Annotated in this window: 102 protein-coding genes, 1 tRNA gene and 2 pseudogenes (1 of these 105 cut by a window edge); 65 read left to right on the top strand and 40 right to left on the bottom strand. The window is 70.7% G+C overall.

Annotation, left to right across the window (positions count from 1 at the left end):
• From OG867_RS17280 to OG867_RS17290, 3 genes are all read right to left on the bottom strand, one after another.
• Positions 1-25: the beginning of a phage/plasmid primase, P4 family gene (locus OG867_RS17280; RefSeq protein WP_406286397.1), read on the bottom strand. It extends 1415 nt beyond the left edge of the window; 25 of the gene's 1440 nt are visible here — the first part of the coding sequence; it begins with the start codon at positions 23-25; the stop codon falls past the left edge of the window.
• The gene (locus tag OG867_RS17285; protein WP_406286399.1) at positions 25-456 is read right to left on the bottom strand and encodes a hypothetical protein; all 432 of its coding nucleotides are present in this window, start codon (positions 454-456) and stop codon (positions 25-27) included. The genes OG867_RS17280 and OG867_RS17285 overlap by 1 nt, the downstream gene beginning before the upstream one ends.
• 466 nt (positions 457-922) lie before the next feature.
• Complete coding sequence (locus OG867_RS17290; protein WP_406286402.1) at positions 923-2713, bottom strand: recombinase family protein; 1791 nt, start codon at positions 2711-2713, stop codon at positions 923-925.
• Here OG867_RS17290 and OG867_RS17295 point away from each other — a divergent pair.
• The 4 genes from OG867_RS17295 (at position 2712) to OG867_RS17310 (ending at position 5236) form a co-directional block, all read left to right on the top strand.
• The gene (locus OG867_RS17295) at positions 2712-2885 is read left to right on the top strand and encodes a DUF4177 domain-containing protein (RefSeq protein WP_406286404.1); all 174 of its coding nucleotides are present in this window, start codon (positions 2712-2714) and stop codon (positions 2883-2885) included. The genes OG867_RS17290 and OG867_RS17295 overlap by 2 nt on opposite strands.
• Positions 2885-3355: a RidA family protein gene (locus OG867_RS17300; protein ID WP_328900940.1), complete on the top strand. Its 471-nt coding sequence runs from the start codon at positions 2885-2887 to the stop codon at positions 3353-3355. Before OG867_RS17295 ends, OG867_RS17300 begins: the two co-directional genes overlap by 1 nt.
• A 124-nt stretch (positions 3356-3479) precedes the next feature.
• Positions 3480-4409 carry an NUDIX hydrolase gene (locus tag OG867_RS17305; protein WP_406286406.1) on the top strand — a complete coding sequence of 310 codons (930 nt, stop codon included), beginning with the start codon at positions 3480-3482 and terminating at the stop codon, positions 4407-4409.
• Positions 4406-5236, top strand: a complete 831-nt coding sequence (locus OG867_RS17310; protein ID WP_406286408.1) for an MBL fold metallo-hydrolase — start codon at positions 4406-4408, stop codon at positions 5234-5236. Before OG867_RS17305 ends, OG867_RS17310 begins: the two co-directional genes overlap by 4 nt.
• A 67-nt stretch (positions 5237-5303) precedes the next feature.
• On the opposite strand, the gene OG867_RS17315 is transcribed toward OG867_RS17310, so the two are convergent.
• Entirely contained in the window at positions 5304-5978 is a 675-nt protein-coding gene (locus tag OG867_RS17315) for a Crp/Fnr family transcriptional regulator (protein WP_014046869.1), read from the bottom strand.
• Positions 5979-6231: 253 nt separating this feature from the next.
• Between OG867_RS17315 and nth the strand changes: the two genes are divergently transcribed.
• From nth to OG867_RS17330, 3 genes are all read left to right on the top strand, one after another.
• Positions 6232-7161, top strand: a complete 930-nt coding sequence (gene nth / locus OG867_RS17320) for an endonuclease III (RefSeq protein WP_406286410.1) — start codon at positions 6232-6234, stop codon at positions 7159-7161.
• 62 nt (positions 7162-7223) lie between these two features.
• Positions 7224-7937, top strand: a complete 714-nt coding sequence (locus tag OG867_RS17325) for a CoA pyrophosphatase (protein WP_328900936.1) — start codon at positions 7224-7226, stop codon at positions 7935-7937.
• An 88-nt stretch (positions 7938-8025) separates the two neighbouring features.
• Complete coding sequence (locus OG867_RS17330; protein WP_406286413.1) at positions 8026-9231, top strand: MarP family serine protease; 1206 nt, start codon at positions 8026-8028, stop codon at positions 9229-9231.
• Positions 9232-9267: 36 nt separating this feature from the next.
• Here OG867_RS17330 and OG867_RS17335 read toward each other — a convergent pair whose 3' ends face one another.
• The 6 genes from OG867_RS17335 to OG867_RS17360 form a co-directional block, all read right to left on the bottom strand.
• A complete protein-coding gene (locus OG867_RS17335; protein ID WP_328900934.1) occupies positions 9268-9471 on the bottom strand; it encodes a hypothetical protein in 204 nt (67 codons plus the stop codon).
• A 106-nt stretch (positions 9472-9577) separates the two neighbouring features.
• Positions 9578-10522, bottom strand: coding sequence for an alpha/beta fold hydrolase (locus OG867_RS17340; protein ID WP_406286416.1), 945 nt, complete (start codon positions 10520-10522; stop codon positions 9578-9580).
• The gene (locus OG867_RS17345; protein WP_406286419.1) at positions 10519-11049 is read right to left on the bottom strand and encodes a phage holin family protein; all 531 of its coding nucleotides are present in this window, start codon (positions 11047-11049) and stop codon (positions 10519-10521) included. Before OG867_RS17345 ends, OG867_RS17340 begins: the two co-directional genes overlap by 4 nt.
• A gap of 39 nt (positions 11050-11088) precedes the next feature.
• Positions 11089-12495, bottom strand: a complete 1407-nt coding sequence (nhaA, locus tag OG867_RS17350) for a Na+/H+ antiporter NhaA (RefSeq protein ID WP_406286421.1) — start codon at positions 12493-12495, stop codon at positions 11089-11091.
• Positions 12496-12717: 222 nt separating this feature from the next.
• A complete protein-coding gene (gene acs, locus OG867_RS17355; RefSeq protein ID WP_406286423.1) occupies positions 12718-14715 on the bottom strand; it encodes an acetate--CoA ligase in 1998 nt (665 codons plus the stop codon).
• A gap of 184 nt (positions 14716-14899) precedes the next feature.
• Positions 14900-17788, bottom strand: coding sequence for a bifunctional SulP family inorganic anion transporter/carbonic anhydrase (locus OG867_RS17360; protein ID WP_406286426.1), 2889 nt, complete (start codon positions 17786-17788; stop codon positions 14900-14902).
• Positions 17789-18069: 281 nt separating this feature from the next.
• Here OG867_RS17360 and OG867_RS17365 point away from each other — a divergent pair, with 281 nt between their 5' ends.
• Positions 18070-19398 (top strand): hypothetical protein, encoded by a 1329-nt coding sequence (locus tag OG867_RS17365; protein WP_406286428.1) that lies wholly within the window; start codon positions 18070-18072, stop codon positions 19396-19398.
• A gap of 105 nt (positions 19399-19503) precedes the next feature.
• Here OG867_RS17365 and OG867_RS17370 read toward each other — a convergent pair whose 3' ends face one another.
• Complete coding sequence (locus tag OG867_RS17370; protein ID WP_406286431.1) at positions 19504-20499, bottom strand: ATP-binding protein; 996 nt, start codon at positions 20497-20499, stop codon at positions 19504-19506.
• A 102-nt stretch (positions 20500-20601) separates the two neighbouring features.
• On the opposite strand from OG867_RS17370, the gene OG867_RS17375 reads away from it, so the two are divergent.
• The gene (locus tag OG867_RS17375) at positions 20602-21426 is read left to right on the top strand and encodes an oxidoreductase (RefSeq protein WP_328900926.1); all 825 of its coding nucleotides are present in this window, start codon (positions 20602-20604) and stop codon (positions 21424-21426) included.
• A gap of 398 nt (positions 21427-21824) precedes the next feature.
• Here the strand turns inward: OG867_RS17375 and OG867_RS17380 are convergent, their stop codons facing one another.
• The gene (locus OG867_RS17380; RefSeq protein ID WP_406286433.1) at positions 21825-22664 is read right to left on the bottom strand and encodes an HAD family hydrolase; all 840 of its coding nucleotides are present in this window, start codon (positions 22662-22664) and stop codon (positions 21825-21827) included.
• A gap of 564 nt (positions 22665-23228) precedes the next feature.
• Between OG867_RS17380 and ssd the strand changes: the two genes are divergently transcribed.
• From ssd to OG867_RS17415, 7 genes and pseudogenes are all read left to right on the top strand, one after another.
• On the top strand, positions 23229-24290 hold the full coding sequence (gene ssd, locus OG867_RS17385) for a septum site-determining protein Ssd (protein WP_406291007.1): 1062 nt from the start codon (positions 23229-23231) through the stop codon (positions 24288-24290).
• Complete coding sequence (locus OG867_RS17390) at positions 24287-25435, top strand: TadA family conjugal transfer-associated ATPase (protein ID WP_406286435.1); 1149 nt, start codon at positions 24287-24289, stop codon at positions 25433-25435. Before ssd ends, OG867_RS17390 begins: the two co-directional genes overlap by 4 nt.
• A complete protein-coding gene (locus tag OG867_RS17395; RefSeq protein WP_328900923.1) occupies positions 25432-26316 on the top strand; it encodes a type II secretion system F family protein in 885 nt (294 codons plus the stop codon). Before OG867_RS17390 ends, OG867_RS17395 begins: the two co-directional genes overlap by 4 nt.
• On the top strand, positions 26313-27152 hold the full coding sequence (locus OG867_RS17400) for a type II secretion system F family protein (RefSeq protein WP_406286438.1): 840 nt from the start codon (positions 26313-26315) through the stop codon (positions 27150-27152). Before OG867_RS17395 ends, OG867_RS17400 begins: the two co-directional genes overlap by 4 nt.
• A 70-nt stretch (positions 27153-27222) precedes the next feature.
• Complete coding sequence (locus OG867_RS17405) at positions 27223-27426, top strand: DUF4244 domain-containing protein (protein WP_406286440.1); 204 nt, start codon at positions 27223-27225, stop codon at positions 27424-27426.
• A 112-nt stretch (positions 27427-27538) separates the two neighbouring features.
• On the top strand, positions 27539-27916 hold the full coding sequence (locus tag OG867_RS17410) for a TadE family type IV pilus minor pilin (protein ID WP_328900920.1): 378 nt from the start codon (positions 27539-27541) through the stop codon (positions 27914-27916).
• A gap of 59 nt (positions 27917-27975) precedes the next feature.
• Positions 27976-28239, top strand: a pseudogene (locus OG867_RS17415) (Rv3654c family TadE-like protein); the annotation flags it as partial.
• A 40-nt stretch (positions 28240-28279) separates the two neighbouring features.
• Here the strand turns inward: OG867_RS17415 and OG867_RS17420 are convergent.
• Positions 28280-31081 carry a DEAD/DEAH box helicase gene (locus OG867_RS17420; protein ID WP_406286443.1) on the bottom strand — a complete coding sequence of 934 codons (2802 nt, stop codon included), beginning with the start codon at positions 31079-31081 and terminating at the stop codon, positions 28280-28282.
• Positions 31082-31159: 78 nt separating this feature from the next.
• Between OG867_RS17420 and OG867_RS17425 the strand changes: the two genes are divergently transcribed.
• The 14 genes from OG867_RS17425 (at position 31160) to OG867_RS17490 (ending at position 49044) form a co-directional block, all read left to right on the top strand.
• Positions 31160-31513: an STAS domain-containing protein gene (locus OG867_RS17425; RefSeq protein ID WP_003967428.1), complete on the top strand. Its 354-nt coding sequence runs from the start codon at positions 31160-31162 to the stop codon at positions 31511-31513.
• Positions 31514-31818: 305 nt separating this feature from the next.
• Positions 31819-32286, top strand: a complete 468-nt coding sequence (locus tag OG867_RS17430; protein ID WP_328900918.1) for an ATP-binding protein — start codon at positions 31819-31821, stop codon at positions 32284-32286.
• A gap of 269 nt (positions 32287-32555) precedes the next feature.
• Positions 32556-33212 carry a small secreted protein gene (locus OG867_RS17435; protein ID WP_406286445.1) on the top strand — a complete coding sequence of 219 codons (657 nt, stop codon included), beginning with the start codon at positions 32556-32558 and terminating at the stop codon, positions 33210-33212.
• Positions 33213-33332: 120 nt separating this feature from the next.
• A complete protein-coding gene (locus OG867_RS17440) occupies positions 33333-34874 on the top strand; it encodes a methyltransferase (protein WP_328900916.1) in 1542 nt (513 codons plus the stop codon).
• 4 nt (positions 34875-34878) lie between these two features.
• Positions 34879-35886, top strand: coding sequence for a helix-turn-helix domain-containing protein (locus OG867_RS17445; RefSeq protein ID WP_328900915.1), 1008 nt, complete (start codon positions 34879-34881; stop codon positions 35884-35886).
• Positions 35887-35958: 72 nt separating this feature from the next.
• Positions 35959-37008, top strand: a complete 1050-nt coding sequence (locus tag OG867_RS17450; RefSeq protein ID WP_328900914.1) for an ABC transporter ATP-binding protein — start codon at positions 35959-35961, stop codon at positions 37006-37008.
• Positions 37005-37796, top strand: a complete 792-nt coding sequence (locus OG867_RS17455) for an ABC transporter permease (RefSeq protein WP_406286448.1) — start codon at positions 37005-37007, stop codon at positions 37794-37796. The genes OG867_RS17450 and OG867_RS17455 overlap by 4 nt, the downstream gene beginning before the upstream one ends.
• 147 nt (positions 37797-37943) lie before the next feature.
• Complete coding sequence (locus OG867_RS17460) at positions 37944-38705, top strand: ABC transporter permease (RefSeq protein ID WP_328900912.1); 762 nt, start codon at positions 37944-37946, stop codon at positions 38703-38705.
• A 99-nt stretch (positions 38706-38804) separates the two neighbouring features.
• Positions 38805-39002, top strand: coding sequence for a hypothetical protein (locus OG867_RS17465; RefSeq protein ID WP_328900911.1), 198 nt, complete (start codon positions 38805-38807; stop codon positions 39000-39002).
• Between the two features lie 337 nt (positions 39003-39339).
• Positions 39340-42165 carry a type I DNA topoisomerase gene (topA, locus tag OG867_RS17470; protein ID WP_328900910.1) on the top strand — a complete coding sequence of 942 codons (2826 nt, stop codon included), beginning with the start codon at positions 39340-39342 and terminating at the stop codon, positions 42163-42165.
• Positions 42166-42560: 395 nt separating this feature from the next.
• Complete coding sequence (gene tmk, locus OG867_RS17475) at positions 42561-45884, top strand: dTMP kinase (RefSeq protein WP_406286451.1); 3324 nt, start codon at positions 42561-42563, stop codon at positions 45882-45884.
• Between the two features lie 148 nt (positions 45885-46032).
• Positions 46033-47238, top strand: coding sequence for a DNA polymerase III subunit delta' (locus OG867_RS17480; protein WP_406286453.1), 1206 nt, complete (start codon positions 46033-46035; stop codon positions 47236-47238).
• 82 nt (positions 47239-47320) lie between these two features.
• The gene (locus OG867_RS17485; protein ID WP_406286457.1) at positions 47321-48871 is read left to right on the top strand and encodes an alpha/beta hydrolase; all 1551 of its coding nucleotides are present in this window, start codon (positions 47321-47323) and stop codon (positions 48869-48871) included.
• A gap of 99 nt (positions 48872-48970) precedes the next feature.
• Positions 48971-49044, top strand: a tRNA-Thr gene (locus OG867_RS17490).
• A 127-nt stretch (positions 49045-49171) separates the two neighbouring features.
• On the opposite strand, the gene OG867_RS17495 is transcribed toward OG867_RS17490, so the two are convergent.
• Both OG867_RS17495 and OG867_RS17500 read right to left on the bottom strand, forming a co-directional pair.
• Positions 49172-50785: a tyrosine-type recombinase/integrase gene (locus tag OG867_RS17495; protein WP_406286459.1), complete on the bottom strand. Its 1614-nt coding sequence runs from the start codon at positions 50783-50785 to the stop codon at positions 49172-49174.
• Positions 50782-51483: a helix-turn-helix domain-containing protein gene (locus OG867_RS17500; protein WP_406286462.1), complete on the bottom strand. Its 702-nt coding sequence runs from the start codon at positions 51481-51483 to the stop codon at positions 50782-50784. Before OG867_RS17500 ends, OG867_RS17495 begins: the two co-directional genes overlap by 4 nt.
• A gap of 94 nt (positions 51484-51577) precedes the next feature.
• Here OG867_RS17500 and OG867_RS17505 point away from each other — a divergent pair, with 94 nt between their 5' ends.
• The 5 genes from OG867_RS17505 to OG867_RS17525 all read left to right on the top strand — a co-directional run bounded on the left by OG867_RS17505 (position 51578) and on the right by OG867_RS17525 (position 57221).
• Positions 51578-51808, top strand: a complete 231-nt coding sequence (locus OG867_RS17505) for a hypothetical protein (protein ID WP_285567537.1) — start codon at positions 51578-51580, stop codon at positions 51806-51808.
• 232 nt (positions 51809-52040) lie between these two features.
• On the top strand, positions 52041-53336 hold the full coding sequence (locus OG867_RS17510; protein ID WP_285567535.1) for a DUF3631 domain-containing protein: 1296 nt from the start codon (positions 52041-52043) through the stop codon (positions 53334-53336).
• A gap of 416 nt (positions 53337-53752) precedes the next feature.
• Positions 53753-54607, top strand: coding sequence for a DUF2637 domain-containing protein (locus OG867_RS17515; protein WP_406286466.1), 855 nt, complete (start codon positions 53753-53755; stop codon positions 54605-54607).
• Positions 54608-54930: 323 nt separating this feature from the next.
• The gene (gene mobC, locus OG867_RS17520) at positions 54931-55482 is read left to right on the top strand and encodes a plasmid mobilization relaxosome protein MobC (protein WP_326660538.1); all 552 of its coding nucleotides are present in this window, start codon (positions 54931-54933) and stop codon (positions 55480-55482) included.
• A gap of 5 nt (positions 55483-55487) precedes the next feature.
• Positions 55488-57221 (top strand): relaxase/mobilization nuclease domain-containing protein, encoded by a 1734-nt coding sequence (locus tag OG867_RS17525; RefSeq protein ID WP_326660540.1) that lies wholly within the window; start codon positions 55488-55490, stop codon positions 57219-57221.
• Positions 57222-57290: 69 nt separating this feature from the next.
• Here the strand turns inward: OG867_RS17525 and OG867_RS17530 are convergent, their stop codons facing one another.
• Genes OG867_RS17530 through OG867_RS17540 form a run of 3 tightly spaced genes read right to left on the bottom strand, consistent with a single transcriptional unit; the run spans position 57291 to position 60218 of the window.
• Positions 57291-58145, bottom strand: a complete 855-nt coding sequence (locus OG867_RS17530) for a phosphotransferase (protein ID WP_326660542.1) — start codon at positions 58143-58145, stop codon at positions 57291-57293.
• The gene (locus tag OG867_RS17535) at positions 58126-59121 is read right to left on the bottom strand and encodes an aldo/keto reductase (protein ID WP_326660544.1); all 996 of its coding nucleotides are present in this window, start codon (positions 59119-59121) and stop codon (positions 58126-58128) included. The genes OG867_RS17530 and OG867_RS17535 overlap by 20 nt, the downstream gene beginning before the upstream one ends.
• Positions 59031-60218, bottom strand: coding sequence for a JmjC domain-containing protein (locus tag OG867_RS17540; protein ID WP_326660546.1), 1188 nt, complete (start codon positions 60216-60218; stop codon positions 59031-59033). Before OG867_RS17540 ends, OG867_RS17535 begins: the two co-directional genes overlap by 91 nt.
• A 768-nt stretch (positions 60219-60986) precedes the next feature.
• Here OG867_RS17540 and OG867_RS17545 point away from each other — a divergent pair.
• Both OG867_RS17545 and OG867_RS17550 read left to right on the top strand, forming a co-directional pair.
• Positions 60987-62240, top strand: coding sequence for a helix-turn-helix transcriptional regulator (locus tag OG867_RS17545; RefSeq protein WP_326670770.1), 1254 nt, complete (start codon positions 60987-60989; stop codon positions 62238-62240).
• A 14-nt stretch (positions 62241-62254) separates the two neighbouring features.
• The gene (locus OG867_RS17550; RefSeq protein ID WP_326660551.1) at positions 62255-62620 is read left to right on the top strand and encodes a hypothetical protein; all 366 of its coding nucleotides are present in this window, start codon (positions 62255-62257) and stop codon (positions 62618-62620) included.
• A gap of 336 nt (positions 62621-62956) precedes the next feature.
• On the opposite strand, the gene OG867_RS17555 is transcribed toward OG867_RS17550, so the two are convergent.
• Together OG867_RS17555 and OG867_RS17560 are read right to left on the bottom strand one after the other, a co-directional pair.
• On the bottom strand, positions 62957-63349 hold the full coding sequence (locus OG867_RS17555) for a DUF6281 family protein (RefSeq protein WP_326660553.1): 393 nt from the start codon (positions 63347-63349) through the stop codon (positions 62957-62959).
• A gap of 12 nt (positions 63350-63361) precedes the next feature.
• Positions 63362-64336 (bottom strand): matrixin family metalloprotease, encoded by a 975-nt coding sequence (locus OG867_RS17560; protein WP_326660555.1) that lies wholly within the window; start codon positions 64334-64336, stop codon positions 63362-63364.
• A gap of 662 nt (positions 64337-64998) precedes the next feature.
• Between OG867_RS17560 and OG867_RS17565 the strand changes: the two genes are divergently transcribed.
• The 5 genes from OG867_RS17565 to OG867_RS17585 all read left to right on the top strand — a co-directional run bounded on the left by OG867_RS17565 (position 64999) and on the right by OG867_RS17585 (position 69408).
• Positions 64999-65451: a hypothetical protein gene (locus OG867_RS17565; protein WP_406286472.1), complete on the top strand. Its 453-nt coding sequence runs from the start codon at positions 64999-65001 to the stop codon at positions 65449-65451.
• Between the two features lie 84 nt (positions 65452-65535).
• Positions 65536-66798, top strand: a complete 1263-nt coding sequence (locus OG867_RS17570) for a hypothetical protein (RefSeq protein ID WP_406286475.1) — start codon at positions 65536-65538, stop codon at positions 66796-66798.
• Positions 66786-67370, top strand: coding sequence for a hypothetical protein (locus tag OG867_RS17575; RefSeq protein ID WP_406286477.1), 585 nt, complete (start codon positions 66786-66788; stop codon positions 67368-67370). The genes OG867_RS17570 and OG867_RS17575 overlap by 13 nt, the downstream gene beginning before the upstream one ends.
• Positions 67367-68113 carry an ATP-binding cassette domain-containing protein gene (locus tag OG867_RS17580; protein ID WP_406286480.1) on the top strand — a complete coding sequence of 249 codons (747 nt, stop codon included), beginning with the start codon at positions 67367-67369 and terminating at the stop codon, positions 68111-68113. Before OG867_RS17575 ends, OG867_RS17580 begins: the two co-directional genes overlap by 4 nt.
• A gap of 164 nt (positions 68114-68277) precedes the next feature.
• Positions 68278-69408: an IS630 family transposase gene (locus OG867_RS17585; protein ID WP_406286482.1), complete on the top strand. Its 1131-nt coding sequence runs from the start codon at positions 68278-68280 to the stop codon at positions 69406-69408.
• 21 nt (positions 69409-69429) lie between these two features.
• Here the strand turns inward: OG867_RS17585 and OG867_RS17590 are convergent, their stop codons facing one another.
• On the bottom strand, positions 69430-70044 hold the full coding sequence (locus tag OG867_RS17590; protein WP_326660559.1) for a hypothetical protein: 615 nt from the start codon (positions 70042-70044) through the stop codon (positions 69430-69432).
• Between the two features lie 156 nt (positions 70045-70200).
• Here OG867_RS17590 and OG867_RS17595 point away from each other — a divergent pair.
• A pseudogene (locus tag OG867_RS17595) lies at positions 70201-71003 on the top strand (IS5 family transposase); the annotation flags it as partial.
• A 444-nt stretch (positions 71004-71447) separates the two neighbouring features.
• Here OG867_RS17595 and OG867_RS17600 read toward each other — a convergent pair.
• The 9 genes from OG867_RS17600 to OG867_RS17640 all read right to left on the bottom strand — a co-directional run bounded on the left by OG867_RS17600 (position 71448) and on the right by OG867_RS17640 (position 83540).
• Complete coding sequence (locus OG867_RS17600; RefSeq protein ID WP_406286484.1) at positions 71448-72329, bottom strand: TRM11 family SAM-dependent methyltransferase; 882 nt, start codon at positions 72327-72329, stop codon at positions 71448-71450.
• A gap of 1053 nt (positions 72330-73382) precedes the next feature.
• Positions 73383-74030, bottom strand: a complete 648-nt coding sequence (locus OG867_RS17605; RefSeq protein ID WP_406286486.1) for a hypothetical protein — start codon at positions 74028-74030, stop codon at positions 73383-73385.
• Entirely contained in the window at positions 74027-75208 is a 1182-nt protein-coding gene (locus OG867_RS17610) for a C40 family peptidase (RefSeq protein ID WP_406286488.1), read from the bottom strand. Before OG867_RS17610 ends, OG867_RS17605 begins: the two co-directional genes overlap by 4 nt.
• Positions 75205-77595 (bottom strand): hypothetical protein, encoded by a 2391-nt coding sequence (locus OG867_RS17615; RefSeq protein WP_406286490.1) that lies wholly within the window; start codon positions 77593-77595, stop codon positions 75205-75207. The genes OG867_RS17610 and OG867_RS17615 overlap by 4 nt, the downstream gene beginning before the upstream one ends.
• A complete protein-coding gene (locus OG867_RS17620) occupies positions 77592-80222 on the bottom strand; it encodes an ATP-binding protein (RefSeq protein ID WP_406286492.1) in 2631 nt (876 codons plus the stop codon). The genes OG867_RS17615 and OG867_RS17620 overlap by 4 nt, the downstream gene beginning before the upstream one ends.
• Before the next feature lie 22 nt (positions 80223-80244).
• A complete protein-coding gene (locus OG867_RS17625) occupies positions 80245-80832 on the bottom strand; it encodes a TcpE family conjugal transfer membrane protein (RefSeq protein WP_406286495.1) in 588 nt (195 codons plus the stop codon).
• Complete coding sequence (locus OG867_RS17630; protein ID WP_328900900.1) at positions 80829-81170, bottom strand: hypothetical protein; 342 nt, start codon at positions 81168-81170, stop codon at positions 80829-80831. The genes OG867_RS17625 and OG867_RS17630 overlap by 4 nt, the downstream gene beginning before the upstream one ends.
• A 66-nt stretch (positions 81171-81236) precedes the next feature.
• Positions 81237-82523, bottom strand: a complete 1287-nt coding sequence (locus OG867_RS17635; protein WP_406286499.1) for a conjugal transfer protein — start codon at positions 82521-82523, stop codon at positions 81237-81239.
• A gap of 114 nt (positions 82524-82637) precedes the next feature.
• On the bottom strand, positions 82638-83540 hold the full coding sequence (locus tag OG867_RS17640) for a hypothetical protein (RefSeq protein ID WP_406286501.1): 903 nt from the start codon (positions 83538-83540) through the stop codon (positions 82638-82640).
• A gap of 364 nt (positions 83541-83904) precedes the next feature.
• On the opposite strand from OG867_RS17640, the gene OG867_RS17645 reads away from it, so the two are divergent.
• The 12 genes from OG867_RS17645 to OG867_RS17700 all read left to right on the top strand — a co-directional run bounded on the left by OG867_RS17645 (position 83905) and on the right by OG867_RS17700 (position 95261).
• Positions 83905-84477 carry a hypothetical protein gene (locus OG867_RS17645; RefSeq protein ID WP_406286503.1) on the top strand — a complete coding sequence of 191 codons (573 nt, stop codon included), beginning with the start codon at positions 83905-83907 and terminating at the stop codon, positions 84475-84477.
• Positions 84471-85412 (top strand): hypothetical protein, encoded by a 942-nt coding sequence (locus OG867_RS17650; protein WP_406286506.1) that lies wholly within the window; start codon positions 84471-84473, stop codon positions 85410-85412. Before OG867_RS17645 ends, OG867_RS17650 begins: the two co-directional genes overlap by 7 nt.
• 64 nt (positions 85413-85476) lie before the next feature.
• Complete coding sequence (locus OG867_RS17655; protein ID WP_406286508.1) at positions 85477-86163, top strand: SAF domain-containing protein; 687 nt, start codon at positions 85477-85479, stop codon at positions 86161-86163.
• Positions 86163-87032, top strand: coding sequence for a hypothetical protein (locus OG867_RS17660; RefSeq protein WP_406286510.1), 870 nt, complete (start codon positions 86163-86165; stop codon positions 87030-87032). Before OG867_RS17655 ends, OG867_RS17660 begins: the two co-directional genes overlap by 1 nt.
• Positions 87022-88569, top strand: a complete 1548-nt coding sequence (locus OG867_RS17665; protein WP_406286512.1) for a CpaF family protein — start codon at positions 87022-87024, stop codon at positions 88567-88569. Before OG867_RS17660 ends, OG867_RS17665 begins: the two co-directional genes overlap by 11 nt.
• Positions 88566-89480: a type II secretion system F family protein gene (locus tag OG867_RS17670; protein ID WP_328900892.1), complete on the top strand. Its 915-nt coding sequence runs from the start codon at positions 88566-88568 to the stop codon at positions 89478-89480. Before OG867_RS17665 ends, OG867_RS17670 begins: the two co-directional genes overlap by 4 nt.
• A complete protein-coding gene (locus OG867_RS17675) occupies positions 89477-90367 on the top strand; it encodes a hypothetical protein (RefSeq protein ID WP_018102191.1) in 891 nt (296 codons plus the stop codon). The genes OG867_RS17670 and OG867_RS17675 overlap by 4 nt, the downstream gene beginning before the upstream one ends.
• A gap of 104 nt (positions 90368-90471) precedes the next feature.
• On the top strand, positions 90472-90696 hold the full coding sequence (locus OG867_RS17680) for a hypothetical protein (RefSeq protein WP_018102192.1): 225 nt from the start codon (positions 90472-90474) through the stop codon (positions 90694-90696).
• A complete protein-coding gene (locus OG867_RS17685) occupies positions 90696-91103 on the top strand; it encodes a TadE family protein (RefSeq protein ID WP_018102193.1) in 408 nt (135 codons plus the stop codon). The genes OG867_RS17680 and OG867_RS17685 overlap by 1 nt, the downstream gene beginning before the upstream one ends.
• Positions 91100-91528 (top strand): TadE/TadG family type IV pilus assembly protein, encoded by a 429-nt coding sequence (locus tag OG867_RS17690; protein ID WP_406286515.1) that lies wholly within the window; start codon positions 91100-91102, stop codon positions 91526-91528. The genes OG867_RS17685 and OG867_RS17690 overlap by 4 nt, the downstream gene beginning before the upstream one ends.
• Positions 91528-91953: a hypothetical protein gene (locus OG867_RS17695; RefSeq protein ID WP_406286518.1), complete on the top strand. Its 426-nt coding sequence runs from the start codon at positions 91528-91530 to the stop codon at positions 91951-91953. Before OG867_RS17690 ends, OG867_RS17695 begins: the two co-directional genes overlap by 1 nt.
• A gap of 5 nt (positions 91954-91958) precedes the next feature.
• Entirely contained in the window at positions 91959-95261 is a 3303-nt protein-coding gene (locus OG867_RS17700; RefSeq protein ID WP_406286520.1) for a BTAD domain-containing putative transcriptional regulator, read from the top strand.
• Here the strand turns inward: OG867_RS17700 and OG867_RS17705 are convergent.
• From OG867_RS17705 to OG867_RS17720, 4 genes are all read right to left on the bottom strand, one after another.
• A complete protein-coding gene (locus OG867_RS17705; RefSeq protein WP_406286522.1) occupies positions 95258-96760 on the bottom strand; it encodes a glycoside hydrolase family 43 protein in 1503 nt (500 codons plus the stop codon). The two genes, OG867_RS17700 and OG867_RS17705, sit on opposite strands and share 4 nt — an antisense overlap.
• An 85-nt stretch (positions 96761-96845) precedes the next feature.
• A complete protein-coding gene (locus OG867_RS17710) occupies positions 96846-97631 on the bottom strand; it encodes an SDR family oxidoreductase (protein ID WP_328900886.1) in 786 nt (261 codons plus the stop codon).
• Positions 97632-97754: 123 nt separating this feature from the next.
• On the bottom strand, positions 97755-99653 hold the full coding sequence (locus OG867_RS17715; protein ID WP_406286526.1) for a hypothetical protein: 1899 nt from the start codon (positions 99651-99653) through the stop codon (positions 97755-97757).
• Between the two features lie 189 nt (positions 99654-99842).
• Positions 99843-100100, bottom strand: a complete 258-nt coding sequence (locus OG867_RS17720; RefSeq protein ID WP_406286528.1) for a hypothetical protein — start codon at positions 100098-100100, stop codon at positions 99843-99845.
• A 142-nt stretch (positions 100101-100242) separates the two neighbouring features.
• On the opposite strand from OG867_RS17720, the gene OG867_RS17725 reads away from it, so the two are divergent.
• Complete coding sequence (locus OG867_RS17725; RefSeq protein ID WP_406286531.1) at positions 100243-100830, top strand: TetR family transcriptional regulator; 588 nt, start codon at positions 100243-100245, stop codon at positions 100828-100830.
• A gap of 41 nt (positions 100831-100871) precedes the next feature.
• Here OG867_RS17725 and OG867_RS17730 read toward each other — a convergent pair whose 3' ends face one another.
• Positions 100872-101081: a DUF397 domain-containing protein gene (locus OG867_RS17730; RefSeq protein WP_406286532.1), complete on the bottom strand. Its 210-nt coding sequence runs from the start codon at positions 101079-101081 to the stop codon at positions 100872-100874.
• Positions 101056-101904, bottom strand: coding sequence for a Scr1 family TA system antitoxin-like transcriptional regulator (locus OG867_RS17735; RefSeq protein WP_406286534.1), 849 nt, complete (start codon positions 101902-101904; stop codon positions 101056-101058). The genes OG867_RS17730 and OG867_RS17735 overlap by 26 nt, the downstream gene beginning before the upstream one ends.
• 152 nt (positions 101905-102056) lie before the next feature.
• Between OG867_RS17735 and OG867_RS17740 the strand changes: the two genes are divergently transcribed.
• Genes OG867_RS17740 through OG867_RS17750 form a run of 3 tightly spaced genes read left to right on the top strand, consistent with a single transcriptional unit; the run spans position 102057 to position 102900 of the window.
• Entirely contained in the window at positions 102057-102284 is a 228-nt protein-coding gene (locus tag OG867_RS17740; RefSeq protein WP_406286536.1) for a hypothetical protein, read from the top strand.
• Positions 102281-102544: a hypothetical protein gene (locus OG867_RS17745; RefSeq protein ID WP_406286538.1), complete on the top strand. Its 264-nt coding sequence runs from the start codon at positions 102281-102283 to the stop codon at positions 102542-102544. The genes OG867_RS17740 and OG867_RS17745 overlap by 4 nt, the downstream gene beginning before the upstream one ends.
• A complete protein-coding gene (locus OG867_RS17750; protein ID WP_406286540.1) occupies positions 102544-102900 on the top strand; it encodes a hypothetical protein in 357 nt (118 codons plus the stop codon). Before OG867_RS17745 ends, OG867_RS17750 begins: the two co-directional genes overlap by 1 nt.
• Positions 102901-102908: 8 nt before the next feature.
• Here OG867_RS17750 and OG867_RS17755 read toward each other — a convergent pair whose 3' ends face one another.
• Entirely contained in the window at positions 102909-103592 is a 684-nt protein-coding gene (locus tag OG867_RS17755; RefSeq protein ID WP_406286542.1) for a phosphotransferase, read from the bottom strand.
• Positions 103593-103800: 208 nt separating this feature from the next.
• On the opposite strand from OG867_RS17755, the gene OG867_RS17760 reads away from it, so the two are divergent.
• Together OG867_RS17760 and OG867_RS17765 are read left to right on the top strand one after the other, a co-directional pair.
• The gene (locus OG867_RS17760; protein ID WP_406286544.1) at positions 103801-105159 is read left to right on the top strand and encodes an alpha-lytic protease prodomain-containing protein; all 1359 of its coding nucleotides are present in this window, start codon (positions 103801-103803) and stop codon (positions 105157-105159) included.
• Positions 105160-105278: 119 nt separating this feature from the next.
• Positions 105279-106145: a carbohydrate-binding protein gene (locus OG867_RS17765; protein WP_406286546.1), complete on the top strand. Its 867-nt coding sequence runs from the start codon at positions 105279-105281 to the stop codon at positions 106143-106145.
• A gap of 121 nt (positions 106146-106266) precedes the next feature.
• On the opposite strand, the gene OG867_RS17770 is transcribed toward OG867_RS17765, so the two are convergent.
• Positions 106267-107952 (bottom strand): bifunctional 3'-5' exonuclease/DNA polymerase, encoded by a 1686-nt coding sequence (locus OG867_RS17770; RefSeq protein ID WP_328900876.1) that lies wholly within the window; start codon positions 107950-107952, stop codon positions 106267-106269.
• A gap of 117 nt (positions 107953-108069) precedes the next feature.
• On the opposite strand from OG867_RS17770, the gene OG867_RS17775 reads away from it, so the two are divergent.
• Both OG867_RS17775 and OG867_RS17780 read left to right on the top strand, forming a co-directional pair.
• On the top strand, positions 108070-109239 hold the full coding sequence (locus tag OG867_RS17775; RefSeq protein ID WP_406286550.1) for a DUF2786 domain-containing protein: 1170 nt from the start codon (positions 108070-108072) through the stop codon (positions 109237-109239).
• A gap of 64 nt (positions 109240-109303) precedes the next feature.
• Positions 109304-111439, top strand: coding sequence for an FUSC family protein (locus OG867_RS17780; RefSeq protein WP_406286552.1), 2136 nt, complete (start codon positions 109304-109306; stop codon positions 111437-111439).
• 18 nt (positions 111440-111457) lie between these two features.
• Here OG867_RS17780 and OG867_RS17785 read toward each other — a convergent pair whose 3' ends face one another.
• Positions 111458-111967: a hypothetical protein gene (locus OG867_RS17785; RefSeq protein ID WP_406286554.1), complete on the bottom strand. Its 510-nt coding sequence runs from the start codon at positions 111965-111967 to the stop codon at positions 111458-111460.
• Between the two features lie 249 nt (positions 111968-112216).
• On the opposite strand from OG867_RS17785, the gene OG867_RS17790 reads away from it, so the two are divergent.
• Positions 112217-112453, top strand: coding sequence for a DUF397 domain-containing protein (locus OG867_RS17790; protein WP_018102227.1), 237 nt, complete (start codon positions 112217-112219; stop codon positions 112451-112453).
• A 100-nt stretch (positions 112454-112553) separates the two neighbouring features.
• Here OG867_RS17790 and OG867_RS17795 read toward each other — a convergent pair whose 3' ends face one another.
• Positions 112554-113054: an ATP-binding protein gene (locus OG867_RS17795; protein WP_328900872.1), complete on the bottom strand. Its 501-nt coding sequence runs from the start codon at positions 113052-113054 to the stop codon at positions 112554-112556.
• 328 nt (positions 113055-113382) lie between these two features.
• Between OG867_RS17795 and OG867_RS17800 the strand changes: the two genes are divergently transcribed.
• Positions 113383-114264, top strand: coding sequence for a helix-turn-helix transcriptional regulator (locus OG867_RS17800; protein WP_328900871.1), 882 nt, complete (start codon positions 113383-113385; stop codon positions 114262-114264).
• The last annotated feature ends 4 nt before the right edge of the window (positions 114265-114268 follow it).

The raw sequence follows: 114268 nt of genomic DNA on the forward strand, positions 1-114268 counted from the left end.
TGACGTTCGTTAGGTCGATTCCCATTACAGCTCCACCCCAGCAGCACCCATTACGGCCGCGATTCCGTCGATCTCTTTCTTAAGATTCTTCTTCACGTGCTTTTCGCGCGCCGTCCATGGGTCCATGCGGTCGTGTTCGGCGAGCAGTCGCAGGTACCGCTTACGGGCAACCCAGAGTTGCGCCATGACGCGCTCTAGGTCCCAATCCACATCGGCGGTCGGGTCGCACAATTCGTATCCGGGGTTTCCGTGCGCGTCGCTGGGCTTGAGCCGTCCGCGCTGGATTGTCTGTGGCAGGCAGTGCGGTGCGCGGTGCCCGAGCGACGTTCCGTGTGTGTGCTCGCAGCCACAGAAGGGGCAGGCGATGACGCGGCTTTGTCCGGCCAATGTGCCGTTGCCGTAGTGGACATCGATTAGGAATGCTTGTGTCTTGGGTGTGTACGTATCAAGGTTCATTTCGGGGCCTCTCTCGGGTGGCACCTAGGAACGTTCCTAGGTGAGTCAGCGGGTGGCGGTGCCGTACGTCGTGCGCCGGTAGTAGTCGCGGTCACGGCATGAGCGGCTGCACCATCGGGGGCGCTGTCCCTTGCCGCAGTAGGGCTTAAGGGGCTGTCCGCATTCGCACTTGGCGCGCATGGGCGGAACTCCTCTCCGATGCATCGGAATTGGGGCCAAAGAAAAAGCACCCTCACGGCGGAAGGTGCCTACGGTTGAGAGAGGGTGTTGGTTAAGTGTCACTCTTAGTAATTGTTTGGCTACAGCTTTCCTGTGTGCCTCTCTGGCGGTGCGTCAGGGCTTGCCTGGCACCCGAGGGCGGCGAGAGGGGGAGCGGCCCGCAGGTGGCCGCCTGTGGCTTCCTGGGGGTAAACGAAAGGACCCGCCCGGATCTCCCCGGACGGGTCCTGTTCCTGAACTGTGTTGCCTATGCGGCTGCTTCCTGCTGTCGCGCTGCGGGCTTGGCCCATGTGATAGTCACGCGGGGCTCTACTACCGGCTCGGCCTTGTTCCCTCGGCTCTTTTCGTCGTCGCGCGCCTTGCGGATCTCCACCCGCTGAACGAACAGCTTGACCAAGTCGCGCCGGTCGTTCAGTGAGGCTTTCGCCCACCACGTACCGGGGCCGATCGGGTCGCCAGTTGCGTCGGAGTCTTGCTCAAGCCACGACGCGATGGGCAGTACGGGAACGTCGGTTTCTCCGAGTTCGGCCATGCGGGCATCGCATCCGGCTAGCCGCTCCTGCTGCTGCCTTACGTCACGCTGCCAGCGGGCCCGTCCGACCTCGTCGCCCCGGTACAAGTCGGCGTCGTCGTAAAGCTGCCCCAGGGCCCGCGCGGCATCAGCCCGTTCCTGCACCACTGTGCGCCGCTCCTGTGCCGTCTCCGGGCTCTCGTTAGCCTCTCCGTACCGCTGTGCCGCAGCCGCCAACACGTCGCCGGTCTCGGGGTCATCTTCGCCCGCAGTGATCAGCGCGAATACTCGGCGGGCAACGAGATCGTCTACACCAACGCGCGTGATGTATGAGCCGCCCTCGTGCTCGCCGGGCTTGCGCTTGGTGCCGGACGGCCGAGAGCAGAAGTACGAACCACCAACAGGGCGGGGTGAGTTGTTGGCGCTCTTGGGTCGGCCACACTCGCAGTACAGGACTTCCATGGACGTCAGTAGCGCCGTGGTCCGGTTCTCGAACTTGCGCTTGGGGCGGCTGTCTAGCCACTCCTGCAACTCGAACCAGTCGCCAGGCTCGATGATCGGTTTCCATGGCTGCATCGGGGTGCCGTCCTCGGCGCGCAGGATGCGATGCCCGACTACCCGCAGCTTGGCCGGGTCGGTCTTCTGCGGCTCATAGATGGGCTCGGTTGCGAAGCCTGCCAACTGCGGGTGCCGCAGCATTCCGGCGAGAGTCTTGATATGCCACGCACCCCCCTTGGTCTTCTTCCCCCGCGCGCTGCCTTGCGTGGGTACGTCGTCGGCGTTGAGCTGCGTAACGATGCTGCCCAGCGAACCGGGAACGGTCTTCCCCGTGGGCTTGGCAGCGGTGGCGCGCGACTTGTGCTTACGGATGTTCCACCACACCCGCTGGATGATCTTCGCTTGGTCGGCGTCGGTGTCCAGTACCTGAATGGCAATGGGCTTTCCGTCGGCGTTGTGGCGCGTCACCTGGCGCAGCTTCCGGCCGAACGGTGCCTTCCCGCCGACATACCCACCGAGGGCCCGCGCCTGCTTCACCGCATCGCGTACGGCAACGCTCTTGTTCTTGCTTTCCTGGTATGACCCATCCAGCCGGAAAATCAGGTGGATAAGGTCCATGATGTTGCCCTGCCGGAACACACCCTCGGTGGTGCTGATGATCGTCACGCCGAGCCCGAGGAGTTCGTTCACGATGCCGAGTGCATCGGTCGGTTCGAGCCGAGAAAGGCGGCTGATGTTGTAGACGATGATCACGTTGATACGGCCCATGCGGCAGTCACGCAGTAGGCGTTCAAACTCGGGGCGTTCCTTCCCGCTGAACGCGCTTATGCCCACGTCCTCATAGTGGCCGCACCACTTAGCCGCGCGATCCTGCCGAGCCGCTTCGGTGGCAAACAGTTCGAACCGCGCATGGTTGGCCCCGCGCTGGGATGCCGGGCTTGCCTCGCTGCCATTGAGTCGGCCGTAGGACTGTCGGCCGTAGGCTGCTACGTGGAGATCCATACCTATTACCACCTGCGGAGTGATCATGACGGCATCATGCCATCGTAAATGGGAATACGCGACCGTGCCCCTTCTCGTGCACGCGACCAAGCAGATTCTGGACACCTGGGGCGAGGACGGCTGGGAGCTGGTCCAGGTCGTTCCCGGCCCGAACAACCCCGAGCAGCTCGTGGCCTACCTGAAGCGGGAGAAGCAGTAGTGGCGGGCACCGTCGAGGCGAAGCTCGCCGAGCTCGGACTGCCGCTGCCGGCCGTCGTACCGCCGCTGGCCTCGTACCAGCCGGCCGTGCAGTCCGGGGTGTACGTGTACACGTCCGGTCAGCTGCCCATGGTCGACGGCAAGCTGGCCGTGACCGGCAAGGTCGGCGCCGAGGTCACGGCCGACGAGGCCAAGGAGCTCGCGAAGACCTGCGCGCTGAACGCCCTCGCCGCCGTGAAGTCGGTCGCGGGCGACCTGGACCGGATCGCCCGGGTCGTGAAGGTGGTCGGCTTCGTCGCCTCGGCCACCGACTTCACCGGCCAGCCCGGTGTGATCAACGGTGCGAGCGAGCTGCTGGGCGAGGTCCTCGGGGACAAGGGTGTGCACGCCCGCAGCGCCGTGGGCGTCGCCGTGCTGCCGCTGGACGCGCCGGTCGAGGTCGAGATCCAGGTCGAGCTGACCGGAGCCTGATCCGTACCGTCTCCGCCCCTGATCCCGTCCGGCCGTGAGGGCCGGGCGGGATCTTGTGTGTACACGCCATGTACGGATCCGGGGGCCCCTCGAACATCGACGCGGTTCCGGATAGCCTCCGGCCATGTCCAATGGTCAGTGGTACCCCCCGGAATGGCCCGGCCGGATCAGGGCCCTCGCCGCAGGCGAGCTGACGGCGGCCGAGCCCCGGCGGGCCGCCACCGTGATGCTGCTCCGGGACGACGCCACCGGCGCCGGGGGCGCACCCGCCGTCCACATGCTGCGCCGGCGCACCTCGATGGCCTTCGCCGGAGGGGCGTACGCCTATCCGGGTGGCGGCGTCGACCCGCGCGACGACGACCGGCTCGTCCGCTGGGCCGGGCCCGCGCTGGAGACCTGGGCGCACCGGCTGGGGGTCGGCACGCCGGCGGAGGCGCAGGCGATCGTCTGCGCCGCGGTCCGCGAGACGTACGAGGAGGCCGGGGTCCTGCTGGCCGGTCCGACGCCGGAGACCGTCGTCACCGACACCACCGGCGACGACTGGGAGGCCGATCGCGCGGCGCTGGTGGCGCGGGAGCTGTCGTTCGCCGCGTTCCTGGAGCGGCGCGGGCTGGTGCTGCGCTCGGACCTGCTGGGGGCGTGGGCGCGCTGGATCACGCCGGAGTTCGAGCCGCGCCGCTACGACACGTGGTTCTTCGTCGCCGCGCTCCCCGCGGGCCAGCGCACCCGGAACGCCTCGACGGAGGCCGACCGCACGGTGTGGATCACCCCGGGCGACGCGGCCGGCGGATACGACCGGGGCGAGCTGCTGATGATGCCGCCGACCGTGGCGACGCTGCGGACACTGCGGCCGTACGCCACCGCCGCGCGGGCGCTGGAGGCGGCGTCGGACCAGGACCTCACCCCCGTACTCGCGCAGGCGCGTCTGGACGGTGACGCGCTGGTGCTGAGCTGGCCGGGGCACGAGGAATTCACCAAGCACGTTTCCACGGCCGATGCCGGCGAAACGCACGACGGGGAGAAAAAGGGCGACGTGGAGGGCGGTGCGGCATGAGTGACGCGGCGGCACTGCCCGGACAGCCGCGCGGCAGTGTGCTCTCCGGTCCCGCCACGGCTCGTACGGTCAACGTCCTGGCGCCCAACCCCTCGGCGATGACGCTGGACGGGACCAACACGTGGATCGTCGCCGAGCCCGGCTCGGACCTGGCGGTGGTCATCGACCCGGGCCCGCTGGACGACGCCCATCTGCGGGCAATCATCGACACCGCCGAGCGGGCGGGCCGCCGGGTCGCGCTCACGCTCCTCACCCACGGCCACCCCGACCACGCGGAGGGCGCGGCACGGTTCGCGGAGCTGACCCGGACCAAGGTGCGCGCGCTCGACCCGGAGCTGCGGCTCGGCGACGAGGGCCTGGGCACGGGTGACGTGATCACGACCGGCGGCCTTGAGATGTACGTGGTGCCGACGCCGGGCCACACGGCGGACTCGCTGTCGTTCCATCTGCCGGCCGATCAGGCGGTGCTGACCGGGGACACGATCCTCGGACGCGGGACGACGCTGGTCGCGCACCCGGACGGGCGGCTCGGGGACTACCTCGACTCGCTGCGGCGGCTGCGCTCGCTGACGGTGGACGACGGGGTCCGCACGGTGCTGCCCGGCCACGGGCCCGTGCTGGACGACGCGCAGGGGGCGGTCGAGTTCTATCTCGCCCATCGCGCGCACCGGCTGGCCCAGGTGGAGACCGCTGTGGAATCGGGCTACCGGACCTCGTCCGAGGTGGTGGCCCATGTCTACGCGGACGTGGACCGTTCGCTGTGGCCGGCCGCGGAGCTGTCGGTGCGGGCGCAGCTGGACTACCTGGGCGAGCACGGGCTGATCTGAGGGCGCATGGATGAGGGGCCCTGCCGACAGCCGGCGGGGCCCCTCACCCATGGCGTACGACGACGGGTCAGCGCGACCGCTTGGCCAGCCGCTCCACGTCCAGGAGGATCACCGCGCGGGCCTCAAGGCGCAGCCAGCCGCGGCCGGCGAAGTCGGCGAGGGCCTTGTTGACCGTCTCGCGGGACGCGCCGACCAGCTGGGCCAGCTCCTCCTGCGTCAGGTCGTGCACCACGTGGATGCCTTCCTCGGACTGGACGCCGAAGCGGCGCGACAGGTCCAGGAGGGCGCGGGCGACGCGGCCGGGCACATCGGAGAAGACCAGGTCGGACATCTGGTCGTTGGTCTTGCGCAGGCGCCGGGCGACGGCGCGCAGGAGGGCCGTCGCCACCTCGGGGCGCGCGTTGAGCCAGGGCTGGAGGTCGCCGTGGCCGAGGCCGAGGAGCTTGACCTCGGTCAGCGCGGTGGCGGTGGCGGTGCGCGGGCCCGGGTCGAAGAGCGAGAGCTCACCGATCAGCTCGCCGGGGCCGAGGACCGCCAGCATGTTCTCGCGACCGTCGGGGGAGGTGCGGTGGAGCTTCACCTTGCCCTCGGTGACCACATAGAGGCGGTCGCCCGGGTCACCCTCGTGGAAGAGCGCGTCACCGCGCGCGAGGGTCACCTCACTCATCGAGGCGCGGAGCTCCGCGGCCTGCTCGTCATCGAGCGCCGCGAAAAGCGGGGCGCGCCGCAGAACGTCGTCCACGAGTTCTCTCCTTGTCGGCCTGTTCAGGGAACCGTGGTCCCCATCATGCCGGACGGTAAAACAGTGCGATCAATCACAAACCAGTTTGACGCACGCGCGTGCCGAGGGGTACGGCAGGGGGCCGATTGGGGGCGGATCACCCGTGACCGGGGTGGATGTCAGTGCCGGGCTCTAGGCTGGCCGAGTGTCCGGATTGCCGGTGAGAGCGCAGGCCAAGGGGGCTGATGGGGTGTCGGAGGGCCGTGATTCCGCTGTGGGCGAACAGGGTGCGAGCAAGGGGAAGAAACTGAAGAAATCGGCGGAAAGCAGCTCCGGGGCGGCGAAGAGCCGGTCCGCCGGCTCCGGCTCGGCCGGGCGGGCGAAGCCGGCGGAGGCCGGGGTGCCCGGAGCCGCCGCGCCGAAGAGGAAGCCGGGGCGGCCCGAATCGCATCTGGCCATGGTCCGTCGCGCCCGCCGGATCAACCGCGAGCTCGCCGAGGTCTACCCGTACGCCCATCCGGAGCTGGACTTCCGGAATCCGTTCGAACTGCTCGTCGCCACGGTTCTGTCCGCCCAGACCACCGACCTGAGGGTCAACCAGACGACGCCCGCTCTCTTCGCCGCCTATCCCACCCCCGAGGACATGGCCGCCGCCGTCCCGGAGAAGCTGGAAGAGCTCATCCGGCCCACCGGTTTCTTCCGGGCCAAGGCGAGGTCGCTGCTCGGCCTGTCCGCCGCGCTCCGCGACGACTTCGGCGGTGAGGTGCCGGGGAGGCTCGCGGATCTCGTGAAGCTGCCCGGAGTCGGCCGCAAGACGGCCAACGTGGTGTTGGGCAATGCCTTCGGAGTGCCTGGAATTACCGTAGATACCCATTTTGGGCGGTTGGTCCGGCGGTGGAAGTGGACCGAGCAGGAGGACCCGGAGAAGGTCGAGGCGGAGGTCGCGACGATCTTCCCCAAGAGCGAGTGGACCATGCTCTCGCACCGCGTCATTTTTCACGGCCGCCGCGTCTGCCACGCCCGCAAGCCCGCCTGCGGCGCCTGCCCGATCGCCCCGCTGTGCCCGTCGTACGGTGAGGGCGAGACGGACCCGGAGAAGGCCCGCACGCTCCTGAAGTACGAGATGGGAGGCCGGCCGGGCCAGCGGTTGAACCCGCCGCCGGACTACCCGGGAAGCCCGGCACCTCCCCTGGGCGCCGACTGACGCGGACCGCCGCTGCGGAACGAATGGCGGGACGACGGGCGTTGTGAGACGGAGGGGTGCCTATGAAGACGCATGAGACCGGCACGGAGCGCGGTGGGGCGGACGGCCCTGCGGTCATGGTTTCGGAGGAGGGGCTGCCCGACTGGCTCGACCCCGTCGCCCGTGCCGCGCACACGGTGCGGCCGCAGCAGCTCAGCCGCTTCCTGCCGCCGGAGAACGGGGCCGGACGCCAGTCGGCCGTGCTCGTCCTGTTCGGCGAGGGCGCACGCGGCCCGGAGCTGCTTCTGATGGAGCGTGCCGGAAGCCTGCGCTCCCATCCCGGCCAGCCGTCGTTCCCCGGCGGCTCGCTCGACCCGGAGGACGGCGACCAGGCGACGACCGGACCGCTGAGGGCCGCTCTGCGCGAGGCCGAGGAGGAGACCGGCCTCGATCCGCGCGGGGTGCAGATCTTCGGTGTGCTGCCCCGTCTCTACATCCCCGTGAGCAGCTTCGTGGTGACGCCGGTCCTCGGCTGGTGGCGGACGCCCAGCCCGGTCGGCGTGGTCGACCCGGGCGAGACGGCGCGGGTCTTCACGGTCCCCGTGGCGGATCTCACGGACCCGGCCAACCGGGCGACGGCCGTTCACCCCAGCGGTCACCGGGGCCCGGCATTTCTGGTCGAATCAGCACTCGTCTGGGGGTTCACGGCCGGCGTGATCGACCGGATTCTGCACTTCGCGGGCTGGGAACGCCCGTGGGACAGAGCCAGGCAGGTGCCGCTCGACTGGCGCGCATGACAGGCTGACTTCCGTGCTCCGCCGATCCGGGACCGCCCGGACCACGGAGACGTACGGGCCCGGTGACGAATCTGCGAGGCTATAGACGGTGAACGTGCTGGACATCCTGCTGCTGGCCGGAGCCGTGTGGTTCGCGGTCATCGGCTATCGCCAGGGGTTCGTCGTCGGCATTCTGTCGGTGATCGGGTTCCTGGGCGGCGGTCTCGTCGCCGTCTACCTCCTGCCGGTCCTGTGGGACCAGATGACGGACGGTTCGGAGGTCTCCTCCACCGCGGCCGTCGTCGCGGTCGTCATCGTGATCGTGTGCGCGTCGATCGGCCAGGCGTTCACCACCCATCTGGGCAACAAACTCCGCCGCCACATCACCTGGTCGCCCGCACGCGCCCTGGACGCCACCGGCGGCGCCCTGGTCAACGTGGTGGCGATGCTGCTCGTCGCCTGGCTGATCGGCTCCGCCCTGGCGGGCACCTCGCTGCCGACGCTGGGCAAGGAGGTCCGCAGCTCCTCGGTCCTGCTGGGTGTCTCCCGGGTGATGCCGCCCCAGGCGTCCACCTGGTTCACGGACTTCTCCTCGGTCCTCGCGCAGAACGGCTTCCCGCAGGTCTTCAGCCCGTTCGCCAACGAACCCATCACCGAGGTCAGGGCCCCCGACCCGGCGCTGGTCGGCAGCCCCGTCGCCGCGCGCGCCAAGCAGTCCATCGTGAAGGTCGTGGGTACGGCCCCGAGCTGCGGCAAGGTCCTCGAAGGCACCGGGTTCGTGTTCTCCGACCGCCGGGTGATGACCAACGCGCACGTCGTCGGCGGCGTGGACGAGCCGACCGTGCAGATCGGCGGCCAGGGACGCCTGTACGACGCGAAGGTCGTCCTCTATGACTGGCGGCGCGACATCGCCGTACTCGACGTCCCGGACCTCGACGTGAAGCCCCTGCGGTTCACCGGCCCCGACAGCGACGCGGAGACGGGCGACAGCGCCATCGTCGCGGGCTTCCCCGAGAACGGCTCGTACGACGTACGCTCCGCGCGCGTCCGGGCCCGCATCGACGCCAACGGCCCCGACATCTACCACCGGGGCACGGTCCGCCGTGATGTGTACTCGCTCTACACCACGGTCCGTCAGGGCAACTCCGGCGGACCGCTGCTGACCCCCGAGGGCAAGGTGTACGGAGTCGTGTTCGCGAAGTCGCTCGACGACCCGGACACGGGCTACGCGCTGACGGCGGACGAGATCCGCGACGACATCACACAGGGCCGTACCGCCAACCAGCGGGTCGACAGCCAGGGATGCGCGCTCTGAAGGTCTCCGGGCGGTCCGTGCGGGACCGTCGGCGCGTCAGTTACGGGGATGGCGCAGCCGCGCCGAGACCCAGCGGGCCCGGCGGCGGAGGATGCGTGAGATGCCGAGCCGAGGATCATGCATGACGTGCAAAGCGTGCACCCGGCCCTGAAGGCCGTTCCCCTCGTGAATGCCCGGATCCGCCGTGGCGGTCGAGCGACGGTTGCGTGCTGCGTCACCGAAGTCGTGCGTCCAGCCCATACCCGGACGTCTGCCCGTGCCTCATGGTCCGTAACCGCCTATCCGTCAGCCAATTGGCTTATGCGCCGGGCACGTGGCCGTTCATAGGACGTGTGTGCCACAGCGGCTAGCGATCCGGCTCGGAATCCTTGAGCCAGTTGATGAGTTCGGCCGAGAACCCCGCCGGATCCTCCTCGTGGGGGAAGTGGCCCAGACCGTCGAAAAGTCGCCAACGGTAGGGCGCCTCGACGTACTCGCCGGAGCCGGCCGAGCTGCGGGTGCGGACCGCCGGATCGAGTGAACCGTGCAGGTGCAGCGTCGGCACCCGAACGGGCCGCTTCATGCGTCGGTTGAACTGGATGCCGTCCGGGCGCGCCAGCGAGCGCACCATCCAGCGGTACGGCTCGATCGAGCAGTGCGCCGTCGAGGGGATCGTCATGGCCCGCCGGTAGACGCCCAGCGTCGTCTCGTCGGGGAATTCCGCCTTGCCCGGCCCCGCCCAGTCACTGATCAGCCGGCCCACCAAGGCGCCCTCGTCGGCGACGAGCTGACGCTCCGGCACCCAGGGCCGCTGAAAGCCCCAGATGTACGAGCCGGCCCGGGACTGCGCGAAGTCGGAGAGCATCGAGGAGCGCCACCGCCGTGGGTGGGGCATCGAGGAGACGACCAGCCGGCGCACCAGCTTCGGGCGCATCACGGCGGCGGTCCAGGCCAGGTATCCGCCCATGTCGTGGCCGACGAGGGCGGCGTCCGGCTCGCCGAGGGACCTCACCACGCCCGTGATGTCGAGCGCCAGATTGGCGGGGTCGTAGCCCCGGGGTGTGCGGTCGCTGCCGCCGACGCCGCGCAGGTCCATCGCCACGGCCCGGAAGCCGGCCTCGGCGAGCGCGGGCAGCTGGTGCCGCCAGGTCCACCAGAACTGCGGGAAACCGTGCAGGAGGAGGACCAGCGGCCCTTCACCCATTTCGGCGATGTGGAAGCGGGCGCCGTTCGCCGCGACGTCCCGGTGGGTCCAGGGGCCGTCGAGGCGGACGGGACCGCCGGCCGGGGCGGACGGTGCGGGAACGGTCATGTGGACGAGCGTGCCACAGCCGGCGCCTTGTCCTGGACCGGTGCGCTTTCGATGGCCCGGTCGGAGCGGGTGCTGCCGCCCACCGGGAGGATCGCGTCGGCGGCGGTCTCGGGGCGCGGGTGCGGCTTGACGCCCTGGAGGACGGCGGCGGTCTGCTTGGCGGAGGCGATGGACTTCTCCGGCGGCTTGACCTTCTTGATCTTCGCGTAGCCGAAGAGCGCGAGCAGAATGCCCAGCAGGATGAACGCGCCGCCCACGATCAGGAACGACCAGGCGAGGCCCAGCCCCAGGTTGTGGATGCCGTACGCGGCCGCGAAGCTCAGCACCGGGATCGCGAACAGGATCAGCACGCCCGTGACGATGAACGCCACACTGCCGATGACGCCGCGCTTGACGTCCTGCCGCACCTCGGCCTTGGCCAGGGCGATTTCGTCGTGCACCAGCGCCGACAGTTCGGCCGTCGCCGACGCGACCAGCTGGCCGAGACTGCGGTCGGCGCTGCCCGCGAAATTGCCGGGGTCGCTCATCCCTGACTCCCTCTCCTGTTCAACACGTCCGATGTCAGATCATGCCGGACTGTCCGGCCTGTTGCTCGCTGCCCCCGCCAGTCGGGCAAGGCGGCGGTGCTCGGCCGCCTTCTCCTCGTAGATGGCGGCCATCCTCAGGTGGTAGGCCGGATCGTCCTGTTCGTAGACGTCCGGCACTCCGGAACCGTCCTCGTCGAGTTCCTCGGCGTCGGACAGCGCCCTGTATCTGCGTACCCGGAGTTTGAGCAGTACACCGGAGAGTACGGCGGCAATGAGGGAGCCGAGCAGAACCGACGCCTTGATCTCGTTGATCATGTCGTCGTCACCGGCGAACGCGAGCTCCCCGATCAGCAGCGACACGGTGAAGCCGATGCCGGCAAGGGTGGCGATCGCGAAGACGTCCGCCCAGGCCAGATCCCTGTTCAGCTCGGCCTTGGTGAGCCTGGTGGTCAACCACGTACCGCCGAAGACGCCGATGGTCTTGCCGGCGACGAGGCCCAGCACGACCCCGAGGGTCTCCGGCCGGTCGAACACGGAGGCCACCGCGCCGCCGGCGAGGGAGACCCCTGCGGAGAAGAGCGCGAAGACCGGCACGGCGAAACCCGCCGACAGCGGGTGCACCAAGTGCTCGATGCGCTCACCGGGCGAGTGCTCCTCGCCCTCACGGCGGGTGCAGCGCAGCATCAGGCCCATGGCGACACCGGCGATGGTGGCGTGGACGCCGCTGTTGTACATCAGCCCCCAGATGACCAGGGCGAGCGGTACGTAGACGTACCAGCCGCGCACACCGAGGCGGAGCAGCAGATAGAAGAGGCCCAGGCCGAGGAAGGCGCCGCCGAGCGCGAGGAAGTCGATGTCCTCGGTGAAGAAGACGGCGATGATGAGGATCGCGAAGAGGTCGTCCACGACGGCGAGCGTCAGCAGGAAGGCCCGGAGCGCGGCGGGCAGCGAGGCGCCGATGACGGCGAGGACGGCGAGCGCGAAGGCGATGTCCGTGGCGGTGGGGACTGCCCAGCCGTCCTTCGAGCCGTCGCCGAAGACGTTCACCAGGGTGTAGACGACCGCTGGGACCGCCATGCCGCAGAGCGCGGCGGCCACGGGGAGTGCCGCGGCCCTCGGGTCGCGCAGTTCTCCCGCCACGAGTTCGCGTTTGAGTTCGACGCCCGCGACGAAGAAGAAGATCGCGAGCAGCCCGTCGGCGGCCCAGTGCTCCACGGAGAGGTGCAGACCGAGGGTCTCGGGCCCGAGGTGGAAGTCGCTGACGGCGGAGTAGCTCGAACCCGCGGTGTTCGCCCACACCAACGCGGCCACGGCGGCGACCAGCAGGATGACGCCCCCGACGGTCTCCGTACGCAGGGCGTCGGCGACGTAGTTGCGCTCGGGGAGCGGCAGCCGCCCCAGGAAGGTGCGGCGCGGGCCGGTGGGCGTAGGGGTGGGTGTGGCCACGGGGGAGACCTCCGGGTCGGTACGGCAGCGATGGCATGGCTGATGCACTTGCCGACCAGACTTCCCGGCACCCCTGTGAAGATTTTCGTATCTTGTTGTCGATCAGCTGCCACTGTACCCGCGGGGCGTGGCGATAAGGATGCGTGGGAGCGGTGATCTCACCGTAAGCGCCCGAAGGGCACCCGGCGCGCTGCCGGGTGCCCTTCGGGTCGTGCGCCGGTGTCAGTCCTCGGAGGAGGCCGACGGCAGCTGGTTCTGGATCAGGTCCATGACCGAGGAGTCGGTCAGGGTCGTGACATCGCCCAGGGCCCTGTTCTCCGCCACGTCACGCAGCAGGCGGCGCATGATCTTGCCGGAACGGGTCTTCGGCAGCTCGGCCACCGGCATGACGCGCTTCGGCTTGGCGATCGGGCCGAGGGTCGCCCCGACGTGGTTGCGCAGCTCCGCCACCAGCTCGTCGGAGGCGGTCGCGGTGCCCCGCAGGATGACGAAGGCGACGATGGCCTGACCCGTCGTCTCGTCGGCGGCGCCGACCACGGCGGCCTCGGCGACCGACGGGTGCGAGACGAGCGCCGACTCGACCTCGGTGGTCGAGATGTTGTGCCCGGACACCAGCATCACGTCGTCCACCCGGCCGAGCAGCCAGATGTCGCCGTCCTCGTCCTTCTTGGCGCCGTCGCCGGCGAAGTACTTGCCTTCGAAGCGCGACCAGTAGGTGTCGAGGAAGCGCTGGTCGTCGCGCCAGATGGTGCGGAGCATCGACGGCCACGGCTCGGTGAGGACCAGGTAGCCGCCCCCGCCGTTCGGGACCTCGTTGGCCTCGTCGTCCACGACGGTCGCGGAGATGCCCGGCAGGGCGCGCTGGGCGCTTCCCGGCTTCGTCTCGGTGACGCCGGGCAGCGGCGAGATCATCATCGTGCCGGTCTCGGTCTGCCACCAGGTGTCCACGATCGGGCACTTGTCGGCACCGATGTGCTTGCGGTACCAGATCCATGCCTCGGGGTTGATCGGCTCACCGACCGAACCGAGGACGCGCAGGGACGACAGGTCGAACTTGGCGGGGATGTCGTCCCCCCACTTCATGAACGTACGGATCGCGGTCGGCGCGGTGTAGAGGATCGTGACCCCGTACTTCTGGACGATCTCCCAGAAGCGCCCCTGGTGCGGGGTGTCGGGGGTGCCCTCGTACATCACCTGCGTGGCGCCGTTGGCCAGCGGTCCGTAGACGATGTAGGAGTGCCCGGTCACCCAGCCGATGTCGGCGGTGCACCAGTAGACATCGGTCTCCGGCTTGAGGTCGAAGACCGCCTGGTGGGTGTACGCCGCCTGGGTGAGGTAACCGCCGGAGGTGTGCAGGATGCCCTTGGGCTTCCCGGTGGTGCCCGACGTGTACAGGATGAAGAGCGGCTGCTCCGCCTCGAACGCCTCGGGGGTGTGCTCGGCGGACTGGCGGCCCGTGATCTCGTGCCACCAGACGTCGCGGCCCTCGGTCCACGCGGTGTCCTGGCCCGTACGGCGGACGACCAGGACGTGTTCCACGCTGTCGATACGGGAGACGGCGTCGTCGACCGCGGGCTTGAGCGCGGAGGGCTTGCCGCGGCGGTAGCCGCCATCGGCGGTGATGACGACCTTCGCGTCCGCGTCCTGGATGCGGGCGGCGATGGCGTCGGCGGAGAACCCACCGAAGACCACCGAGTGCGCGGCGCCGATGCGGGCGCAGGCCAGCATCGCGAAGGCGGCCTCGGGGATCATCGGGAGGTAGACGGCGACCCGGTCGCCCTTGCCGACACCGAGCTCGGTGAGGGCGTTGGCGGCGCGGGAGACCTCGTCCTTCAGCTCTGTGTAGGTGATGGCGCGGCTGTCGCCGGGCTCGCCCTCGAAGTGGATGGCGACCCGGTCGCCGTTGCCCGCCTCGACGTGACGGTCCACGCAGTTGTACGCGACGTTGAGCTCGCCGTCCGCGAACCACTTCGCGAAGGGCGGGTTGCTCCAGTCGAGGGTCTCGGTCGGCTCGGTGGCCCAGGTCAGGCGGCGGGCCTGCTCGGCCCAGAAGCCCAGCCGGTCCGCTTCGGCCTGCTCGTACGCCTCTGCGGTGACGTTGGCGTTGGCGGCCAGCTCGGCAGGCGGAGCGAACTTCCGCTCTTCCCGAAGCAGGTTGGCCAGGCTTTCGTTACTCACGACTTCTCCCAGTCCCAGGGTGTCCGTTGTGTCCCGGGGCATAGCTCATCAGTCCCAAGGCCAGGTGACAAGTGTCTGCCGGGAATTGGTTTAGACCTGTGTCTCGTGTATAGAGGCATGATCCCGCCTCCACGCCGTGGCGGCGCGGTGGAGCACACCGTCGGTGTGGGCGCCGCCGACACGGAAGCGGGATCACCAGGTCTTACGGATTCGAGCCGCCTGCGGTTCAGCCGCCGGTACGTGCCGGCTCGACCGGGTCTGCCGGCTCGGCCGGGTGCGCCGGTGCGATCGGGTGCGCCGGTGTGATCGGGTGCGCCGGTGTGATCGGGTCGAACACCTCGGCCGTGCCGCTCTCCGTGCTCGTGTCCTCGTCCAGTAGGTACGACTGGGCCTCGGCCACGTGGAAGTACATGCCGTGAAGGTGAAGGGTGCCGTCGGCGATCCGGCGCGCCACCGATGGGTGGGCCCTCAGATGGTCGAGTTGCTGGACCACGTTGGTCAGGCAGAGCTGTTCCACCGCGTCGGCGGGCAGCCGTCCGTAGAGCCGGACCGGGTCGCCGCCGGCCGAGGTCACCCGGGCCAGGCTGGGGATTCCGTGCCGGAGCCAGCGCCACAGCGAGGTGTCCGGGGCTTCCGGGGCGGCCCCCAGCAGCGCGTTCATCGCGCCGCAGTCCGAGTGGCCGCAGACGGTGATGGACTCGACGCCGAGCACGTCCACCGCGTACTCGATCGCGGCCCCCACCGAGTGGTCGCCCGCCTCGGCGTCGGGAGGCGGCACCAGGTTGCCGATGTTCCGCACGGTGAACAGGTCACCCGGGCCGCTGGCCGTGATCATGCTCGTCACGAGGCGGGAGTCCGCGCAGGTGATGAAGAGCTGCGAGGGACGTTGGCCCTCCCTGGCGAGTCGCGCCAGCTCCCCCCGGACCAGGGGCGCCGTATCCCGCTGGAACGAGCTGAGACCTCTGACCAGCCGGTGATCGCGGGCGGGGCGCGAGGGTCGGCCGACGGATGCGGCCTGCTCGGTGGGCGCGGTGTGTGCGGGGCGATCGCCGTGCGGGGCGGTGAGTGCCTGGGGGGAGGCGGCTGTGGGGGTGGTGCTGCCGGTGTGAGGCGAGGCGGAGGCGGGGGCGGGGCTACCCGGGGCCGGGCCGGGGGAGGTTGCGATCCTGGTGGGGGCGGCTGTTGCCGTTTGTGCGGTGCGTACGGTGCCTGCGGTGTGTGCGGGGCTCGGCGGACGGACCGTGCCCCGGGCACTCGCCGTGTGTTGCGGGACCTCGGCCGCGGTGACATCCGCGCCGTTGTCGGCGTTCGCGGGAGGGGCATGCACGGGGTGGTCGTGGCAGTGGTGGTTGCGCCAGGGGGTCCATGGCCGGCAGCAGGAGTGCGCTGCCGCGGCGGGCTCGGCGATCCTGCCGCCCGACCTCCCGGCGAACACCACCTGGCCGCCGTGGGCCGTATGGGCGTTGGACCAGTCCTGGATCGTCTCGTATGCGGCGTGGTCCATGAACGAGCCGTCCAGCTCCAGGACCACATCCGCATCCTGGGGGAGCCGTCCCAGGACCCGGCTGAGGCGGGGAACGGCCAGAAAGGTCAACTGGCCCCGAACGACCACGAGATGCTGCCCGTTCTGTTCGGACACCGAGATCCGGGTTTGGCCCAGCCGGTGCAGGGCGACGGCCACCGCTACGGCGATGCCGATGACCACGCCCTTGAGCACCCCGACGACCAGCACCCCGGCGATGGTCGCGCCGTACACCAGGAATTCCCGGTGCTTATGGACGTTGCGGATATGCGCCAGGCTCACCATCTTGAGGCCGACCATCATCACCAGTGCTCCGAGGGCGGCCAGCGGGATGCGCTCCAGGACGCTGACGAACAGGGCGGATGCGACCAGGATCCATACGCCGTGCAGCACGGTGGACGCGCGGCCGGTCGCCCCGGCTCTCACATTCGCCGAGCTGCGCACGGCGCCACCGGAGACCGCGAGTCCGCCCAGCAGGCCCGATACCGCGTTGGCGACGCCTTGTGCGCGTAGCTCCCGGTCGAGGTCGGAGCGTTTGAGCAGGGGCGGCGCGGGTCGCTTGACGCCGTCCGGGCCGGCGGGGGCGGTGGCTGCTTCGGCGGTGGGTGTCCCGGAAGCGGCCGGGCGGTCGCCGTTCTCGCGTGCCTCGTCGCCTCGTGCCTCACCGGATCGCGCGGGAGAATCTGTCGAGTGGGCGCGGCTCCGGTCGGCGGCCAGCTTGTCCACGGCGACGGCGGCGAGCAGCGACTCCAGGCTGGCCACCAGCATCATCGTGAACACGGCTGTAGCCAGGCCGAGCACCGGCCCATGCGGCATTTCGGGCAGGGCGTGCGAACGCCAGGACGGCAGATCGACCCGGGCGATCGACGGTGCCGCCCACGCGGCCGCGGCCGTGGCCAGACCCACGGAGGCCAGGGCCGCCGGTACGCGGCGCAGGAACCGCCCGGTCCGTCCGGGCAGCAGTGGCCACAGGACGAGGACGGTTACGGTGAGGGCGCCGATCAACGGAGCGGCGGGACTGACACGTGCCAGTTGTTCGGGGAGATGCAGCACGTTGGAGATCGCCGAGCTCTGCGGTACACCGCCCAGCACGATGTGCAGTTGAGCGAGCGCGATGGCCACGCCGATGCCGGCGAGCGTGCCGTGGACGATCGCGGGGCTGACGGCGAGGGCGCTGCGGGCCGCCCGCAATGAGCCGAGCGCGAGCTGAAGCAGGCCCGCCCCGATCGTGATGGCACAGGTGGTGCGCCAGCCGTAGATCTGGATCGTCTCGGCGGTGACCACGGTCAGTCCGGCGGAGGGGCCGGAGACCTGCAGGGGGGTGCCGCCGAGGAGTCCGGCGACGATGCCGCCGACCGCGGCCGAGATGAGGCCCGCCTCCAGAGGGGCTCCCATGGCGACAGCCAGACCGAGCGACATGGGGATGGCGAGCAGGAAGACAGTGATGGACGCGGACACGTCGGCGCCCGAGATGCGGAACCGCCCGCCCCGCGGTGGCGGGGGCGGGCTGTGTGGTCGCTTGACTCCCGAGGACCGGGAGGGACGCGAACTGCGGGATGAGTGGTCGTGGCGAGTGGGCACGCAGGCAGACATAGGTCCCGTCTCTTCCTGGGCAGCGCGGTCATGGAACTCGATGACGCGGCCGTGGTCACGGTATGCAGCGGCGGGATTTCTCAACTCTCAGTAAACAGACAGTAATGGAGAGTAAAGATCGGTGTCCATGATTAAGGGCAAATGGGCCATCCGGTCACCCATTCCGGTGAATAGTCAGCTTTTCATTCGGCCTGTCGTGCTGGCCCTTGGGCAGTGCGTGCGACTTTGGCGGCGCCGTGTCGGCACCCGGCGCAAGCTACCTGCGAGAAAGAGGTGGGCGGATGATGGCCGCCGCGAAGAAGTCGATGGGCGCCACGAAAAGGATCGGCCTGAGCGTCGTGACCGTCGTCCTGGTCGTGGGGGCGGCAGGGTGCTCGGGGACCGGCTCCGGCGCGGAGGGCTCCGGCCTCGGGGCCGTGAACGGTGCCGCGGGAGAGAAGGAAAAGGGTGCTGAAGCTGCGCCCAAGCGCGTGTTCCGGGCCATTGGCGATGGTTCCACCGCGTTCACGGGTGTCCAGCCCGAGCAGCCGGCTGTGGAACGCCTGACGGCCAGCCAGAAACCCCCGCAGTTCGTGGTGTTCTCGTGGGACGGGGCGGGCGAGGACAGCCAGCGGCTCTTCTCGCACTTTCGCGAGGTGGGCAAGAAGTACAACGCCGCGATGACGTACTTCCTCAGTGGCGTATATCTGCTGCCGGAGGGGGAGCGGGCCCAGTACGACCCGCCCAAGCACAACGCCGGCGCTTCGGACATCGGTTTCAACGACACCCAGGGCATCCGCGACACCCTGACCCAGCTCCGCGGCGCCTGGCAGGACGGCAACGAGATCGGCACCCACTTCAACGGGCACTTCTGCGGCAAGGACGGCGGCGTCGGCACCTGGTCCGTCGAGGAGTGGAAGAGCGAGATCAGCCAGGCCAAGTCATTCGTGAAGGGGTGGAAGACGAACGACCCGGTCCTCAAGGACGAGAAGGCGCTGCCCTTCGACTACGACAAGGAGCTCGTCGGCGGCCGTACCCCCTGCCTCGAGGGTCAGAAGAACATGGTGGAGGCGGCGCGCGCCATGGGGTTCCGCTACGACTCCAGCGGTGTCAACGACCAGGTGTGGCCCCAGAAGAAGAACGGCGTCTGGGACCTCTCCATGCAACTGGTGCCGGTTCCGGGGCGTGAGTTCGAGACGCTGTCGATGGACTACAACTTCATGTTCAACCAGTCCGGAACGACGCAAGGTGACCCCGACAAGCACGAGTACTGGGGAAACCAGATGCGGGACGGCCTGCTCCAGGCGTTCGATCGCGCGTATGACGGCAACCGCGCGCCGCTGATCATCGGCAATCACTTCGAGTCCTGGAACGGTGGTACGTACATGCGTGCCATCGAGCAGACGATCGCAGCGGTCTGCACCAAGAAGGACGTGCGCTGTGTCTCGTTCAGGCAGTTGGCGGACTGGCTCGACGCCCAGGATCCGGCGACCCTGGCGAAGTTCCGGACGCTGAAGGTCGGCCAGGCGCCCAAGGCCGGCTGGCCTGCGTTCCTTGAGGCAGGTGTGGGCCAGGAGCCGTCGGCCTCGAAGGCTCCGGCCGCTGCCGCGGGCAACCCGGCCGGTCGTTAGGTCCGGTGGCTCCGGGCGCCGGGCAGGAGACGTGCCCGGCGCCGTCCGGTGTGCGCATCGGAGCCCCGGCGGCGCCGTGGCCGCTCCGCCCGGGACCTCAGTCGCTCACGCGGGCTGGGTGGCTTCGGCGCGGATGAAGCGTTCGTCCAGTACGAAGCCGGGGTCGACCTGTGCGGCGAGGTCGGCGCCGGTCTTCTCGTTCCCCCAGCTCTCCGCGTTCCTCAGGTGGAAGTGCACCATCTGGCGCGTGTAGCGGCCCCAGTCCCGGCGCTCGTACGAGTCCTCCGCCGCGTTCTGCAGGGCTTGCAGGGCCATCCGGTTGTCCGCCTCAAGCAGCTCGAAGCGTGCGGGGCGGCCCTTCTCCATGGCCCGCACCCAGTCGGAGTGGCCGACGCTCACCAGCAGGTCGTCGCCCACCTCGGAGCGCAGGAAGTCCAGGTCGTCCTCTCCCTGCACCTTGTTCCCGACGACCTTCAGGTCCACGCCGAAGTCCCGCGCGTACTCCTTGTACTGGCGGTATACGGAGACGCCCTTGCGGGTCGGTTCGGCGATGAGGAACGTCATGTCGAAGCGGGTGAACATCCCCGAGGCGAAGGAGTCCGAACCGGCGGTCATGTCGACCACCACGTACTCGTCGGGGCCGTCCACGAGGTGGTTGAGGCAGAGCTCGACCGCGCCGACCTTCGAGTGGTAGCACGCCACACCCAAGTCCGATTCGGTGAACGGCCCCGTGGCCATCAGCCGGATGTCTCCGTCGTCGAGCCGGACCGTACGGGCACAGGCGTCGAAGACCGGGTTGTCCTCGAGTACGCGCAGGAGGCGGGAGCCCTCGCCCGGCGGCGTCGTCTTGATCATCGTCTCGGCCGAGGCGATGCGCGGATTGCTGCCGCGCAGATACTCCTTGATCAGAGGCAGCTGGGCACCCATGGCGGGCAGCGCTGCGGATTCGTCCTCGTCAAGGCCGAGCGCGGCTCCGAGGTGCTGGTTGATGTCGGCGTCCACCGCGACGACGTGGGCTTCATTGGCTGCGAGGTGGCGGATGAAGAGCGAGGACAGCGTGGTCTTTCCGCTGCCGCCCTTCCCTACGAAAGCGATCTTCATGTTCACCTAGGGTAGTCGATTGATCGCTATGGGTTGTCTGGTTTCGTGAAGAAGGCCACTCCCGGCGGGTAGGCGGGCGGGAGGCGCGTAGCCTCGCTACTTATGAGTACGACTTCCTCGGACCCGCTCGTCGCTCTGGGCGCTCTGCCGGGCGTGACCGACGCGGTGGACTCCGTACGCAAGGCGGTGGACCGCGTCTACGGCCACCGTGTGATGCGGCGCCGCAGCAACGAGGTCACGGCGGAGGCCGCTCTGCGGGGCGCGCGCGGATCGGCCGCCCTGTCCGGTGCCGACTGGAACCTCGAAGAGGTGCGCCGACGCACCGATTTCAGCAGCGACGACGAGGCGCGTGTCGTCGGGGCCGCGCTTCGCCTGACGGCGGAGGCGGGGCAGCTTCTCTCCATCTGGCGGCAGTCGCCGTTGCGGGTGCTGGCTCGGCTTCACCTGGTGGCGGCCGGCAGCGCCGCCCCGGAGGATGCGGTCGGACGGCCACGGCTCGCGGGCGAACCGGTGGACGAGCCCCTGATCGAAGCACCACTGCCGGATGCGGACGAGGTCGCGGGCCGACTGGACGGCCTCAGCAGGATCATCCTTTCGGGGAGTGAGGCGCCCGCCCTGGTGACCGCCGCCGTCGTCCACGGAGAGCTGCTCGCACTGCGTCCCTTCGGTTCGCACAACGGCCTGGTGGCGCGGACCGCGGAGCGGATCGTGCTGATCGGAAGCGGGCTCGATCCCAAATCGATCTGCCCGGCCGAGGTCGGGCACGCCGAACAGGGGCGGGCGGCCTACGCGGCCGCCTTCGACGGCTACCTGTCCGGCACGCCGGAAGGCATGGCGGCCTGGATCGGTCACTGCGGACGCTCGGCGGAGCTCGGCGTGAGGGAGTCGACAGCGGTGTGCGAGGCGCTGCAGCGAGGCGCCGCATAACGTGGGCCGGCGCTCGCCACCGGCGCGGGTCGGTGGGTGTCGTACGGGGCATCGCCTTCGGGCGGGCTGAACATGGTTGCGGCGGTACCGGTCTCGGTACCGCCGCTGGCACGTCCGCCCAGTTACCAAGCGTCCTCGATATGTGCCCATCAGGGCGGAGTCTTTGCCCGCTCCTGGTGTGGCTGGCCCGTAATCGACGGGTCGACGTCGCGTGGGTGCCGGGTTTTCATGCGCGGTCCGTGGGGCCTTTGCTGCGTAGTGCAGGTCATCCTCGCGGATGTCCTTGGTCTCGCGGGCCGTTGAGTCCTTTGTACTCCAGGGGCCGGTGGAGCGGTAGTGGTGGCCGCACTTCTTTACTTTTGGGTTCAATTACGGACGAGTTGGTTCAATCAGTCGGGTCAGGCGGTAGCCGCGCCGGCCCGTCGGCGGGCGGCGTACCAGACGGCTCCCGCCGTGAGTGCGGCCGCGCTCACGGCAGCAGCGGCCATGAGCGCCGGTCGCGGCGGCAGGGAGAACGCCGAGAGGCGCTGCTTGAGGCGGACGGGCCGGTCGAAGGCGAGAATCGGCCACTCGCGGAGCGTGGCCTCCCGTCGCAGCGCGCGGTCCGGGTTGACCGCGTGGGGATGGCCGACGGATTCCAGCATCGGGACATCGGTGGCCGAGTCGCTGTACGCGTAGCAGCGCTCCAGGTCGTATCCCTCGGATTCCGCGAGCGCCTTGATGGCTTGGGCCTTCGTGGGGCCGTACGCGTAGTACTCCACCTCGCCCGTGTAGCAGCCGTCGTCACCGACGACCATGCGGGTGGCGACGACGCGGTCGGCGCCGAGCAGCTCGCCGATCGGTTCGACCACCTCGGCGCCCGAGGTCGAGACGATCACGACGTCGCGGCCGGCGGTGTGGTGCTCCTCGATGAGGGTCGCCGCCTCGTCGTAGATGATCGGGTCGATCAGTTCGTGCAGGGTCTCGGCCACGAGTTCCTTGACCTGCTGCACGTTCCAGCCCTTGCAGAGCGCCGAGAGATATTCGCGCATCCGCTCCATCTGGTCGTGATCCGCGCCCCCTGCGAGGAACACGAACTGTGTGTACGCGGTACGCAGCACCGCGCGGCGGTTGATCAGCCCGCCGTGGTAGAAGGACTTGCTGAAGGTCAGAGTCGAGGACTTCGCAATGACCGTCTTGTCCAGGTCGAAGAAGGCGGCTGTGCGCGGCAAGAAGCGGTTTTCCACACGGCAGAGCATAGGGGCCCGCCATTCGGCGTAAACCCCGGCGCGTGGGTTTGCTTGAGAAGGGCCTCGGGTACACCATGGAAGTCACGGATCGTTCGCGACCGTGCTAACCCGGTCCGGCTCCTCCCCCCCCCGAGTCGGCCGTGGGGACGACCCCCGCTCTCCCCCCCGGCGGGGGTCGTCGCATGTCCGGACGCGGTTTCTCGCGCGGAATCGACCATTTCTCCTCCTTCTGCTCCCTGTCGAGCCATGTCCGCGCCCGACTCACTTCAGCGTTGCACTGTGACGCTGGGTAGCGAAAGAGTCGCACCGGGAAGTCACCGGTATGAGCGACGAAGTTATTCACAACCACTGAGTTGTCCACGGTTTTTGAGCAAGATCCACATGATTTCCGGAAGCGCTGCACCGTGATTCCACCCGCGAACTCCGCGGGTACCGGAATCACCGTTCTCGGACGAGGTCCGAGATCGCCGCGAACCGCGACGAAGGTGAGCGATGGAGGGGGAGAGCGTGGCTGAATCCAGGGCACAGGACCGATGGGTGGGTGTCGCCACGCGGCCGAGTGGACCGCTGATCGTGACCGAGGACGTGGACCTGCTCGACGACCTGCTCAGGCTGTGTGCCGCCGCCGGCGCGGAACCGGAGGTGCATCACACGCTGCCGGACCATCGAGAGGGATGGGAGCAGGCGCCCCTGGTCCTCGTCGGTGACGACGCGGCCGCACGGTGCCGCGGCGCAGCGCGCAGGCGGGGAGTCATGGTCGTGGGACGGGGCCGTGACGTGCCGGACGTGTGGCGCCGCGCCGTCGAGATCGGCGCCGAGTGCGTGATCCGGCTGCCGGACTCCGAGACCTGGCTCGTCGACCAGATCGCCAATGCGTCGGAAGGCGTCGGCCGGCCCGCGGTCACGGTCGGGGTGATCGGGGGCCGGGGCGGTGCGGGTGCGTCCACGTTGGCCTGCGCCCTCGCGGTGACCGCGGCCAGGGCGGGGCAGAGGACCATGCTCATCGACGGGGACCCGCTGGGTGGCGGAATCGACGTGCTGCTCGGCGGCGAGCGGGCGGACGGCATGCGGTGGCCGGATTTCGCCCACTCCAAGGGCCGGGTCGGCGGGGGCGCGCTGGAGGAGTCGCTGCCCGCGCTGCATGGGCTTCGGGCGCTCAGCTGGGGCCGTGACGACTGGGTGGTGATCCCGCCACCCGCCATGCGGGCGGTGCTGGCCGCCGCGCGCCGGCTCGGCGGGGTGGTGGTGGTCGACCTGCCGCGCCGGGTGGACGAGGCGGTGGCCGAGGCCCTTGCCCAGCTGGACCTGGGACTTGTGGTCGTTCCCGGTGAGCTGCGCGCGGTCGCGGCGGCGAAGCGGGTGGCATCGATGGCGGGGATGGTGCTTGACGATCTTCGGGTGGTGGCGCGGGGTCCGTACGCGCCGGGGCTCGACGCGCAGTGGGTTGCCCGAGCCATGCGGCTGCCGCTGGCCGGTGAGGTCCCGCTGGAAAGAGGTCTGTCGGCCGAGCAGGACGTCGGCGAGCCGCCCGGCGGCAACGCGCGCGGCCCGCTGGCCAGATTCTGTGGTGCCTTCTGGGAACAGGCGCTTGTGGGGGAGAGCGTCAGCGGCCCGGTGTCCGGGGGCACCTCATGACCGAGGCGCTGCTCGATGCGGTGAGGCAGCGGCTCGCCTCCAGCGGCACTGCTCCGACCCCGGCCGGGGTCGCCGCCGCGCTGCGGGCCCAGGGACGTCTGCTCGGCACGGCTGAAGTGCTCGGCCGTGCGGACGAACTGAGGGGGGAGCTGATCGGGACCGGGGTGCTGGAGCCGCTCCTCGCCGACCCCGATGTCACGGACGTTCTGGTGTCCGCGCCTGACCGGGTCTGGGTGGACCGGGGCGGCGGACTCGAACTCACCGAGGTGACCTTTCCGGACACGGCTGCGGTCCGCAGGCTGGCCCAGCGGCTCGCGGCCGTGGCGGGGCGTCGGCTGGACGATGCCAGGCCCTGGGTGGACGCGAGGCTGCCGGACGGCACCCGGATGCACGCCGTTCTTCCCCCGGTATCGGTCGGGTCGACGTGCCTGTCGCTGCGGGTGGTCAGGCCCCGGGCCTTCTCACTGGCGGAGCTGGTCGAGGCCGGGACCGTGCCGCCCGGAGGCGACCGGATGCTGAGGGCCCTGGTGGAGGCGAGGGTCTCCTACCTGATCAGCGGCGGGACGGGAGCGGGGAAGACGACTCTGCTTTCGAGCCTGCTGGGGGCGGTGGGGGAGCGCGAACGGATCGTGCTCGCCGAGGACTCTGCCGAGCTGCGACCGGACCACCCGCACGTCGTACGGCTGGAGTCGCGCCCAGCGAATCAGGAGGGCGCCGGACGGGTGACCCTTCGGGACCTGGTGCGACAGGCCCTGCGTATGCGTCCCGACCGGCTGGTGGTCGGTGAGGTACGAGGAAGCGAGGTGACCGAACTCCTGGCCGCTCTCAACACGGGACATGAGGGTGGCTCGGGAACTGTCCATGCCAATGCCGCCGGGCACGTTCCGGCACGGTTGGAGGCGCTCGGAACCGCGGCGGGGCTGGACCGGCTGGCGCTGCACAGTCAGCTGGCGGCGGCTCTGTCGGTCGTGGTCCACCTCGTACGGGACCGGACGGGACGCAGGCGGATCGCGGACATCCATGTGCTGGAGCGGGATGCGGTCGGGCTGGTACGGACCGTTCCGGCGCTGCGGTGGGGTGCCACGGGCTTTGAGCGGGAGCGGGGCTGGGAGCGGCTGCACGAGCTCATCGGGGGTGCGCTGTGACCGGGGAGACGGCGCACGTCGGGGTGCCGGACGTGGTGCACGCCGCGGCGCTGTGTGCGGCGGTGGCGGCGTGGCTGGTGGTGATCGGACGTAGTCGGCCGCTGCGCCGGGCGCGGGCGCTGCTGACCGACGGAGGCGAGCGGTCGTCGGCCGGGGAGAGGTGGTGGAGGGTCCGCAGCCGGATCGAGAAGCGGCTGCGAGGACGGTGGGAGTGGCTGTGTCTCCCGGTGGCTTCGGTGCCGTCGGTGCTCGGGCAGTCCGTACTGCCGTTGATCGCGGGGGCCGCCGCCGTTCCTCTGGCACGGAGATGGCTGCTGAAGAGGCGGTCGCACAAGGAACGGGAAGTCCGGGCGAACGGGGTGGTGGACCTGTGCGGTGCGCTGGTCGGCGAGCTCCGGGCCGGTCGAGAACCGGGGGAGGCGCTGCTCGTCGCGGTGCGCGGCACGGACGTCATGGGCGAAGCCGGATTCCGTGTGTCGGCCGCCGCGCGGTTCGGGGGAGATGTGCCGCGAGCTCTCGTCCAGGCGGCGGGTGAACCGGGGCTGGACGGGCTGGCCGGAGTGGCCGCCTGCTGGCGGGTGGCGGTGGGCAGCGGGGCCGGGCTCGCGACGGGCCTGGGGCGGCTCGAAAGCGCTCTGCGTGCCGAACGCCGTCAGCGGGATGAGCTGCGGGCGCAACTCGCGGGGGCGTGGTCGACGGTCGCGGTGCTCGCCCTGCTCCCCGTGCTCGGCCTGGGGCTCGGCGCCGCGCTGGGCGCGGACCCGTTGAGGGTGTTGCTGCACAGCACCGCCGGCCTCGTCTGCCTGGTGGCCGGCGTCCTGCTGGAGGCGTGCGGTCTCTTCTGGGCTGCCCGGATCGTCCGGGCGGGGGAGGGGGGATGAGCGCTTCGGCCGGAGGGATCGTCCAGGCGGCGGAAGCCGTTGCGGTGGCGTTGTGCCTCTACGCGCGCGTGGTTCTTCCTTTGGCGCGGCGGCAGGCCGGCCGCCGGGTGCGGCGTCGGGGCGAGCACCTTTTGGCGGTGGGGCCGGCGGTTCCCGGGGGCTCGACGGGACCGTTCCGGTCGTCCGGTGCTCGGGTGGGCCAGCTGGTCTCCGTCGGCCCGGCCAGACAGTGGTTGGTGCTGTCGGCGGTCGTGCTGACCGGGTGGTTCCTCGTGGGCGGCCTGGCGGGATGGGCGGTCGGCCTGGCCTCGGCCTGCGGTGCGCGGCGGTGGCAGCGGCAGAGGCTCGGGCACGCCGCGCGGCTCTTCGCCGAGAGCAAGGCCCGAACGGCGGAGGTCGTACGACAACTGCCCATGGCAGCGGACCTGCTGGCGGCCTGCCTCTCCGCCGGTGCCGGCCCGGTGGAGGCGGCCGAGGCGGTGGGGGAGTCCCTGGGCGGTCCGGTGGGCGATCAGCTTGCCCGGACGGCGGCGGAGATCCGACTCGGCGGAGACCCGGCCGTCGCTTGGGGGAGGTTCGGCGGGATACCGGGGGCCGCTGTCCTGGCCGGCTGCCTGGACCGGGCGGGATCAACCGGGGCCCCGGTGGCGGAGCCGGTGGCCCGAATCGCCGAAGCACTGCGGGCCGAGCGGGCGAGGGCGGCCGTGGCGCGGGCGCAGAGGGCCGCGGTGATGGTCACCGCGCCCGTGGGGCTCTGCTTCCTTCCCGCGTTCCTGGCGGTGGGGGTGGCGCCTGTGGTGATCGGGCTGGCCGGCGGCCTGCTCCAGCCGGCGTAGTCCGGAAGGCGAAGACATAAGAGCAGTTCAGTCGTGTGGTACGTAACCGATGTATCGGGGGTTTGAAGTGATGCGCAAGATCAAGAACTGGACGTGGTCCGTGGTCCGTCTCGTACGGTCCCGGGCCGACAGCGGAATGACGACGTCCGAGTACGCGGTGGGCACGATCGCGGCGTGTGCGTTCGCCGCCGTGCTCTACAAGGTCGTCACCAGTGCGGCGGTGATGTCCCAGCTGCAGTCGTTGCTGAAGGGCGCGCTCGATGCGAAGTTCTGAGGCCGTTGCGGGGGTGGCAGGGGCCGGGCCCGGAGGCCGGCCGGGGCGAGGGGAGAACGGACGGGGCGGGGGCGCCGTGCCGGGCGGCAGGAGGTTCGGTGACCGGGGAGCGGTGACGGCGGAGGCTGCCATGGTGATCCCGGTGCTGGCGGTGTTCGCCCTGGCCCTGCTGTGGGCGCTGATGGCCGCGTCGGCCCAGATTCGCTGTGTGGACGCGGCCCGGGCCGGCGCCCGTGCCGCAGCCCGTTCGGAGCCGGCGCCCCAGGTGCGGGAAGCCGCTCTCTCCGCCGCGCCCGGCGGGGCTTCGGTGGAGGTGGAACGGGCCGGAGCGCTGTGGCGGGTGACGGTGACCGCTCCGACGCCCGGGCCCGGGCGCCTCGCCGTGACGCTGAGAGCGGAGGCGGCGGCCGCGGCCGAGGACGCCCCGGTGCCTGCCGCCGCGACCGCCGCGGGCGCGCCGAACCCGGTGGTGGAAGGGCGCGGCCGGTGAGGGGGCGGAGTTGGTGCCGGTGGGCTGGAGCTCTCGTTCGGTGGCGGGGGCGGCGTCGGATGCCGGTCGGGGATCAGGGGCTGGCGACCGTTTGGGCGGCGGTGACCACGACGACGCTGTGCACCGTGTTCGCCGTGGTCCTGGCGCTCGGGCAGGTGGTGGTCGCCCGGCACCGGGCCGGGGGCGCGGCCGATCTGGCGGCGCTGGCGGCGGCGGACCGGGCGCTGGAAGGGGTGGAGCCGGCCTGCGCGTCGGCCGAGGAGGTGGCCAGGGCGCAGGGGGCGGAGGTGGTGCGGTGCGCGGTGCTGGGGGAGGTCGCCGATGTGACGGCCCGGGTGCGGTTCGGGCCGTACGCGCCGGAGGTCAGGTCCCGCGCGGGGCCGGCGGAGGTTGTTCCTCCGGCGGGCGTGCCGCCGCCTCGGGCGGGCCGGGATCAGCGGGGCGGACCGGACCGGATTCAACCGGGAGGCCCGGGTCCTCCGTCGTAGCGTCCGGGTCCTCCGTCGTAGCGTCCGGGTCCTCCGTCGTAGCGTCCAGGCCCTCCGTCGTAGCGTCCAGGCCCTCCGTCGTAGCGTCCAGGCCCTCCGTCGTAGCGTCCAGGCCCTCCGGCGTCGCGCCCCGGCCCTCCGGCTCAGCCCCCTGGCCCTCCGCCGCAGCCCCTCGGCCCTCCGCCGCGGCCCCCCGGTCGTCGTCCCCGCCCGCCCCGCTCGTCGGCCCGGCCGGGGCGGAGCGGAGGAGTTCCGTGAGCAGGCGGACGGCGCCTCGTTTGTGCAGGGGGTCGTTGCCGTTGCCGCACTTGGGGGACTGGATGCAGGACGGGCAGCCCGCTTCGCACTCGCAGGACGCGATGGCCAGGCGCGTGGCCGACAGCCACTCGCGGGCGGTGTGGAAGGCGCGCTCGGCGAATCCGGCGCCGCCCGGGTGGCCGTCGTACACGAAGACCGTGGGCAGCAGGGTGTCGGGATGCAGCGGAACGGACACCCCGCCGATGTCCCAGCGGTCGCAGGTGGCGAAGAGCGGCAGCATGCCGATCGAGGCGTGCTCGGCGGCGTGGAGCGCGCCGCCGAGGATCTCGGGGTTGATCCGGGCGGCGTCGAGCTGGTCTTCGGTCACCGTCCACCAGACGGCGCGGGTGCGCAGGGTGCGGGGCGGCAGGTCCAGCTTGGTCTCGCCGAGTACCTCGCCGGAGATCAGCTTGCGGCGGAGGAAGGAGACGACCTGGTTGGTGACCTCGACGGACCCGTAGCAGAGGCGGCCGTCCCCCCAGGGGATCTCGGTGTCGGTGTCCAGGACGGCGATGGAGGTGGTGTCGCGGGCGGTGGTCGAGTACGGCGGGTCGGCCTGTTCGACCAGGGCGACGGAGTCCTCCAGGTCCAGTTTGCGGACCAGGTAGGAGCGGCCCTGGTGGAGGTGGACGGCGCCCTCGTGCACGGCGCTGTGGGCGGCGGACTCGTCCACGGTGCCCAGCAGCCGGCCGGTGCCCTCTTCCACGATCTGGACAGGGCGGCCGCCCTCGCCCCGGATGTCGGTGAGGTCGGCGGCCCGCTCGCGCCGGGTCCAGTGCCAGCCCGACGGCCGTTTGCGGAGCAGCCTGGCGGTCTCCAGCTGGGGGAGGAGCCCGGGCGCGGCCGGGCCGAAGAGCGGGAGGTCGTTCTCGGTGAGCGGCAGCTCCGCGGCGGCGGCGCAGAGATGGGGGGCGAGGACGTACGGGTTGTCCGGGTCCAGGACGGTCGACTCCACGGGCTGCTCGAAAAGGGCCTCGGGGTGGTGGACGAGGAAGGTGTCCAGCGGATCGTCGCGGGCCACCAGGATGGCGAGGGCGCCCTGACCAGCCCGGCCGGCCCGGCCCGCCTGCTGCCAGAGGGACGCCCTGGTCCCCGGGTAGCCGGATATGACGACGGCGTCCAGCCCGGACACGTCGATACCGAGTTCGAGGGCGGTGGTGGCGGCGAGGCCCAGGAGGCTGCCGGAGTGCAGGGCGCGTTCCAGGGCGCGGCGTTCCTCGGGGAGGTACCCGCCGCGGTAGGCGGCGACCCGGGACGGCAGGGTGCGGTCGACCTCGGCGAGGCGCTCCTTGGCGATGACGGAGATCAGCTCGGCGCCGCGCCGCGAGCGTACGAAGGCGACCGAGCGGACGCCCTGGACGGTGAGGTCCGTGAGCAGGTCGGCGGTCTCGGCCGTGGCGGTACGGCGTACGGGAGCCCCCTTCTCGCCCTGCAGCTCGGTCAGCGGGGGTTCCCACAGGGCGAAGACCAGTTCGCCGCGCGGGGAAGCGTCGTCGGCCACCTCAGTGACGGGGAGGCCGGTGAGGCGGCCGGCCGCGAGGGCGGGCTCGGCGGAGGTGGCGGACGCGAGGAGGAAGACGGGATCGGAGCCGTAGCGGGCGCAGAGGCGGCGGAGCCGGCGCACGACCTGGGCGACGTGGGAGCCGAAGACGCCCCGGTAGGTGTGGCACTCGTCGATGACGACGTAGCGCAGGGAGCGCAGGAAGGAGGACCAGCGGGGGTGCGACGGGAGGATGCCCCGGTGCAGCATGTCGGGGTTGGTGAGGACGTAGTTGGCGTACTGGCGCACCCACTCGCGTTCCTCGACCGGCGTGTCGCCGTCGAAGACGGCGGGCCGGATGCCGTTGCCGAGCGGGGCCGCGAGTGCCTTGACCGAGCGCCGCTGGTCGGCGGCCAGGGCCTTGGTGGGGGAGAGGTAGAGAGCGGTGGCGCCGCGCCCGTTCGGGGCTTCGGAGCCGTCCAGGAGAGCGCTGAGGACCGGGGCGAGGTAGGCCAGGGACTTGCCGGACGCCGTTCCGGTGGCGATCACGACGGACGTGCCGTCCAGCGCGTGCTCCGCTGCGGCCGCCTGATGGGCCCAGGGGTGGTCGATGCCGGCCTTCTGGATGGCGGCGATCACTTCCGGACGGATGCGGTCGGGCCAGACTGCATGGGTTCCCGCGCGCGGGGGCAGGTGCTCCGTATGAGTGATGCGCGCGGACCGGCCCGCCCCTGCGGCGAGCCGGTCGAGGACCATGTCGGGAGAGGGGCGGGAGCCCCCACTCCCCGGGGGTCGACTGGGGTGTTGATTCTTGGCCATCGGCACCGAGTCTGTCACTGGCGAGGCGGACAATGGTCCGAAGGCGTCGTGCATGGCTGCCGGTAAGTGATTGAATGCCATCGCGGCTGGCGATCCGTCCCCCGGCTCCGCCGGGGAGACCGAGGGGCGACCGCTCGATAGCAAGGTGCTGGAGGATCCGTGGACCTGTCCTTGTCGACTCGCAATGTGTCCGGCCCTGGTGGCGACCGTACGGTCGTCGAGGTCGGTGGCGAGATTGATGTGTATACCGCGCCCAAGCTGCGCGAGCAGTTGGTCGAGTTGGTGAATGACGGCAGCTACCACCTGGTTGTCGACATGGAAGGCGTCGACTTCCTCGACTCCACCGGCCTCGGCGTGCTCGTGGGCGGCCTGAAGCGGGTGCGGGCCCATGAGGGCTCGCTGCGCCTGGTGTGCAACCAGGAGCGCATTCTCAAGATTTTCCGGATCACCGGTCTGACCAAGGTGTTCCCGATCCACACCACGGTTGACGAGGCCGTCGCGGCCACCGACTGACATCCGGTCCGGCGCCGGACCGGTTCGTGCCGGTCCGGCGGCGGCCCCGCCCGCGGCGGCTCCCCAGGGAGCCTGCCGGGGCGGCAGTCCCTGTCCCGCCGTGGCCGGTGGGGCGTGCCCGGGCTGCCGGGATCACCCGGTCGGCGGCCGTGGCCGATTTATTTGTCGGCTGGTGTTCGTCAGCCGCCCGATCCGTCCGGGAGAGCCCGCTCGACGCCGGGAGCCAGGCTCCGCAGAGGGAGCCGGAGCTCCGGGCCGCGCGGCCTGTCCCTGGCATGCACATACGTACGTTCGAGGGGGATCGCATGGCCACCGTTGAACTCCGCTTCAGCGCCCAGCCCGAACACGTCAGGACCGCCCGTCTCGTGGCGGCGGCCGTGGCGCGCAGGGCCGGAGTGGACGAGGCCGTGCTTGACGAGGTCCGCCTCGCCGTGGGTGAGGCGTGCAGCCGCGCCGTCGGCCTGCACCGCAGCCACGGCATCACGGCTCCCGTCACGGTCCGCCTGATCGAGGAGGAGAAGACCTTCGCCATCGAGGTCGGGGACGAGGTGCCGGGCCCCGGCGCCGACGGCTCCGTTCCCGGTGGTGTCTCCGGGCGACGCGGCGGCTCCGGGGGAGGGCTCGATGAGCCCGAAGCCGAGGCCGACGACGAGGACGAGATGGGCCTCGCGGTCATCAGCGGCCTCGTTGACGACGTGGAGGTCAGGTCCGGTGCGGATGGCGGAGTCATCCGGATGAGCTGGCCGAAGACGCCGGTCGCTGTTCTTCCCTGAGCTGCTCCGGCAGGCGTCGCGAACGACGCGCGATCAGTTGCCTTCCTGCTGCGTCGTTCTGACGCTGCGTCCACCTGGCTGCTCTCCCGCGAGAGCGAAGAATCGTTCGCGCGTTCCCCTTGGTGAGGGCTGTTCGGGTGAGTTGCGTATCCCTCATTTCCCTTGGTGCAAATGGCTGCAAAAGCCTGCCTATCGGACGCCTGGCGCCCGGATGGAGGGCGTTCGGCGTGTAAGTTCCGGGGCCGAGAGCCTTGGAAGGGACCAAACCGGTGAACAAGAAGCTTGCAGCCGCGCTGTCCGGCGGTGCGGTACTCGTACTGGCACTGTCGGGCTGCAGCGACGACAGCGATGACAAGGTGAACGACTGGGCGAAGAAGGTCTGCGACCAGGTTCAGCCGCAGCTGCAGAAGATCGCGAACGCCAACGCGTCCATCCAGCAGCAGACCTCCGACAACAGCAAGCCCGCGGACGTCCAGAAGACCGACTCCGCAGCCTTCCAGCAGATCTCGCAGGCGTACAAGGCACTGGGCTCGGCCGTCGATTCGGCGGGTCCGCCGCCGGTGGACGACGGTGAGACCACGCAGAAGGAGGCCGTGAAGGAGCTCAACGCCTCCTCCGCGGCCTACGCGAAGCTCCAGGAGAAGGTCGATGACCTGGAGACGAAGGACCAGGGCAAGTTCGCCGACGGCCTCAAGGGCGTCGCGGAGGAGCTGAACAAGATCAGCACCAGCGGTGACCAGGCGCTGCAGAAGCTCCAGTCCGGCGACGTCGGTACCGCGATGGCCAAGCAGGAGGGCTGCCAGAAGCCGACCGCCTCGGCGTCTCCCTCGGGCGGCTCGTCGGACGACTCCGAGCCCTCCGCCAAGCCTTCGACCGAGCCGTCGAAGGAAGCGTCTCCCTCCGCTTCCGCCGGCAAGAAGGCGTAACCGGGCGGCCGGCGCCACGGCCCGCGGAGAGCGGACGGAAACCGGGTGAGCGGCCCGGCCACCCCGGGGACGCCCGGTGCGGTGGCCGGGCCGCTGCCGTTGTCAGTGGGAGCCGTCACAATGGAGCACGTGAGTAAGACCAGCCTTTTCGCAGCAGACCTTCCCGCGGCGGACCACGCGCACCGGTTCCGCGAGGCCCTGCTCGCGGCCGCGTTCACGGCCGACGGGCTCCTCGACCGGCTCGGCGCGTCCGCCTACGCCGCGCTGGCGCGCAGTGAGACGGTTCCGGCGTTGCGGGCCACCCGTGGTGACGCGCCGCTCGACACGCTGGTGCGCCTCTTCCTCCTCCAGCGGCCCGTGCCCGTCGATCGGGCGGCGGCCGTGCTCCCGCTGAAGGAGTGCGTGGCGGACGGCTGGCTGGCCGAGACGGCCGGCGAGGTGCGGGCGACCGTCGATGTGCGCCCGTACGGCGGGCCGGACGGCGAGGACTGGTTCATCGTCTCCGACCTCGGCTGCGCGGTGGGAGGCGCCGGTGGGATCGGCTCCCGCGAGAAGGGCGTCGTCCTCGGCATCGGTGGGGCCTCCACCACTCTGGCCGGGATCACCGTACGCAAGCCCGTCGACTCCGCCCTCGACATCGGTACGGGCTCCGGCATCCAGGCGCTGCACGCCGCGCAGCACGCCACCAGGGTCACGGCGACCGACCTCAATCCGCGCGCCCTCGCGTTCACCCGCCTCACCCTCGCCCTGTCCGGCGCCGCCCCGGCCGAGCTGCGCGAGGGCTCGCTGTACGAGCCGGTCGGCGCCGAGACCTTCGACCTGATCGTCTCCAACCCGCCGTTCGTCATCTCCCCGGGCGCCCGGCTCACCTACCGCGACGGCGGAATGGCCGGTGACGACCTGTGCCGGACCCTGGTGCGGCAGACCGGCGACCGGCTCAACGAGGGTGGCTTCGCGCACTTCCTGGCCAACTGGGAGCACACCGAGGACGAGGAGTGGCAGGACCGGCTGCGCACCTGGGTCCCGGAGGGGTGCGACGCCTGGATCGTGCAGCGCGAGGTGCAGGACGTCACGCAGTACGCCGAGCTGTGGCTGCGCGACAGCGGCGACCACCGCACCGACCCGGCGGAGTACGACGCGCGGTACGACGCCTGGCTTGACGAGTTCGAGGCGCGGCGGACGAAGGGCGTCGGCTTCGGCTGGATCACGCTGCGCAAGTCAGCCGCGGCCGGAGCCGGGAAGCCCTCCGTCGTGATCGAGGAGTGGCCGCACGCGGTGGAGCAGCCGCTCGGCCCCGCCGTCGAGGCGCACTTCGCCCGCCAGGACTATCTGCGCGAGCAGGACGACGCGGCGCTCCTCGCCGCCCACTTCACCCTGGCCGCCGAGGTGGTCCAGGAGCAGGTGGGGCTCCCCGGCGCGGAGGACCCGGAGCATGTGGTGCTCCGTCAGCACCGGGGCATGCGAAGGGCCACCAAGGTCGACGCGGTCGGCGCCGGGTTCGCCGGTGTCTGCGACGGCTCGCTGCCCGCCGGGCGCATCCTCGACGCCATCGCCCAGCTGATGAACGAGGACCCGGTGCTGCTCCGGGACCGCACCCCGCAGGCCATCCGGCTGCTGGTCGAGGAGGGCTTCCTGGAGCCGCTGCCCCCGGGCGGGCGGTGACCGGATGATCCGGATCGAGCTGGACGAGGCGTCGCTCGGCGCGACCCGCATCGCCATCAGCCCGCTGTGGGACGCCTTCTGCAGCCTCCACCTCGCGATGCCGCACCGCCACCCCTCCCGCCCGTACGAGGAGTGGGTGGTGCGGGCCCGCGAGGTGCTGCGCGAGGACGACCGGACGCATGCGCTCCGGCTGCTGATCGACGGCACGCACGAGTTCCCCGACTTCATGCTGCCCCGGCCGGTCGGGGCCACCTCCGTCGGGACGGAGCTCGACGCCGTACGGACCACCCCGGCCGATGTCGTACGCGCGGGGATCGCCGAGCACTACGCGGGGCTGGAGGACCATCCGTACGTACGCCCCTATCTCGCCGATCCCGAAGGCGCCTGCGCGGCGCTCGCCGATGCGTACGGGGCTTACTGGGAAGGTGCGATGGCCGCCCACTGGCCCCTCATGCGCCGCCTGGTCGAGGACGAAGTACTCATCCGGGCGCGGACCTTCGCCACCGAGGGCGTCGACGCGCTCTTCACCGGCCTGGAGAGCCGGGCCAAGTGGCAGCCACCCGTCCTGGAGCTGACGAAGCACATCGACGCGGAGTACCGGGCGGGCGAACGGCGGCTCCTGCTCGTGCCCCTCGTCTTCGCGGAGGGCTGCCGTCTGTACTCCACCGACGACCCCGAGGTCCTGACGGTGTCCTTCCAGGCGCGTGGCGCGGGGGCCCTGCGCGAGCGGCCGGTGGAGCGCGCCGACAGCGGCGACCGGCTCGGACTGCTGCTGGGCCGGGGCCGGGCCTCCGTGCTGCGCCAGCTCGGCGGACCGCTCACCACCGCCGGGATAGCCGACCGGCTGGGGCTCGCGCCGAGCACGGTCTCGGAGCATCTGTCGGGCCTCGCCGAGGCCGATGTCGTCACCCGGCACCGAATAGGCCGCAGCGTCTACTACCAGCTCACCGACACCGGCCGCGCCCTCCTCGCGCTGCTCTCGGGGGAGGACGTTCTGCGCGTGGTCTCGTAAGGGGAAGCGCGGACGATTCGGGGGGTTCCGAATCGATGGCAGGGCGGCAGTGGCGGACCTAGCGTCCGGGCCATGCTTGCGATCGAGGCGAAGAACCTGCGCCGCACCTACACCAGCCGGACCGGCTTCCTGCGTCCGCGCCGCACCGAGACCGAAGCCGTGCGGGGGATCACCTTCGAGGTGGCACGCGGCGAGCTCTTCGGACTCCTCGGGCCGAACGGCGCGGGCAAGACCACCACCATCAAGATGCTCAACACCCTGCTGCTGCCCACCTCCGGCACGGCCCGGGTGCTGGGACACGACGTGGCGTCCGACCCGGTGGCCGTACGCCGCCGGATCGGGTACGTCTTCGGCGGCGACCGGGGCCTTTACGACCGGCTCTCCGCCCTCGACAACCTGCGCTATTTCGCCGAGCTGTACGGAGTCGAGCCCCGGGACCAGAAGCGGCGGATCGCCGGACTCCTCGACCTGGTCGGCCTCGCCGGGCGCGAGAAGGAGCGCGTCGAGGGGTACTCGCGGGGTATGCGGCAGCGTTTGCACATCGCGCGCGGCCTGCTGCACAGCCCCGACGTCCTGTTCCTGGACGAACCGTCCATCGGCGTGGACCCGGTGGCGGCGCGCGACCTCCGCCGCACCGTCGCCGACCTGCGTGCCGACGGCACCACGGTGCTGCTGACCACGCATTACATGGCCGAAGCCGACGAGCTGTGCGACCGGATCGCCGTCATCGCGGGCGGCACCATCCGCGCGCTCGGCACACCGGACCGGCTCAAGTCCCGCGTCCAGGAACGCGGCATCCTGGAGATCGAGGCGTACGGGGCGGACGAGGACCACCTCGAACGCATCCGCGCCCTGGCCGGCGTGCAGGGCGTGGCCGCCGAGGACCGCGGCAGCCGACAGGCCGTCATCGTGCAGACCGAGCACGGCGCAGACCTGCACGGACAGGTCCTGGCAGCGCTCGACGGGGTCCGCGTCGGACGGGTCGTCACCCGGGAACCCACGCTGGAGGACGCCTACATCGCGATCGTGGAGGAGGCGGACGAGCCGTCCCGCGCGGAGCCCGCACCGCAGGCCCCCGGCTCCGGAACGGACCGCCACCTCGACGGCGAGGTCGCCGCGTGACGCCCGCCCGGGCCCTGCGCCTGACCGCCGTCGGCGTGCGGACACACGTGTCGTACATGAGCCGTTCGCCGCTGGAGATCACCTTCGCCGTCCTTGTGCCCCTGGTCTACGCGACGCTCTCCGTCTACCTCTTCCGCGCCGCCGACGACCCCGACCGGCTGCTGACCGCGGCCGTCGGAGCAGGGCTGATGGGCATCTGGTCCTCGGTCCTCTTCGGATCCGGCGGGGCCGTGCAGAACCAGCGCTGGCTGGGCACCCTGGAAATGCTCGTCGCCTCGCCCACCCCGCTCGCCCTCGTCCTGCTGCCCATCACCCTGGCCACCGCCGTCATCGGCACCTACTCCATGGGCGCGACGGTGCTCTGGGGCGCCGTGCTCTTCGATGTGCCGCTGGACTTCACGCATCCGGTGCTCTTCCTGGCCGCCGTCCCGGTCTGTGTGCTCTCGCTCGGGATGATGGGGCTGCTGCTCGCCGCCACCTTCGTCCTGCTGCGCAACGCGAACGCGCTGGCCAACCCGCTGGACGCCCCCGTGTGGCTGCTCTCCGGGATGCTCGTGCCCATCACCGTGCTGCCGGACTGGACGCGTCCGGTCTCCTGGGCGCTCCCCACCACCTGGGGCTCCCGCGCGGTGCACGCGGCGACCTCCGGCGGGGCGGGCGCGGCCGAGGTGCTGGTTCCGATGGGTGCCGCCCTCGGACTCGGGGCGCTCTACGCGCTGCTCGCCGTCCTCGTGCTGGGACGCGTCGAGCAGCGCGCGCGGGCCGCCGCGACCCTCGCCCTGGCCTGACCCGGCGCGTCGCCCGCGCCGGACCCGCGCCCCCGTATCCCCTTCCGCCCCATCCCAGGAGTTGCCCGCATGCCCGCCCGTATCCCCCACGCGGATTCCGGTTCCGCACCTGGCCTCCATCGCCGGATCGTTTCCTCGGTAAGACTCGTGGTGATCGGTGGCGCCCTCTCGTACCGGGCGCTCTTCAACTGGACGACACCGCCCATGTTCATCGGCACCCTGCTCGTCGGCCCGCTGCTGCAACTCCTCTTCTTCGTCTTCCTGGGACGGCAGCTGGGCGTCGCCGACGACCGCTTCTACCTGCTCGGCAACGCCGTGATCTCCTCGTCCACAGCCTGTGTGTACGGCGGCACGATGGCCGTCGCCAACGAACGGCGTTACGGGACGCTCGGCGCGGTCCTGCTCAGCCCCCGCCATCGTGCTCCGCTCTGGTTCGGCCGGGCCCTTCCGTATGTGCTGAACGGTCTCGTGATCAGCGTCTTCACGCTCTCCGCCGCCTGCCTCCTGCTCGGCCTGCGCATTCCGCTTGGGGCTCTTCCGGGGCTCGGCGTGGTCCTGCTCGCCGCCGCTGCCGGGTGCTCCGCGTTCGGCCTGGCGCTGGGGGCTCTGGGGCTGCGCTTCCGGGACGTCTTCCTCGTATCGAACGTGGCCGCTTCCGTACTCCTGCTTCTGACCGGTGCGAACGTGCCGCGGGAGACCCTGCCGGGGTGGATGCGGGCCGTCGGGGACGTACTGCCGCTGACTCACGCCGCCGACGCGGCGCGTCAGTTGTCCGCCGGGGCCGGGCTCGACGGCCGGGGGATCGCCGCGGAACTGCTGACGGGTGCCGGGTACGCCCTGCTCGCCATCGTCCTGCTGGCCCTGTTCGAACGGGGGAGCAGGCGGCGCGCGACGCTCGACGTGATGTGACGGGCCCCGCTGTTCACCCCGTGTTGGCGTCCGCGACGCTCCGCGGTGGGAGCCTCCCCGCGTAGCCGAGATGCGGCAGGGGAAGAGGGAGGCGTACGAATGGAGAGCGGGCCCGCTGTCCTCGCCGGAACGACGTTCGCACTGTTCGGCGCGGCGCTGCTGCTGTGGACGGGGGCGCGCGTGCTGAACCGCGCGCCGGTGGCGTACGGGGTGCGCCCCCTTGTATCCACCGCACTCGCCACCGTTTTCGGCGTACTTTTCCTCGTCCTCGGGGTGTGGTGCTTCGGTCGCGTGTGAGTGTGCCGGTGCGCCAGGCGTACGAGGCCGGGCCGCTCCGGGACCCGGTGCTGAGGCGGGAAACACGCCCGGGCCGCGTGGGCCTCGCGCCCCGCACCCGCAGGGCGGTCCGGACCGTACCGAAACCCGCAGGCCGTGGCCGTGCGCGCGGCGGACCGAGCGGGCCGGGCGGCAGGAATGGCGGAAGTCGGGTTACCGTTCGAGTGGCCGTTGCGGGCTTTTGCCGTTTGACACGGGGGCGGGTTGTACCGTCACACTCCGCAGCGACAGCACTGTCGGCAGCGCCCTCGCGCTGCCCCGGATGCCCACCGAGCGTCGACCGGAGAGAAGAGCGAAGTTGTCCCCGACCAGCGAGACCGCACAGGGCGGCCGCCGACTCGTCATTGTCGAGTCCCCTGCCAAGGCGAAGACGATCAAGGGGTATCTCGGCCCCGGATACGTTGTCGAGGCGAGCGTCGGGCACATCCGCGACCTCCCGAACGGCGCCGCCGAGGTGCCCGACGAGTACACCGGCGAGGTGCGCCGCCTCGGCGTCGACGTCGAGAACGACTTCGAGCCGATCTACGTCGTCAACGCCGACAAGAAGGCCCAGGTCAGGAAGCTGAAGCAGCTGCTGGCCGAGTCCGACGAACTCTTCCTCGCCACCGATGAGGACCGCGAGGGCGAAGCCATCGCGTGGCACCTCCAGGAAGTCCTGCGGCCCAAGGTCCCCGTCCACCGGATGGTCTTCCACGAGATCACCAAGGACGCGATCCGCGCCGCCGTCGCCAACCCGCGCGAGCTGAACCAGCGGATGGTCGACGCCCAGGAGACCCGCCGCATCCTCGACCGCCTCTACGGCTACGAGGTCTCGCCGGTCCTGTGGAAGAAGGTCATGCCGAAGCTCTCGGCGGGCCGCGTCCAGTCCGTCGCCACCCGGCTCGTCGTAGAACGGGAGCGCGAGCGCATCGCCTTCCGCTCCGCCGAGTACTGGGACCTGACCGGAACCTTCGCCACCGGGCGGGGCGGCGACGCCTCCGACCCGTCCACGCTCACGGCCCGGCTCAGCGCCGTCGACGGGCGCCGCATCGCCCAGGGCCGCGACTTCGGTGCGGACGGCCAGCTGAAGTCCGCCTCCGGCCAGACGCTGCACCTGGACGAGGCGAACGCCCGGGCCCTGGCCGCCGCGCTCGCGGACTCCTCGTTCGCCGTGCGGTCCGTCGAGTCGAAGCCGTACCGCCGCTCCCCGTACGCGCCCTTCCGTACGACGACCCTCCAGCAGGAGGCGAGCCGGAAGCTGGGCTTCGGGGCGAAGGCCACGATGCAGGTCGCGCAGAAGCTGTACGAGAACGGCTTCATCACCTATATGCGTACCGACTCCACGACCCTCTCGGACACCGCGGTCTCCGCGGCCCGGGCGCAGGTCACGCAGCTGTACGGGGCGAACTACCTGCCCGAGAAGCCACGTACCTACGCGGGCAAGGTCAAGAACGCGCAGGAGGCGCACGAGGCGATCCGCCCCTCCGGCGACCGCTTCCGCACCCCTGCCGAGACCGGCCTCACCGGTGACCAGTTCCGGCTGTACGAGCTGATCTGGAAGCGGACCGTCGCCTCCCAGATGAAGGACGCGACCGGTAACTCGGTCACCGTCAAGATCGGCGGCCGGGCGAGCGACGGGCGGGACGCCGAGTTCTCCGCGTCCGGCAAGACGATCACCTTCCACGGCTTCATGAAGGCGTACGTCGAGGGCGCCGACGACCCGAACGCCGAGCTGGACGACCGCGAGCGGCGGCTGCCGCAGGTCACCGAGGGCGACGCGCTGTCCGCCGACGAGATCTCGGTCGACGGCCACGCGACGAAGCCGCCCGCCCGGTACACCGAGGCGTCGCTGGTCAAGGAGCTCGAAGAGCGCGAGATCGGCCGGCCGTCGACGTACGCCTCGATCATCGGGACGATCCTCGACCGCGGCTATGTGTTCAAGAAGGGCACGGCCCTGGTGCCGTCGTTCCTCTCGTTCGCCGTGGTCAACCTGCTGGAGAAGCACTTCGGCCGGCTCGTGGACTACGACTTCACGGCCCGCATGGAGGACGACCTCGACCGCATCGCACGCGGTGAGGCCCAGTCCGTGCCGTGGCTGAAGCGGTTCTACTTCGGTACGCGGGAGGGCGACGACGCGGCCGGTGCGGGGGCGGCCTCCGACGCGGGCAACGGTGACGGCGACCACCTCGGCGGGCTCAAGGAGCTCGTCACCGACCTCGGTGCGATCGACGCGCGGGAGATCTCGTCCTTCCCCGTCGGCAACGACATCAAGCTTCGCGTCGGCCGCTACGGTCCTTACATCGAGCGCGGCGAGAAGGACTCCGAGGGCCACCAGCGCGCGGACGTCCCCGAGGACCTGGCACCCGACGAGCTGTCCGTCGAGTACGCGGAGGAGCTGCTGGCCAAGCCGAGCGGCGACTTCGAGCTCGGCGCGGACCCGGTCAGCGGGAACCAGATCATCGCCAAGGACGGCCGCTACGGGCCGTACGTCACCGAGGTGCTGCCCGAGGGCACGCCGAAGACCGGCAAGAACGCGGTGAAGCCGCGGACGGCCTCGCTGTTCAAGTCGATGTCGATCGACACGGTGACGCTGGCCGACGCGCTCAAGCTGATGTCGCTGCCGCGGGTGGTCGGGGTGGATGCCGAAGGCGTCGAGATCACGGCGCAGAACGGGCGCTACGGGCCGTACCTGAAGAAGGGCACGGACTCGCGGTCGCTGACCTCCGAGGACCAGCTCTTCGACATCACGCTCGAAGAGGCGCTGGCGATCTACGCGCAGCCGAAGCAGCGGGGGCGGGCCGCGGCGAAGCCGCCGCTGAAGGAGCTGGGCACGGATCCGGTGAGCGGTTCTCCGGTCGTCGTCAAGGACGGGCGGTTCGGTCCGTACGTCACCGATGGGGAGACGAACGCGACGCTGCGTACCGGGGACAGCGTCGAGGACATCACGCCGGAGCGGGGGTTCGAGCTGCTGGCGGAGAAGCGGGCCAAGGGGCCGGCGAAGAAGAAGACGGTCAAGAAGGCTGCGGCCAAGAAGGCGCCGGCGAAGAAGGCTGCGGCTACGAAGAAGGTTGCGGCCAAGAAGACGACGGCCAAGAAGACGACGGCGAAGAAGGCTGTCGCCAAGAAGGCTGCGGCGGAGGAGTAGGCGGGTCGGGTGGGGTGGGGCGCCTGCGGCGGGCCTCTTCCCCTACCCGCCCCTTCCCGAAACCGGGGCTCTGCCCCGGTCCCCGCGCCTCAAACGCCGGCGGGGCTGGAGTGTGCGGCGGGGTTTTGCCCCGGGCCCTGCGCCTCAAACGCCGGCGGGGCTGGAGTGTGCGGCGGGGTTTTGCCCCGGGCCCTGCGCCTCAAACGCCGGCGGGGCTGGAGTGTGCGGCGGGGTTTTGCCCCGGGCCCTGCGCCTCAAACGCCGGCGGGGCTGGAGTGTGCGGCGGGGTTTTGCCCCGGGCCCCGCGCCTCAAACGCCGGGGGCTGGAGTGTGCGGCTTGGGTGTTTGTTCGGGTGGGGGCACGGGGGATGTGGGTGGGCCGTTAGGCTGGGCGGATGACGCGAGCCGAGCAGCCTACGGTCGTGAGCCCCACCTCCGACGCACTTGCCGCAGACTCACGCGAGCGCGCCGTACGAGCCTTGTTGCGTGTTCCTCCGCTGAAGCGGTTGTGGAGCGCCCAGCTCGTCGGCGGTACCGGCGATGCACTCGCCCTTCTCGTGCTGGTGCTGCTGTCGCTGCAAGCGGCGGTTCTCGAGGGCTCATTCGGGACCGGATACCGGGGGGCGGCCTTTGCCGTCGCCGCCGTGTTCGGGGCCCGGATCATTTCCACCCTGCTCTTCGGAGCCGTACTTCTGGGGCCGTTGACGTCGCTCACGGCGCCGGGCGGGCCGGTCGACCGGCGGTGGCTGATGATCGGGGCCGACGGGTTGCGGCTTCTGCTGCTCGTCGTGGCGCCCCTGTGGATCGACTGGACGCCCTCCAACGCGCTCACGATGATCCTCGTCACCGTCTTCGTGGCCGGGATGGCCGAACGGCTCTGGACCGTCGCCAAGGAGAGCGCGGCACCCGCGCTGCTGCCCGCCCCGCCGATCGAGGGCGCCGCCGTGCGCCCGCTGCCGGATCACCTCGACGCTCTGCGCCGGCTGTCCCTGCGTACGGACTTCGCGGCCGTTCCGCTCGCCGCGGCCGTTCTGCTGGTCGCCACGGCGATCGGCAGCCTGCTGGGCTCCGGCCTGGACTGGTTCTCGTTCCATCAGGCGGCCCTCGGTTCGTACGTCGCGGCCGGGCTGTTCTCCGCCTCCATCTCCACCCTGTACTTCCTGGAACTGCCCCGTACGCAGACGCCCCGCCCGCGCTCGCCCCTGGAAGGGTTGCGCCGGCCGTCCGCGGGGAACGGCCCCGACAAGGGCCGCACCGGTTCCATCCCGCTGATCGTCGCCACCTGCGCGGCGGTCGCCGGAGCCGTCGCGGCCGCGGCCGCTGTCGCGGTGCTGCACGCCAGCGACCTCGGCGGCGGGCCCGTCACCCTCGCTCTGCTGGTCCTCGCCCTCACCGGCGGTACGGGTGTGGGCATCCGTACGGCGGGGAAGGTGCTGCCCACCCTGTCGCGGCGGCGGATGCTCTCGTTCGCCACCGCCGTCACGGGCATCGCCCTCCTGACGATGGGCCTCGTCCCGGACACCGCGACCGTCGTCCTGCTCGCCGTACTCGCCGGATACGCGGCGGGCGTCGCCGCGAACACCGGTCATGTCCTGGTCGACCAGGAGACCGAGGAGGCCCGCCGGACCAGGATCACCGAGCACCTCCAGTCCGTCGTCCGGATCCTCATCGCCCTCGGCGCGGTCGGCGGCCCCCTGGTCGCCGCGGCCATCGGCACCCACCGGCTGACCATCGGCGACTTCGTCTTCGCGCACGGCGGCGCCGCGTTCACCCTGATGCTGGTCGGCGCCCTGCTGCTGCCCGTCGCGGTCATCGTCCTCGCGAAGACGGACGACCGCTCCGGCGTACCGCTGCGGCGCGATCTGCGCGAGGCGCTGCGCGGCGGCGACCCGGCCGTCGCGCCCGCCGCGAACGGGTTCTTCATCGCCCTGGAGGGCGGCGACGGAGCCGGCAAGTCCACCCAGGTCGAGGCGCTCGCCGCGTGGATCCGGGCCAAGGGCCACGAGGTCGTCGTGACCCGTGAACCGGGCGCGACCCCGATCGGGAAGCGGCTGCGGTCCATCCTGCTCGACGTGTCGTCGGCCGGGCTCTCCAACCGGGCCGAGGCCCTGCTGTACGCCGCCGACCGCGCCGAGCACGTCGACTCGGTCGTCCGCCCGGCCCTGGAGCGCGGCGCCGTCGTCATCTCCGACCGCTACATCGACTCGTCCGTCGCCTACCAGGGCGCGGGCCGCGATCTGGCCCCCACCGAGATCGCCCGCATCTCGCGCTGGGCGACGAGTGGCCTCGTACCGCATCTGACCGTCCTCCTGGACGTCGCGCCCGAGACCGCGAGGGAACGGTTCACCGAAGCGCCCGACCGGCTGGAGTCCGAGCCGCCCGAGTTCCACGCCCGGGTGCGTTCCGGCTTCCTGACCCTGGCCGCCGCCGACCCGACGCGCTATCTCGTGGTGGACGCCGCGCAGGAACCGGAGGCCATCACCACCGTCGTACGCCACCGCCTCGACCAGGTCCTGCCGCTCTCCGAGGCCGAGATCAAGGCCCGCGAGGAGGCCCGCAGGGCCGCCGAGGAAGAGGCCAGGCGCCGCGCCGAGGAAGAAGCCGCCCGCAAGGCCGAGGAGGAGCGCCTGGAACGCGAGCGGCAGGAACAGCTCGCCAAGCTCCGTGCCGAGGAGGAGGAGCGCAAGCGCCGCGAGGAGGAGGAGGCCCGCCGCCGCGAGGCCGAGCGCCAGGCGGAGGAGGCCCGGCAGCGTGCCGAGGAGGCCAGGCTCCGCGCCGAGGAGGAGGCCGCCCGCAAGGCGGAGGAGGAGCGGCAGCGCGCCGAGGAGGCCCGCCGCGTCGCCGAGGCCGAGCGCGTGCGCCGCGAGGCCCAGGAAGCGGCGTACGAAGCGGAGCAGGAGCGGCTCCGCCGGCAGGCGGAAGAGGAATCCCGGCTCCGCAAGGAGGCCGAGGTCGCGCGGCTGGAGAAGCAGCGCAAGGCCGAGGAGGCCCTGCTCCGGGCCGAGGCCGCCCGCCGCCAGGCGGAAGCGGAGGCCCAGGCGAAGGCTCGGGCCGACGCGGCTGCCGCCGAGGAGCGTGCCCGTGAGCGGGCCGCCCGCGAGGAGGAGGCCAGTGCCCTGGCCGCGCGGCAGGAGGCTCGCGCCCGGGCCGCCCAGGAGGAGGAATCCCGGCTGCGGCAGGACTCCAGGGGGTCGTCGCGCTCGGAAGCCGGCGGTTCCGGCAGCGGCGACGAGCCCGCCGGGCCCGACAACGAGTTGACCGTGCCCACGCCGATCGTGGACCCGAACGAGATCACGCAGCCCGTTCCCGCGCCCGGGGATCCGGCGTCCGGTTCCGGCCGTGGGCCCTGGCCGTCCGACCAGGACGAGACGACCGTGATCCCGAAGTTCTCGGACGACTCCGAGGAGACGACCGTGCTGCCCGCCGTGCAGGACACCGGGGGCGGTGCCGGCGTACGGGACTCCGACCCGGCCGGCCGCGTGCCGCGCGGCATCTTCCGGGACGAGCGGCCGGCGGAGGGCGAGAACGAGCGCACCCGTGAGCTGCCGCAGGTCACCGACCCGCACGTGGAGCAGCAGCGGCCCCGGCGCCCCCGGCCCGACTGGGCGGAGGAGACCCCGCTGGACGACCTGCCCAGCCTGGCCGACGAACTGCTGGGCGGTTACGACGACGAGGGCCCGGAGTCCTCGGGCGGCCGGGGACGACGGCCGCGCCGCTGACCGGGACGCCCTTACGGGACGACGCCGATGGCCCCGCACCTTTCCCTGGTGCGGGGCCATCGGCGTCCGTGTTGTCAGACCCGTCCCTCACAATGGGAGACCGGAGCGACGGGAGCCACGCGTCGAGCGAAGCGGAAAGGCGGTGCCCATGTCCGTATGGGACGACCTGGTCGGCCAGGACCGGGTGCAGGAGCAACTGGGCGCCGCCGCCCGGGACGCCGACGTGCTGGTCACCGCCGCCGCGGCGGGGGAGCCGGTGCCGCCCGGCTCGAAGATGACGCACGCCTGGCTGTTCACCGGTCCGCCGGGCTCCGGGCGCTCCACCGCCGCCCGGGCCTTCGCCGCCGCGCTCCAGTGCACGAGCCCCGACCGCGCCCTGGGCGGGGCGCCGGGCTGCGGCTTCTGCGACGGCTGCCACACCAGCCTCATCGGTACGCACGCGGACGTCGACGTGATCCGCACCGACCTGCTCTCCATCGGTGTCAAGGAGACCCGTGAGCTGGTGCGCCGCGCCCAGCTCTCGCCGGCTGTCGGGCGCTGGCAGGTCATCGTCATGGAGGACGCCGACCGCCTCACCGAGGGCGCGGGCAACGTCCTGCTGAAGGCGGTCGAGGAGCCCGCCCCGCGCACGGTGTGGCTGCTCTGCGCGCCCTCGCTGGAGGACGTGCTGCCGACGATCCGGTCGCGGTGCCGCCACCTCACCCTGCGTACGCCGCCGGTCGACGCCGTCGCCGACGTCCTGGTGCGCCGGGACGGCATCGACCCGGAGCGGGCCGCCGCCGCCGCCCGCGCGACGCAGGGGCACATCGGCCGGGCGCGCCGCCTCGCCACGGACGAGCGGGCCCGGGCGCGGCGGGCCGCGGTGCTGAAGCTGCCGCTGCGCGTGGAGGACATCGGGGGATGCCTCAAGGCGGCGCAGGAGCTGATCGACACCGCGACCGAGGACGCGAAGCAGGCGTCCGAGGAGGTGGACGCGAAGGAGACGGAGGACATGAAGGCGGCGCTCGGGGCCGCCGCCGGAGGCCGGATGCCGCGCGGCACGGCCGGGGTGATGAAGGAGCTGGAGGACAAGCAGAAGCGCCGCAAGACCCGCACCCAGCGCGACAGCCTCGACCTGGCGCTCACCGAGCTGACCGGCTTCTACCGCGATGTGCTCGCCCTGCAGTTCGGCTCGCGGATCGCGATAGCCAACGCCGACGCCGAGGACGCCCTGGACCGCGTCGCCCGCGCGTCCACCCCGGAGCGCACGCTGCGCCGGATCGAGGCGGTGTCGGCCTGCCGCCGCGCCCTGGACCGCAATGTGGCGCCGCTGCTGGCGGTGGAGGCGATGACGATGGCGCTGCGCGCGGGCTGAGATGGCGTGCCCGTACATCCGCCGAATCACCCGGAAGAGGAGGGAATCGGGTGTGCGGTGAGGGGACGGCTACGCTCCGGGCATGGACACCAGGCGCCCGTTTCGCACTCTTGCCCTCGCGCTCGGCACTGCCGGCCTGCTCGTCTCCGGGTGCAGCGGCGGAGACTCGTCGTCGGGAGCCACGTCCTCCGCCGGCGTGGCGTCCGCGTCGCCCTCGCCGGTCCCGGCCGCCCTGAAGTCGTACTACGCGCAGCACCTCAACTGGCGGGACTGCGGAGTCAGCGGCTTCCAGTGCACGACGATGAAGGCGCCACTGGACTACGCGAAGCCGGACGGCGGCGACATCAAGTTGGCCGTCTCGCGCAAGAAGGCGACCGGCCCCGGCAAGCGGATCGGCTCCCTCCTGGTCAACCCGGGCGGCCCCGGCGGATCGGCCATCGGCTACCTCCAGGGCTACGCCGGGATCGGCTACCCCGCCCAGGTGCGGGCCCGCTACGACATGGTGGCCGTCGACCCGCGCGGGGTGGCGCGCAGCGAGCCCGTCGAGTGTCTGACGGGGGCGCAGATGGACGCGTACACACAGGTGGACCAGACCCCGGACGACGACGCCGAGGTCACGAAACTGGGTGACGCCTTCGAGAAGTTCGCCTCGGGCTGCGAGAAGCGCTCGGGCGAGGTGCTTCCGCATGTCTCGACCGTGGAGACCGCCCGCGACATGGACATGCTGCGCGCCCTGCTCGGCGACGAGCGGCTGAACTACGTCGGGGCGTCGTACGGGACGTTCCTGGGGGCGACGTACGCCGAACTGTTCCCCGGCCGCACCGGCCGCCTGGTCCTCGACGGGGCGATGGACCCCTCGCTCTCGTCGGTGGAGATGAACCGGGCGCAGACGGCGGGGTTCGAGACGGCGTTCCAGTCGTTCGCGAAGGACTGCGTGAAGCAGGCGGACTGCCCGCTCGGGAGCACGTCCGCCTCCGACGCGGCGGACCGGCTGAAGAAGCTGTTCACGCGGCTGGACGCGGACCCGATCCGCACGGGCGAGTCCCGCGAACTCGGCGAATCGCTCGCCACGACGGGCGTCATCGCCGCGATGTACGACGAGTCGGCCTGGCCCCAGCTCCGGAGCGCGCTGGCCGGCGCCGAGTCGGGTGACGGTGCCGGCCTGCTGGCCCTGGCCGACAGCTACTACGAGCGGGAGCCGAGCGGCAAGTACACCAATCTGATGTTCGCCAACGCCGCGGTGAACTGCCTCGACCTCCCGCCCGCCTTCACCGGCCCCGAAGCCGTCGAGAAGGCCCTCCCCTCCTTCGAGAAGGCGTCCCCGGTCTTCGGCAGGGGCTTCGCCTGGGCGGCCCTGAACTGCGGCCACTGGCCCGTCCCCGCCACCGGCACCGCCCACCGCATCGAGGCGAAGGGCGCCGCCCCCATCGTCGTCGTCGGCACCACCCGCGACCCGGCCACCCCGTACGCCTGGGCCGAGTCGCTGGCGGACCAGCTCTCCTCGGGCACCCTCCTCACCTACGAGGGCGACGGCCACACCGCGTACGGACGCGGCAGCGACTGCGTCGACACGGCGATCAACACGTACCTCCTGGAGGGCACCCCGCCGGCCGCGCACAAGAAGTGCACCTGACCTGGGCGAACGGCACCGAAACAGGCTGGTTCGGAGCACCCCCGGAAACTGTGTAGACTTGGCGTCGCTGCCGATCGCATCATGGTGCGAACAGGGCGCGCCGCCTTAGCTCAGTTGGCCAGAGCAACGCACTCGTAATGCGTAGGTCTCGGGTTCGAATCCCGAAGGCGGCTCGGAATTACCCCAGGACTCACTCGCCGTGACCTGGGGTTTTTTCATGCCCGGGGCGTGACGAGCCGCACGACGGGATGTCGTGGAAGTGCATGCGTGAGCGATGCGTGAGCGGAGCGGCTCAGCGATCTACTTCTTGGGCCGCTTGGCCTTGCCCTTCCTCTTGCTCATGGCCTGGGCTTTCTCCTTGGTCTTCGCCTTCTTGGCGGCCTTCGCGGCCTTGCGGGCGGCCTGCTCGGCCTCGGTCCGCCGCTGGAGGGGGACCAGCTTGGCCGTGGCCTCGGCCGCGCTCTTTCCGACGTGAGGCAGGACGCTCTGGTAGATGTCCCGCGTGATCCGGGTGTCGCTGTGTCCGAGGGTGTCGGAGACGATCTTGACGTCGATGCCGGCGGCGAGCATGAGCGTGGCCGCGCCGTGCCGGAGGTCGTGGAGGCGGATGGGTGGGAGGCCGGACGCGGCGACGAGCCTCTCGAAGAGGTCGGTGACTTTGCCGGGGTGGAGCCAGGAGCCGTCGGCCTGGGTGAAGACGAGGCCGGTGTCGACCCAGGCTGCGGCCCACTCTGCTCGGTCCGCGTTCTGCTGTGCGCGGTGGTGTTCCAGGACCTCGACGGTGTCATTGTCGAGTGCGACGACGCGGAAGCCGCTGTCGGTCTTGGGTTCGGAGGTCTCGACGTCCCATCCGTCCTGGACGAGCTGGGCGGAGACGGTGAGGGAGTGGGTGGCGAGGTTGGTCTCCGACCAGGGCTGCCCACACGCTTCGCCCCGGCGCAGGCCACGGAAGGCGATCAGGTGCCACATGGCGTACAGCCGGTCTTTGGCGACGAAGTCGAGGAAGGCGCCGGTCTGCTGGGGTGTCCAGACCATGACCGGGGACGGCTTCTCGCCCGTCTGCTCCCACTTGGCGACCCGCTCGTCGGTCCATACGAGCGCCTTCGGCTTGCGTACGGGGTCGATCTCGACGTGGGCGGCGGGGTTGAAAGTGATGATCTGCTGCCCGATCGCGTCGTTCAGAGCGGCTCGGAGGGTGGCCTTGACGTGCTGGCGCGTGGCGGGTCCGGTGATGCGACGGTAGGGCGGCATCTCGTCGATGGCGGCCTTCATCGCCTTGCGGCGGGCTCGGTTGTCCGCGCCCTTCCACGGGACGGTCGCCAGTTCGTCGATCGCGGCTCGGCGCTGGGTGTTGTCCTCCAGGATCTGGGCGTTGGCGTCGCGGATGTCGGTGAACATCTCGCTGAGGTGGCTGACGCGCAGCCGGTCGAGGCGCCGGCCGCCGATGTGCGGCTTCAGGTGGATGCGGATGTCGGTCTCGTAGCGGTTGAGGCCGGACTTGCGTATGCGCTTGCCGGCCAGCCAGCGGTCGAGCCATTCGGCGACGGTGAGGCTGCCGATGAGGTCCTGGCCGGCGTTGAGCCGCCGCCTCGTCTCCTCGACCTCCGGCAGGGGTGACCGTTCGCGGCTGACCTCGGCCAGCATCTCGGCGATGAGTTCGGTGCCCTCGGGGTCGTCCGAGTCGGCGAGTCCGAGGAGGGCGCGTACGTGGTCGAGGTCGGCCTGGGCGGGCTTGAGGCTGCCGTATCCGCCCCGGGCGAAGGAGCGGCGGCTGCCGTCCTCGCGGGGTGAGAGCTCCTGGCGTACGGAGTAGGTGCAGTGGTTCCTGCTGTTGCGCTTGGGGCAGGAGGTGCCGAGTTCCTTGCCGGACTTGGGGTCGCGGCAGGAGCAGCGGCGGTAGGTGGAGCCCTTCAAAGATCATTCTCCTCGGTGGTGTCGGGATCGCTCTCGGGGGAGTCGGTTACGCCGGCCACGTCCGGCCACAGAAACGGGGGCGTGACGCCCTCTTCCTCGATGAAGGCGCGAACTCTGCGCAGGCGGTTTTCGGCGTCGTCGGCCGCCTCGGCGGCACGGGCCTGGGAGCGGAGGGCCTCGGCCTTACGGTCGGCATTTGGTGCGGTCTGGGCGTGGTAGCGGGCGTACTCCTCGTCGCGTCGCGCGCTTCGCAGTCGCTCTTGGGCGGCGTGATGAGCCCGGAAGTAGCGGAGCATGTCGTCGTCCGCGCCGAGTTCGGTCTCCTCCCCGGTGAACCAGCGCAGCGCGTTCAGTGCGGAGGTGGAGTCCTGGAGCGGGAGCTGCTGTACGTCGTCGATGTAGCCGACGGGATAGATGAGGCAGATGGGCGGGGTGTTCAGTGCCTGGGCCAGGACCATGACGTCGACCAGAGGCAGGTTGGAGCGGCGCCCGGACTCCATGTTGGCGATCACGTTGCGGGGGATCGGATGGCCGATCTCCGCGCACTTGTCGGCCAAGTCCTGCGCGCTCCAACCCAGTTCCTTCCGTCGTCTGCGGACCTCGATGGCCACGGTGGCCATGACCTGATCCACCCACTCCAGGACGTCGTCTTCGTCGTCGGCCCACTTAGATCCATGATGGCTGCGGCGTTGTGTCATGTAGACACATTAACTTGCTTAGTGTTGATTCCAAGACCTGGAGACGAGCGCGGCAGTCGCGTTCGCCGTGGGCTCAGTCATGGATGGAGCGCGCATGCGTGAGAACGAAGAGGCCGACCGGGCGAAGGGGATGAGCCGCGAGGAGCTTCTGGAGCTTCCTGTGTCCGTTGACCTGGAGACGGGCAACCGGGCTCTGGGGCTTGGGCGGAGCAAGGGGTACGAGCTGGCCAAGCGTGGCCAGTACCCGTGCAAGGTGCTCAGGCTCGGGAACGCCTACCGGGTGGTGACCGCAGACCTGCTGGCCCTGCTGGGGCTGGCAGCGTGAGGCGTCAGATGGGTGTCGGGGGCTTCTGCGCTGAGCTGACACAGAAACGCTGGACTGTGGTGCGGCGTGGACGTACTGTCCGTGGTCGCTCGCGGTGCCGAAAGGCCCGCGAGAAGGGGGGAGCCTCCGGCGGTGCAACGCCGGAGGCCCCGAGACTCCCCAGCAATCCCGTGAGAACCGACCCGGCGGCAGGGGCGAGCAAGCCCAAGGCCGCCAGACGAGGAGTCGCCCAGTGCAACCCGAGGACCCCGAGTCCTATTCCGCCCCCGCCCGAGCGACCTGGCCCGCCACAGCCATCCCCGGCCGGCCGAGCACCCACTCGCAAGTTGACAGTGCCGTGGCGGACCCGAGCGACGGTACGGCCGACACCAGCGCCAGCGAAGCGGATCCGGCGGGCAGGCTGGCGGCCATCCCCGACGCGGAGCCGACACCTGGCTCGGAGCTGCTTGGCGAACTGCGTTCCCAGATAGCCCAGTTCGTGATCCCTCCCTCATCGGAGGCGTTGGACGCGATCACCCTGTGGGTGGCGGCAACGCATCTCCAGCCCGCGTGGCAGCACGCCCCACGTCTGGCGGTGGTGGGGCCGGCGAAGCGCTGCGGCAAGTCGCGGCTCCTGGACGTGCTGACTGAGACGGTTCACGAGCCGATGCTCACCATCAACACCACACCAGCGGCCATCTTCCGCTCGATCAACGAGGACGAGCCACCGACGCTGCTGGTGGACGAGGCCGACACCATCTTCGGCCCCAAGGTCGCGGAGAAGAACGAGGAGACGCGTGGCCTGCTCAACGCCGGTCATCAGCGCGGCCGGTATGTCACGCGGGTCGTCGGCAACGACCACACCCCGCACAAGTTCGCCACGTTCGCGATGGCGGCCATCGCGGGTATCGGGGACCTGCCGGACACGGTGATGGACCGGTCGGTGGTCATCCGCATGCGGCGCCGGGCCGATGGTGAGAAGGTCAAACCCTTCCGCTCACGGCGCGACATCCCGGCCCTGCACGAGCTGCGCGACCGCATCCACACCTGGGCCCGCCCACTGTTGGAGGACGCCGCAGACCTGGAACCGGACATGCCGGTTGAGGACCGTGCTGCCGACACATGGGAGCCCCTGGTGATCGTTGCCGACCTGGCAGGCGCTAGCTGGCCCCGGCTCGCGCGGATTGCCTGCGCGCGGATGGTCGCCGCCGAAGTGGCGGCCGAGGAGGACCATCCCAGCGGGGCACGCATCCTCGCCGACATCCGCCGGGTCTTCTTCGCCCAGCGTGAGGCGGACAGCCTCTCCACCGCGGATCTCCTCTACCACCTGAACGCGGACGACGAAGCCCCGTGGGGAGAGCGGGGGCGCTACGGCCTGACCTCCCGGGAACTCGGAGCGATGCTGCGCGACTACGACATCCGTCCCGGCAACGTGCGTATGGCGGACCGGTCGCAGCGCAAGGGCTATACGCGCAACAAGTTCCTCGACGCGTGGCGGCGGTACTGCCCCACCGTCCACCCGGTCGTCGCCCCTCGCGGCGAGGGCTGAACCCCACCCTCACTGGTTGCCGTACTTGCCGTCCCTGCCGTGATCTCGCAGGTCAGGGCGCATACCGGCAAGACGGCAGCCGAGGGCAAGACGGCAACGCAGGCGTCTCCGCGCAGGTAGCGCGCCAGTCAGGAGACACCGTCCGGATCCGTCTTGCCCCGTCCCAGGCGTCCTTGCCGTATCGCCGCCGGTCGCCGCCCTGCTCGCCGGGACGGATGCCGCGAAGCAGCCGTCCCGGCAGCGGCAGGCTGCGCCCTGGCAGGAAGCTGCCACCTCCTTGTCGCGAGTCAGGACAAGACGGTGGCGCTGCCTGCCGAAACGGCATGTCCGGAGAGCTGCCGTCCCGCGCTGACCTGCAGGTGCAACGGCCAAGACGGCAAAGACGCCCCACGCCACTACCCCCAGGAGCTTCCCGCTTGACCGCCCCGCACCTCACCACGCAACCAACACGACCACGAGACGACGCCCGCAGCGACGAGAAGCCGAAGAAGCGGGCTGACGCCGAGCAACTCGTCCTCGGCGCGGCCGGCCTCGTCATCGTCGCGCTGACAGCCGGAGCGTTCTGGCTCTCCTACGCCCACCTTGCCGACGTCGCCGGCCAGCACGGGCTCGGCGCATCCCGCATCCGCCGCTGGGCCTGGCCCGCCACCCTGGACGCGTTCATCGTCGCGGGCGAACTGCTCATGCTGCGCGCAGCGCTGCGCCGAGACACCGACCCCTGGGCGATCGCCGTGACCGCCGCCGGATCAGTCGGCTCCATCGCGCTGAACGTCGCCGGGGTCAGCGGCACGGACAACGCGCGCAGCGTCCCGTTCCTCGACTACGTGGTCGCAGCTGTTCCTCCGGCCGCCGCGATGGTCGCCTTCGGCGTCCTGATGCGACAGATCCACCAGCTCGTCGCACCGTCCGACGACGGCTCGGACACCGGTTCCGCACAGGCACAAGACCGGTCGGTCGGCGACATCAGCCACAGCCACCGAACGGATTCCCCTCCCGATGGTGCGCAAGCCTCGAATAACGAGCGGACGGAACCTGCGTCCCAGACGTCAGATAGCAAACCGAGCGGTGGCCGACCGCCGAAGGCGACCATCGCGGAGCTGACGGATATCGGCCGGGCCACCGGTCATCAGCACGGCAAACTCACGCGCGGCCTGCTCCGAGCGGCTGTGAAGGACCGAGACCTGACGATCGGCAGTGAGCGGCAGACCGAGGTGATGGAGCGGCTTCGGCCGGAACTCGAAGCCGTCGGTATCGAGGTCTCCAGGCGCTGACGCCTGGCCTGCTCGGGTGACCGGAACCCTTCCGGTCACCCGAGCATTGGCCAACCGATTCGCAGACTTCCACAGCCGTGGCCAACGCGATGGCCGTGCCGCGTAGGCATCGCCACCCCGTAAGCCCAGACGTACTTGGAGCATCTTCCTTGACGCACAACCAGCACCTGCCCGACGACACCCACACCGAGCCGTCTGCGTTTTCGCAGTCACCTACGCTGACGGAGCGTTTGCGTCGGGCGTTCGGACGGGCTGCCCCTGGCGGAGCCAGTAGTACCCCGAGTCCGACTCAAGGCCGGTCTTCGGGGGTCTCCGCCCCAGGGGTGGCGGAGACGGCCCAGCGCCAGGGGGCGCCGGACCAGAAGGTCGTGACCGAGAACGGCCCCGACCCGGACACTCTTCACGCCAGCCAGCAAGCGATCCTCCGCCCAACACGCGCCGCCGCCCTCGCCGTCAGCGAGCCCGCTGTGCAGAGCGTCCAGCCAACGATCCGCCGGTTCACCGGCGACAAACGCACCAAGCGCGTCGGCCCCATGCGCTTCACCGATGACGAGCACACCAGCCTGCGCGAGGCCGCAGCCGAGCACGGCTACAAGGGCGAATCCGGGTTCGCCGCCGACATCGTCCTCGCCTTCCTCGACGGCCGCTTCACCGCGAACCTCCCCCTGTCCGAGGACCGACGCCGCACCCACATCTTCCGAGCCCAGGTTCTGCGCGCCCTCAACCGCACCGGCGTCAACGTCAACCAGATCGCCCGCGCCCTCAACAGCGACTACACCCCGCCCGACATCCGGCAGCGTCTCGACGAACTCCACGACCTGCTCACCCTCATCGCCGCGGCCCTGCGCGAGCCCACCCACGCAAGGGTGGTCTGATCCGCGTGATCGCAGCCATCAAGCCCGCCGGCTCCAACACCCGCGGTCTGCTCGCCTACCTCTATGGTCCCGGCCGACACGATGAACACCTCGACCCACACCTCGTGACCGGATTCGCCATGCTCGGCATGCCCGACCCCGGCCGCGACGAGAACACCACCCTGACTCAACTCGGCCACTACCTCGACGAGCCCGTACTCCTGCGCAACAGCGAGTTCGGCAAGCCCGTCACCGACCACGTCTGGCACTGCCCCGTCCGCGCCGCACCCGAAGACCGCTACCTCTCCGACACCGAGTGGGGCGAGATCGCACAGCGCATCGTCCGGGCAGCCGGCATCGCCCCCGACGGCGACGACCTCGCCTGCCGATGGATCGCCGTACGCCACGCCGACGACCACATCCACATCCTCGCGACCACCGTCCGCGAAGACGGCCGACGCCCCAAGCTGCACGACAGCGGCATCCGGGTCGGCGATGCGTGCCGGGAGATCGAGAAGGACTACGGGCTGCGCCGCTTGACGAAGGGCGACCGCACCGCCACCCGGCGCCCCACCCAGGCAGAGATGCACAAGGCCGAGCGCCTCGGCTGGGAGCAGACCAGCCGTGAGTGGCTCCAGGACCGCATCCGCGCAGCCATCCCACACGCCACCAGCGCCGAACAGCTCCTCGCCTACCTCGAAGCCGACGACATCCTGGTCAAACCACGCCGCGGCCCCTCTGGAGATCTCCTCGGCTACGCCGTCGGCCGACCCGGCGACCTGAACAAGGACGGCCAGCAGATCTACCACCCCGGCGGGAAGATCGCCCCCGACCTTTCTCTGCCCAAGCTGGAAGCCCGCCTGGAGACCATCACTCCTGAGGAACACCCCACCGCCCGTCGCAACCGACACACCACTGCCTGGCATCAGGCCACCGACGCCCTCGACACGCTCCACACAGAGCTCACCGACACGAGCGCCGGGGACAGCGGGGACGCGCGGGCTCAGGCGCACATCACCGCCCTGGGCGAACTCATCGAAGCCACCGCGCAGAAGACCCACGCCAACCTCCGTGGCCAACTGCGTTCAGCCAGCCGGTCCTTCGCCCGCGCTGAACGCTCTCAAATCCGGGCCGAAGACCGCACCGCCCGCGCTCTACGGACCGCAGCCCGTGACATCGTCAACACAGCCAGCGGCCCCGACGGCAGCGCCCTCGCAGCCCTGACCGCCGCACTCGTCTGGGCCGCCATCCTCGCCGGACGCTGGCACGAGGCCAAGGGGCACGCCCACCAGGCCAACGCCGCCCGCCAAGCCGTGCAGCACCTCGAGGCAGCCGCCGACGATGCACTCGCTCCGACGCTCACAGAACTCGAAGCCCGCCGCCCCACGGAGGAGGCCCGTCACACCCTGGCCAGCGACGTACGCGCGGCCGTTCCCGAGCACGCCGAGCGAATCCTCGCCGATCCCGGCTGGCCCGCCCTCGCCACCGTCCTTGCCGACGCAGAAGCCGGAGGCCACCAGCCCCACCAGCTCCTCAAGGAAGCCGCCGCGCGACGAGAACTCGGCACCGCCCACAGCCCCGCCCGGGTCCTGATCACCCGCATCCAGCACACCAGCCGCAACCCCGCACCCAACCGCCGCGCCGAAGCAGCCTGCCTGCGAAGCACCAGGGCAACGGGCGTCAGCGCTCCGCCCCCCGACACCTGGCCGCTCAAGGCGACAGCCGCTCCCGCCCGCCGGCCGGGGCGTCCCCTTGGCTGATCTCGAAGAGGAGCGCCCGATCCCAGAGCTCCACCTGGCTCTACCAAACCCAACCGCGGAGACTTCCGGTCAGGCTGTCACCTCAGCCGGGGCCGAGACCGGTGGACGAACCCCAGTCAGCTCTTCAGCACGGCTCAGCAGGAGAGGCGCGAGCTCTGGATAGAACCCCCGAGCCACAGCCTGGAGCATTTCTGCGAGTGCGGCGAGCTCACCGATGCGGCCGGCGGGGGAGTCGAGGACGTGGGCGAACTGACTGCGGATTCGAGTGGCCACGAGTGGCACGCGAAGGCTGTACGCGTGGAGAAGGCCCGGGTCGTACCCGACCGGCACGTGGCCCCAGCGCTCCCAGTCCAGCAGGGTCAGCGGCATTCCGGTGAGGTTGCCCCAGTGAAGGTCACCATGACCAGTGACGCGCTCAACCTTTGACGGGGCGGGGATGCCCAGGAACTGGGGGAAAGCCCGCTCGATCCACTGTTGCCTCACGGTCTCCTTCCTCCCGTCCACTTCCGCCAGGCGGTCAAGAGCCTGTCTCAGCAGGCCCCACCACTGCTCCGGCAAGGCCGGATTACTGGTGAGGTCCGGCCTTCGAGGTGAGATGACTGGATCCTCTACAAGGTCGAGTACCTCAGCCTCGAAGGAGTAGTCCCCTTCAGCCCAGTCATACGTTCCATGGAGGGCTGGACGCGGCACGTCACGCGGTACCAAGAGGTCCGCTCCGACGATCCCTTCCCCGTGCTTGCGCCCGACGTTCTTCACCAGACTCCGGCTGACACGCAGCCAGTAGGCGCCCGACTGACGGCCCAGAGTGAAGCCCCCGAAGCCCCACGCCAACGGCCCCGTGCAGGTCAGGCCGACCGCTTCTGCAGCCGTTTGGTGAGCGGCTTCCATCAGCGCTCGCGTGGCCTCATCCGGTGGCAAGTTCATCGGTCACTCTCCTGAGCTGTTCGCGGGTGAGGGGCGCGGCCAGGGCCTTTGCGGCATCGTCCCAGTGACCAAGGCTGCTGGCCGAGGTCAACACGACGTCCAATGCCGGGCAGGAAGCGGCAGCCAAGAGGCCGGCGGCACCAGGCGAGAGGCCGGGGCGTATCAGGTCGATCACTTCGGGTGTCATGGCGTCGAGGAGTTCGCCGCCGTGCAGGGGTGCCGAGGCGAAGGTGAGCATGCCGGCATCCTGTGCCTCGACCAATGCCCCGCCTCCATCGAGTGCTTGGGTGATCGGAGCGTCCATGATCAGGCTTACGGGCATCTGGATCCCGATCAGATGGTGGCCTTCCGATCCCGATGCCTCCCGGGCAAGGGTGACCAGCTCGGGGACGCTGAAGGCGCCCTCCCGGAGACCTGACCAGGTGGCCACCCCGTAGCCGCCGATCCGGCGGAGTTGCACGAGCCCTTCGAGGACTGCAAACGCTTCTCTCAGGCGCCCGTGCAATGCGGCGCGGTGTCCGTTGCGAGCGGCTCGCTCGGGATTATGGACGAATACCAGGTCCACGCGGCCGAGCTGTTCCCTGGCCTCCTCCACCTGTTGGCAGACGAACCGGGGATCGAGGCTGTGCCCGACGGCGGCATCCTCGTCAGTGAGGACGCCGAGCGCCATGGCCGTCTGAGCCTGACTCCTTGTGAAGAAGCCAGTCTTGGTGGCCGTCTGCGTGGAACCAGGGTGCTCCCGCAGGACTGGTCCGAGGCGCTGTTGCGCCATACCGTCCGCGTAATTCGGTGCGGTGTCGATCCAGGGAGCACCGGCCCGCAGAGCGATACGGGCCGCCTCGCACACGTCCCGGACCCGATAGGTCCCCAGGGACAGGGCCGCCGTCACAGGGCAGTCCCGACAACAGCTACTGCCTGTCCCTCGACGAGGACCGAAATGAGCGCGGCCACGTCTTTCACTTCCAGCCCGGCACATTCAGCGAGATCGCCCAACGTGGCCGACCGGCCGAGAAGCAATCGGCGCAGGATCGGCGCGGCCGACTGGGCAAAGTCCCAAGCTGTGCCTGCCGCCGAGAACGTGACGGTGTTGTGCCCGTCGTTCTCAGCCACACGGCTCCGCGGAGCAGTCAGGCGTACGGAGATCTCCGGCCGTGCGGGAAGCCCGTCCACGTAGGGCAGGGAGGGGATCGCGTGCCCGTGGTCGGTGGTATCGATGGACTCCGCCCACCGTTCGACGAGCCGGGGGTCGGCCAGCTCATTCAGAAGTTCCCGGCGCATCGCGACGAGATAGTCCGTCTGGTCAGGCAGCGAGGCGAACCTCGGAATGTCCTTGCGCAACGCGAGGACGGATCGAAGCTGGTCCACGACCCAGTGGAGCAGGTCCGCGCCTGTGTGGGAGACGAGGCCGAACGTCAGGTGCAGCGAATCCGTACCTTGGTCGGCGGTGACCGCGTGCCACCAGCCGCGTGGCAGGTAGAGCACGTCACCGGGCGCCAGGACGAGGTCTGCAACCGGCTCGCCCTCGGGCTTCTCCGGCGACTCGACATCGCGGAACGTCGGAGCCTCGCGAGTGGATCCGTACAGTTGCCATCGCTTGGAGCCATGCACCTGGACCACGACGACATCGTGGTCGTCCCAGTGGAGCCCGAAGCCCTGCCGCTCCGTCCAGGAAGCGTAGGCATTGACCTGCACGGGGGTGCCGAGGAAGCGTTCCAGGCCCTCAGCAGCCATCCCGACGGGCGGGTGGATTTTCTCTACCGAGTCCAGGACGAGTGAGGCGCCGTCCTTGAGCTGGGCGTGCAGTTCGGCCGGCAGGATGCGGGACCAGGTCACCGCGCGGCGGGTCGTCGTCGGGGCCGCGTATTTGTGTACAGGGACCATCTCGCCGTCCACCGAGAGCCTTAGCCGGGGCGGCTCCAGGCGCTGAGTGGCGATGATCAGGTTCAGGTCGTCCCAGGAGAAGAGGCCCGCCGTGTCGGCGGCACCGGGGAAGAGAGCGTAGGAGCGGTTGTACGTCTGGGCGAGGAACGTGTCCCCGCCCAGACGCCCCGCCCACGAGGCAGCATCAAGCATCGTGGGCGGCCCGATCAGTCGTTGCCGTCGGAACGGCCGCCACTGACGTCGGACTCCTGCTCGGTTCGGGTGCGAGCGGCCACGATCTTCCGCTTCGCCACGAGCAAGCCCCCCTCAGCGGCCACTGAAGCAGTGTTCTCTACCATCATCGAACTTCCCTCTCTACTTGGGGAACTCCCACCGGAGGCCCGGCAGGACGACTGGAGTCGGGTAGGCCGAGAGCCGCTACGACGTGCTGTAGATACCGGCGGCGAACAGGCCCAGCGAGCCGACGATCAAAGCGACGTACAACGGCCCTGCAAACCGGCCGATCCGGCGCTGGACCCACCGCGACAGGGCATCCACTAAGCCGACCCCGGCTCCGCCACCCGGCGAAGCCCGCGAGCCGACACGGACGGGCCCACGCAACGCGCACACTCGCACGGAGGGAAGCAGCCCGGGTTCGAGAGGATGACGAAGGGGTCGCCCTCCCGCATAGCGGTCGTCTGTGACCATGAACGTCCGGAGTCGCGGGACACGCGAAGCGTCATCAGAACGCGGCTCTCGCCCGCCGGGTCCGCCGCCCGCGAGGCTCCTTCGTATCCGCGACCCTCAGCATCACTGCGATTTGCCATGTCCGCACCCTTCCGCAGTTCCTGGCCCACCTCGTTTGCGACAACACCCAGGAAACCGCGCATAGTCGGAGGTCTCCACGGCATCGATGCGGCACTCTTGACGCAGATCCGTGCACAGGCTCCGAAGGGGCCGAAGCCGCGGGAAGGGGGCGCCATGGGACTGGCAAAACGACGCAAGACCCTGGGCTACAGTCAAGAAACACTGGCCCAGTTACTCGGCGTGGACCGCACAACGGTCGGGCGCTGGGAAAGCGGCAGGATCGACCCGCAGCCGCCTCAGCGGCGAGGCTTGGCCATCGCCCTGGAAGTCAGCCTTCAAGAGCTGGAAGCCCTTCTGACACCGCCACAAGCCGCTGGCCAGGAGCTTGCCGGGCACCATTCCAGCGACCCCCCGAACGCGGGAGACTCTGACGAAATGATCCGCCGCGAATTCCTCCGCATACTCACTGTCAGCGGTGCGCTGACCGTTCTGCCGACCGACGAGGCAGAGGCGCTCACGGAGGGCGTCCGCAGGGGGATGCCAGCCGACTTCACACGAATGAACAGTCACCTTTGGCAGGTCTACCAACTGGCGCGCTCAAAGGGCTCCGTCTACCCCGTTGTCCGCGACCAACTGGCCACATTGAACGAGGCTCTGGCAGGCAACCGAGGGGGCACACGCCCACTTCTGAACGCGGCTGCCGACCTCTTTCAATTGGCCGGCGAGGTGGCCTTCGACGGAAGCCGTTACTCCGACGCCGCTGCTTCGTATTCGCTAGCGGCTGCCGTCAGCAAGGATGCCAAGGCGTATGACCTGTGGGCGTGCGCACTCGTTCGCCACGCCTACGTAGACATGTCTGAGCAGCACTATCGCCAGGCCGCTCAGATGCTGGGTGCAGCTGAAAGGCTGGCCAGCCGGGGTGACAGCAACCTCTCGACCCGGCATTGGGTCGCTTCTGTCCAAGCCGAGGCGTATGCGGGCCTCGGTGATCTGGCCGCGTGCGAGCGGGCGATGGACCAAGCGGAGACCGTCCGCGAACTCACTGCGGAGAGCGTCAACGGCGGATGGCTCCGTTTCGACGGTGCACGCCTCGCCGAGGAACGAGGCTCCCGCTACGTGCAGCTGGGCCGACTCGACCTGGCAGAGGACGCCTTGAAGGATGCCCTGGAGCAGACGGCCTTGGCGTCAGGACAGTCGTACCGGCGGCGCGGAGCAGTGCTTACCGATCTGGCCGCCATCGGCGCTAAGCGGCGAGACCCCGAACAGGTGGTGGCCTACGGAAGGGAAGCCATCAGCCTCGCCCGAGCCTCAGCATCCGGGTACGTCGCCCGTAGACTCCGAGACCTGTGCGACGAGTTCGGTCCACTGAGCCGCGACCACCGCGTGGCGGAGCTGGGGGCCGAGATCGCCACGCTGAGCACGCCGTGACGAGAGGGGTAGGCATGTCGCAGACCGAAGGTGCACGACTGTTCCGGGAAACCTGGATCGCCGGAGTGCACCAGCACTTCCCCGGAGAGCCGAAGGCCGGCTACATCACCCCGTGGGACGACACCCCACAGTGGGAACGTGAAGCCGCCGGATCGGTCCACGACCAGGTACGGCAATTCATCGAGGTCAGCAACGGCCACACGTCGAAGCTCTCCCGCGAGCAGAAGAGCCGTTTCGTCGCCACGTGCTGGACCGCCCAGATGTTCAAGCACTTCGAGGACCCAAAGCCCGGGTATGTCGCGGACTGGCCCGACCTGCCGTCCTGGCAGCAGGAAACAGACGCCGACATCTTCGAAGCCATCGAGAAGGCGCACCGCTGACAACTCGGAACACTCCTCGGTGGTCAGTCGAGTGGCCTGCCAGCTCGGGTGCTCGCTACTACTCTCTGATCGGCTTCGCCGACCACGTAAGCAGCGGCACTGGAGAGCCCGTGGCGGCCTTGGTGCTTCCGGAGATTACATGGCCAATACCGTCGCCGACCACATCACTGCCGCACGGCATGCCCTGGTGCACCCTCAGCGGGATAACGGCGGGGCCGGACCAGGTGACCAGTTGAGGCGAGCCGAGGTGTAGGTGCGTGTGAGGCTGCCGTTAACGTAGCGGCACCCCACATGGAGTGCCGCTACCGTCAACGTAGCGGCACCCCTCATGGCGCGCTATGAGCCGTCGATCAGTTTCTGTACCTCTGGCGGAATTTTCGAGCCGGAGTAGGAGACGACGAGCACGGCGTCACCAGGTGAGTCTCCGACTGCGATGGCCATCCTAGGGGAGAGGCCATTGACCTTGTAGGCAGTCTCCGTGGTGCCCGCCCCCCCTGCTTCGTCCTTGCCGCCGATGTCGTCACACGGCGGCTTGACGGCAGTGCCGAGTTTGTCGGATACCGTGAAGTCCACGTTGGCGACATCCCGGTATGTACGCCCTTGGTAGGTGAACTCGAGCGCGCAAGATCCCGACCCTTCGTCGCTGCTGGCATCGGCCCCGCATCCGGCCGCTGTCATCGCTAAGAGCCCTGCCAGTAGCAAACCTGTAGATCTTCCGGCCCAGCTCATGGACATCCTCCTTCAGTAGATGCTGCGAAGAGCGAGGATGTCGCCCTTGCCCAGGGTCCTTGCCTTTGTCGTGCAGGTGAATGAGTTCGTGTACATAGTGAGGTTCTCGTGTCCGGATTTGACATGACTCAATCCGAAGATGTGCCCGGCTTCGTGCGTGCCGACGGATCGAATGTCGTACTTGTTTGAGCAGCCGCTGACCGGCTTGTTCGTAAAGTCGTAGTCGTGGGTGTTGAAGCGGACGTCGGCCTCGCGGAGGTCATTTTTGACGCCTGGCATGGACCAGGTCCATGAGCAGCTCGAGGCTACAACGCCGGACTTGAGGTCCCCTGCGTCCCACGTGCTCAGTTCGTCGCGATCGGTGCACTGGCCTGTGCTGTTGATGTCTGCTTCATAGGTTGTGGGGGCCCTGTAGTTGTGTTTCGCGGGGACCTGGTCGGTGTAGCCACAATTGTTGTAGCTATCGGTGATGTTGTCGATGGCGTCGTAGAATGCCCACATTGCGTCTGTGCGCGACAGGGCGCCGGGCATTCCTCCGTCACCGATCCACCACTCGTAGGAGCCGTATTCCTTGCGATCTGCTGTGGCGTAGGCGCCATCGCTGCAAGCCCCTGGAGAGGCCGTGGCATCGACATCTGCCACCTCGACATCCTCCGGCGCGGAGGGGTCAGCTGCATCTGCGTCCGCCCCATCAGACTCCTGCGACAGGTCCCTGGCAGTAATCACTGGGTTTGACAGGGCATCAGGAATGTCGGAACCCGCAGTGGAGGAGTCCGTAGCTGTGTCGGTCAGGTTGTAGGAGACCTTGCCGTTGGCTGCGACCTCCAACGTGAACCCGTGCGTCTCGCCGCTCGTCGTCAGTGCGTCGACACTCACGGCCGTGCCCGGTTCGGGAACAGTCACACCGGTTCCGTCGTAGGTGACGATGCGGCCGACTGCCCCGCAGTCGATCACGGAGGCGCCGGCAGGCAGGTCAGTGGGGCTCAACGCTCCTTCCTCAGGAAGGTGGCAGACGGTCGCCCCGTCGGTCCCTGTAGTGGTCGCCTGCGCGCTACCGGCGACCCCGGATACCGAAGCTAAGAGCGCGAAGGCTATGAACGATCTACCTATGAATTTCAGGCTGTGCCCAGTCATTCTCCACCCCCAGTTACTCCCGGCAAGCGGGAGACGATCAGAACAGGAGGATGGTAGTCACAAGTCCTTCACAAGATCCTTCGCCTCACTCGCTTCTGGCTTGATTTCGTTTTATGTGGCTGATTACCCTCGGTCATTCATGAGTCTCCACGTTTTTTGATTCGGAATAAGTCATTCCCGTTTCCGACTTGATGGGCAATCGCCCTGTGCCTCGCAGGAAGTCATGATCTTGATCCACATGGCTTCGCCCTGTTCGCCCTGAAGGCGTGAATGGTTGCCAGCCATTGCAAGCCTGGTTGCGCTCTGGGGCGCACGAGCATGCGGTTGTGTGCGCGGGCGAATGAGCGCCGTGGGGGGGGGGGGGGGGGGGGGGCTCGCAAACGGGTACCGCTGCTCACTGGTGCTGCAGCGTAGGCGAGGGGGATTCTGGTGCTATTTCCCTCTGCCGTGCGCTGGCCAGGGAGTACCAGGGCTGCGCCCAGCCCCCTCTGAAGTCAGAGATCCCATGAGGGCCGATGGAGGTTGAACGCGTGCGAATACGACGTGGGGGAATCATCAGTGCTGCAACGGCAGCGGTAATGCTGCTGTCCGTATCAGCAGCCACAGCGGAGGACTACCTGTGGAGTAGCTACTGGTACCGCGCCACCTCCGGTATGGAATCCGGAAGATGGGGTGACGAGCAGTACTCACAGGTGCTGTACAGACACTGCAGCGGTACCCGAACCGGGTCCGGTAGCGTCCCGTACAACACAGACATCCAGGTGCATCAGGTCGTCTCGCGGTGGCCGGACACGGACTATGACAAGAAGACATTCTCCGAGTGCTTCGGGGGCTACATGTACCAGAGCAACGGCGAATGGCACAATCTGCCGCTTGCCGACTACTACTTCAGCGTCGAGGCGGTCAGGGGCGGCAAGGGCGAGCTGGACGTCGAGCTGATCATGGTTGACGACACCGCTGCTGACTAAAGGTTTTGCGTAAGCCGGAGGCCGCCGCTCGCACACCGGAGGGCGGCGGCCTGCTGTCTCGTTCACCGTCCCGACGGGAAGACCGTGAAGATCACCGTACTGTTCCGCACTTCGCCAGCCTTGTGGGCTGCGCCCGTTGCCCTCGCACTGCCGCTGATGTACTACCTCGGTCCTGGACATCCTCCGGCCGACAACCTTGGATATGCACCTGAGATCACGTCATACCCGCTGCGATTCGCCTACCCGTTCGCCTACGCCGTCACCTCCGCCCTGGCCGCATGGGTGTCCGCGACCCTGCGGCAGGCCGGTGTCTGGGACATGAACAACGCTCGCTCCCGGTTCCGCATCGCTACCCAGGCGCTGCTCCCGGTTGTCGCACTGGCTTGGACGATGCTGGCACTTCCCGTGCTGGTGGCGCTCACGACAGAGGGCGCGTGGCCAACGTGGGACAGCCTCTCTCCGTTGGTTGTAGGGATGATTGTGTGCGTTGAGCACGCGGTGATCGGATTTGCCGTCGGACGGTGGGTACCGAAAGTCATCGCCGCGCCGATCCTTGCAGTGGCGACTTGGGTGGCCGTGGCATTCGCCGTGACCGTCGATGCTCCCTGGGTACGGCACGTGTCGGGCGCGTTCCCCGAACAGTTGATGTTCGGCGAGGCGCCCGCTTGGGGGGCGCTCTGGCCACACGTTGCATTCACCGGCAGCATCGCTGCCGCGCTGATGATGGGGTGGCTTCCGGCACTGCACCGAATGGTGGCCGTGGCCGCCGCGTTGGTGCTCGGCGCCGCAGGCGTCACGAGCACTTACGAGGCGGTCAAGAACTACGACTACAACCCACCGCTCAAGACCTACGCGGTCAACATGGAGTGTCGAGACGCGGGGCACACGGCCGTGTGTATGCCGGAGCAGACCGCCGAGGCATTGCCGCAGGCCGTGAAGGCCACCAAGGGAGTCCTGTCCGACTTCGCGGCGGCCGGTGTCCCACTGCGGCCCGAGACCGTCATCGATACGCTGCCCGAAGGGCGCTTTGCCACCCCGTCAACAGCGTCGACCTGGCGCGTTCCTCTGACCGCGGCCACCGGCCGCCGCGACGCCAGATTCGCCGTTGTCATCGCTGCGACAGGCATGAACTGCGCACGCCCAGACCCTCTTCTGCGCCGTGTGGTTATCGCGTGGTCCGCTCAGGTCACCGGCACGACCTCGTCGTGGGAAAGGCTTCGAGCAGTGATTGACCGGCAAGGCTCGCCGGGCGATGTCGACGGGACTCTGCACAGTGTGCTGAGCCGGCCGGCCACGGAGCAGGCCCGCTGGTTTACCACCACCTCCAAGAAGGCATGCAACGTCTGATGCGATGGTGGCTCAAGACTCGCCGAACCTTCACGGTGCTCACCGCTCTTGCTGTGCTGTCGATGGGGCTGGCAGTGTGGATCGGCGAAGAGTCCGTACTGCTGCCGTCGTTCTTCTCGAATAGCCAGCAGGCCGTATTGATCGTCTTTCTGCCCATCCCCACCGTGGCGGCACTCTCCCTCTCACTGGACTCGCGACTGACCGCTTTTGAGGCGACTGCCATCCGCCGGGTCTCGGCGCGTGATGTGTTGCTCGTCCTGGGCACTCTCGCCGGCTGTCTGGCTTTCTCCGGGATCTTCTGGTCGTCCACGGGCATGTCGGTGGTGCGCAACATCGCATTCCTGACCGGCCTGATGCTCCTGGTCCGGCCGTGGGCGCGGCAGGCCGCCGTTGCGGCGCCTTTGACGTGGATCGCACTGGTCGTGTTCTTCTCTCACCGTCCCTATCCCGATCCCGACCCGTGGACCGTTCTGCCGGAGTCCGCGATCACCGTCCATGCCGCCGTTGCAGCTACGGTCGTGCTCGCGGGCGGCCTCATTCTTCTCCCTCGGACACGCCAGGAATCAACATGACGATGCACTTCGACAACGTGACCTATGCCTACCGGCGTTGGAGCCGACCGATCCTCACCGACTTCACATACGCCCTCCCCGTCGGGCTGACGGTGCTCCTCGGCCCCAACGGCGCCGGGAAATCCACGCTGCTGAAGCTCGCCGCAGGCACCATCCGACCCGCACTAGGAACAGTCGCACTCGACGGCGTGCCATCAACTGCTCGCCCATACAGGCATAACGTCGGGTGGTTGCCGCAGCACGTACAGCCGATGCCGCAGCTAACCGCCCGCGAGTACGTGGCCTATGCGGGATGGCTCAAGGGTATGGCCGCCTCCACAGCCCACGAGAAGGCCGCAATCGCTCTGAAGCGTGTCAACCTCACCCAGCAAGCCGCCATGAAAACTCACCGCCTATCAGGCGGACAGTTGAGGCGTCTGGGCGTGGCGGCCACGCTCGTGCATGACGCTCAAGTCCTCCTGCTCGATGAGCCGACCGCAGGACTGGACCCGCAGCAGCGTCGAGCCTTTCGCGACGTGCTGGCCTCTCTTTCCGGCCAGGCAAGAATCCTGATGTCCACCCACGACATTCAGGACCTTGCCGAGGAGGCGAATCACGTCACCGTCCTACATGCAGGCCGGATCCTCCATAACGGCACAGCCAAGGAGTTCTTGGCATACACCCCACCCGGGGTCGCGCCCGGCCGTGCCGCCGAAGCCGCGTATACAACAATCCTGGATTCCGACAGCAACCCAAGTGGCTAATGCAGCCAAGGCTTACGCATTTAGAGCGCGTTTCTTATAGCGTGATGGTTCGTTGAACTATGCATGGCGGATCTAGTGCCGGATCAAGCAACGTTTGCCCTGTTGTGATGTGACGCGCCGTTCGGGTGCTGTGCCGCACGGCGTGTGACGGTCACCCTGTCGGGGTGGCAGAACGAGTACGCGTGCGCGAGATCGATGACGACGGGGGAAGACGGCTGCTGCGGATCATCCGCAGGGGCACCGGGTCGGTAGTGACCTGGCGGCGTGCCCAGATGGTGTTGCTGTCCGCGCAGGGCATGCCGGTGGCGAAGATCGCCGAGGTGTCGTTCACCAGCCATGACCGGGTCCGGGATGTGATCCACAACTTCAATACGGACGGCTTCGACTCGCTGTATCCGAAGTACTCCGGCGGCCGGCCCAGGACCTTCACCCTGCCCGAGCGCCGGGAGATCAAGAAGATCGCGAAGTCCAAGCCGACCGAGCACGACCTGCCGTTTTCGACGTGGAGCCTGACCAAGCTGGCGGACTTCCTGGTCGCCGAGGGGGTGGTCGACGACATCAGCCACGAGGGACTGCGCATCCTGCTCCGCGAGGAAGGCGTCTCCTTTCAACGCCTGAAGACCTGGAAGACCTCCCGTGACCCGGACTACGCGGCCAAGAAGGCCCGCGTCGAGCACCTCTATGCGATCGCCGACGGCGAGGTCATACCCGAGGACGGCGAGCCCGAAGTCATTTTCTGCGTGGACGAGTTCGGCCCGCTCAACCTGATGCCCCACCCCGGACGGCAATGGGCCGAGCGTGGCGGCAAGCACAGGGACCCCGACCGCGAACCACGACGGCGGCGGGCGACCTACAACCGCTACGGCGGAGTGCGACACCTGTTCGCCGCACTCGACCTGGCCAAGGACAAGCTCTACGGCCACATCAAACCGATCAAGAAACGCACCCAGTTCCTGGAGTTCTGCCGCTACCTGCGCAGCCTCTACCCGCCCGAGGTCCGGATCGCGATCGTGAGTGACAACTTCTCACCGCACCTGACCACGAAGAGGTGCCAGCGCGTCGGCACCTGGGCTGCGGCGAACAACGTCGAGATGGCCTACACCCCGACCAACAGCTCCTGGCTCAACCGCATCGAGGCCCAGTTCACGGCCCAGCGCTACTTCACCCTCGACGGCACCGACCACGCGGACCACAAGGAACAGGGCAGCATGATCCGCCGCTACATCATCTGGCGGAACAACCACGCTGCTGACCAGCGCCTCCGCATGGTCGTGGCCGGAGCGAATGTCGCCTGAACCCGATCTCGTCGGCGGTCACTACTGCCGGTCAGGCCACAGTCCGTCCGGCACCACGGTTGCCTGGGTCTGAGCGGCCAGCCATGTCTTAACCTCGTGCCAGGCGGCCTGTTCCTCCGCCGCGGTGCCCCACCACCAGGTGAACGGCGAGTCGTCGGACGTCAACTCCTCCCGCCACCAGCCGACGCTCTCAGTCAGATGGTGGCGGGCGACCGTGCCCCTCTCCACCTCCCAGCGGGCGAGCCACGGGGCGACTGAGGAACTCGCGGTCACACAGCTCTCGAAGACCTCGCACGCCGGGGTCGGTGGCGACTCCACCCGCAGGGCCTGTGTCCACCACGCCTCCAGGAAACCGGCCACCGCCCCAGCCTGCTCGCGGGGCCACCGCGACCAGCCCGCCGCGGCCAGTCCACGAGCCATGAGAGTGGACTCGACCGCGCCCTCGGCGAGCACCACGACGAGCTGCGGCAGGACCCGACGGATGATCGCGGGCTGGTCGTCCCAGTGGAAAGGATCTTTCTGCGCGACCCGGCCGACAAGATCCGTCGGGAGACGGACGTCAGGAGTCCGCAGGAGCTCGACCTCGACCTCATCGAAGCACCGGCCGCACACAGTCTCGTCCGCTTGGGCCGTCATGCCGCCGAAGGTCGTCGCGACCCTCGCCACCGCAGCGGCAAGGACATCGCCATCTGGAGAAGTCACCGTGCACCCCATCAAGACTCCAGCAGGCTGCCCCAGCCGAAGAGAGCGACGCTACCAGGCGACAACCCACCCATCAGAACAGGGCGGACATTGCCTGATACGGGACTAGTTGAGCGTTCGGTGCCGGATGCGTTGTGGGTGTTGTTCCGGCGGGTCGTACAGCCCACAGAGGTGAGGCGTCCGCAGGGCGGGGGCAGGCGTCGGGCTGGTGACCGTGAGGCCCTGGCCGCAATCGTGTTCGTGGCGACGTCGGGCTGCACGTGGAGGCAGCTTCCGCCGGTTTTCGGTCCGGCCTGGCAGACGGTCTAACGGCGGTTCGCCAAGTGGAGCGGGGACCGGGTCTGGGCCCGGCTCCACCGTGTGGTCCTGGACGAACTCGGGGCGCGGGGTGAGCTGGACTGGTCGCGGTGCGCGATCGACTCCGTCAGCGTCCGGGCGGCAAAAGGGGGCTTCTGAGGGGACCGAATCCGACTGACCGTGGCAAGTTGGGATCGAAACCATCTGGTCACCGACCGGAACGGACTGCCGCTGTCTTTGGGTATCGCTGGCGCCAACATGCACGATCGTCAGGGCCTGGAACCGCTCGTGCGCGGGATCCCGCCCATCCGATCCCCTTGTGGGCCCCGCCGCAGGCGACCGGGGAAGCTGCACGCGGGCAAGGGCTACGACTACGACCATCTGCGGCGATGGCTCCGCAGGCGCGGCATACGTCACCGCCGCGCCCACAGGGGCGTTGAGCCTCCGCCCGGCTCGGCCGCCACCGCTGGGTCGTCGAACGAACCGCTTCCTGGCTGGCCGGCTGCCGACGCCTGCACCGCCGCTACGAACGCAAACCCGAGCACTTCCTTGCCTTCGTCGGCATATCCGCAGTCCTCATCTGCCACCGATCAGTGCCTGTGTGCCGGATGATTCCCGAGCTCATAGTTCTTCGTCGTGTTGGTACAGCTCGGCGTCGTCGAGTCGGCGCGTATTGGCTGATAAACGATCACGTGCCCGGAGTGCGTGAGCGCTGCGTGAGCGGACGAGGCGGCACCGGATGGATCGGGTGGTACGCGTAGCGGGCGGTTCAGGTCTCCTACCTGGGGAAACGGGATTCACAGACACCGCCCAGCACCACTCGGGATGATCTTGCAGGCCCTCGTAATGCGTAGGTCTCGGGTTCGAATCCCGAAGGCGGCTCGGATCAGCCCCAGGACTCACTCGCCGTGACCTGGGGCTTTTTCATGTCTCCCGGTGGGTTGGTTCTGGGTTCACCCCGGGTGGGGCGCTGGGCCGTTGGTGGGGTGAACGGGGCGTTTCCAGCGTTGTGTGCTGGACAGGCTCGCGGCGGGGCCGGGTCAGCGGGAGAAGCGGTCCAGGGAGCGGCGGTAGGTGTTCATGCCGATGAGCAGCGGCTTGCTCGGGCGGCGGGTGGGCGTCCGGCGGGAGGTGGTGGCCGCTTCCGGAGTGGCCGCTTCCGGGGTGGTGGCCGCTTCCGGGTGGTCCGCGATGGCGTCGGCCGGCCGGCGGGCGCCGACGAAGACGGTGGCGGGGTGGCCGTTGACCAGGATCTCGTGCGTCGCGCGGACCTGGAATCCGGCGGCACCGAAGGCGTGGTCGAAGACGGGTGCGCCGCGGCGGTTGCAGAGCAGGACGAAGCGGCCGCGCGCGGGGTGCAGGACCCGGGCGAAGGAGTCGCAGGTGCTCGCCGCGAACTCCTCGTACGGGACGGGCAGTTCCTCGTGCTCGCCCCACGGGGGGTCGGTCACGATGACGTCGACCGAACCGTCCGGGAGGGACGGGAGGCTCATGGCGTCCTCCGCGAGCAGCCGCACCCGGCGGTCGCGCAGCGCCTCGCCCGGCAGCTGGTCGCGGTGCTCGGCCAGGTCCAGGTCGGAGTAGATGATCTCCTCGGCGGGCATGCCGAGCCGGGTGACGACGAAGGAACCGCTTCCGGCGAAGGGGTCGAGGAAGGTGTCCTCGGGGTGCGGTTCGGACGCCAGGACGAGCATCGCCGACAACTCGTGGGAGAGGGCGCCGCGCGTCTTCTTGGGCCGGGCCGGCTTGGGGAGGCGGGCGCAGAACATGAGGCTGTCCATGTCCAGGCGGCCGATGACCCAGTATTCCTGTCCCCGGCCGCTGGGTTCGAGGCGCATTCCCGTGAAGGAGGCGACCGTGCGCTCGATCTCCCGCTTCGGGGCCCCGCCGATGGACGACAGTTCGCCGTCCACGTGAACCATGACGCGGAATCCCCGCCCACGTTCGCCCGGCAGGTCCGGGAATTGCGACTTCTTCAGCGATCCGGCCAGCCGGGACACGTTCGTGTCGATATCTCCGCGACGCGTTTCGGCGCATACATAGAAAGCGTTCTTCGCGAAAGGAATGGACGCGACGCGTTCCATGGAGGAACTGGAGGCGAAGAGCATTGCGCTGTCGTCCTGGTACTCCACACGGAAGTCCTCGACAAAGTGCGACATGGCATCAGCGACGAGTTCACCGGTTCCAGCGGGGTACTGGATGAAATAACGCATTCCGCAAGACTACCGGACAGGCACGCGGGGTCCCCAGGGTCGTCCCGCGGCGGCGGCCGGCTCGTGTGCGCGAGAAGGGGCACGAGCCGGCGACCGCACCCCGGTGACGGCGGGGCGTTCAGTTCCGGCGGCTGAACGACATCCTGGTCAGCCCCACCGCGGGCGGCACGACGGCGTCGATCGCACGAGTGACGGGGAGGAGCGCGGCCTCGATCCTCCTCCGTCCGTCTGGACGAATTCCGCCTCTACGTTCATCAGGGCCTGCGCGAGTATTTCCGGTGATATGTCGGAGCCGGTGACCTTCTTGCGCTTCCTGGTCGGCCAGTCGACGTTCCCGCCGGGCCGCTTCCGACCTCCAATATGGTCGCGGCATCGGCCGGCGCGGGGGTCGGCAGCTTTTTCAGGAAGGCCGCGCGCTTGATCCGGTGGAACGGTGTTTCGTCCCTCACGACGAGGTCGCCGCCGATATCTCGGGCCGGAAGGTGGCGCGCCACCTCGTCCCGCGTCGACATCGGGCTCGCGAACGAACTGGCCGTCCTCGCCCGGGGCCTGGGCATCAACATCTGGGGGCGTCCTGGAGGCCGCGGCCATCAAGCCCTTCGGGTGCATGCCGTTCAGCCCGGGGCCCGGGGTCGGCGGCGGACGTCGTGCTGCTGCTGGTCGACCACGACGCGTTCTCCATGGAGGACATGGCGGAGCACGCGCGGTACGTCCTCGACTGCCGGGGGCAGCGGCGCGGCGGGAACGTGGAGCTGCCCTGAGTCAGTCGTCCTCCGCGGGCAGCGGCTGCGGCGCCCACGTGCCGTCCACGTCCCGCACCAGCAACACCGTCGCCGGGCGGCGGTCGTCGCGTTCGCCCATCGGGCTCGTACCGGCCCACACCAGGTGGATGAGGGCCGCGTCCGAGCGGTTGTCGTAGCGTTCTGCGACACCGGCGCGGATGCGGCAGTCGCGCCAGCGGTCCGTGGCCGACGTGCCCTTGAAGTAGTCCGGGAAAGCCTTGCGGCCCGTGCCGGTGACGTCGGCGAGCAGGACCTTCCCGCCGAGGTCCACGAGGCGTTCCTCCAGCCTGGGCGGGATGTCCGCCTGGCGGCTCAGCCGCAGCGACTTCAGCAGGGCCGCGTCGCTGACCGACCCCGCCAGGTCGTCGCCGTCCCTGGGGGCGGAGGCGGACGGTGACGGGGACCCGGTGGTGCGGGACGGGCCGGGCGTCGGCTTCGGCCCCACCGTGGGGGTGACCTCGGGCGAGGGGGCGGCCGTCGTGGGTGACGGGACCGGTGAGCTGACCGGGGGCCGGGCCACCGGGGCCCGGCCCCCGCTCATGTCGGGCCAGAGCAGCGCGACGCCGACCACGGACAGCACCGCCGCCATGGCGAGCATCACGAGGCCGGAGCGCTCCGCGCCGGTCACTTCAGATGTCCGATGCTGTCGAGGGAACCCATCCGGACGTCGGACTCCTTGACGAAGTCGTTCGGTTTCGGCGCCTCTATCTGCCGGTTGCCGCCCAGAAAGATGGACACGTGGAAGATCCCCCTCCCGCTTCCCGGGTTGTCCGAGAAGAACAGGAGATCGCCCGGCTTGGCGTCCTTCAGGTTCCGCTGGTGGGTGACCCGCACCCTCCCGCTGTCGTGCTGCGCCTGCGCGGTGCCTCCGATCATGATGCCCACCCTCCCGTAGGCGTACTCGGTCAGACCCGAGCAGTCGAAGCCCTTGATGCCCCGGCCGGAGTGGCCGCCCGGGGAGCAGCAGATGCCGTACCCGGGGCCCAGGGTGTCCCCGCCGCCCCATGAATAGGGCTGGCCCTTCTGCGACTTGGCTGCGTCGATGATTCTCTTGGCCTTCCCGGTGGCGTTGACCGGCCCGGAGATGTCGCCCAGGGCGTCGTACTCCGCCTTGGCGTTCAGGACGTTGGTGACGTACTCCTCGGAGTGGTTGTACCGGAAGACCGCGTCGTGCTCGGTCTTCGGGTCGGACATGTCGACGGCGCCCTTGCCGCAGAGGAGCGCCGCCGTGCTCAGCGCCGAGTCGAAGACGTTCTGCGGGTCGGTGTCGCCGTCGTCGTCACCGTCCTGGGCGACGCTCTCCCAGGTCTGCGGGATGAACTGGGTGGGGCCCACGGCCCGGTCGTACGTGGTGTCGCCGTCGTACTTGCCGTTGTCGGTGTCGTAGATCCGCTGGGTGTTGTGGGTGCCGTCCAGGACCGGGCCGATGACCGGCGGTTCCACGTTGCCGTACTCGTCCCCGTACTCGTCGATGACCTTGCGGTCCATGAACGTGCCGTGGTGGGACTCGATCTTGCCGATGCCGGCCAGCAGGGTCCAGCTGAGGTTCTTGCACTTGGGGCGGACTTGCTTGATCTTCTCCTCCGCCGACAGATACGCCTCGCAGGTGGGCTTCGGGATGCCCGCCACCTTGACGCAGCTGACCTGCACCGGCACGCGTTCCTCGCTCGCCGAGCCCCCCGGGAGCATGCTCGCCGCGATGAAGACGGCGATGATGAAGAAGATCCACGGGGCGAAGGCGGTGACGGCCAAGCCGATGGCCCACTTCTTGCCACTGCTCATCGGCTCGGCCTTGGCCGCGCTCACCCGCCGCTACCCCCACCGCGTGGCGTGCGGCGGCCGCCCCGGCCGGCGGAGCGCCGTGCGTTGCGCTGCTGGTTGCGGCGGCTGTTGACCGTACCGTTCACCTGCTGGCTGCCGCTGCGCTGCCGGCTCCTGGTCTGGCGCATCCGGCGGGCGGCCTCCCGCTGCGAGTCGCGGGCGCGCTCGCCGTCGGTCGGCGGGACGCTGTCCGCGAGGTTGCGCCGCTCGGCGGCAGCGGCGTTGCGGAACCTGCTCCGGGTGACCGGGGCCTCGTTCTTCAGGTACCGGCCGGTGCGGGCCGCCGTGAGGGTGGCCCGGCCGACGCGGTTCTTCTGGAGCCGGTTCGTCGCCGCCTTCTTGAGGCGGGCCTTGAGGGCGGCCTTCGCCGTGGCCTGGACCGCGGCGCTGGTGCCGCCGGAGCCGACGGCCGCCGCGACGGTGGTGCCCAGCTTGACGGCGCCCTGGACCCGGTCCTTGAGGCGCTTCTTCGGCCTGCCGGAGCCGGAGCCGGCACCGCCGCCTCCGCCTCCGCCGCCCGATCCGCCTCCGCCGCCCGGTGCCTTGCCCTTCCAGAGGTCGCGGGCGCGGCCGCCGACCTTGCTGAGGGTGGCCCCGTCGTCCTTGAGCTGGTCCAGGCCGGACTTGCCGTTCGCGGTGGCGCCCTGGAAGGAGTTGGCGGCCACGTCGTCCGGGTCGACGTTGGTGCCGGTCTTCGTGCCCATCCGCTGGCCGAAGTTGGTGGAGATGTTCTTGGCCGCCGCGGTGATCTTCTTCCGGAAGACCAGGAAGGCCACGGCCAGGAAGTCGATGGTCAGGAACTTCACCGTCATGGTGTCGCCGGTGTCGGCGTTCAGCAGGGCGATGACCATGACCAGGAAGAAGGCCAGGAACATCACCGACAGGAAGATGGCCAGGATGACGCGTACGACCCCCGACACCCAGTTCCACATCGCGGTGCGGCCGCCGCCCGGCAGGATGCCGGCGACCATGGCCGGCTGGGCCCGGATGACTTCCAGCGCCATCCAGATCTGGGAGGCCAGGAAGGTGCAGGAGACCGCCACCACCAGCACCACGACGATGATCGCGGCGAGCGCGATGAACCAGACGCTGATCAGGTTGTCCAGCGAGGCGGAGATCTGCTGGTTGTCCATGGGGACGTCGTCGCCGCACGCCTTCTTGACCTTCGGGTCCGTCGCGCGGTCGTCGCCGTTCTCACCGCTGATGAACGTCTGCCAAGCGTCGCTCTTCCTCGCCTCCTTCTTGAACTCCTCGACGGCCTCGCGCTGTTCGTTCTTGACCACGGTGTAGATGGCCCAGGGGTTGCCCGTGGCGAGCAGGAGGTTGTTCTTCAGCCCGTCGAGGGAGAACGCGTCGCTGAAGGCGTCACCGAGCTTTTTCAGCCAGCCCTTGTTCTTCTCCTTCTCCTGCATTTCCTCGATCATCCGGGGCAGCACGAGCCGGTTGAAGTTGTAGCGGGCGAGCGTGGCCTGCCCGTACGCGGCGCTGCACGCCCCGTCGATGGGCTTGTGGGTGTACAGCAGCCACACCGGGCGCTGGATGAAGGCGTCGACGAGGCCGTCGGTGATGGGCCTGCTGACCGAGTCGCTGCCGGACCTGCCCTTCCCCTGGCCGTCGCAGGTGCTGACGGGCGCGCCCTCCTTGGCCGGGGACACCCCGTCCTTCGCGCACCTGTCCTCCAGGATCACGTCGGCGATGTCCAGGGAGAACTGCCTGGTCTTGCCGAGGACACCGCTGTTGTCCAGGTTGCCGTTCTGATCCTTCTGCCCCATCAGGACGACACCGGGGCTGGCCAGGGTGATGGTGGCGATCGAGGCGATCACGAGGGAGGTGCAGATCTCGATCCAGCCCTTGGACCGCTGCTTGAACAGGATGAGGTAGCCGGCGTACACCGCGACGATCGTCAGGAAGAGGATCTTCAGGCCCAGGCTGTCGATCACCTGGCGGCGGATCGTTCCGGCGATGTCGGAGACCGGGTCGAGCAGATACTTGGCCAGACCGAAGTCCAGGGACCAGTCGACCAGCCAGCACGCGAAGCCGATGACGGTCCGCAGGACGTTGAAGCCGACGCCGATCAGGAAGGCGATGATCTTGCTGATGACGTCGAGCATGCCGCCCTGGTCGACGTTGAGACCATAAGCGCTGATCGGGACGCCGTTCTTGTCGACCACGTCGAAGATGCCGAGGACCTTGCCGCTGTCCTTGGGCTTCGGCGGCTCGCAGAGCAGATCGGGAATCTTGTCCTTGGGGTTGCATTCGCCCGCCCAGGCATGGTGCGAGAACAGCACCATGAGCAGGATCGGCACGCCGACCAGCACCAGCAGCCGCAGCCAGGTGCGGCGCTGCTGGAGCACCCCCGTGAGTACGGTCATATGCGCTGCGCCTCCACCGCTTCCATGGCGTCGGCCGCCTCGATGGCCTCGGCGGGCTCGTCCAGCGTGGCGCGGCCCGGGGTCGTGTGGATGGCCTCGGCCGCGTGCTCGTCCGCCGGGATCAGGACCTTCATGCCGCCGATCCGCTTCTTCAGGTCGTAGTAGAGGCATTCGCCGGAACGCAGCAGCCGTTCGTCGTCGGAGACGTTGATCGGCGACAGGTTCTCGGTGACCAGCTTCAGCAGCTCCGGGTCGGTGCTGTCCAGGCCCAGGAAATCGAGGCCGCGCGCGGCCAGTTGGCGGTTGCGGTGGCGGAAGAGGAACCGGTGCGAGACCAGGCCCCGGATCTTCTCGCCGTACTCGGAGTTGGCCGGGCCGACGTCGTACGGGTCGTGGGAGCCGGCGAAGGCGCCGCAGCCGTGCTTACGGCCGTCGTTGATGATCTCCAGGAGCAGTTCCGTACCCTCGGCGGACGAGGTCAGCCACCAGCACTCGTCCAGGAAGACGCCGACGAACTCCTCCGGGTCGGCGAAGGCGATCTCGCGGCAGAGGGCGGCCACCAGATACATCAGGCGCCAGCCGAACTTCTTCTCGACCTCCAGGCTGGACAGCCGGTGGCCCTCCAGCTCGGTCTTCTTGGGCAGACCGATGTTGGCGGCGGAGAAGATGATCGTGTCGGCGTCGGTGATCTCCACGATCGGCAGGCTCGGGTCGAAGATCACCCGGCCCAGGTCCTTCTTGGCCAGCGACCGCAGCTTCCGGGCCAGTTCGCTCGCCGAAGCCCGGACGTTGTGGTCGTCCGGGTCCAGCGGATCGGGCGTCTGCGCGCGATCCGTCAGGGTCTCCAGGAGCAGCCGCATGCTGGGATCGGGCGCCTTGTGCGTGGCGTCGATGGCGTCCGCGAGCGTCACGCCCTCGGTGGACATCGAGGCGATGTCCAGCAGCGGGGTCAGGAAGGACTCGGTGTAACGGGCGGCGCGCGGGCCCTTGAAGACGCGCAGCGGGTCCAGCGACACCGAGGCGTCCTCGTCGACGGTGATCACCTGGGTCTCGCCGGGGCAGGCGCGCGCGAACCGGGCCCATTCCTGCTGGGGCGTACGGTCGATGGCCAGCGCCCGGCCGCGGCTGCGGGAGCGCCCGACGCGCCGGCCGGTCGTCAGGATCGAGTACATCGCGGTCTTCATGGCGACCGACTTGCCGGAGCCCAGCTCGCCGATGAACACGGCGGACGCCGAGGCGTTCATGCGCGGGCCCAGGCTGAAGTCGACCAGGACCGGGCGGGCGCCGCCGCCGTTGAGCTGGAGGCCGAAGAGCGAGCCGCCGTCGTCGCCGAGCGCCTGTCCGCAGAACGGCAGGGACATCGCGAAGTCCCTGGCCAGCAGGAACTGGGCGTAGTCGTTCATCACCCGGGGCGTGGCCGTGCCCGGGAGCATGCTGTGGAAGAGGGACGTCTGCTCACCGATCGGGCGGACGAGCGTGTAGTCGTTGCCGCCGAAGTGGTTGATCAGAGCGGCGGCCTTCTCCTCGGTCTCCTCCGGCGTCCCGCCCCACACGCAGGTCACCACGCTCGCCCTGATCTCGACCTCCGTCGAGGACGAGGTGAGCCGGGAGCGGTACTCGTTGAGCGCGGTGCTCGCCTTGTCCAGGCTGGCCGGGATGCCCGCCGTCTCACCGTCGTACTCCCCGCGCTGGTGCGCGAGTTCGCGGGCCTGCCGGCGCGACTTGGGCTCGGCCTTGGAGCCCTGCTCGATGTGCAGCCGGACCGCCCAGTCCACCGGGAACCCGAAGTCGTCCAGGGCGGCCAGGTATTCGCTGCCGGGGAAGGCGAAGGCGTCCGGCATCTCGGCCAGGATCGAGAACGACTGGTAGCTGTCGCCGAATTCGGTACGGGACTTCACATAGCGGTGCCGGAAGGGGTTGAGCGGGACGCCGCGCCGCTCCTGGATGCCGTCGCCGCGCCCGCCCTCGTCCAGGATCACTTCGCTGTACGCGGCCACGGGGCGCCCGCGCCCCACCACCGAGCGCGGCTCGTCGTGCTCCGGGAGCAGCGGCTCGGCCAGGCCCCGGCGCGCGCAGTGGCCGTAGATCCACAGGATCTCGCCCTCGGTGGCGGGCCGGAGCCGGATGGCGCTCGGCCAGGTCGCCGCGAGGTGCCGGGCCTGCTCGATCCGGCGCTCCTCCTCGGCCTTGCCGACCGGGGTGGTGGGCAGTCCGAGGGTGTTCATGATCTCGTAGTGGGTGGAGGACAGGACCGCGAACGCGCCCTGCTTGAAGTCGGTGTGCTTCATCGGGACGGCCAGGAAGTCGACCCGTCCCGAGAGCTCCATCTCCTCCAGCTCGTCCAGGACCCGCAGGGACAGGTCCACGTACTCCGGGGACGCGTCCAGGTCGATCCCCGCCGTCATGCGGGTGACCACGCTGGCCGCGTCCACCTGCGGGCAGAGGCTGAGCAGCAGGGCCTCGCCCTTGATCGCCTTGAACAGGGACTCCAGGGCGTTGAGCCGTTCGTGCTTGGCCGCCTTGGAGGCGTGGCTGTAGTTGTCGGAATCGACCCGCCACACGGCCCACACCGTCGCGTTGGTGGTCCAGATCAGATGGCCGCTGATGTGGCGCACGGGAAGACGCATGGCAGTTCATCCATCCTTCGGTTCAGTGCTGCCGCTCTGCTTCGTCGAGCAGTTCCTGGAGGCGGGTACGGGGCCGGGCCGGCGCGGAGCCGGCTGCGGGCGGTGCCGCCTCGGCAGGGAGCCCACCGGTACGGCCCGTCGTGGTGACGAGCCGTACCGGGCGGGCCTCGGGGGCGGGGGACGGCGCGGGCTCCGCGGGGAGCCGCACGTTGACGGTCACCCGTCCCGTCACCAGCTTGGTCTTGAAGGTCCGTTGCGGGCGGCCGGCCAGCCGGCCCCCCGGCGGTGAGGTGCCGTAGGCCAGCAGTCCGAGCAGGGCCCGCGCGGGGTCACGGCCGTCCATCCGGGCGTACCGCATCAGCCACGCGAGTCCCCACGGGACGACGACCAGGACCAGGGCGTTCCCGAGTCCGAAGAACGCCCACAGATCCCGGAGGCCCAGCAGGAGTACGAAGACCCCCACCATGGTCACGATCTGGGTGATCGTGTACGGGCCGCCGGGGATCCGCCCGCCGCCGGGGAGCTTGCCGATGACGAGAGGGTGCTTGCGTGCCCGGGTGTACGAACGCCCGATCAGCGGCTTCCCGTCGGACGGCTGCCCGCCGCTCACAGCAGGTCGGCCGGGCTCACCGCGGTGTTCAGCGGCTCATAGGGCTCGACCACGGAGATCGAGTCCTTCGGAGCGTCGGGCACCTCGCTGTCGACCATGTTGCTGAGCGCGTCCATGCTGCCGACGGCGAAGACCACGACGGCCCCCAGGATGGCGGCGGTCAGGGTGCCCGCCCAGGACTTCGTCTTCACGTACGCCATGACCGTGCCGACGATCGCCATGACCGTGGCGGCCAGGACGGCCAGTTTCTTGATGTCGCCGAGGGTGCCCTTGACCCACTTGAAGACGTCCCCGTCCACAGCCAGTTGCACCATGTCGGTGTGCTCTGCGTAACTCACTGTCATTTCCCCTCGTGTGATCAGCTGGGTGGTGCGTCGTTCCCCGGCGGCGTCCGCCGGGGCGTCTCAGGACTCGTCCGACGAGGCGTCCGGTGCGTCACCGGTGTTGTCGGCGACCGGTCCGGTCCGGTCCGGGGACAGCACCGGGGCGGTGTCGAACGACGCCACCTCCCAGCGCCCGTCCCGGGTGGTCAGGGTGAGTGCGTAGCCGAGCAGGTAGTCCTGGCCGCCGGTCGTCGCGCTCACGGAGACCAGTACGTGCCGCTGCGTGCCGTCCTCGGGGACCGCGTCCGTGTCGTCGCTGTCGGCCGCCTGGTCGTCCCGGAGGCCGGTGAGCAGGGTGGACTCGTACGGGGCGGGCGTGATAGCCGCGACCTGGAGGCCGGGGGACACGTAGCGGTTGAGCTCGCCCTGTCCGGTCAGGTAGGCCGCGAGGAAGCGGCTCACCGTGTCGGTCACGGGGTTGTCGGCGCTGACGCCCCGGTCCGATCCGTAGGCCAGGTCGCCGTGCTGGGCGGCGGCCGGGGCGTTGACCTCGGCCGGCAGGGAGGTCGCCGCGTAGAGCGCCGCCGGGCCCCGGGGTGCGGGGGCCGGGGCGGAACCGCTCGGTTGCGGCGACGCCTGGGCGGCGGGCGAGGACTGCGCCGGGGACGGGGCCGGGCCCGAGGCGGCCGGGGACGCCGGCACCTCGGTGGCCTTCGACGGGTCGATCGTGCCGCCCGCGTCCGGCGTGCCCGAGACCTGGACGCCGACCCGGTAGTAGTGCATGCCCCGGTCCTTCATCTTGCCGGCCTTGTCCTTCGCCGCGATCCGGGCCGCGACCGTCACCGACCAGTAGCCCTTCTCCGCCTGCTGGGCCGCCACGGTGACGACGTTCGACGCGGAGCGCGAGCCGGGATCGTTCGCCAGGGTCACCGGCTCGGAGTAGTACGGAAGCAGTTCCTCCTCCGTGCCCTCGCCCGCCGCCAGATACGCCGCTACGTACAGCTCGGCGAACCCCGAGGGCCCGGTGGCGGACGGGACGGAGCCGGTCCCGCCCTGCTTGCCGGACGTCGCCGGCGCCTGCGAGGAGCCGGCCAGGGCGACCGCGAAGAACCCCAGCAGCGGTCCGGCGACGACCATGATCCAGACGACGACGGTGACCAGCCTGGTGAGGCCCGCCATCTTGACGGTGGTCTGCTGCCAGCCGGTGGCCGCCTCGTCCAGCTCGTCGGTCTCCTCCTCGCCGGTGGCCTCGGCGGGCACCGCCTGGGGAGCCGTGGCGTAGCGCGAGGTGCGCGTGGCCTTCGGCTTCGGCGGTGCCTGTTCGGTGGTCTTCTGCTTCTTGTTCGCCAGCCTGAGGCCGCGCTTCATCGCATGTCTCCCTGAGCGGTCCGCAGCATCGGGTGTGCACGGGGCAGGTGGATCCGGCCGTACGGGTGTGACGTCAACAGGCCACCATCCTGGGTGACTTGTGTCACTGGTTCGTCACTTCGCTGTCGCGAACCTGTCAGGGGTCGCGAACCGGCCGGAGGCGGCGGGTCCGTCCGGGGTCGCGAACCTTCCGGAGGCGGCGGCCGTGAGCCGGCGGACGGCCCTGCTCCGGCGCTGCCGCTGCCGGGCGCCGTCCCGCGCGGAGGGGCGCGGGGTGACCGGATGGCCGGCCGGCCGGTCCCGGTAGTAGCCGGTGATGAGGCGCGCGTCCTCCACGTCCAGCGCGCCCGACTCCAGCGCCCAGACGAGGAGTTCGACCAGTTCGGCGCGGGCGTCCCAGCCCGCCGCGCGCCCCGGTTCGTCCTCGGCGAGCAGCCGGTAGTCGGCGGCCCTCGCGAGGAGCAGGGCCAGTTCGGCCTGGGAGGCGGGGCAGGGGTCCGCGGCGGAGATCCCGGCCGCGCTGTCGGGGTCGAGGGGCACGGCGGACGTGTCGTGCCCGATCAGGCGGCGCGTCAGGCGCAGGGTCTCCAGGGAGAGGTTGGCCGCGATGCGCCGGGGGCGGCGGTGGACGGGGTAGGTCCGGACGACCTCGTAGAGGGCGCCGACCGTGAGGGAGACCGTCTCCTCCCAGTCGTACTGCGGGCGCAGCTGGCTGCGGGCGATGCGTATCGCCTTCGGAAGCATCGTCTGCACCACGGTGCGGGCGGCGAGCCGGTCGCCGGGACCGCCCGTGACGGCCGCCCTGAGCAGCGGGAGCAGGATGCGGTCCTGGGCGCCGGAGGTCCGGCAGGCGCGCAGGGTGTCGAGCACGGACTGCGGGCCGGTGGGCGCCGGGGCGCCGTACCAGCGGTGCAGGTGCGGCCGGAACGTCTCGTCCTGGCTCAGGTCCGCCCACTCGGTGTTGAGGCGGCCTATGAGCCCTTGGCTTCTGGTCGGTGGTGGTGCGTTGGTGTGCATGGGATCGTCTCCCCCTGGACGCGCTGTGGAACACGGCTGATGGTGCGCCTCACCCCTTGACCGCCCCCTTGACCGCGCGGTGGATCCTTCTGGACAAGGGTGGTTGGCGGAACGGACAAGGTCTTGACCGGCCAACTCGGGGGCCGTTTCCGCTTCGTGGGCAGGGAAGTGATCGGTGTGACGGGTGAGGTGATCAGATTCTGCTCACACCCAGGTCATCAACCGGCCCTTCTGTCACCGCAGTCGGACATAGTTGTGACAGAACGGCGCCCGTTCGACCCGGCGCGGTGATGCAGAATGACGGCACATCACGTTCCGCACGCAGACGACGATGCGCACCACGGCGCATGACCAGGGGGGTCCGATGGCACGCGGGAGGAAGGCCGGCCTGATGGCCTGTTCGGGGATGGCGGTCTGCCTCCTCGTACTGGCCGCGGGCTGTGGTGCGAAGGACGACGGGAAGCCCGCCGAGCCGACGGCGAGCGCCACCAAGGACGACGGCGCGAAGAAGAAGCGCGCGGCGGCCGAGCGGGACGCGCTGGCGGCGTACCGCGGGATGTGGGAGGCCCAGACCAAGGCGTACTCCACCGGCAGCATGAAGGACGTGAAGCTGGGCGAGTACACGACCGGTGACGCCGCCGCGATGATCGTCGAAGGGTTCACGTACTACCAGAAGACGGGCATCGCCTTCACGGGCCCGCCGGTCATCTCGCCGAAGGTCACGGCCGTCGATGTGGACTCCTCGGTGCACACCGCCACGATCTCCGACTGCGTCGACGTGACGGGCATCGTGGTGCGCCGTGCGACGGGCAAACCGATTGCAGGTGCGAAGGAGGACGACCGTCGGCCCTGGACCGCGAAGGCCACCACCGCCAAGGACGGCAAGGGCGGCTGGCGGATTGTCGACTACACGATCGACAAGGACCGGACATGCTGACCCCGGTGCGGTACGCGCGCGGCGTGCTCATCGCCCTGGCCGCCGGCGCCCTGGCGCTGGCCGGCACGCAGGCAGCCGTGGCCGACGGCGACGTGAAGTGCCCGCCCGGAACGCAGGTCTGCGACATCACCGCCGAGGACCCGGGCGAGCCCGGTGACGACGGCTCCGGCGGGGGCACGGGCGGCGGTTCCGGGGGCGGCCGGAAGTGCCACCGGGAGAGCGGTCAGGAGATCCCCTGCTACGTGCCGGGGCTCGGCTTCTGGAACGAGTCCTGCTACTGGACGCTGCTCGACCCGCAGCCGGCGGCCGACGACTACATGATGTGGGGCAACCACAAGCCCGACGAGGGCGACATCTACCACCCCACGAACTGCCCGGACTTCCCGTACGAGGGCGCCGGGACCTTCGTGCCCCGTGACACGTTCTTCCCCAACGGCACGATCGGCGAGGACGCCGGGCCCACCCCGGCCGAGCTGGCCGAGCGCGCCGTCGCCCAGATGACCCTGAAGGGCGCCGACATCGGCATCGCGCCGGAGCCGGGCCTCACGGGTCTTGTCGGGCTGCCGGTCTGGATGTGGAACAAGCAGCACCCGAACACCTCCGGACCGCAGGCCAGGGCCGTCACCGCCGGGGCCGTCACGGTCACCGCCACCGCCAAGGTGTCGAAGGTCGTGTGGAACATGGGCGACGGCTCGTCCGTCACCTGCACCAAGCCCGGCGAGCCCTACCAGGCGTCGTACGGGAAGCGGGAGTCGCCCGACTGCGGGCACGTCTACCGCCACACCTCGCGCGGCCGGGCCGGAAACAAGTTCAAGGTCACCGCCACGTCCACGTGGACCATCCACTGGGAGGGCGGCGGTGAGAGCGGCGACCTGACCGAGACCCGGGAGTCCGCCACCACCGTGGCCATCGGCGAGCTCCAGGTCGTCGGCTGACGACCGGGACGTACCACCGCCCGATGACGAGCGCGCGCAGCGAAAGCACTGCTGGAGGCACCCATTGAGCAGGACCAAGACCGCCGCCCCGCCCTACCAGGGCGGCGCGCCGGGCACCCCCGTCCCCGTGGCACCCCCGCGGGCACTGAAGCAGCGACGGCGCCGCCCGGCCCTCATCGCACTGTCCCTCGCCCTGACCGCGGTCGGCGGGCTCTCCGGCGCCCTGCTGTTCACGGCGACCGGCGAGCGCACCGACGTGCTCGCCGTCAGCCACGAGGTGGCGGCCGGTGAGGTCATCGAGGACGGCGACCTCACCGAGGTCTCCATATCCCTGGACCCGGCCCTCAAGCCCGTCAGGGCGGCGGACCGGGGCAGCGTCGTCGGCAAGCGGGCCGCGGTCTCGCTCACCCCGGGCGCCCTGCTCGCCCGCGACCAGTACACCGCCACCAGCCTCTTCAAGCAGGGCGACACCCTCGTCGGCGTCGCCACCAAGCCCTCCCAGCGGCCCACCTCCGGGCTGTTCCCGGGGCGCGAGGTCCTCATCGTCAGCACCCCGGGCGAGAACGACGAGACGTCCGACGCCCCGCCGCAGACCATCGCGGCCACCGTCGTCGCGGTCGGCGACCCCGCCGACGCCACCGGGGTCGCCACCATCGACGTGGCCGTCCCGGCGACCGACGGACCGGCCCTCGCGGCGCGGGCCGCCACCGGCCGGGTGGCGATCGTCGTGAAGAGCGGGAGCGGTTCCTGATGTCCGTGATCGCGCTGGCCGGCGGGACCGGGGCCCCGGGGGTGACCAGTTCGGCGCTCGCCCTGCTGCTCGCCTGGCCCCTGGACCCCGGGCGCCGGCTGATCCTCGCCGAGTGCGATCCCGACGGCGGGGCCGTGCTCGCGGGCGCCCTCCAGGGCCGCATGGACGCCCGCTACGGGCTGCGCAACCTCGCCGTGGCCCAGCGGAAGGACGAACTGGTCGAGGCGTTCTGGCGGCAACTGGTCGACATCTCCGAGGACAACAGCAGCAGCCGGCTCCTGCTGCCCGGGATCACCGACCCCGCGCAGGCCGCCGGGCTCGACCCCGCCTGGGGCAGCCTCGCCGAACTCTTCGCCCGGATCGAGGACCACCAGCACGACGTCCTGGTCGACCTCGGCCGGCGCGGCGCGTTCGGCGTCTCGGCGGTGCTCGCCAGGCGGGCGGACGTCGTCGTGATGGTCGTCCGCAACACCCTGCGCGGGGTCCAGAGCGCCCAGGTCCGCGTCGAGGCGCTGCGCAAGTCGCTGGCCGGGCCCGGCGGCACGGGCGCCGACGCGCTCGCCGTCCTGCTGGTCGAGGGCGGCCCCTACACGTCCGGCGAGGTCGAGAAGGCGCTCGGGGTGCCGGTGCTCGCCAGGATGCCCTGGCGGCCCAAGCAGGCCGAGGTGCTGTCCGACGGGGTGGACGGCGGCAGCCGCTTCGACCGCTCCGACCTGATGCGCGCCGCCCGCGCGGCCACCGGGCCGCTGCGCGAGCGGGTCGCCCTGCGCCGCGACCGCCTCGCACCCCGCGCCCCGGGACCGTACAACCAGGGCCCGTACAACCAGCAAGGACCGTACGGGGAAGGGGACATGGCCCATGCGCGCTAACCCGCTGCACCCCGACCCCGTGCTGCACCCCGGCCCCGCCACCGAGCACACCGTCGCGTTCAAGCGCGGCGAGTTCGGCCCGCCCGTCCCGCCCCGGACCGACCCGCGCACCGGGCAGCGGCCGGCCGACGGGGTCTCCTCGATCCGGGCGATCGGCGAGACCCGCCTCCCGCAGGCCACCGTGGACCACCGGGTCGCCGGCGAGATCAAGAAGCGGGTCGCGGACCGGCTCGCCCAGGAGATCAAGGCATCGGCCCGGATGAGCCCGGAGTCCCAGGCGCAGCGCGGCCGCGCCCTGATCAACGAGGCCGTCGCCGTCTGGTCCGACGCCATCGCCGTCGAGCGCGGGGCGAGCACCACCCAGGCCGAGGACGCCGCCCTCGCCTCCGCCGTCTACGACATGCTCTTCCGGGCCGGCCGCCTCCAGCCCTATCTGGACGACGAGCGCGTCGAGAACATCCTCATCAACGGCTACGACGAGGTGTGGCTCGACTACGGGGACAGCGGGCGGGTCCGGGTCGCGCCCGTCGCCGACTCCGACGAGGAGCTCCAGGAGATGCTCCGGGACCTGGCGCGCCGCACCGGGCAGAGCGAGCGGACCCTGTCCACCGCCGACCCGTTCCTCGCGCTGCGCCTCGCCGACGGCTCCCGGCTCCAGGCCGTCACCGGGGTCACTCCGAAGACCTTCGTCACCATCCGCAGGCACCGCGTCAAGGACGTGGACCTCGACGGCATGATCCAGCTCGGCGCCATCGACGAGACCCTGGCCGCCTTCCTCGCCGCCGCCGTGCGCGCCGAGAAGAACATCATGATCACGGGCGAGCAGGCGGTCGGGAAGACCTCGCTGCTGCGCGCCCTGCTCAAGGAGATCGACCCGGACGAGCGCTTCGCCACCATCGAGACCGAGTTCGAACTCTTCGCGCACACCAACGGCTTCCACCGCCAGGTCGTGCCGATGGAGTCCCGTGAGTCCAACGGCGAACGCGGCGCCGACGGCCGGGGCGCGGGCGAGATCACCCTGCTCGACCTCATCCACCGCGCGCTGCGCATGTCGCTGTCCCGGGTCGTCGTCGGCGAGGTCCGCGGCCAGGAGATCGTCGCCATGATGCAGGCGATGACCAACGGCAAGGGCGGCAACCTCTGCACGATCCACGCCCGCCGCCCCGAGATCGTCTTCGACCGCATCGCCGAGCTGTACCTGCTGGCCCAGGACAACATGACCGAGCAGCTGGCGTACCGTCAGGCCGCCAACGGGCTGGACTTCATCGTGTTCGTCTCGATGCGCGACGAGACCCGCATCGAGGGCAGGCGCCACCGGTTCGTCTCGCACGTCCTGGAGGTCACCGGCATGGGCGAGAACGGCCGCCCCGCCACCAACCGGATCTTCGCGCCCCGCCCCGGCGAGCCGAGAGCCGTCCCGCACATGCACCCCTCCTGCCTGGAGGATCTGGTCCGGGTCGGCTTCCCCGTACACCTGCTGGACCATCCGCACGGCTCCTGGTCGCGCCCGCTGGATCTCCAGGTGATGGCCGGATGAATCTCCTGCTGATGTGGGTGCTCGCCGGACTCGCCGTCGCCGGCGGCCTGGTGGGCGTGGTCGCGGGACTGGTCGGTACGACGGCCCCGCGCCCGGTCCGCCGCTCGCGCAAGGGCCTGGGCGGCGGCGTGGCGCACGACGCGGCCATGCGCCGCCGGACCCGCTGGGTGGCGGGCGGCGTCCTCGGCCTGGCCGTCTGGGTGATCACCGGCGTCTTCACCGGCGGGCTGCTCGTCGGCGCCGCCGTGGTCGGGGTGCCCTGGCTGCTCTCGCCCACGAAGAACGCCGCCGTGCGCATCGAAAAGCTGGAGGCGCTCGGCGAGTGGACCCAGCGCCTGTCCGACGTGCTGCGGCTCGGCATGGGCCTGGAACAGGCGATGATCGCCAGCCGGCGCGGCGCGCCCACCGACCTGGAGCACGAGATCGCCGACCTCGCCGACCGCCTCCAGGTCGGCTGGCGCCCCGCCGACGCGCTGGAGTCGTTCGCCGACGCGCTGGACGACGTCACCGCCGACAAGGTGCTCGCCGCGCTGATGCTCTGTGCCTCGGACCGGGGCCCCGGCCTCGCGCAGGCGCTGGAGGACCTGTCCGAAGCGGTACGCGAAGAGGTCGGCAAGCGCCGCCAGATCGAGGCCGACCGGGCCAAGCCGCGCACCACCGTGCGGTGGATGACCATCATCACGCTCTGCGTGGTCGGGGCCGGCTTCCTCGTCCCCAGCTACACCGCGCCCTACGGCACGCTCCTCGGACAGCTCGTCCTGGCCCTGCTGACGGCGGCGTTCGCCGGGGTGCTGATCTGGATGCGCGCGCTGGCCGACCACCGCCCGGTGGCCCGGTTCCTGATCGCCGATCCGCGCAGCCGGGTCAAGCTGCCGGAACCGCCCGAACCGCTCCAGGAGGCCCAGTCGTGATACCCCCGGCCGCGATCTTCGCGGGCCTCGCCGTGGGCGGCGGCCTCGCTCTGCTCATACGTGAACTGGTCGGCCCGCAACCGGACTTGGCGGCCAGCCTGCGCCGCCTGAACGCCACCGCGCCGGAACCGGACCAGGAGACGGGCCCGGTCAGCCGGGACGACGAGTGGGGCGCCTGGCTGCTCGAACACCTCCAGGGGCTGCCCGGGGTCACCATCCCGCGCAAGGACCTGGCGCTGGTCGGCCAGACCCCCGAGCGGTTCCTGCTGCTGAAGGCGGCGCTGGCGGGCGGCGGACTGCTGATCCCGCCGTTCGTCGTCGGAGCCTGGACGCTGATGGGGCTCGGCGTGCCGTTCTACCTGCCCGTGGTGGTGGGTCTGGTGCTGGGCGTGCTGCTCTGGTTCATCCCGGATCTGTCCGTACGGGACCAGGCGGCGCGGGCGCGCGAGGAGTTCTCGCACGCGATCGCCGCCTATCTGGACCTGGTCGCGCTCAAGCGGGCCGCCGACTCCGGGCCGACCGAGGCCCTGGAGCGGGCCGCCGCGGTCGGCCGGGGCTGGGCCTTCACCCGGCTCCAGGAGGCGATGATGCGGGCCCGCGTGGACAAGGTCCCGCCGTGGGAGGCGCTGGTCCAGCTGACCCAGGAGCTGGACCTGCCGGTCCTGGAGGACGTCGCCGAGATCATGCGGATGTCGGCGCACGACGGCGCCGCCGTCTACACGACGCTGCGGGCCCGGTCCAAGTCCCTGCGGACCGAACTGCTCGCCAAACAGGCCGCCGAGGCGAACGAGAACAGCGAGAAGATGACCGCCCCCGGCGCGCTCCTCGCCGTTCTCGTGATGCTGATGGTCGCCTTCCCCGCGGTGATCAACATCATGGCCACGTAACAGCGGTAACAACCGCCTACGGGCCGAACCGCCGTCACGCCCAACCGCGTCTCCTCACAAGGGAGTCGACGCACACGAAGAGAAGGAACGAGGAGGCTCGCAGCATGAACGCGATCAACAAGCTCACGAACCGGGCCGCTGTATCCCTGACCATGGTCCTGGCGGTGCTGGCCGACCGCGTCGAGCAGGGCGCCAAGGACCCCGACCGCGGCGACGTCAGCATCACCACGGTGATCATCTGGGTCGCCGCCGTGACGGGCGCGCTGCTCATCGCGGGAACCATCGCGACGGTCATCGCCCGGTACAACGGCAAGCTGGCGGGCATCTGATGAAGCCCGCGGTCGTCGCGCGCCGCCCGCTGGACGACCGCGGCGACACCTCGGTCCAGATGGCGATCGTCTTCCCTTTCATCATCCTGCTGACGATCGCCGTGGTGCAGGTGTCGCTCTGGTACTACGCGCGCAACGTGGCCCTGACCGCCGCGCGCGAGGGCGTCGCGGCCGCCCGGGTCTACGAGTCGGGCCCGGGCGCCGGCGCGGAGCGCGCGCAGGCCGTGCTCGGCCGGATCGCGGGCAACACGCTGCTCGGCCCGTCCGTCTCCACGGGCGGCAGCACGGCGGAGCGCATCCGCGTCCAGGTCACCGGACGCGCCCCTTCGCTGCTGCCCGGGGTGCCGGGGCTGACGATCACACAGAGCGCGTCCGGACCGGTGGAGCGCTGGACGACCGGGGGATGAAGTTGAACTGGGACGACCGGGGGAGCGAGGCGATCCAGGCCGCGATCGTCACGCCGTTGATGATCATTTTCCTCTGCCTGGCCCTCGCGGGCGGCCGGGTGGTGACCGCCGGGAACAAGGTGGACGCCGCCGCCGAGGACGCGGCCCGCGAGGCGTCCATCTCGCGCACCGCCGGGGCCGCGGAGAGCAACGCCCTCGCCGCCGCGCAGGAGACCCTGGCCGACCAGGGCCTCACCTGCTCCGGCACGCGCGTCAGCGTGGACGCGTCGGGGCTCAACGCCCCCCTGGGCACCGTCGGAACGGTCCGCGTGACGGTCGCGTGCACCGTTCCGCTGTCCGACCTGATGCTGCCGGGCGCCCCCGGCAGCCACACCCTCACGTCGACGTTCACCTCGGCGGTCGACGCGTACCGGGAGCGCGACTGATGCGTACGTACGACGACCGCGGCGGCATCGCCGTCTACAGCGCCATCATCACCGTGGCGCTCCTCGCCGTCATCGGGATCACCGTGGACGGCGGCGGCAAGCTGCGCGCCACGGAGCGGGCCGACGCCATCGCGATGGAGGCCGCCCGGGCCGGCGGCCAGGCCATCGACCCCGCGCAGGCCATCCCGGGCAAGGCCGTCGTCGCCCAGCCCGCCGCCGCGCAGGCCGCCGCGCAGGCGTACCTCTCGGCGGCCGGGGCGCACGGCAGCGCGACGGTGTCGGGCGACGGGAAGCGGGTGACGGTCACCGTGACCGACACGTACGACACGCGCTTCCTCACGGTCGTCGGCATTTCCTCCATGTCCGTCCACGGGGAGGGGCACGCCACGCTCATCCACGGTGTCGTCGCCCCGGAAGGGTCGTGATCGCGGTGCGTACGGTTGGCCATCTGATACGGGCTCTGCTGAGCCTGGTCGTCCTCGCGGCGCTGCTCGTCGGGCTGCCGGTGCTGCTCTGGTGGGCGACCGGCGTCGTCCTCGGCAACGGCATCGAGGACCTGACCCACCTGTTCTCCCGGCAGGACACCGGGGGAGCCTTCCTGCTCCTGCTCGCCGCCGCCGGCTGGGTGGGCTGGGCGGGCTTCGCCTTCTCCGTCCTGCTGGAGATCCCCGCCGGGCTGCGCGGCCGGACGGCCCGCCGGCTGAGCGGCCTCGGGGCGAGCCAGCGGGCCGCCGCGACGCTGATCGGCTCCATCCTGGTGCTCCTGCCGACGGCCGGGTCGGCCCTCGCCGCACCGGCCGCCGCGCCGGTCTCCGTCACCCAGTCGTACGCCCACACCGGCACCACGGACACCGCGCACGCCTCGGACGCCCGCACCACGCGGCAGGCCGCCGCGGCCGACTCGTACACCGTGCGGGACGTCCGTCCGGCCGAGAGCCTGTGGAGCATCGCGGAGGACCGGCTGGGCGACGGCAACCGCTGGCAGGAGATCGCCACGCTCAACGAGGGCCGGGTGATGACGGGCGGCACGGTCTTCCACGCCCAGGGCTTCCTCCAGCCCGGCTGGAAGCTGCGGATGCCGGCCGGTACGGGCGCCGCCCACGAGGCGGCGGCGTCCTCCGGGGAGACGGCGACCGTCCGCCCCGGCGACTCGCTGGGCGCCATCGCGGACCGCGAACTCGGCGACCCCGCGCGCTACGGGGAGATCTTCGACCTCAACCGGGGTACGGGGCTGCCGGGCGGCGGCACGTTCACGAACCCGGACCTGATCATCCCGGGCCAGGAACTGAAGCTGCCCGCGCCGGGGCCGCAGGACCCGGACCCGGCGAACCCGGGACCGGCGAACCCGGGACCGGCGAACCCCGGTCCGGCGAACCCCGGTCCGGCGGAGACCGGTAAGCCGGACCCGGCGGAGAGCGCCAAGCCGAACCCGGCCGAGTCGGCCAACCCGGCCGAGAGCGCCCGGCCCGCGCCCGCCAAGCCGGCGGAGACCGCGAAGCCGAAGCCCGCCGAGTCCGCGAAGCCCGCGCCCGCCAAGCCCGCCGAGTCCGCGAAGCCCGCGCCCGCCAAGCCCGCCGAGTCCGCCAAGCCCGCGCCCGCCAAGCCGGCCGAGTCGGCCAAGCCCAAGCCGGCCGAGTCGGCGCAGCCGAAACCGGCGGAAAGCGCCAAGCCCGCGCCCGCCGAGTCGGCGAAGCCGGCGCCCGCGCGGGAGAAGCCCGAGACGGCCGCCCCCGCCGGCACCGCCTCCGCCGAGGAGGACACCGGGTTCTCCGCACGTACCGGCGCCGGAATCGGCGCCCTGCTCGCCGCCGGGGTCCTCGGCGTCCTCGGCACGCGCCGCATCGTCCAGCAGCGTCGCCGGCGCCCCCGGCGCCGCATCGCGTTGCCCGAGGGCGATGCCGCCGTGCTGGAGAGGGAGATGCGGGCGGCCTCGGCGGACGTGCCCGAGGGCCTCGACCTGCTGGACCGCGCCCTGCGCACCCTCTCCGCCGAGCTGGCCCGCGAGGGTACCGCGCTGCCGCAGCTCGACGCCGTCGTCGTCACCCCGGACGGGGCCGCGCTCCACCTCTGCGAACCGGCCGTTTCCGTAACGCCGTTCGTGCCCGTGGTCAGCGGGGACGAGATCTGGTGGTGCCCGAAGGACTCGGCGGCGCTGCTGCCGGCCGAGGGAGCTTCGGCGACCGCGCTCCCGTATCCGGCGCTGATCAGCCTGGGCACCAGCTTCGAGGGGTTCCCGGTGCTGGTCGACCTGGAGCGGATCGGGATGCTCCGGCTCGACGGCGAGACGGACGACGTACGGTCCGTGCTGCTGGCGCTGGCCGTGGAGCTGGCGTCCGACTCGCTGCACGCCGAGCACACGATCCGCCTGGTCGGCTTCGGCGAGGAGCTGAGGACGGCGTTCCCGGGCCGCGTCGTGCACCACGCGACCCTGGCCTCCGCCGTCACCGGTCTCCGGAGCCACGACGAGGCGCAGCGGCGGGCCCTGGCGGAGAGCGGGGCGGAGAGCCTGCGCGAGGCGCGGCTGATGGGGGCCGGGGCGGACGCCTGGGCACCGCAGATCGTGCTGTGCGCCCTGCCGCTGACCGGCTCGGACCCGAGCGCGCTCGACCTGCTCGACCTGACGGCGGCGCAGCCCCGCACCTCGCTGGCCGCCGTGACGAGCGCCGACGCCGAACTGGGGCTGCCGGAGACGTGGAGCGTCGACGCGGCGCCCGGCGTCGTCGTGACGATTCCGGAGACGGACCTCGAAGTGATGCTGCAACGCCTCGAACCCGCCCAGTACGCGGCCCTGCTGGAGCTGATGGCGGTCTCCGGGCAGCCCATGGACGAGCCGACGCCCGACTGGGCCCGGCCGCAGGACCCACGACTCACGCTCGCCGTCATGGCCGCCCCGGAACCGGAGGCCGCCGGGAAGGACGGGAACCCGATGCACGCCGTCCCCGTGGAGGAAACGATCACCGCTGCGGCGCCGATGGCCGCCCACCCGTACATCCGGGTGCTCGGGCCGGTCGGGATGGAGTCGGCGGAGGGGCCCGTCGAGTCCAACCGCCGTGGCCGGCTGACCGAGATGGCCGCCTGGCTCGTCCTGCATCCGGGCCTGGAGCACCGCGCGCTGGACGAGGCGATCTGGCCGGGCCGGGAGGTCGGGCACTCGCTGCGCAACTCCAACATGAGCAAGCTGCGCGCCTGGATGGGCGGCCAGTCCTACCTGCCGTTCGTGACGGACGGCCGGTACGCCTTCGCCCCGTACGTGCGGTGCGACTGGCTGGACTTCCAGGAGCTGTACCAGGAGGGCATGCACGCCCGCGGCACCGCCGCCGACACCGCGCTGGCGCGGGCGCTGTCGTTGGTCCGGGGCACCCCGTTCGCGGGGACGAACCCGCGCAACTACCTGTGGGCGGACACCATGTTCCACGACATCGTGTCGTCGGTCGTGGACGTCGCCCACGAGCTGGCGGAACGGTGCCTGGCGGCCGGTGACCTCACCGGCGCGGTCGCGGCGGCCACGCGCGGCCTGGTCGCGTCCCCGGAGAGCGAACTGCTCACCCGGGACCTCTTCCGGGCGCACGCGGCACGCGGCGACCGGGCCGCCGTCATCGAGGCGGCGGACCGGCTCAACCGGCTCAACGAGGAGCTGGGCACCGACGCGGAGGACGAGACGATCGACCTGCTCCGGGACATCCTGAAGGCCCTCCCGGACACCCCGGCGCCCGCCACCACCTCGGCCGCCTAGAGAGGCTCGTACGCGAACCAGTCGAAGTGCACCGTGCCGCTCGCCGCGTACAGGCCGATCACCCGGCCCGTGAAGCCGCCGGTCACCTCCGTGGAGAGGTAGCGCCCGTCGAGGGAGCCGAGCACGGTGAACGTGCCGTCCGGCTCCTCGACGCCGAGAGACACCGTGTCGGGCCCGGTGCACGGGTCGTGCGGGGCCCGGGTGGGCACGATGTCGATTCCGAGCACCACCGGTCCGGCGGGCGCCGGGCGGGACGCGACCACCGTGCGGAGCGGGCCGATCCGGGCGATGAGCCGGATCTCGCCGCCGCCCGCCTCGACCGCGTAGTGATGTGCCTCGTCGAGCCGGACCGCGAGCCCGCCGTAGCCGTCCGCCGCGTCGGTCGACGCACGCGCCCGGCACGCCGGATGCTGCTGGCGGCGGCCGGTGAACACCGCGTCCGGGTCGTCCAGCGTGCCGTCCCGCCCACGCAGGGTCAGCCAGCCGGGGCGCTCCCTCGTCCCGGCCCGCCCGGCGGTCGAGCGGCGGGGCGAGATCCAGTACGGGCGCGGCTCGGCCTCGTCGAAGTCGTCCCGGGCCGGGGCGTCGGGGACGGGCGCCAACGGCCAGGCGGGCGACGGTAGTTCGAGGGACACCTCGCCGACGACGGGCCAGCCGTCCACCCAGGTCACCGGCGCGAGGAAGGTCTCCCGGCCGAGCACGTGCCAGCCGGGGGTGCCGCCGCCCGGCCGCACCCCGAGGAGCACCAGCCACCAGGAGCCGTCCGGCCCCTGCACCAGGTCGCCGTGGCCGGTGTTCTGGACGGGGTGCTCGCGGCCCCGGTGGGTGAGCACCGGGTTGTCCGGGCAGGGCTCGAACGGTCCGGCGGGCGAGGGGCCGCGCGCGACGGAGACGGCGTGCCCGCGCTCGGTGCCGCCCTCGGCGATGACCAGGTACCAGTGGTCGCCGATCCGGTAGAGGTGCGGGGCCTCCGGCGCCTTCGCCCCGGGTGCCCCGGACCAGATGCGGCGCGGTTCGCCGGAGGTCTCGCCGGTGTGCGGGTCGATGAGGACCTGGGAGACCCCGGCCACGGTGCACCAGCAGCTGCCGTCCTCGTCCCAGGCCAGGTCCGGGTCGATGCCGGGGACGCCGGGGAGCGGGACCGGGTCGGACCAGGGGCCGGCCGGGTCGGTGGTGGTGAACAGCAGGTTGCCCACCTCGACATTGGTGACGACGAGCCAGAACCGGCCGTCGTGGTGCCGGAGCGTCGGCGCGTAGATGCCGCCGGAGGCGCGCGTCTCAGGGGTCAGGTGCAGCTGCTCGGGGCGGTCGAGGACGTTGCCGATCTGCGTCCAGTGGACCAGGTCGCGGCTGTGGAAGAGCGGGATGCCCGGGAAGTACTCGAAGCTGGAGCACGCCAGGTAGTAGTCGTCGCCCACGCGGCAGACGCTGGGGTCGGGGTGGAACCCGGGGATCACCGGGTTGCTGACGGTGGTGCCCGTCTGGTCTCGGACTGGCATGGGATCCGTTCCTGTCTGTCGAAGCGCTTCGACACCGAGGCGACCTTAATAACCGGGTGCGCGCGCGACAAGGGGTGCCGTGGCCCTACGCGGCTCCGCCGTTGCTCTTGAGCAGCTGGCCGTTGACCCACTGGCCCTGCGGCGAGCACAGGAAGTCCACCAGGTGGGCGGTGTCCTGCGGGGTGCCGAGCCGGCCCAGCGGGGTGCCGAGGCGCAGCTCCTCCGCCAGCTCCTCGCTCATCCAGCCGGTGTCCACGGGGCCCGGGTTGATGACGTTGGCGGTGACCCCGAGGTGCGCCAGTTCGTGCGCGGCGGCCAGGGTGATGCGGTCCAGGGCGCCCTTGCTGGCGCCGTACGGCAGGTTGCCGACGGTGTGGTCGCTGGTGAGCGCGACGATCCGGCCGGTCCCGGTGGGGGCGCGGAAGCGCAGCGCGTACTCCCGGATGAGGAGCCAGGTGGCGCGGGCGTTCACCGCGAAGTGGCGGTCGAAACTTGCGAGGGTGGTGTCGAGGAGCCCGGAGTCCACGGATTCGGCGTGGCTCAGCACCAGCGCGGTGACCGGCCCGATCCGCCGCTCCGCCTCGTCGAAGATCCGGGTGGGGGCGTCCGCGTCGATCAGGTCCGCCTCGATCGCGGCGGTACGGGCGCCGCACGCGGCTAGCGACGCCTCGATGGCCGGGGTCGCCCCGCGCTCCTCGCCCCAGGTCATGCGCCGGTCGTAGGGCGTCCAGTAGGTGAACGCGATGTCCCAGCCGGACGAGGCCAGTTGGCGCGCGATCCCGGCACCGATGCCGACGGTGCGGCCGACCCCGGTGATCAGGGCGAGGGGGCGGGGCGGGACGGCGGGCGGCGGCGTTTCGATGGTGGTCACGGGGCCGATCCTGCTCGACGACCCGGGCCCCGGGCAATGGGATTCGGGGACTGACGGAAGACGCGCGGAGGCCCGTCCGGACGGTGTGCCGGACGGGCTCCGAGGCGGCGGACGGGCGGGGTCTCAGCCCGTCCGGCGGCGCCTCAGCGCGTACCAGGTGAGGGCGCAGACGAGGAGCACCGCGCCCCCGGCGCTCCCGGCGCCGGCCGGTGTGGCGAGCAGGTCCAGGGGCGAGTCGTCCTCCTCCTTCGAAGCGCTTGCCTCGGTGGCGACGGCGCCCGGCTTCGCGCGCTTCGCTCCTTCGGACGCCGTGGGCTCCTGGCCGGCTTCACCGCCGAAGCGGAAGACCGGGCCGTGATCGGCGCGCGGAGTGCCGGAGATGTCCACGTCCAGCGAGAGGGGGACCACGATGCCCTTGGCCCGGTCGCCCGGCTCGGCGACCTGCGCCTGGACGTAGTACGTGCCCGGCACGTCGTACCCGTCGGGGTCGCCGCCCGTCGTCCCGCTCGGCTCGGTGATCTCCCAGGGGCCGCAGACCCGCTCGATGTGTCCGGTCCGGCCCGCGAAGAGCTCCGTCAGCCTCTGGTCCTCGTTGCACAGCGTGGACGTGCGCCGCGCGTTGTAGACGGTGAGGGCCAGTCCGGCGGTGGTGGCCTGCGGGAAGTCGCCGGGGATGTCCACACCGGCCTTGACCGTCAGCCTCTGCCCCGGCTTCAGCTCGACCCGCCAGAAGGGGGCCTCGCCGACGGTGATGGACTGGCGGTGGGTGCCCGGCCCGATCGGGGTGGCGCCGTTGAAGGAGAAGCCCCCCTCCGCGTCGGCTCCGGTGCGGGGCTCCGGAGGCCGGACCCCGGTAGCCCGGGGCGCCCGGTCGGCGATGCCGATGAGCAGTTCGACGGGCATGGCCGCGTCCCCGGACCGCGTTACCTTGTTCTCCACCCTGACGCAGCCCAGGTCGTCCTTCGCGGGCTTGTCGGCCTTGCCTCCGGCCCCGCTGCGGCCGCCGGTGGAGATGACGTTGGCCCACCCCATGGACTGGTCGAACTCCCTGAGCCAGGACCGGGGTTCGTTCTCGTCGGCGGGGCCGGCCGCGACGGTGATGATGGACCCGCGGTCGTAGCCCTTCTCGGCGACGGCGGTGGCGCTCACCTGGAGCAGTTGGTCCTGCCGCTTCTTGACCCGGTAGTAGAGGTCGCGTCCGCCGGTGAACTCGTCCAGGTACTGGCCGGGCGTGACCAGCGGCGCGTTCCGGCAGCCGTCGAGCGAGCCTTCGACCGGCTTTCCGGTGGCCTGGTAGGTCTGCCACCCCCGGCGGAACAGTGTGTCCAGGTCGGAGATCAGCGCATCGGCGTCGTCGGAGTCCGTGTAGGCGCCGCCCGTCACGTCGGCGATGCACTTCAACTGGGCCCGTGCCGAGGCGGGCGCCCGGAACCCGATCACGTCCACGGCCAGGTCGATGCCCTGCTTCTTGAGCTCGCGGGCCACGTCGCACGGCGGCGGCGGGGCACAGGTGTCCTCGCCGTCCGAGACCAGGACGACGCGGCGCTTGCCGCTCGGGCCGAGGTCGTCGGCCGCCGCGCGAAGCGAGACGCCGATGGGGGTGAACCCGACGGCCTCGAAGCCGGCGACCCGGCTCTTGGCGTCGGCCCGCGCCGCCCGGTCCATCGCCGCCACCGGCAGCACCGCCTGCGTATCGGCGCAGCCCTTCTTCCTGTCCTCTCCGGGGTACGTGGCGCCGTACACGCGCAGTCCCAGCTCGGCCTGTTCGGGCGCCTTGTCGATGATCCGGGTGACCGCCTGCTTGGCGGCGGAGAGCCGGGTCCGGCCGCCGCCCGCGTCGGCCTGCTTCATCGACCCGGACAGATCGAGCACCAAGTCGATCCTGGCGGACTCCGGAGTCTCCGGAGTCTCCGGGGCCGCCGGGGGAGCCGCGCCCGCGGGGGCCGCCAACGCCAGGAGGGAGCCGGCCAGCAGGACCGGAAGGGCGGCGAGCGCGAGGCGTCGGGGTGGTGTCGGATGCACGAGGATGCTCCAGAGGTTCGGTCCGCCGGGCGGGGACACGGTGGTGGACAACTCGTCTACACCGACGATGCGCAAAAGCAAACGGTTCCGCTGTCACCAAGAAGCTTCCCCCACTGGGGACTTTGAAGCTGTGGTGGGTCCAAGGTTTCAGATGCAATGCGCCTGGTGTGACCCGTCGGCGGTTCGTGCTCAGTGGCGGCGGTGCAGGACGGCGGCGCGCACCTTCAGCAGGTTCGGCACCAGCGCGTAGACGACCGCCGGTACGACGATCCCGGTGATCACCAGCGTGCGCAGAAGCATCGGGAGCCCCTTGACGTAGGGGCCGACCAGGAGCTGTACGGCGGTCAGGGCGGCGAACACCGCGATCCAGGTGAGCAGTGCGCGCATGTGCGCGGAGGGTGGGGTGACCGGCTGCGAGGTGGTGGCGGGGCGGGTGGCGGTCGTCATGAGGAGTCCCTTCCGGGGGTGGTGTGGATGTGTGCGAGGGCGGCGCCGTCCTCGGTGACGCCCTCCACTCTTCCAACCAACTGGTTGGGTGTCAACCATCCAGTTGGTTGGCTTTCGTGGGAACCCGTTCTACGCTGGTGGCATGACCTCGGACACCACCTCCACCAAGGAACGGCTCCTCGCTGCGGCGAAGGAGGAATTCGCAGCTCACGGCATTGCCGGGGCGCGCGTCGACCGCATCGCGGAGCTGGCCGGCGTGAACAAGGAACGGATCTACGGCTACTTCGGCAACAAGCAGAAGCTGTTCGACGCCGTCGTGGGACGTGCGCTGGACGAGCTGGCCGCGGCCGTCCCGCTGAAGGGCGGCGACGACCCCGCCGAGTACGTGGGCCGGGTGTACGACTTCCACCGGGACAACCCGGTCCTCGTCCGGCTCTTCTTCTGGGAGGGCCTGCACTACCGCGACGGCGTCCTGCCCAACGAGGAGGGCCGCCGGGGTCATTACGAGGAGAAGATCGCCGCCCTCGCGGAGAGCTTCGGGACCGAGGCGTCGCCGCAGGTCGCGGCCTGTCTGCTGAGCCTGATCGGGCTCGCGGCCTGGCCCAACGCGGTGCCGCAGCTGGCCCGCCTGATCATCGGCCCCGACGCGGGGGAGTCCGGCGGCCTCGACCTGCGCGCCCATGTGGTGGCCTTCGCCCGCCAGGCGCTCGCCGGTGTCCCGGCACGATGACGGCCCCCGCCGTGGGGCGGGGGCCGTCATCGGAAAGCGGATTACGCGCAGTTCTTGGCGAACTCCACGAGACCGGTGAACCCGGTGGAGGAGAGGGCGAGGTGCGGGCTGCCGGGGACCTTGCTGTCGCGGACGAGGAATTCACCCGTGGCGAGCGCGTGCTCGGGCGCCCACTCGACGCACTCTCCCTGAGCGCCGCTGTAGGTGCTCTTGACCCAACGCACGTCACGAGGGGCCGAGGTGCTGCTCATTCGCGTGTTCCTCCATGATCGAGTGGATAAGACGCAGCGACCGGGCCTCTGACTCGGCCAAAGCACGTAGCCGCTCGTACGTGGCTGTCCACTCCTGCACGGCCGCCATGGAGTCGTTCACGTGCCCCTGCTCTGCCGCCTCCGAGTACAGGGCCGTCGTCCCGTCAGCTTGCGTAAGCAGGATAAACGGTAGTTGGGCCGCAGGAGCACCTGCTGCGAACGTCAGTACTTGCAGGGAGACATGGGGGCTGGCCGCCATCGCGAGGAGATGTTCAAGCTGGCCCACCATGACGGCGGAACTGCCGACGACCGTACGGAGAACGGACTCGTGCAGGATCACCCACAGGAAGGGCGGAGTCTCACGCTCCAGTATTTCCTGGCGGCGCAGCCGGGTCTCGACCCGCTGCTTGATCTGAGCGTCCGACTCGCGCGGGAACCCTGCCCGGTAGACGGCCTCGGCGTACTCCGGGGTCTGCAGCATCCCCATGACGAACGCGTTGGAATAGTTCTCGATCTTCGCCGCAGTCCGCTCCAACTCGATGTACGGGATGAACCACTCGGGGTGCCCCCGCTTGCTCAACTTCGCGCGGAGCCGCACGTACGTGCCCGGCGTGCCCGCCACGCGGTCCATCGCCTGGGCGAACGCCTCGGAGGCCAGCGCGGCTCCGTTCTCGACCTTGCTGACCTGGGCCTGCTGGTAGTGGAGCCGGTCCGCGAACCCCGTCTGGGAGAGGTCCAGCGCTTCCCGTAACGCCCGGACCTCCTCGCCGAAGTACGCCGCGCCGTTCGAGGGCTCCCGGTCCTGGTCCACGTGTTCGCTCATCTGTTCAACTCCCCTCTATACCGCCCGCGTTGGAATGCCCGAAGACCTACCGAGCGTACGGCTTCGCACGTCATGGTGTGAGTAATTGGTCGCAAAGAGCACCCGGCGCACACGGAGCGCAGCGGGCGCACGAGGGCGTACGGAGAGACGGCATGGCGACGAAAGACGGCAAGCAGACGGCGGACGAGAAGGTCGCGGAGGCCGAGCGGGCGCGGGACGAGCTGAGGGAGGCGCTGGGCGCGGCGGGGGTGACCCTGCCGTCGCTGGGGATCGACCCCGTCTCGTACGCGCTCGCCCTGATCGACCTGGGCCGCTGCAACGCGGGCACGGCCCGCGCGCTGGCTATGGCACTTCGCTCGGGCACGGGTGAACCGCGGTGACGCGGCGGGTGTTCCGCTACGTTCCGTTCACCATCGAGCAGGACGGGACGGCCGAACCGGAGTACGAGGCGCGGTGCGTGTCCGGGGACGAGACCGAGTGCGGGGCCCGGTCGGGTACATGGACCGGGCCGGAGCCGGTCGAGGAGTGGCAGCGCCGCCACACGCAGGAGACCGGACACCGCCGGTACCGGCGGAACTTCGGCGACTACGCGGTCCTGCGGCCGGCCGAACTCGCGGGGTCGAACGGCGGCGCGGGGTGATGTTCACTCCCGCCGTCGAGCGTTCGTGGCGCGACGCGTGGCCGCTGCCCGCGCAGGCCGGTGACGGGAACGCGTGGGTGACGGGGACGTGCTGGCTGTACTGCCGTCGCGAGGCGGTCGCGGTGCTGTGGCTCGGCGCCGTGGTCACACCGGCCGCGACGGGCGACGTCTACGCCTGCGGCCCGTGCGTCACGGAACTGGCCCGCATGGTCCGCGTACAGGCGCACCTCCGGGACGGCATCGCACCCCCGGCCGCCGCACAGCGGCCCCGCCCCCGGGCGTGCGAGCACCGCCGGGTCGTCCTGCGCGGGGGCAAGACCCATTGCGGCGAGTGCAGCCGCCAGCTGTATCTGTGAGGCCCGCGCTACCGCCCCGCCAGCGCCGTGACCAGGGCCGCCGCCTCCCCGATCAGGCCCTTCTCGGCCGGGCTCATCGTCGGGTTGAGGGTGCGCCGGGCGGCCGCGTCGGCGAGGCGGGGGGCGGGGATGCCGTCGTCGGCGGCCAGGCGCGGCACCAGGGCGGTGACCAGTTCCCGGGCGCCGTCCGCCGCCGGGTGGCTCCGGTCCACCGCCACCTGCGCCAGGATCAGCGCCGACATGGCCCGGTCCAGGGCGGGCAGGCCCTCCTCGGTGTTGCTCCAGTCGATGACCACGGGCCCGTCCGCCGTCATCATCACGTTGTCCGGGTGCAGGTCCAAGTGGAGCACCCGGTCCTCGGGGTCGGGCGAGAGCCGGGCCGGGACGGTGTGCAGCTCGGCCAGGAGCCCGGTCAGCAGGTCCGCGCCCTCCTCGGCACCGACCGCCCCGGACATCAGGAACTCCCCCAGCGTCGGACCGTGCAGGCGCTGGAGGACCAGATCGCCGGGACCGGCCGACGGGGGCCGCGGGCCCAGCCGGGGCACCGGGTAGCCGGAGGCGGACAGGTAGGACATGACGGGCAGTTCCCGGGAGGCGTCCATCCCGTCGCGGTAACGCCGCAGCACCCACGCCTCGTCCAGCTCGTACACGTCCGCGTTGCGTCCACTGCCCAGCAGTCGGCCTATTCGCATGAGGGGAACGTACTCGGGCCCCGTATGCACAGGGTGTTCGGGGCCCGGGCACGGCACCCCATAACGCGGTGCGATAGGGCGGACGGGATCTCCTGAAGCCGGCGTGTACGCGGCTACCTTGGCGGCGAATCCCCCGGCAGTGCTTCCGCCGAAGCATTCCCCCCGCAGCAATTCCCCTGAATCCAAGGAGAGTTCCGTGGAGAGATCCATGCTCCGCAGAAACGCCCTGGCCGCGTGTACCGCCACCGTGGCCGTCGGCGCGCTCGCACTCGCCGGTCTTACCGGCACCGCGTCCGCCGACCCCGCCTCCACCGCCCCCACCCCCGCCGCGGGCTCCGCCCAGCTCTCGCCCGGCCTGCTCAAGGCCATGCAGCGGGACCTCGGACTCACCGCCACCGAGGCCCGCGGCCGCATCGCGGGTGAGTCCCGGGCCGCCGCCCTCACCGCCGGGCTGCGGTACTCGCTCGGCGACCGGTTCGCCGGTGCCCGGGTCAGCGGTGCCGACGCGGACCTGACCGTCGCCACCACCGACGCCTCGGACGCCGCCCGCATCACGAAGGCGGGCGCCCGCGCCGAGATCGTGGACCACAGCCTCGCCGAACTCGACGCCGCCAAGGCCGCCCTGGACGCGGTCGCGCTGCGCACCGCGCCGAAGGACATACCCGCCTGGTACGTGGACGTACGCCGCAACCGCGTCGTCGTCCAGGCCGGGAGGGCGTCCGCCGCCGACGCGTTCCTCGCGCGGGCCGGCGTCTCCCGCGACCTGGTGACGGTCGCCCGGTCCGCCGGGCAGCCCCGCACCTTCACGGACCTGCGCGGCGGCGACGCGTACTACATGAACGGCTCGGGCCGCTGCTCCATCGGCTTCCCCGTCAAGCGCGGCACCCAGGGCGGCTTCGTCAGCGCCGGGCACTGCGGAACGCCGGGCGTCTCCACCAGCGGCTACAACCAGCAGGCCCAGGGCTCCTTCCAGGGCTCCACCTTCCCCGGCCGCGACTACTCCTGGGTCGCCACCAACACCAACTGGACCCCGCGCCCGCTGGTCAACGGCTACGGCAACGGCGACGTGACGGTCACCGGCTCCACCGAGGCCATCGAGGGCTCGTCGGTCTGCCGCTCCGGCTCCACCACCGGCTGGCACTGCGGCACGGTCCAGCAGCGCAACAGCAGCGTCACCTACCAGGAGGGCACCGTCTCCGGGGTGACCCGGACCAACGTCTGCGCCGAACCCGGCGACTCCGGCGGCTCGTTCATCTCCGGCAGCCAGGCCCAGGGCGTCACCTCCGGCGGCACCGGCAACTGCTCGCAGGGCGGGGTGACCTACTTCCAGCCGCTGAACCCGGCACTCCAGGCATACGGGCTGACCCTGGTCACCAACGGCTCCACCACCCCGCCGGACCCGACCGACCCGCCGACCGACCCGGGCGGCAGCTGGGCAGCCGGCACCACCTACGCGGCGGGTGACGTCGTGACGTACGGCTCGGCGAGCTACCGCTGCCTCCAGGGCCACCAGGCCCAGCCCGGCTGGACCCCGCCGAATGTCCCGGCCCTCTGGCAGGCCCTGTAGCACCGGAACACCCCACCCCCTCAGGCGATCGAGGAACGGGCCCGGGGCGACCGACACCGCCCCGGCCCCCGCACCGCGCACGTGCCCTTTCCCCCACCACCCCGAGGAGTCCGTCAGCCATGCCCCCCGCATCCCCCGAGAGCAACGAGCCCGCCGCCCGAGCCGCAGGCGGTCCGGCGATCAGCCGCAAGTCCCTTCTCAGGGCGGCCCTCGTGGCCACCGCCGTACCGCTGTTCGCGGGCGGCGGGGTGGCGTTGGCGCGCGACACCGGGAACACCGGCCGGCCGCTCGCCCCGACCCCGGACTGCGACGACGGCGACGAGCCGACGCACGACCAGATCGAGGGCCCGTACTTCAAGCCCGACTCCCCGCTCCGCACCAGCCTGGTGACCTCTTCGACGCCCGGCGTCCCGCTCACGGTCAGCGGTTACGTCTTCGGGCGCGAGTGCCGCCCGATCCCCGGCGTGCTGCTCGACTTCTGGCAGGCCGACACCAACGGCGCGTACGACATGAGCGGTTACGGCTTCCGAGGCCACCAGTTCACCGACCGGAACGGGGCCTTCACGCTCACCACGATCGTGCCCGGCCTCTACCCCGGCCGCACCCGGCACATCCATGTGAAGGCCCAGGCCCCCGGCTCGGGCATCCTCACCACCCAGCTGTACTTCCCGGGCGAGCCGCGCAACAGCACCGACATGCTGTACGACGCGGCGCTGCTGATGAACGTCCGGGCGGTCGGCTCCGGCAAGGAAGGCACCTTCGACTTCGTCCTCGACGTCGCCCAGGACCCCACGGACCCGACCGATCCGCCCACCGACCCGACCGACCCGCCGACCGAACCGGGCGGCACCTGGGCGGCCGGGACGGCCTACACCGCGGGAGACCGCGTCACATACGGCGGGGCCGCCTACCGCTGTCTGCAGGCTCACACCGCCCTGACCGGCTGGGAGCCGCCGAATGTCCCCGCGTTGTGGGAACGCGGGTAGACATGCGGACCGGTTGAGCGGCCGTAACCGCCGCGCCCACGCGCCCCGGGCTCTCTCCCCGGGGCGCGTACGGCGCACGGCCCGGGCCGGAGGGGGTTCGGTCCCGGGCCGTTTCACCTGTTCATTTCGCGTCCGAATAGCGCTCCACCACCGCCGTGGTGAACGGAAAGCGCACCGGCGTCTCCCCGAAGGCCGTCCGGCCGGCCACCCCGGCGGCCTCCCGGAGCGCCGCCACGACCGCCTCCGTCTCCGCGAGCGGGCAGTGCACGATCACCTCGTCGTGCTGGAAGAAGACCAGCTCCGCCCGGAGCCCGGCGGCGGCGACCGCCCGGCGCAGGGCCGCCAGAAGCAGCAACGCCCACTCCGCCGCACTGCCCTGGACCACGAAGTTCCGTGTGAACCGGCCGCGCGCCCGCGCGTCCGACGAGGCGTAACCGGGCGTGAACTCGGAGCGCGCCTCGTCCTCCTCCTGCGGGATGCCCGCCTCCCCGTCCTCCCCGTGCCCGGCCGCCGGTGGACTGGTCCGGCCGAGCCAGGTGCGTACGAGACGGCCCTCCTCGCCCGCCTTCGCGGCGTCGTCCACATAGGCGACCGCGCGCGGGAACCTGCGGCGCAGGGCCGCCAGATTCTTCAGGCCGTCCCCGGACGTCTGCCCGTAGACGGCACCGAGCAGCGCGATCTTGGCGTGGTCGCGGTCGCCGTGGAAGGCGCGGTCGGACAGCGCGGTGTAGAGGTCGCCCTCATGGCCCGCGACCTCCATCAGGCCCGGGTCGCGCGAGATCGCGGCCAGCACCCTCGGCTCCATCTGGGCGGCGTCCGCGACGACGAGGCGCCACCCCTCGTCCGCGACGACGGCCCGCCGGATCACCTTGGGGATCTGGAGCGCCCCGCCGCCGTTGGTCGTCCAGCGCCCGGAGACCGTGCCGCCCGGCTGGTACCCGGGGCGGAAGCGGCCGTCGCGCACCCAGTCCTGGAGCCAGCCCCAGCCGTGCGCGGTCCAGATCCGGTACAGCTTCTTGTACTGGATGAGCGGCTTGACCGCCGGATGGTCCAGGGACTCCAGCTCCCAGCGGCGCGTCGAGCGGACCTTGATCCCGGCCTGTGCGAACGCCCGCACCACATCGGCAGGCAGATCCGGGCGCACCCGGCGGCCGAAGGCGACGGACACCTCGTCGGCCAGCTCGGCGAGGCGGCGGGGCTCGCCCCCGCCCGCGTACCGCTCGCCGAGCAGTTCGTGCAGCACCTCGCGGTGCACGTCCGCCCGCCAGGGCAGGCCCGCCCGGTTCATCTCGCCGGCGACCAGCATCCCCGCCGACTCGGCGGCCGTCAGCAGCCGCATCCGGTCCGGCCGGTCCGTCGCGTCGTGGCGCGCGAGCTGTTCCGCGTACACCTCGGTCAGCGCGTCGAACGGCAGCTCCGGGCCCGAGGGCGGGTCGAACAGGGAGGACTGGGAGCCGGGCTCCGCCGACCGGGGCGGCGGATCGGGCGGCACCGGGCCGCCGCGCAGCCGGGCGAGCGCGGCGGCGGCCGAGCGGGGCTCGCCGAGCCGGCCCTCGTAACCGAGGAGCAGGGACTCGGTGGCCTCCACGTCATAGGCCCGCTCGACCCGCACCCCGGCGGCCAGCAGCCGGGGGTAGACCTCGGCCGTCGAGCGCCACACCCAGCGGGTGACGTCCGGCCGGGAGCGGACCGCCTCCGCGAGGTCCGGTTCGGTCAGGACCGGGCCCGCCGGCCGGCCGGCGCGGTCCAGCGGGGCGAGGCGCGCGCCCCCGCCCTCCGCGACGGCCAGCGCCCAGCGTTCGGTCATACGGCTGAGTCTGGCACCCGGCACTGACAACGCCCGGGAGCCGGAGTTTCGTGTGCGCGTTCGATATCCACAGCCTGTGGACAACGGCTGTGGGCGGAGCCTGCTTACGCTGACCTCATGGAATCGGTGATCGACCAGGCGTTCGCGGCCGCCCTCTACACGGAGGGCGACGCCGGTCTCGACGCCGGCGCCTCGCTGCTCGCCGCCGCCCCGCAGGCCGACGCGGAGCTGGTACGCCGGGGCGAGGAGTTCGTCCGCCGGGCCTGGCAGCGCGGCTGGCTCCCCGCCGACGTCGTCCGCCTCGTCCGCCGCGACCTGGACGAGCACGCGGCGGGCCTGGCCGCCGGGCTCATCGCCTCCGAGGTCCGCCGCTACGACGAGCTGCCGCCGCGCTGGCGGTCCCAGCTGGACGAGCTGCCCGCCGCGCCGCCCGCGGGCCGGCCCGACCGCTTCTCGTACGCCTCCGCGCTCCTCGCCCTCTTCCGGCTGCTGCTCGCCCTCCCGGCCATCGAGCCCGTCGGGCCCCCGCCGGGCGCGGCGCGCGAGGCCCTGACCCGGCCGCCCGTCGCCGGGGAGCCCCGCATGCTCACCCGTATCCGCGCCCTGCTCGCGAAGGCCGAGGCGACCGGCTACCCGGAGGAGGCGGAGGCGCTGACCACCAAGGCCCAGGAGCTGATGGCCCGGCACAGCATCGACGAGGCCCTGCTCGCCGCCCGTACGCACGGCGACCGCACCCCCGGCGCCTGCCGGATCGGCGTGGACGCCCCCTACGAGACGGCCAAGGCGATCCTGCTCGACGCGGTGGCCTCGGCGAACCGCTGCCAGGCCGTGTGGAACAGCGACCTGGGCTTCGCCACGGTCATCGGCTTCGCGGCGGACCTGGAGGCCGTCGAACTGCTCCACACCTCGCTGCTCGTCCAGGGCACGGCGGCGATGACCCGCGCGGAGGCGGGCCAGCGCGCCGGCGGACGCAAACGGACCAAGACGTTCCGGCAGTCCTTCCTGATGGCCTACGCCCAGCGCCTGGGCAGCCGCCTCGCCGACGGCACCGCCCGCGTCACGGCCGAGGCGGAGAGCGACGCGGATGGCGGCGCGCGTGGAGGCGCCGCGCTGCTCCCGGTGCTCGCCGCCCGCGACCTGGCGGTCACCGAGACCGCCGAGCAGATGTTCCCCCGCACCACGAGCACCCGGGTCAGGGGCGCGACGGACCTGGACGGCTGGACGCACGGCACGGAGGCGGCGGACCGGGCTCGGATGGGCGGGCGGGCGCCGGGCATCGGGCGCTGAACGCCCGGCAAGGCCCCCACCCCCACAACTCGGGCAAAACGGCGATTCCGGTTAGGCTCGGCACATGAGCTGGCTCCGGGCGCTGAAGGAGACCGCCCGCACCGGCCTGAAGATCGAGCGGCGGCGCCTCGAACCGCTGGTCGCGGTGCGCGGCGCGGCCGGGCTCGCCCTGGTCATCGGGGTCGGTCTCGCGCTGTTCGGGCCCGCGGTCGCCGCCAGTTCCGCGTTCGGCGCCTTCCAGGCCGCCATCGCGACCTTCCAGCGCAGCTGGCGCCCCCGCCCCGTCCTCGCCCTGGTCTCCGGATTCAGCCTCGGCCTGTCCACCTTCGTGGGCTATGTGACCGGCACCCATCTTCTGCTCTTCGTGGCCCTCCTCGTCATCTGGACCTTCCTCGCCGGGCTCGCCTGGGCGGCGGGCCCGACCGGCGGGATCATCGCCGCGTCCAACGTCGCGATCATGCTCGTCACCATCACCCTGCCGACCTCCGTCGCCCAGGCGGCCCTGCACGGCGCGATGATCATGTTCGGCGGGGTGGTCCAGGCGGCGCTGATCGTGCTCTTCCCGATCCGCAGATGGGGCGCCCAGCGCGACGCGCTCGCCGACGCCCTGGCCGCCGAGGCCGACTACGCCCGGCGGCTGCGCCACGACCCGGTCGCCCACTTCGACCCGGAGCCGCTGATGCTCGCGCGCCGGGCCGCCGCCGTCACCGCCCGCGAGGCCCGCCGCCGCCCGGCCGAACTGCACGGCTCACGCGGGGTCGCCGAACGCATCAGGCCGGTCCTGGCCTCGCTCGCCGACCCGGCCATGGGCGTGCCCGCCGAGGGCCCCGACCGCGACCGTGTCCGCGAGCTGCTGGCCGCCGCCGGATCGCTGCTCGACGCGGCCGCCCGGGCGATCCGCAAGGGCGACCCGGTCAGGCTGCCCGCCCCGGCCGTCGCCGCGCTGAGGACCCCCGACACCGGGGCCCTGCTCACCGGTCCGCCACTGCGCGCCGCGGACCGGCTCGCCGCCCTGCTCTCCGACGTCATCGAGGCCGCCGAGGGCGACGGCACCAAGGAGGAGCGGGCCGGGGCCGAGGAGGCCGCCGACGCCATCAAGGAGAGCCGGCTGCCCGCCGAGCACCACCCGCGCCCCGGACTGCTGCGCCTCGCACCGGTCGTCGCCGGGGCGATGCGCCGCGAGGCGCACCACGGCTCCCCGATCCTGCGGCACGCGATCCGGCTCGCCGCCGTCGCCGCGGTCGGCTACCTCCTGGGCCGCCTGCTGCCGTTCGGGCACGGCTACTGGGCGCCCCTGGCGGCGGTGATGGTGATGCGGCCGGAGTTCTCGCAGACCTACTCCCGCGCGGTCGCCCGGTTCGGCGGCACCCTCGTCGGCGTCTTCCTCGCCTCCGCGATCGTGGAGGCCGCGCACCCGGGCACCGGACCGCTCGCCGCCCTCGCGGTGGTCTGCGCCCTGCTGATGTACCTGCTGATGCGGACCGGCTACGCGGTCGCCCAGGCGTGCGTCGGCGCGTATGTCGTCTTCCTGCTCGGCATGGCCGGCGACGACCTGTCCCAGACGGTGTTCGAGCGGGTGCTCCTCACCCTGGCGGGTGGGCTCCTGGCGATGATCTCGTACGCCGTCTACCCGGCCTGGGAGACCCCGCGCCTGCGGACCCGGCTCGGCGACTGGCTGAAGGCGGACGGCCGGTACGCGGCGGCGGTCGTGGACCAGTACGCGGACCCGGCCGAACGCGGCCGGGGCGATGTGCGGAACGCCTTGCTCGCCACCCGCGAGGCCCGGGTCGCCTGGCAGGAGGCGGTGGCGACGGCCCGGCACGAACCGGTGCGCCACCGGGGCCTCTCGCACGCCGCCGCCGACGCCACCCAGCACTCCCTGGCCCAGCTCGGCCGGGTCGCGATGCTCCTGGAGGCCCACATCCCGCGCCGCGGGGCCACACCCGTGCCGGGGGCCGCCGCGCTCGCCGACGCGCTGCGCCGGGCAACGGACCGGGGTGCCAAGGCGGTGCGGGAGCGGCGGGTGCCGGACTGGACGCCGGTGCGGGAGGCGCTGGAGCGCTGGGACGCGGAGAGCCGGGCGCGCGAGGAGGAGGCGGAGGGCGGTGCGCCGCCCTCCGCCGGGGCCGGACTCGTACGCAACAACGTGGCCCTGCTCCTCGACGAGCTGGAGGACTTCTCGCGGGGCCTGGCCTCGTAGCCCCGCGGTGTCACCGCGTCACGGCGTCGGCAGGTCCGACATGCCGGGGATGTCGGGGATGCCCTCCAGCGCGTCCGAGTCGGTCTTCTTCAGCGTGTCCTTCGTCCCGCTGCCCCACGCGACCACGACGGTCTTGCCGTCGTTGGACTCGACCTCCCCCGTGATCCGGGTGGTGTCGCCGTCGGCGCACTTCAGCTCCAGGGCGGGCTTGCCCTCGCCCGAGACGGTGCCCGTGCAGACATGGGCGTCGGCGAGGACGACGGCCTGCCCGGCGGCCACGGACAGCACCACCGGCCGGCCGTCGTCGGTCTTGCCCGACCAGGCGCCCTCCAGCGCCTTCGCGTCACCGGCGGAGCCGCCGTCCGTGCCGCCGTCCGCGTCGCTGCCGCCGCCCGCCGTGGGGCTCGCGCTGGACCCGGAATCCTTGCCCGAGTCGCCCTTGTCGCCGTCGCTTCCGCAACCGGTGAGCGCGAGCGCGGTCAGCAGACCGGTCGCGAGGACTGCGCCGGTACGTGCGATTTTGTACATGTGGAATTCCCCCTGGAAGACGAATGGCCATCCAAGCTACCAGTGGGTCGCAAGGGGCGCCGAGAAGTCAACTCCCGGAATCGGGAGCCTGGGAGGCCGTTCATACGTCTCTCTCTGCGAGACCTGTAATCGCGAGAACACCCCGCGTGCACGTGCATCCGCCCGTGCATCCGCTCATGCATCAGGAATTGAACACAGCTATGATCCGGGACAGTTGACACTTGCACCTTGCAACTCGGGGAGCGTCCTGTGCACCACGTGTACAACGGCATGGCGGCCACAGAGCTCCGCGGAGTCGTCTGGCAGAAGAGCAGACACAGCAACTCCCAGGGTTCCTGCGTGGAGTTCGCGAAACTGCCCGACGGAGATGTGGCGATGCGTAATTCGCGCCACCCGGACGGCCCGGCGCTGGTCTACACGCCGGCCGAGATAGAGGCGCTGCTCCTCGGCGTGAAGGACGGCGAGTTCGACCACCTGGTGGGCTGACCCCGTACGCCACAGAGGGCCGAACCCCGCCGGAATCCAGCGGTGTTCAGCCCTCGGGCGGTGTGCCACGCGGTGCGCCGGCCGGTCGCACCGCCCCCGTTCACACCGGGTCGGTCAGTCTGAACAGAGCCCAGACGACCTTGCCTCGGGAAGCCGCCGCGGCCGGCGCGCTCTCAGCGGTCAGTACGGGGGAGGGGTGCCAGCCCCAGCAGTCGCTGAAGGACTCCACCAGGAACAGCCCGCGGCCCGACTCGGCGGAGTCCGCCGCCTCGGAGGCGACCGGGCTCGCCTGACTCGGGTCGCGCACCGCGCACACCAGCCGCGAGGTCCAGCGCATCAGGTGCAGCCGTACGGGCGGCTCCTGGGGCTCGCGCGGCTCGTCGGCCGGCAGGGCGTGCCGCAGGGCGTTGGTGACCAGCTCGGAGACGACGAGCGCGACATCGTCAAAGCGCTCGCTCAGTCCCCATCCGCCCAGCGTCGCCCGGGTGAACTGCCGTGCGCCGCCCACCGCTTCGTAGTGCGGTGGCAGGGTGCAGGTGGCCGACCCGGAGACGGCCGAGGGGTCGATGGGAGGAAGCCCCTGCCGTAACGGCTCGAGCATCGTCGATCCATTCGTCCCCATGCGAGGCACTCCCGGAAATCGCGGCTGGACCGGTACTCCGTACCGGCGACAGCGGCACAACACGAACGAGAACGCAGGTGCGCGGGCTCCATGGTTCCGAATGCGCACAGCAGATGCAAGGGCAGATGCACGTGCACGCGCCGGACCTGTCCGACGCCGTCCGGTTCTTGCTCATTTCTTCCCCGTCCCGGTTTCGGCCTCTTCCCAAGCTCTTCCCATTTCCGTAATCGAATGAGTACGGGGCGAAGCGTTTTGATGGCAGAATCCGGCACTTGGGGTTCAGGGGGAGCCCCGATGCCAGGAAGCGATGGGGAGGGTTGGACCAGTGGCGGCAGGCGAGTCGAGTGGGTCCGTGGTGCGGCGCATCCTGCTGGGCTCTCAGCTCAGGAGACTGCGTGACTCGCGAGGCATCACGCGCGAGGCGGCCGGCTACTCGATCCGGGCCTCCGAGTCGAAGATCAGCCGCATGGAGTTGGGACGGGTGAGCTTCAAGGCCAGGGACGTCGAGGATCTGCTCACGCTCTACGGCGTCACGGACGAGGCGGAGCGCGACTCCCTGCTCGCCCTGGCACGTGAGGCCAATGTGGCGGGCTGGTGGCACAGTTTCGGGGATGTACTGCCCGGCTGGTTCCAGACGTACGTCGGTCTGGAGGGTGCGGCCTCGCTCATCAGGATCTACGAAGTCCAGTTCGTGCACGGGCTGTTGCAGACCGAGGACTACGCCCACGCGGTCGTCTCCCGGGGCATGCGCGGCGCGCCGCCGGCCGAGATCGAGCGCCGCGTCGCACTGCGCCTCGAACGGCAGAAGGTCCTCGTCTCCGAGCGGGCGCCCCGCTTCCACGCCGTGCTGGACGAGGCGGCGCTGCGCCGCCCGTACGGCGGACGCGAGGTGATGCGGGCGCAATTGCGGCATCTGATCGATATGTCGGAGCAGCCGAACATCACGCTCCAGGTGATGCCGTTCAGTTTCGGCGGGCACTCCGGCGAGAGCGGATCCTTCACCATGTTGCGATTCCCGGAATCCGATCTGTCGGACATCGTGTATTTGGAGCAGCTGACCAGCGCGCTCTATCTGGACAAGGACGAGGAAGTCGCCCAGTACGAAAAGGCGATGACGCGGCTCCACGAGGAGTGCCCGGATCCGGAGGAGAGTCGTGACCTGCTCCGAGGACTTCTCCAACTCTCCTGAATTT

The organism is Streptomyces sp. NBC_00209 (assembly GCF_045206345.1).
Lineage (GTDB): Bacteria > Actinomycetota > Actinomycetes > Streptomycetales > Streptomycetaceae > Streptomyces.

What these genes read in the sequence shown, in the direction of transcription:
- OG867_RS17285 (WP_406286399.1), bottom strand. Translation starts at nt 456, where the DNA reads ATGAACCTTGATACGTACACACCCAAGACACAAGCATTCCTAATCGAT.
- OG867_RS17295 (WP_406286404.1), top strand. Translation starts at nt 2,712, where the DNA reads ATGACGGCATCATGCCATCGTAAATGGGAATACGCGACCGTGCCCCTT.
- OG867_RS17290 (WP_406286402.1), bottom strand. Translation starts at nt 2,713, where the DNA reads ATGATCACTCCGCAGGTGGTAATAGGTATGGATCTCCACGTAGCAGCC.
- OG867_RS17305 (WP_406286406.1), top strand. Translation starts at nt 3,480, where the DNA reads ATGTCCAATGGTCAGTGGTACCCCCCGGAATGGCCCGGCCGGATCAGG.
- OG867_RS17310 (WP_406286408.1), top strand. Translation starts at nt 4,406, where the DNA reads ATGAGTGACGCGGCGGCACTGCCCGGACAGCCGCGCGGCAGTGTGCTC.
- OG867_RS17325 (WP_328900936.1), top strand. Translation starts at nt 7,224, where the DNA reads ATGAAGACGCATGAGACCGGCACGGAGCGCGGTGGGGCGGACGGCCCT.
- OG867_RS17335 (WP_328900934.1), bottom strand. Translation starts at nt 9,471, where the DNA reads ATGGGCTGGACGCACGACTTCGGTGACGCAGCACGCAACCGTCGCTCG.
- OG867_RS17340 (WP_406286416.1), bottom strand. Translation starts at nt 10,522, where the DNA reads ATGACCGTTCCCGCACCGTCCGCCCCGGCCGGCGGTCCCGTCCGCCTC.
- OG867_RS17345 (WP_406286419.1), bottom strand. Translation starts at nt 11,049, where the DNA reads ATGAGCGACCCCGGCAATTTCGCGGGCAGCGCCGACCGCAGTCTCGGC.
- acs (WP_406286423.1), bottom strand. Translation starts at nt 14,715, where the DNA reads ATGCCCCGGGACACAACGGACACCCTGGGACTGGGAGAAGTCGTGAGT.
- OG867_RS17360 (WP_406286426.1), bottom strand. Translation starts at nt 17,788, where the DNA reads ATGTCTGCCTGCGTGCCCACTCGCCACGACCACTCATCCCGCAGTTCG.
- OG867_RS17365 (WP_406286428.1), top strand. Translation starts at nt 18,070, where the DNA reads ATGATGGCCGCCGCGAAGAAGTCGATGGGCGCCACGAAAAGGATCGGC.
- OG867_RS17370 (WP_406286431.1), bottom strand. Translation starts at nt 20,499, where the DNA reads ATGAAGATCGCTTTCGTAGGGAAGGGCGGCAGCGGAAAGACCACGCTG.
- OG867_RS17375 (WP_328900926.1), top strand. Translation starts at nt 20,602, where the DNA reads ATGAGTACGACTTCCTCGGACCCGCTCGTCGCTCTGGGCGCTCTGCCG.
- OG867_RS17380 (WP_406286433.1), bottom strand. Translation starts at nt 22,664, where the DNA reads ATGCTCTGCCGTGTGGAAAACCGCTTCTTGCCGCGCACAGCCGCCTTC.
- OG867_RS17390 (WP_406286435.1), top strand. Translation starts at nt 24,287, where the DNA reads ATGACCGAGGCGCTGCTCGATGCGGTGAGGCAGCGGCTCGCCTCCAGC.
- OG867_RS17400 (WP_406286438.1), top strand. Translation starts at nt 26,313, where the DNA reads ATGAGCGCTTCGGCCGGAGGGATCGTCCAGGCGGCGGAAGCCGTTGCG.
- OG867_RS17405 (WP_406286440.1), top strand. Translation starts at nt 27,223, where the DNA reads ATGCGCAAGATCAAGAACTGGACGTGGTCCGTGGTCCGTCTCGTACGG.
- OG867_RS17420 (WP_406286443.1), bottom strand. Translation starts at nt 31,081, where the DNA reads ATGGCATTCAATCACTTACCGGCAGCCATGCACGACGCCTTCGGACCA.
- OG867_RS17430 (WP_328900918.1), top strand. Translation starts at nt 31,819, where the DNA reads ATGGCCACCGTTGAACTCCGCTTCAGCGCCCAGCCCGAACACGTCAGG.
- OG867_RS17440 (WP_328900916.1), top strand. Translation starts at nt 33,333, where the DNA reads ATGGAGCACGTGAGTAAGACCAGCCTTTTCGCAGCAGACCTTCCCGCG.
- OG867_RS17445 (WP_328900915.1), top strand. Translation starts at nt 34,879, where the DNA reads ATGATCCGGATCGAGCTGGACGAGGCGTCGCTCGGCGCGACCCGCATC.
- OG867_RS17450 (WP_328900914.1), top strand. Translation starts at nt 35,959, where the DNA reads ATGCTTGCGATCGAGGCGAAGAACCTGCGCCGCACCTACACCAGCCGG.
- OG867_RS17465 (WP_328900911.1), top strand. Translation starts at nt 38,805, where the DNA reads ATGGAGAGCGGGCCCGCTGTCCTCGCCGGAACGACGTTCGCACTGTTC.
- tmk (WP_406286451.1), top strand. Translation starts at nt 42,561, where the DNA reads ATGACGCGAGCCGAGCAGCCTACGGTCGTGAGCCCCACCTCCGACGCA.
- OG867_RS17480 (WP_406286453.1), top strand. Translation starts at nt 46,033, where the DNA reads ATGTCCGTATGGGACGACCTGGTCGGCCAGGACCGGGTGCAGGAGCAA.
- OG867_RS17485 (WP_406286457.1), top strand. Translation starts at nt 47,321, where the DNA reads ATGGACACCAGGCGCCCGTTTCGCACTCTTGCCCTCGCGCTCGGCACT.
- OG867_RS17500 (WP_406286462.1), bottom strand. Translation starts at nt 51,483, where the DNA reads ATGACACAACGCCGCAGCCATCATGGATCTAAGTGGGCCGACGACGAA.
- OG867_RS17505 (WP_285567537.1), top strand. Translation starts at nt 51,578, where the DNA reads ATGCGTGAGAACGAAGAGGCCGACCGGGCGAAGGGGATGAGCCGCGAG.
- OG867_RS17530 (WP_326660542.1), bottom strand. Translation starts at nt 58,145, where the DNA reads ATGAACTTGCCACCGGATGAGGCCACGCGAGCGCTGATGGAAGCCGCT.
- OG867_RS17535 (WP_326660544.1), bottom strand. Translation starts at nt 59,121, where the DNA reads ATGTGCCGGGCTGGAAGTGAAAGACGTGGCCGCGCTCATTTCGGTCCT.
- OG867_RS17540 (WP_326660546.1), bottom strand. Translation starts at nt 60,218, where the DNA reads ATGCTTGATGCTGCCTCGTGGGCGGGGCGTCTGGGCGGGGACACGTTC.
- OG867_RS17545 (WP_326670770.1), top strand. Translation starts at nt 60,987, where the DNA reads ATGGGACTGGCAAAACGACGCAAGACCCTGGGCTACAGTCAAGAAACA.
- OG867_RS17550 (WP_326660551.1), top strand. Translation starts at nt 62,255, where the DNA reads ATGTCGCAGACCGAAGGTGCACGACTGTTCCGGGAAACCTGGATCGCC.
- OG867_RS17555 (WP_326660553.1), bottom strand. Translation starts at nt 63,349, where the DNA reads ATGAGCTGGGCCGGAAGATCTACAGGTTTGCTACTGGCAGGGCTCTTA.
- OG867_RS17565 (WP_406286472.1), top strand. Translation starts at nt 64,999, where the DNA reads ATGGAGGTTGAACGCGTGCGAATACGACGTGGGGGAATCATCAGTGCT.
- OG867_RS17575 (WP_406286477.1), top strand. Translation starts at nt 66,786, where the DNA reads ATGCAACGTCTGATGCGATGGTGGCTCAAGACTCGCCGAACCTTCACG.
- OG867_RS17580 (WP_406286480.1), top strand. Translation starts at nt 67,367, where the DNA reads ATGACGATGCACTTCGACAACGTGACCTATGCCTACCGGCGTTGGAGC.
- OG867_RS17590 (WP_326660559.1), bottom strand. Translation starts at nt 70,044, where the DNA reads ATGACGGCCCAAGCGGACGAGACTGTGTGCGGCCGGTGCTTCGATGAG.
- OG867_RS17600 (WP_406286484.1), bottom strand. Translation starts at nt 72,329, where the DNA reads ATGGTTCACGTGGACGGCGAACTGTCGTCCATCGGCGGGGCCCCGAAG.
- OG867_RS17615 (WP_406286490.1), bottom strand. Translation starts at nt 77,595, where the DNA reads ATGACCGTACTCACGGGGGTGCTCCAGCAGCGCCGCACCTGGCTGCGG.
- OG867_RS17620 (WP_406286492.1), bottom strand. Translation starts at nt 80,222, where the DNA reads ATGCGTCTTCCCGTGCGCCACATCAGCGGCCATCTGATCTGGACCACC.
- OG867_RS17635 (WP_406286499.1), bottom strand. Translation starts at nt 82,523, where the DNA reads ATGAAGCGCGGCCTCAGGCTGGCGAACAAGAAGCAGAAGACCACCGAA.
- OG867_RS17640 (WP_406286501.1), bottom strand. Translation starts at nt 83,540, where the DNA reads ATGCACACCAACGCACCACCACCGACCAGAAGCCAAGGGCTCATAGGC.
- OG867_RS17645 (WP_406286503.1), top strand. Translation starts at nt 83,905, where the DNA reads ATGGCACGCGGGAGGAAGGCCGGCCTGATGGCCTGTTCGGGGATGGCG.
- OG867_RS17650 (WP_406286506.1), top strand. Translation starts at nt 84,471, where the DNA reads ATGCTGACCCCGGTGCGGTACGCGCGCGGCGTGCTCATCGCCCTGGCC.
- OG867_RS17660 (WP_406286510.1), top strand. Translation starts at nt 86,163, where the DNA reads ATGTCCGTGATCGCGCTGGCCGGCGGGACCGGGGCCCCGGGGGTGACC.
- OG867_RS17665 (WP_406286512.1), top strand. Translation starts at nt 87,022, where the DNA reads ATGCGCGCTAACCCGCTGCACCCCGACCCCGTGCTGCACCCCGGCCCC.
- OG867_RS17670 (WP_328900892.1), top strand. Translation starts at nt 88,566, where the DNA reads ATGAATCTCCTGCTGATGTGGGTGCTCGCCGGACTCGCCGTCGCCGGC.
- OG867_RS17680 (WP_018102192.1), top strand. Translation starts at nt 90,472, where the DNA reads ATGAACGCGATCAACAAGCTCACGAACCGGGCCGCTGTATCCCTGACC.
- OG867_RS17685 (WP_018102193.1), top strand. Translation starts at nt 90,696, where the DNA reads ATGAAGCCCGCGGTCGTCGCGCGCCGCCCGCTGGACGACCGCGGCGAC.
- OG867_RS17690 (WP_406286515.1), top strand. Translation starts at nt 91,100, where the DNA reads ATGAAGTTGAACTGGGACGACCGGGGGAGCGAGGCGATCCAGGCCGCG.
- OG867_RS17695 (WP_406286518.1), top strand. Translation starts at nt 91,528, where the DNA reads ATGCGTACGTACGACGACCGCGGCGGCATCGCCGTCTACAGCGCCATC.
- OG867_RS17705 (WP_406286522.1), bottom strand. Translation starts at nt 96,760, where the DNA reads ATGCCAGTCCGAGACCAGACGGGCACCACCGTCAGCAACCCGGTGATC.
- OG867_RS17720 (WP_406286528.1), bottom strand. Translation starts at nt 100,100, where the DNA reads ATGACGACCGCCACCCGCCCCGCCACCACCTCGCAGCCGGTCACCCCA.
- OG867_RS17725 (WP_406286531.1), top strand. Translation starts at nt 100,243, where the DNA reads ATGACCTCGGACACCACCTCCACCAAGGAACGGCTCCTCGCTGCGGCG.
- OG867_RS17730 (WP_406286532.1), bottom strand. Translation starts at nt 101,081, where the DNA reads ATGAGCAGCACCTCGGCCCCTCGTGACGTGCGTTGGGTCAAGAGCACC.
- OG867_RS17735 (WP_406286534.1), bottom strand. Translation starts at nt 101,904, where the DNA reads ATGAGCGAACACGTGGACCAGGACCGGGAGCCCTCGAACGGCGCGGCG.
- OG867_RS17740 (WP_406286536.1), top strand. Translation starts at nt 102,057, where the DNA reads ATGGCGACGAAAGACGGCAAGCAGACGGCGGACGAGAAGGTCGCGGAG.
- OG867_RS17750 (WP_406286540.1), top strand. Translation starts at nt 102,544, where the DNA reads ATGTTCACTCCCGCCGTCGAGCGTTCGTGGCGCGACGCGTGGCCGCTG.
- OG867_RS17755 (WP_406286542.1), bottom strand. Translation starts at nt 103,592, where the DNA reads ATGCGAATAGGCCGACTGCTGGGCAGTGGACGCAACGCGGACGTGTAC.
- OG867_RS17760 (WP_406286544.1), top strand. Translation starts at nt 103,801, where the DNA reads ATGCTCCGCAGAAACGCCCTGGCCGCGTGTACCGCCACCGTGGCCGTC.
- OG867_RS17765 (WP_406286546.1), top strand. Translation starts at nt 105,279, where the DNA reads ATGCCCCCCGCATCCCCCGAGAGCAACGAGCCCGCCGCCCGAGCCGCA.
- OG867_RS17770 (WP_328900876.1), bottom strand. Translation starts at nt 107,952, where the DNA reads ATGACCGAACGCTGGGCGCTGGCCGTCGCGGAGGGCGGGGGCGCGCGC.
- OG867_RS17775 (WP_406286550.1), top strand. Translation starts at nt 108,070, where the DNA reads ATGGAATCGGTGATCGACCAGGCGTTCGCGGCCGCCCTCTACACGGAG.
- OG867_RS17780 (WP_406286552.1), top strand. Translation starts at nt 109,304, where the DNA reads ATGAGCTGGCTCCGGGCGCTGAAGGAGACCGCCCGCACCGGCCTGAAG.
- OG867_RS17785 (WP_406286554.1), bottom strand. Translation starts at nt 111,967, where the DNA reads ATGTACAAAATCGCACGTACCGGCGCAGTCCTCGCGACCGGTCTGCTG.
- OG867_RS17795 (WP_328900872.1), bottom strand. Translation starts at nt 113,054, where the DNA reads ATGCTCGAGCCGTTACGGCAGGGGCTTCCTCCCATCGACCCCTCGGCC.
- OG867_RS17800 (WP_328900871.1), top strand. Translation starts at nt 113,383, where the DNA reads ATGGGGAGGGTTGGACCAGTGGCGGCAGGCGAGTCGAGTGGGTCCGTG.